We start from the raw sequence: 115,343 nt of genomic DNA, 5'->3' as shown, positions 1-115,343 counted from the left end.
GTTGGGAAACTGGCAGATCCAGATCTCCTGGGAGGCGATGGCGCTGGCCTTCTGTTTTTCGGCGGCCATCGGCATCTTCTTCGGCCTCTATCCCGCCAACCGGGCTTCGGCCCTGGACCCGATCGAGGCGCTGCGATTCGAATAAGCGAAAGCGAGGTGTTGCTGTGAACCCTCGGCGCAAATCGCTTCTGGCAATCACCCTGACGGCCGCTGTCATCGTGACAGCGGTCCTGGTTGGGGTGTTTCTTTTTCCTCTTGGGGATTCCCTCAATGGGTTGCTGGATGGTCGCGAATGGATGGCCGCGCTCCTGGCCGTCTTTATGGTGATTGGCTTCTGGGTGGCGCGAAAAAAGAGGGGTTTTGAAGGTGAGGAGGATGGTCACGACGAGGGAGACCTTGAGGCGCAGGGCTGGGACATCAGGGATAAGAAGGACAATCGGGAGGGGGAACGCCGGGGGGATGACGAGAAGGGGGGAGAGAGAGAAGGCAAGGGAGATGACGAGGAAGACGACGAAGAAGATAGGCCCAAACGCTCGGTCACTCGCCGTGACGAGTGCGGTCTTATGTTCGGCGAAAAGCCATGCCACGGACAATGCCCCGCACCGGCCCGGCTGCTCGATGAACTGGTTCCGACCCTTAACCACTCCCTCGGCGTCATCCGCTGCGCCGTTCAGGTGGTAGAAGAGGAGTTCGGCTACCGCACCGACCTCATTCACCATACGCGGATTATCGCCGTCGAGGCGCAGCGCCAGCAGCAGTACCTCCGGGAGGCGGCCCGGCTGTTGCGGGTCGACGGGAATCCCCCGGACTGGCTGGACGTTTCCGTCCTGGTCGATGGGGTGCTGGAACGGTTCCGCAATCTTTTTCCCGATTATGTAGTGATCCAAGAAGTCCCCGAAGAGAAGGCGCCGATCAAGGTCTGGGCAGACGGGGAACGCCTGACTGAGGCGATATGCCGGCTTTTGGCGGGACTCTGTCGTCCCGATGCAACAGGACAGATCCATGTCCGCGTCAGCCTGGCGCCCGAAAGAGCAGTGCGCGCAGAGGGAAGAGAGGATGCCCTCACCCTCGAATGTCACCTGCGAGGAGCGAAGGATGTGACGGCATCTCCTGATGGACACCTGGCCCGCCTGGCCATCGAGGCGCAAGGTGGCAGGGTTGTCATCACCCCCGGCGCGGCTGGAGAGGCCCAGGTGATATTGCGGATGCCCCCGGTCTTTACAGCGGTGGAGCCGGAACGTTTTTTGCGAGACAAAGGGTTCTTGCTTCGTCCTGCTTCTCCTGGCGAAAACGACGGTGGAGATAAGGAGCAGGAAAATTCTCATCGAGGGAGCGGCATCGAGCCGAAAAAGAATGAGATGGATAGCGCCCGGCGATTGTACGCCGGCGCAACGGACTGATCAAGATAACGCACGCGCCAGCGGGTCTAAACAGACAGGGACAGCGGATCAGCCGAAGAAGCGGCGGGAGGGGAGGGTGTCGATGCAAGGCGTCTTGTTGTTGCTCAGTCCCGAGGAGCACCTGCGCTGGGTCTTGGCGCGGGGGCTGAGCCGGGCCGGTTACAGGGTCATTCCGGCGCAGAACGGGAATGAGGCGGCGCAGCAGTTGGAACGGGAAGCGGTGAACCTGGTGATCGTCGACCTGGACGGACCGGGGTCGGAAGGCCTGCCGGTCTTGCACCGCCTGCTCGGTGTCCGTTCCAACGTGCCCTTCCTCGTCCTCACCGGCCAGGCTTGTGCCGAGACGGCCCTGGAAGCCCAGCGCCTGGGGGCGCGCGACTACCTGCAAAAGCCGTTCGGTTTGGACGAACTTCGCCTTGCCCTGGAAAAAGCGCTCGAAATGGAGTCCTTGCGACAGGAGGTGCGCTTCCTGCGCCTGGAAGCAGCCGGGCGGCGGGAGAACGTGGAGTTGATCGGCGTCAGCCCGGCCATGCGCGCCATCCGGGAACTGATCGCCCAGGTGGCCAACGCCCCGACGCCTGTCACCGTGGCCGGCGAGGCGGGAACGGGAAAGGAGGTCGTCGCCCGGGCGCTCCATCACCAGAGCCGTCGTCGCGAATACCCCTTTGTCGTGTTCCCCTGCGCGGCCATCCCGCCCAACCTGATCGAAAGCGAACTTTTTGGCTGGGAATCGCCTGCTCCGGCAAAGGCGGGGAATGAAGCGAAGGCCCGGCCGGGACGGTTGGAAATGGCTCACCGGGGGACCCTTTTGATCCGGGATATTGAATTGTTGCCCCTCGATCTGCAGGCGAGACTGTGCCGTGTGCTGGAGGACGGCGCCTTCACTCGGACCGGCGGGACAAAACCGCTGGCCGTCGATGTGCGCGTGATCGTTGCCTCCAGCGGGAATCTGGCCGACGCCGTGCGCGATGGACGGATGCGGGAGGATCTCTACTACCGGCTCAATGTGATCCCGATCCATCTGCCGCCCTTGTCGGTGCGCAAAGAGGACATTGCCGACCTGGCCCGGCATTTTTTGTGCCGTTATGAACCGCGTGGCCGGATCCGGGGATTTACAGCCGACGCCGTCCATATCCTGACCTCCCATTCCTGGCCGGGCAACGTGCGGGAACTGGCCAATCGGATTGAACGGGCGGTCATTGTCACCCGTGGGGAGTGGATCACCGCTGCCGAATTGGTTGCCGTCGATCCACCGGATGCTTCTGAGAGGCTCAGCGGTCAAAAGGGAACCACGTCGGCCACTTCTCCGGCAAACGGCTCGGCTGCCTCCACAGGGAAGGGCGATCAGAACCGGCGTGCCGGCGAACGGGCAAAACAGGTCAGCGCCGTGCCACCGGAGAAAGGGGACATAGCCATCCCACCAGTGAGGCGGGACGGCAGCGCCCCGCTGTCTAAGCGAGACAGCAACAACGCACAGGGAAGGCCAGATAGCGCCAATTCACCAGCGCGTGACAAGCCGGGCGAGACAGTGGTGCTCAACCAGGGGAAGGAACTGTTGCTGTACACCTCCCCCCGCCGCCGCAGGCGCGCCGAAACGGGAGAGGGGGATAAGGACCAACCATCATCCGGCGTGGAGCGGGAGGGCTTTCCTGGAGGGGCTGGAACACAGGCCGGTTCCGGAAGGGGGGCGCCCCATGAACAACTGAAAGGGAGTGCAGAACGGATATTACCGGCGCAACCAAATCAACAGGCACAGGCACAGTCGACAAAGTGGGAAGGGGAGGTCCTCCGTCGAATGGGTAACCTTTCCGTTCAAGACGACGGTGTCACCCTGACGATCGCCGGACCCTTCTCCTTGGATAACTTGGAAAAAAAAATCATCGAGTCTGCCCTTCAGGAGACGGGCGGCGACTTGGTGGAAACGGCGCGGATGCTGAGGCTGAACCGGCCTGCCCTGTCTGCCCGGATGCAAAAACATCATATCTCCCCCACGCCCTTTCGCTCCGGTGAGCGGTAGACGCGAGAAGTCCTTTTATCGGGAAGAGCCATAGACCTCTGCGTAATCGGTCGCCTCAGTCAACGCCGCCTCTTCGACGTGGATACGAACAGAAAGCAGGTAGAGATTGACGACGGAAACCATAGCAGCTGTCATCCAGGCGCCGAATAGGAGTGGGATGCAGAGCAGTTCGGTGATGACGGCAAGGTAGTTGGGGTGGCGGAAAAAGCGGTAGGGACCTCGCTTGACGGCTTTCGCGCCGGGGAGGACGAAGATGCGCGTGTTCCAGAAGGGACCCAGGCTGGTCATGCACCAGTAACGGAGCCACTGGGCGACAACGAAAGCCGCCGCCGGCGCCATCCACCACTGGGGCGGCTTTCGACCCAGCATGAGCACTTCCGTCATGAGGGCGGCAAAGAAACAGATATGCAAGGCCACCAGGTATTTGTAGTGCGCCTGCCCCGCTTCAACGGCGCCCTGAGCCGTCATCCATCTGGCGTTTCGCCGGGCGATCGTCAGTTCGGCCACCCGCTGAGCGAGCACAAGCGATAAAAAGGCGAAGAAGATGAGCAACGTAATGCCTCCTTCAGGCTCTTCTCTGGTCAGAGAAGAGCAGGTCCGGCAAGAGAGCAGCAATCACCAACGCAGTAGCGCCAGTTCGGAACAAAAGCCCGGCCCCAGTGCGGTCATTAATGCGTATTCGCCTCCGGATCCGCCGCTGTCTCCACAACCGCATCCGCCGCGATTTCCACAACTGCCGCCGTGGCAACTTCCGGTGGACTTTTCTTCCATCGCCTTTTCCAGGACGAAGAGGATCGTCGCCGATGACATGTTGCCATACTCGCGCAACACCTGGCGGCTCAGTCGCGTCTGTTCCGGCGAGAGGCCCAGGCATTCCTCATAGGCGCTGATCACCTTGGCCCCGCCGGGATGGGCGATCAGGCGGTCGATGGCGGATCGATCCAGCCTCTGTTCCTGGAGAAACTCGTCCACCGCTGGCGGTATATGGCGCAACACAAAGGAAGGGATGTCCCGCGAGAAGATCACCTTCAAGCCCTCGTCTTGCACGTCCCAGCCCATGATATCGAGGGTGTCAGGCCAGCGGGTTGTCCGGGAAGCGATAATCTGGGGGGAGAGGGAAGGACTTGGGGAAGCGCCTTCGCTCGCGGAGGTCGGCCCGTCCTCCACAATCAGCGCCGCAGCGGCCCCGTCGCCGAAGAGGGAGGTGGCGATCAGGTTGCCTTTCGAGCGATCACCCCAGAGGAAGGTGAGGCCGCACAACTCCAGGGCGAGGAGCAGCACGGGCCGCCCCGGACGGGCGGATGCCATTTCCGCAGCCCGGGCCACGCCGGCGCAGCCGCCCGCGCAGCCTAAGCCCCACAAGGGGAGGCGGCGCAGCGACGGTTTCATGGCAAGCCCGTTGGCGATGCGCACATCGATCGCCGGGGTGGCGATCCCCGTAGAGGAGACAAAAAGGAAGCAATCCACATCCTCTGGCGCGAGGCCGGCTTTGTCGAGGCATCGCGTGACGGCGCGAGCGCCCAGGTCGACGGCGTTTTCGATGTAGAGGCGGTTTTTCTCGGCGAAGCTGTGGTTTCGCTGAAACCAGTCCATGGGAACGCAGAAGTGGCGCTTGTCGATTTGCGCATTCTGAAAGATCGGCAGCAGTCGTTCCAGGTCGCGGAAGGAGGCGGAGAACATCTGCTGCACGGCATGGCGAATATCTTCTTGGTAGAAGACGTGGTCCGGCACGGCGGATGCGACGGAGACGATTCTCGGCACGGCGGCTCCCTCCTCGATCCCTCCATCTAAAGCGATGCTAGTGTTGCCGCCCCGTCGCGGGAAAAGTCGCTGTCAAGGCAAAAAAATAAACGACCGGAGGTGTAGACCTCTGGTCGTTTTAGAAAAAAGAGTATGGCTGTAATCGAGATTCTGTCCCCGGCTTGCGCCGTTGGATAGTCATTTGTCTAAGGAAGTTGCTCCTGACGGCCTGGCTTCCTTCCCGCCGCAGCGGGTGCCCCTACCCGCGGCTAACGCCGCCTATTTGGGTTGCACGCTGGTGGAGTTTACCCTTGCACTTCCCCGTCGCCGGGGAACATCGTTTCTGTGGCACTTTATGGCGACTTGCCTCTCCGAAGAGACGCTTTTGCCGTCGTCAGGTCGCCCTGCCCTGGCTTGCGCCAGGCACCATACTCCGCGACCGCCGAAGCGGCCGTGGGCGTGTCTCGAATTTCCTCGATCCCTGCAAAGCAGAAACCGCGACTATCCACCATACTCTTTTTCGCTCTTCTGTTGTGGCGTCTCTCAAAGGACGCTTGACTAGTATAGGCGATTCCGCCGCTAAAGGCAAGAGGGAATAAACGGAAATGATAAACCTTCAGGCGCTCCGCAACACGAAGGTGACGATCTCGGAAGGACAGCCCAAACGGAAGGGCATCCAGTGACCGAGGCCGCTGTGGACGAAGAGCTTGTGCTCGTCATCGCCGTACCAGCCGCGCATGTACTCCATGGCGAAGGGGAAGAGGGAGCGGTCGCCGATGCCCACCTGTCCGCCATGGGTGTGTCCGGCTAAGGAGAGGGCCACGCCCCTTTTCCGGGCCGCATTGAACCCGTCGGGGTGGTGGGTGAGCAGGACTTTCGGCACGTCTGCCGGCGCCCCGGCCAGGGCCTTGTCGAGCATCCATTCCGTGACGGCTGCCCGGTTGTCGTCGTCGCGGCGCGTAAAGGGGTAGTCGATGCCGAGGAGGCAGAGGGAGTTTTCGATCGTGTGAAAGCCGTTGTCCAGGTGCCGGATCGAACTGCCCTGGAAGGCGCCTCTCACTTTGTCCAGGTCCCGGTAGTGCTCATGGTTGCCGAGGCAGTAATAGCTGCCCAGGGTCGTCGATACCTGTTCCGTCCGCCCGATGGCTTCGTTTAGGAGTGTCACGTCGTCCACGTAGTCGCCGGTGATGGTCAATATGTCCGGCTTTTGCCTATCCACAAGTTCCAGGGCGTCATCGAGGCGGTCGAGAGGGAAGAAGGTGCCCAGATGGACGTCGGAGATCTGGACGAGGCGGAGCCCGTCGAGATGCTTAGAGAGACCGGGGATGGTCACGGGGTAGGTGCGGGTGATGACGCGGTTGTCGCCGATGAGCACGCCGTCAGTGGCGACAGTGAGGGCGAAGAAGGGGACGGCGGTGATAGCGCCTTGCAGCAGTTGCCGACGCGACACCTTCTCCGGCAGATGGACATGGGGTTGGGGCTCTTCGGCAGCATGTTTTTTTTCTGCAGTATGGCTTTTTTCCGCCGCCTTCGCCTTTGCCGCCTGTTGCTCGTCGTCCTCCAGAGAGCGCTGGAGACGGCTGAAGATGAAGACGAGCGGGACGGCCAGGAGGAAGATGATCTGGCCGATGTTCCAGGCGAAAGCGGGATAATAGGCGATGCGCAACCAGGCTTCCTGGGTCTGGAAGCCTGTCGCCACGCTGTACAGGGGCGGCAACGCCGAGAGGATGGCGATGATCACGAAGGCGGCTCGCCAGCGTCCCGGCCGGAAAAAGGGCATCCAGCGTACGAGAGCCATGTAGGAGAGGTAGTTGATAAGAAGGAAAAAGGCGATCGGCATGAGGCGCATGATCGAAAACAGCGGAGATTGGTGCAATGGGGATCCTCCTTCCGCCGGAGTAAGCATTTTATTATTATGCTGCATTGCCGCTTTATTATATTAGCGCCTCTGCCGTTGGAACACAAACCCCCCTCGGGGCTGTGAATGGCTTCCACAGGAAGAGAGGGGGACGGCGCGCCCCTAGAGGTGCTGCTGCGCCAAAATCCGCTGCAACTCGCCGAGGGTGTTCACCGGCCGGAGTTTTTGCAGCCGGGCCAGCATGGCGGAAAACAGATCGGCCGTCATCTGCGCGTCGCCGAGGGCGGTGTGACGGCGGCGGGGCGTAATCTGGCAGTCGGCGACTAGGGCGTCCAGGCTGTGGTCGGCGCGAAAAGGTTCCAGGACGCGCGACAAGGTGATTGTGTCGATAACAGGGTGATAGAGCTTCGTTCGGAGCGGGCGCAGGTACTTGTCGAGAAAGCCCACATCGAAGGCGATCCCGTGGGCCACCAGGACGGCGCCGTCGATAAAGTCCAGAAAGTCGTCGAGAACCGGGTAGATGGTCGGCTGGGAGAGGACCATATCATCGTTGATGCCGGTGATCTCCCGCGCCAGGGCAGGGATGGGGCGATGGGGGTTGACGAGGCGGTCAAAGACTCGCTCCTTCCCTTTTCCCTCCGCGTATCCCGCTCCCTCGTCGCAAGCTCCTTCGACACCAGGCGGCAGGGCTACGCCCCCGAGGGCGATCACATCGTCATCAGGGACGCTCAGTCCTGTCGTCTCAGTATCAAAGACAACGAAAGTGATGTCCCGGAGCAGTCGAAAGGGGCTATGGCGCCCCCGATTGCGACGGCACTTTTCCACTAAGCGGGCGGACAGGGCCGGTTCGGGCATCCGCCCAGGGAATCCGGTCCGTTCGAGGCCGAAAAGATGGCGAAAGGTCTCAATCAAGGATAACACCTCCACCGGATCGAAGAAGCGCTCGATGCGCTCGTCAAAGAAGCCCTTCCATCGGAAGCGAAATCCTCAATGATGGTAAGCCTCGTCAAAGAGGCTTACGTATAAAATTTCCAAGCAAGGCCAATGCATCCGTTACAGGAAGCCTTCGACGCGAAAAGCTGAGCCGGTTAGGCTCTGCAATCGAATGACGCCCTGAATCGCCTCTTTCAACGCGGCCTGCTCTCGCTTGGTCAACCGGTAGGGTTGGATGTAGTTGTCCGGGGAGCGCCCTTCTTGCAGCTTGCGTAGATTTTCCCGAAAGCGCATGCCCGTCAGGGTGTTATAGCTGAAACAAAACTGCTCGGCGTCATTGGCATGGAAGACGCCTCTTTCCGCCAGTCGGCGAATCCGGGTGAGCGTGTTCGTCTCCGGAATCCCCTCGCGCAGGGCGAAGACACGGACACAGTCGATCAGATGCACCAACAGGCTGCGCTTCAGATCGATTTCATCTTTATGGTCGCCGCTTTTTTCCGTGACAAAGGGTTTGAAGAAACCGAGGCTCACATGGTGGCGCAGGTCATCCTTGGCTAGGTGGTGAAGACCGACAGGAAGGCGGCGGTAGGTCTGGTGGACGGCGTCTCGCAGACGGCCGGCCAGCGCCTGGTCGCCGTAGAGGCCGCGAAAATCGAGGAAGATAGTCAACTGGCGCACATGCTCGGGCACCGATTCCTCCACCCAGGCGCCGAGGCGGTGCATCCATTCGCTGAAGGAATGGCACCAGCGGGGGTTGCTGGCCATGACCTGACCGGGACAGCGGGCGAAGCCGCAGGCTTCCAAGCCCTTGGTGACGAGTTCGCCCAGGTCGAGAAAAAAGGCGCGCGCCGACTCCAGATGTTCCTCCGGCACGTCGGCGAAAATGATGGCATGGTCCTGATCGGTGCGCAGCGTCTGTTCGCGCCGCCCTGCCGATCCCATCGTCAGCCAGCAGAAAGGCGCCGGCGGCATCAGCCGGCGTTTGGCCAGCACATCGAGGGCCAGTTCGATGATGCGCACCGTCAGCCGGTCATAGAGAACAGTAATGACCTCGGTGATCTCGGCCGGTTGCGCCTGTTCAGCCACCATGGCCGTGAGCAGCCGGTCGATCACCTTGGCCCTGGCCGCCAGTTCATCGACAGAGCGACAGTGCTCGATCCCGTCGACGATGGACAGGGCGCCGGCGTCGCGGTTGCGAATCAGGTCCGTCAGGGCGACGACGCCAAGCAGACGGCCCTTGTCGACGACACCGACATAACGGACCGCCTCGCGGATCATGGTCAGCAACACCTGATAATAATAGGATTCGGGCGGCAGGGTGATAAACTGGCTGTTCATGGCCGCTTTCAACGATGGGAAAGCGAGGGGCGCATTCGGGGCATCGAGAGACGGAGAGGCTGCCAGCACGTTGTAGACCAGATCCCGTTCGGTGATGATGCCGATAGGGTGCTCCCCTTCGGTGACGACGAGGGAACCGACCCGCTTGTCGGCCATCAACCGGGCCGCTTTCGTCACCGGCTCGCTGGCGGCGATGGTGTGGACCGGCGAGGACATCATGTCGACGGCGCGTTTGCGAAAAGGCCGCCCGTCCATGCCGGGCGCCTCTCCGGAGTGTTCGGCCACAATCTCGTCGATCATGGCCCGGAAACGGGAGGCGAAGAGACGGGAAAAGTAGGCCGAGAAGGCGGCGTGCTTTTCCCAAAGCCGGTGAAGTTCGTCAAAGGGGATGGTCAGACAGGTCATGTCATCGATCACTTTGACAGTGGCCGGATATTTTTTTTCGACGATGCAGGTTTCCCCAAAGAACTCGCCGCCCTGGCGGAAGCCGATCACTGTCGGCAAGCCGGCGTCGTTTTGAATGATGATCTCCGCCATACCGTCGAGAGCCAGGAAGAGGTGGGGGTAGGCAGGCTGTTTTTGCGAAAAAATAATCTCCCCTTTGGAAAAGCGAAGGGAAGCCATTTTCTCGGCCACGCTGCGCAGGGCCTCCTCGGGCAAGCGATCAAAAGGGGCGATGGCGCGGATCTGCGCCAGGGGATCCATCATTGTCCACGCTCCTTCCCGTACGGCCCCTGTATTGGATCGTTTAAGCAACATTTTAAATCGTCAGGGGAGGAAATGACAACTGGTTTTTTGAAAATTCTATCAATTAAAGACGCCGGTGTGATGGGGAGCGGGCCGGCGCTAAGCGGTCTTTGCTTGAGCAAGCGATCTAGAGTCAGCGATTTTATGATGGGTCTCTTCGACAAATGAAAGAATGGGTAAAAAAAGCGATACCCTTCCCGAGGGGGAAAGGGTATCGTTTGTCCTTCCTTTAAAATCCTTTCACTCCGTCTCCAACAGCGGAACGGCCCCTGGTTCCCGGCCTGGTGCGATGGAGCGTTTGCGGGGGGCTTTCACGCCAGGGGCGATTTCCCCGGGGCGTCCGTACTTCTTGTAGAGCGTTTCCAGCGATTCCGGATCGAGATGATAGGTATGCATGCCTTTCGGTTTGTCCGCCATCATATCGCCTCCTGTCCATATTTTTTCCGTGGGCAGGGGCGGGCATTCAGCCGATGAGACAGACGAGGGCGAAGGCGGCCCATTTTTTTCCGGACTATCTTATTTTCCTGCTGTTAGACCGGTTTACGCTCCCGGCGGCGCTGTGGCGACGGACCGGATCACCCAGATGTGTTCCTTTCCGGCGCCTGCCGGTTTGGTCAGTTCGACAAGGAAATCCAACTTGCCATGACGAACTCTCACCTTGGCGACGGGTTTGTCGGCCGCCTCTGCTTGGCTGATCAGGCTGAAACAGTCCTTTTCCGGCTCGAAACCGAGGGCGATGCCGTCGACGCGGGTCACTTCCAGCGGGTCAAGTCGCCACTGCTGGTGGCCCTGCCGCACATCCCTTTCGATGTCGCTTATCTTATCGGGCGGCGGGATCGGTCCTTGGCGGATGGTCAATTCGTCAAAAAAGGCCAGGGGGCGGGAGATGTCCAGGTGACCGGCCAGGGTTTCAACTTTTTGGCCCTCCACGGTGAGTTGAACCCCGGTGTAGCCGAGGGAGGAAAAGCTGTTGACGAGGGAGCCGATCAGCAGGGCTTCCCCAGTGGAGCCCACGTTGCTCTGGCGGATCTCCTGTGAAAGGTTCACTTCCAACTGGGTGTCTTTGCTGGTCACGCCGAGCAGGCGGGCCTTTGCCGGGATGAGGGTGGTCAGTTGGCCGTTCTGGGGGCCGCCTTTCAGGAGTTCAAAGGTCTGGCGAACTTTTTCTCCGGCGCTGCCGCTCAGGGGCCGTTCTTCTTTGATCAGGCGCTGCAACTCCTGATCGGGGAAAAAAAGTCGAACCGTCGTTTCCGCAGCAGCGGTGGCTGCTTTCACTTGACTATCAGGGGCGGGCGAAGCAGCGCTTTCAGCCGGGGGAGACGGGGGCGTCGCCTGGGACACGCTGCAGCCGGACAAGGCGATGGCGGAGACGAGCGCAAGCAGGGTGAACAGGAGAATGGAACGGGGGAGAAGGGAACCGTAGGGGCGCTTCGTGAAGTTGTCCAAACAGTTGGGCCTCCTTCCGAGTCGATAATCCATGAGACTGTTGGATACTTGATGTGTGGCTGGATTATTTACTGATATTTTCGCCAAAAAGAGAAGGGAATCCTGCTGATGAAAAAACTGATGAACCGGTTATGGCAGATCTGCGCGGAAAAAGCGGCAGAAGGGGAAACAGGGTACCGTGCGCCGTTGCTGGCCGCCGTTCCGGTGACCCACCCTCGCGTCGAACGACTAAAGACCGCCCATCCTGAACTCGTCGATCCGGCGGCATGCCTGCCGGGAGCGCGCAGCATCGTCGCTGTTTTCCTCCCCTTCCGTCGCGAACTGGTTGAGGCCAACCGGCGGGCCGATTATCCCACCGAATCATGGGCGCGCGGTTATGTCACGACGAACAGCCTGCTGGCTGAGATCGCTGCGGCGATGACGGCGGCGCTGGCGGAAGCGGGGATCGCTGCCGAGACGGCGAAGCCGACCTATGACTTTGACAAGGAGCGGCTGATCGCCGCGTGGTCCCACAAGCATATGGCCTGGGCCTGCGGGCTCGGCGAGTTTGGCCGGCACCAGATGCTGATCACGCCGGCGGGAACAGCCGGACGATTCATCTCGCTGGTCATCGACAGGACCGTTAACGATGGGCCGGGGATCTGGCGCCCCGAACCGGGTGACTTCGGCCCTTCGGCCCCGGGGCTCTGCCGGGAAACCGCCGGCTGCCGCGCCTGCGAGCGGGCATGTCCCACCGGCGCGCTGTCCGACAAACCGTTTGATCGGCATCGCTGCTACGGCTTCCTGCTGGAAGTGGACCGCGCATACGACCATTTGCCTTTGAGCGATGCCTGCGGCTTTTGCGCCTGTGCCGGTCCCTGCGCCGTCATCGGTGACTGACTTTACATGATTTGCGCCTTTCCAAGGACGAATCGAAGGATGTATAATAATCGTTAGACAGGCAGACAAGGAGATAGGGGGAAGCGATATGTTTTTCGGCCGAAACCAGAGTAGCGGCCCTGTAACGATACCGGCCGGCATGTCCATCAACGTATCCGGCGAAGAGGCCAAAGTGGCGCAAAAGCTGCTTAACCTCAGCACGCGGGATCTGGCATTACTGGCGGAACTGCGCCCGCTGATCGAGCCGCGTCTCGACGAGGTGGCGAACAACTTCTATAAGCAACTCCTTGCAATCCCTGAACTGAAATCGTTCATAGAAACCCATTCGTCTGTCGATAAGTTGCGGGTAACCTTCAAAGGGTACGTGAAGAGCCTCTTCACCGACAAGGTGGATGACCGCTATATCGAACAACGTCAAAAAATCGGCCATGTACATAACCGGATCAAGTTGCCGGCTTACTGGTACACGGCTGCCTACCAGGCGCTTTTCAACGCCATGATCCCCATTTTGGAAGAGATGCGCGACAAGGGACGGGCGCTCGAAGTCAATACGGCGCTGCAGCGCCTGACCAACCTGGACCAGCAGACAGTCATGTCCTCCTATATCACCGATTACATGCAGGAGATCGACAAGAAGGCAGATCTGGAAAACGCCCTCAACGACATTCAACTCCTGCAAACGCGGGTCAACGACTCCAGCCAGACCCTGGCGGCCACCGCAGAAGAGACGGCAGCCTCGGCGGCCGAGATGGCCTCGGCGGCACAGCGCATCGCCCACAACGCCGTTCAGGCCACCCAGTTCGCCAGCCAGGTCAATCAGTTGGCCGAGAGCGGCGAGAAACGGATCCAGCAGACCGGCACGGCCATTGAAAACCTCAACGCCCTGATTCAGGGCATGCAGGACAAGATCAAGGCCCTCGACGAGAGCTCCGAGAAGATCGAGTCGATCGCCGGCGTCATCCAGGGCATCGCCACCCAGACGAACCTGCTCTCCCTGAACGCCGCCATCGAAGCCGCCCGGGCCGGCGAATCAGGCCGCGGCTTCACCGTCGTCGCCAACGAGGTGAAGAAGCTGGCCGGATTCTCGGAGCAGTCGGTCCAGGAGATCGCCGAGATGATCCAGATCTCGCGCCAGCACACGCTCGAAGTCTCCCAGGCCATGGTCGATACGAGCAAGGCTATGGACGCCGCTTCCCAGCAGGCGGCCGAGGTCGTCCGCAGCTTCGGCGAGATCATCAAGTCCATCGGCAACAACCAGGATAAGGTGAAGCAGATCGCCACCGAGATCGAGAGCCTGACAACCACATCCAAGCAGATCGAGGAAGCCTCTGACGAGGTCGCCCGCTCCGCCGAGGCGCTCTCCGTCATGGCCATCAACCGCTAATCAAGCCCTAGTATTCCGGTAAAATCGACAGTCGCAAAACAGAAAGCCACGAACCTCTGCCAAGGAGGGGCGTGGTTTTTTTGGTTTGGGTCGGCAAGGCAGCCCAGTGGCGATGTTCGAGTAAAAAAAGGCTATAGGGCGACGGGAAGCGAAAGAAAGATAAACATGGCAACGGCAAAGAATGTTGAGTAACCAAATCACCGCTGAAGCAGAGGAGGAAGGGTGTTGGGAAAAGGTCTGAGAGGCATCGCCATGCCGCTTTTGCTGATGATGGCGATGGCGGTGGCCGCTGTGACGCCGGGCTGCGGATGGAAGAACAACCCCGGATCGGGGAGCGCCGTGGAACCGTCGCAGGCTGCCGTCACTGCGCCGCCGCGTCCCGTCACCATCGTGTTGGCCGCAACGGGCGATGTGCTGATTCACGATTCCATGATCGCAGCCGGCCGGGAGGCCGATGGGAGCTACCGCTTTGAGCACTTTTTCGCCAACATCAAACCCTACATCCAGGCCGCCGATGTGGCTGTTGCCGACTTTGAGGGCACCATGGCCGGCGCCGAGCGGGGCTATTCAGGCTACCCGCTCTTCAGTTGCCCCGACGCCATGGCGACCGCCCTCGCTGACACCGGTTTTGATGTGATCACCGTCGCTGGGAACCACATTCTGGACAAGGGGGCCGCCGGGGCAATGCAGACGGTGAATCGTCTGGAGGAGAATGGCATCGTCCCTGTAGGGGCTTTTCGCAGCGCCGAAGAGCGGAGCCGCATCGCCATCCGCGACGTCCGAGGGGTGAAACTCGCCTTTCTGGCCTACACCTACGGGACGAACGGCATCCCCATCCCGCAGGACAAGCCCTGGCTGGTTAACCTGCTCGACGAGCAAGCGCTGGAGCGCGAAGTGGCAGAAGCGCGAAGCCTCGGCGCTGATTTTGTTGTCGCCTCGCTGCACATGGGCGACGAGTACCAGCGGCAACCGAGCGCCTTTCAGAAAGAGTGGGTCGACCGCGCCGTCAAGGCCGGTGTCGATGTGGTCCTCGGCAGCCACCCCCATGTGCTCCAGCCCTTTGAGAAACGCAAGGCCGGCGAGAAGGATGTCTTTGTCGTCTACTCGCTGGGGAATTTCATCTCGGCCCAGAAGGGGCGCTACCGCGACGCCGGGGCGATCCTCTATATCCCCCTGGAAAAGGGAACGGACGGTTCCGGCAAGGCCTACACCCGCATCGGCGATATCCGCTACGCGCCGGTCTGGACAGACCGCTACAACCGGCGGGGGCGGCAGGATTACCGGGCGCTGCCTGTGGCCGACGCACTGCGGGATTGGCGGGAAAAGGCCGATCCGCTGTTGACCGCTGATGATGCAGCCATGCTTCAGCAGGCCTGGGCGGATACGACGGGGCATCTGGGGCCGGGGTATGTGGAGTCGGTGGAAGGGCTCCGGTAGACGAATTGCATAAGGTCGCCTTAAAAAAGCCAGACGAATTATCGTCTGGCTTAAAATTCAAAAGGAAGAAGTACTATGCTTGAATTCCTTGGAGATATCTGGCGGTCGCGCTAGATGAGGCAAGCCGGGAAAAGATGAGCAGAAAGACAACCGCTTGCTGCAACAGGAAGGCGACGGTCATCCCGACGATTCCCTGCGCAGGCCAGTGTTGGAGCGCCCACAGCACAAGCGACAACGCGATGAGAAAGACGATGTTCAGGGCAAAACGGGTCAGCAGCAGCGGGGGGAGGTGGCGGGTGAGCCCGGATGCTGTCGACCGAAGCAGCCCGAGAAGGCGCCTCTTTTCACCGGCAGGAGACGTGACCAGTCGCCAGCGCGCCGCATCGCCGACCAGGTTGAGGAGGTCGACGAGCGTCAGCATGACCATTACGAAAAAGCCGACCATGAGGATCGATGCTGCAGGGGACAAGGGAATGGCGTCTAACCGATTGGACAGGCTGTTGTAAAGCCACCAGAGGCAAATCCAGGCCGGCGTCAGCCAGAGGGCGATCTGGAAGCTGGCGAAGCCCCAGCGGACGACGCCTTCAAAAAAAGTCCTCAAGAGGCCCTTCCGGTGACGAGGAAAGACGAGGCGGTGACGGAGGGCCGACCAGACGCCGGCCTGCCAGAAGGGACGGAGGAGGGCAAAGAGGAGGAAGGGTATCCATTGCAGGTTTTGCCAGAGCTTCCCGGCGGCAGTCGACGAGAAGGGAAGCAGCAGGTCATGATAGAGAGAGATCTGCATGGCATCCCAATCGCGGGGACGGCTCCCTGTGATCAGCGAAAGAGCGGTGGAGACGCCAGCAGCGCCATCACCTGCCGGCGCGGATAGAGCGCCGGGTACGGATAAGGCCGCCGGCGGTGGCAGGGCATGGGACAGATAGGAGAAGAGGGGAAGCAACAAGGGGATTAGTAAAAGCGCCTGAAACAGCCATGTCAAAAGGACGACGGGCCAGAGGGATAGGGATAGTCTAACCCCGACCCGGAAGATGGACCATAGGTGCGCCAGGATCATCACCTCCTGATCACATCCTATGGCTTTTTCAAATTGGACAGACCGCAAAGAGACTAATCAGGGATAAATCCGATCCCTTTCGGTTGATGACTTTCTATGACTGTAGAAACCCAGTCTACCTGCGCTGCCGTACAGGAGATCATCACAACGACATCTGCCGTTGCTTGACCATGTTTTTTTTCTTATTTCTAACTGCAAGGTCCAGAATGAATCCGACAACAAGACCTGTCATCAGACCGATCAATCCCCAGATGATGGGACCCCATGCCAAAACGTAGCCATAGATGACGCCTAAAACCATCGAGGCTGACCCCAACACAGTAGCGCCATCAAACAAACTGATCCCGTCTGCTCCGTAAATGGTGTCCATTATCTTGCCTTTATTAGAACTTATTTTCAGCGGCACTGCGAGAATATGATCCCTTTGAATGCCCTTTTCCTCAAGTTCCGACAGCGCCAGTTCCAGTAACAAGGACTGTTCGAATGTGGCGACAATGTACAACGTAGTCACTCCCGGATTATATCGGTTTCTTAAAAGCGCTACTTTGATATTCAGAACGCAAAAACTGAGCCTGTTCATATTCAAACAACTTGTTATATTCCACTGCATGGACATAGGAATCGTAAATGGAAAAACAAAATATCGATGGCATAAATAACAGCCATTGGGGATCAACAATGGCTTTTGTCTGCTCAAAAGCGCCAATCGCGGAATGATGGACGCCTTCCATCAGGTGTGAAAAATAGGTGATGGCGATCCACCAGATCAACACGAAAAAGCCTGTCGGCAATCGGTGGGTGTATAGATGTCCCAGTCCTGGCATGAAAATGGACCACACGACTGCGATCCAGGGGTTTCTTTTGTCAAAATAGTTTATTTCAAAAGAATCTATCTTAAACGGAATAATAGCGGAACGTTCTCTTTGCGCCAAAATGGTAAACTTATTCAAATCGATTGTAGAACGGTAACTATCCCATATGGCATAAACGTAGACCGCCGCATAGAGAAGCAGCCATCGGACATTCACCGTCTCTTTGATTAAATGCAACTGCCCAGTAAAGGAGTAGAGGATCGCCAAATTTAACTTGGCTTGGACGTTGATGACGATCTCCCAGATAATCAGCAGAAATCCTTTGACGTAACTCCCCAGAAAAATCTGACCAAACCCCGGAAATAGCGCCGATAGCCATACGGTCACCCAGGGGTTCCGTAGATGGATGTGGTTTGTGGCGAGGGTAGATACGTGGGCCAAAGGCCGGCGGATGTTTTTTGTAACCGGGATTTTATCCATAGTCATTTTCCTTGCAAAATAGTTTTTTATATCAATGCGTTATTGTAGTCTATCCATGGTTCCTGCGGAAAACGCCCAGGGCAACCGCTTGATATTCTCGAAAAATCGCCTCGGCGGTTTCCTGCTCCTCCTCTGTATCGCATTCCACAGAGACGATAATCTCCCCCGAAGGGCCGGAAATATTGTGACGCAAGTCTTTGCTTATCTTTTGGTCTACCAAATACCCGATACCTGCCCCCAGAAAAAAGCCGATGATCCCGAGGGCTATGGGTCCGATATACACGACAGAGCCGAAAATGACGCCGAACAACATGCCGATCGAGGCAGACATGGCTATTCCATCAAACAAACTGAGTCCGTCTGACTTATACATCGAATCGATGACCCGGGGGGTTGCTCTCACCGTGGCGTCGAGGGGAACGACGCGCACTTTTTTCCCGTGAAAACCTTTTTCCAGCAGCGCATAAAGCCCCAACTCTGTCTTCAGAGTTGTTTTGAACAACCCGTAGATCACCCGCATATGATCACCGCATTTAGTATAAACGAAAAAAACATGGCTATTCTAAGGAGCAAAGTGCGCTGGAGGATGGGCCATGAGTCAGTTCCGCATTAAGCGAATGCAGATGACCGGCATCTCGCTGGGGATCTTTCACAAAAAAACCCCATGGATGGCTGCCTGGTGGTCGGCTGCCTTACCCGGTCTGGGACATTTATGCATGGGTGAATATTTAAAGGGCCTTATCCTTATGAGCTGGGAAACCTATGTCAATATGAAGGCCCACGTGAATATGGCCATACTGTATACCTTTACCGGAAGGTTTCAAGCCGCTCGCGATATCATCGATGAAGGGTGGGCGCTGGTTTATGTTTCCATTTTTTGTTTCGCCATCTTTGATGGTTACCGGATGAGTATTGAGCTAAACACTTTTTCCGACTTGGAGCGAAAACAGAAAAAACGGTACTTTACGTTTACTCATTATTCGATCTGGGGAGTCAATTATTTAAGCCATAAAAATCCCTGGGCTGCTGCAGGGTGGTCCGCCCTGTTCACCGGTTTTGGTCATATCTACAACATGAAGACATTCAAGGGCGTGATCCTCTTACTATGGTTGGTGACCATCATTTTCTTTTCCCATTTCCCTCAAGCAGTCATATATACATTTACCGGTCGATTTCAAGAGATCAGCAATCTGGTGGACTATCATTGGCTGATGTTTTTTCCGTCCATTTACGTGTTTGGCATCTGGGATTCCTACAACGAAGCCGTGGAAATGAACAAGCTTTTCGAAGAGGCCCTCAAGCGACATCTCAGAGAGAGGTTTGGCAGCCCATGAAAAAGCCGAGCAGTATCCTTGATAATGTCAACTCCTTTCTGAAAAACCTGGTGTCTGTCAACCAGCCGATTGTAGAAAAGCAGTTTTCCCTGAGCCCTGCCCGTCCGCCGATACGGCGATTTCTGGATGAAAAGAATAAGGGGAAACCCAAGAAGTCGACGCCGCTCCCATCGGCTCTGCAAACCTTGCAGCAAGTGTTGAAGGGCCGATTTCATGCGAAGCGGAATCCCGATTTTGTTGTCCGAACCCTATCGGCGCCCTGGAGCGAAATCACCATCGCCTTCTACAACAGCATCAGTGATCGGGAACTGATGCAGTCAGCCGTCGTCGGTCCCTTGTTGGAATACAACGGCGACGTAGAAGATATCACCCCCGATAGGCTGACCAGTTCCCTTACCTATTGTCATATCGTCAATACCGTCACCACCGTGGAAGAGGCTGTCGAGAAGCTCGTCAACGGCATGACCTTTATCCATGTGGACAACCGCCCATGGGCGTTGGTCGTCGATTTACGGGATCAACAGAGTCGCGGCATCGAGTCGCCCCGCATTGAAACGGTCATCCCCGGCCCCTATGATGCTTTTGTCGAGGTGGCGCAAAAAAACCTCAGCTTGTTGCGCATGCGTTTGGCCATAGCGGGGTTTGTGGCCGAAGCGCTTCCAGCGGGCCGAAGAAACCGGGGACCCATGTATCTCCTCTATATCGACGGACTCACCGATCCCAAAATCGTCCGGGAAATGCGCCGGCGGTTGAAGGCCATCGACGTCGACATGATCTACAATCTGGGGATGGTGGAACAGTATATCCAGGACCAACCCCGTTCCTTATTCTCGCAGGTGCTGATTACTGAACGGCCCGATCGCACCGTCGCCTATCTATTGGAAGGTTCTGTGGCGGTCCTCCTGGAAGGCAGCCCATTGGCGCTGATTGCGCCCGTCACTTTCTGGGCGCAACTGCATTCCCCCGAGGACATTTACTTCCGGTGGCCCATCGGGACATTTTCCCGCATCGTCCGGTTGATCGGGTTGTTCTTTTCCTTATACCTCCCCGCCTTATATGTGGCCATGGTCACCTTTCACCCCGAAATGCTTCCTACGGAACTAATGCTTTCGATCGCGGCGGCCAGGGAACGGGTGCCTTTTCCCAGCTTCTTGGCGGTGCTTTTTTTGGAGTTGGCCTTCGAGTTTATCCGAGAAGCGGCATTGCGTGTGCCCAAGGTCATCGGCACCACGATCGGTATCGTCGGCGCTGTGATCATCGGTCAAGCCGTTGTGCAAGCCGGCATCGTTTCTCCCGTCATGATCATCGTCATGGCCATCACGGTGTTAGCCGGTTTTTCCATGCCCCAGTACACGCTCACGTTCAGTCTGCGCCTGGTCCGGCTGATTAACCTGCTCTTGGGAACCGTTTTTGGCTTTTATGGCATTTTGCTCGGTCTCGTGGCGCTGATCTGCCACGCCACAGGCCTGCGATCACTGGGCATGCCCTTTTTAGTCCCTGTGGCGCCGGCGAAAAAACGCTTTCTGCTCCCTTTTGTGCGCCGTTCTCCTTTCATCCAGGAGCAACGTCCCGGTTATACCCGGCCAAAGGACATCGTGAAAGCCAAAAAGGTCACTCGCCCTTGGGACCCGACGACGCCGTTGGAGTTGATCGCCTTGCAGGAAGCCGCCGGCGAGTTTCAACGGAGAGGTTGAAATGGATCATAGGAAGAGGCAGGGCTTTGCCGGTTGGTTTGAGACAACGATCTGTGTAAGCAGTTTTATCCATCTCAAAATGTTTCTGATCGTTCCGAGGACGCTTTGTCAGGCCGGAGGGACGGCGGCCTGGATGCTGCCCGTCATCGCCGTATTGGGCGCGACTGTCGTCTTTTTTATGTTGCAGCATCTATCCGCCGCCTTTTCCCGAGCCTCCCTGCTCAGCATCGCCGGATTGTTCTGGGGGCGCGCCGTTCAGTTTATCTTAGGGGTCCTTTTCTCCGGGCTGTTTATCCTCTATTACGGGTATCAACTGCGTATCTTCGCCGAATTCGTTCTATCGACACTCCTGCCGTTAACACCCATCTCGGCCGTGATCGTCTCCATGGTCTTATTAAATATCTACCTGGCCTATGGCGGGTTGGAAAGTCTATCCCGCACGATCATGGTGATTGTGCCCATCGGTTTGACGGTGCTCACCCTTGCTTTGACGATGGGGGGGAGCATGGGAAAGTTATATAATATCACCCCTTGGCTGGGTTATGGCCTATGGGAAACCGTCAGCGCAGGACTTCTTTATACGGGGCTGTACGTGGAGATCGCCTTGTTCGGTTTTATCGCCCCCTTGATTCGCAAACAAAAATACTTTCAACGGGCAGGCATGGCGACGCTGGCTTTTTCGGCGTTCCTGTTTGTTTTCGCGCAGATCGTCTTTGAACTGTGCTTCCCGATTGCGACGGCCCAACAGATCGGCTTTCCGCTTTATCAGGTCGTTCGCCTGATCCGCATCGAAGTGTTTCTGCAACGCCTCGATCCGCTGTTCGTATTCGTATGGGCCAGTGTGTCGGCCATCGGTCTGGCCGTCTGTTTGTACGGAGGCGCCTTAACACTGGCCCAGGGGATTCGAGCGCCCGATTTTCGCCCCTACTTGTTCCCGTTGGCTGTGCTTTCCGTCTGTGTCGCCTTTGTTCCACCACGCGCCATCGACGCAGTGAACACCTATTCGTTGATGATCCTGCTGCTCCAGGCGCCCTTTTTCGGGCTGCCGGCGCTCCTGCTGCTCTGGAGCAAGTTGTTCTATCGCGAGAAGGAGGATCTTGGGTGAAGAGCTGGTTGCGGAAGTTGGGATGGACGGCCACGCTCTGCGTCATGCTCGCCTTGCAGACCGGTTGTTGGGACCGAAACGAGTTGGAGACGTTGGCCTTCGTTTTAACGATGGGCGTCGATCGCAGCGTAGACAACCAACTCGATGTGATCATGCGGATCGGCGTCCCCGGAAACATTGGCGCCGAGGCCGGAAAAGGCCAGGGGGAATCGATTGGGGAGACATCAAAGCCGATCACGATCACGGCCCGGTCGATTTCCGAAGCCATCAGCCTGGCGGAAGCCACGGTGGAGCGGAGAATCGATTTCCGGCACCTCCGGGTCATCATCTTTGGAGAGGAACTGGCGAAAGAAGGCATACTGCCCTATCTGGATGTAGTGGAACGATTCCGGCAGTTTCGCCGCACCGTTTTCGTCTGGGTCGCCAAAGACGGGCCGGCGAGAGATGTCTTTTTGACGGCGGCGCCGGTGCTGGAAAAAAGCGTCTCCCGGTATGTCGACGGCATCGCCCGCGGCGTGATTCGTTTCGGCTATTCCCGGATGCCGACGCTCCATGATTTTTTAAGCGAAGTGGAGAATAAACAGTCCGATGCGGTCCTCCCGATAGTCGGCATCAACCCGACCGTCGCGTCGGAAAAGAAAGACGGTCAGGTGAAAGCGATGCCGACCGAGAAATACCACGGGCTCATGGAAGAGAATGAGGAACCGGGCGGAAAAACCCTTGAACCGCTTCATCGTTCCGGCGGCAACTCGTCCGAGTTTCTCGGCGTCGCCGTCATGCAAGAGGGAAAACTGATCGACAAGTGGTCCGGCTGGGAGGCCCGCGTCTACGGTCTGCTCCGCGACACCTATCGGAGCGGCATCTGGGTCTTTGAATCTCCCGGTCGTCCAGGAACCTTTGCCGTCCAGATTCGAAGAGCAAAAGAGCCGGGGATCGATGTGACATGGGAGGGGGAGAAGCCCCATCTGGATATTCGCTTGTTTCTGGAAGGGGAGCTGATGTCTGTTCCTTCGCTGGACCAGTTTGTGAGCCCCGAGCGCATCTCCTTATTTGAAGACCAAACGGTGAAAATAATAACGAAGGAAATCGACACACTGATCAAGAAGGCGCAGAAAGAAAAGGCAGATCCCTTCTATATCGCCCGGTTTATTCAGATGCGAACACTGACGATGCAGGAGTTTGACCAACTTGATTGGAAAAACCGCTTTTCCAATGCCACCTATGAGATCCATATCGAGTTTGAAATCCGTCGACCGGGTCTGCGGATACAGCCCTTCGCGGAGACGCAAGATAAAGGTAATCGATGAGAGGCAAAGGAATATGGAAAATGCTTGTCCGTCTCGCAGCAGCGCTCACCTTGCTGGCGATTTCCCTCTATACCCTGAATTACGGTTCCACCTTGTGGCGCAGCGGTCATAAGCCTGCCGGGGCCTTTACCTGGGTGTTGGCATTCGCCGTTGTTGCCTTTCCTATACTGTTGGTGTTAACCACTTAGCTTGGAAAGATGGTAATAACAATGACGCCACTGCCCTCAGTTAGCAGTGGCGTCATGTGTTTCTAGTCCTCTTTTTTCCTCTATCCCTGCGGAGATTGAGCCGCATAGTCTACATATTTCCACCAGACGGCATAGAAAAGTATTCCCCAGTTTCTCCTAAAATACATTGCAACGTTCGCTATACCTTTTCTTTGGTTGTATCGGCCTTGCCGGCAATATATGCCGATGGTTTGACTTTGGGAATCCAGTTGCGCCAATCCTTCAGATAATAAGTGTCCGGCCCGCTGTATGCTGAAGGCTTGATACTTTCATAATTACTCTTTTTGCTTACTCCCTTCGGGCGGATCGATGGGCCGTGTCGCCGGTTGCAAAATGGGGCTGAGCAAGTCTCTACTCTTGATTCCTTCAGCGGAAAATTGTCAGACAATAGCACGAACCTAGCCAGATTTGAAATTGTGAGCAATAGGATGAAGTTGTAAATGTGGTTCCAATGCTCGATATGCAAGATGTCCATCGATACTAACAGCGGGTTAAATCCAAAGGCATACAGGGCCGAAGCCACCGAAGTCGTGGTAAAGTAGGTTCTCCAGGAGGTCGTATACTGGTAAATGGTCATGTAAATGATCGGAACTAACGTATAGTCAAAAGGGAAAAGAGACGGAACGATGGGAACGAGCTTATATTTATATCCCCAAATGCCCGAGGTTGTGCCGATTCCTTCGACGAATCCAACGGATACAGCGATAAAGGAGCCGAATAACAGTAGTTCCAGTAACCTTTTCTTTTCGATGATTTTCCACCAAAGCGCGTAGGTTCCAATCAGTATGGCCAATAAAAACCACCAGTTAAAGGTAAACAACTCGGTAGATAAGTACCGGCTTAGCACCAACGCAGAGAGCCCTTCCCTTGTTTGTTGAATCAACTCATAGTTTTCCATTAGGCGACCTCGCTCCAGAAATTTTTTTCAGTTTATCCAGTAATCATCACAAGTATTCAGAAGGAGTCGATTTCGGATGTATGGGCGTCAAAAGGAAGAGAGCGCCTGCTCGTTTTATTCGGAGGGGTAAATCAGTCCAAGTTAAGGACTGTATCAATCATTTAACTATGTTACAATGAGATCAAACAACTTCTCCGGAGGATCGCATCATGGACTACTCGCTTCTATCAAAAGAAGAGCTGAATAAAATCATAGATTCGGCGCCTGTGGGCATTTGCATCACCGATGAACAGGGCTGCTATGAGGAAGTGAATCCGGCGTACTGTTCGATTTACGGTTACCAAAGAGAAGAATTAATCGGAAAAAGCTTTACCGTCGTTTGCCCCGAGGAAACGCGCGAGATGGTCCTTTCCGCCCACAGCATGATCATCTCGAACAAAAGCGAACTGTCAGACGAATGGGAAGTCGTAAAGAAAGACGGGAGCAAAATATCGGTTTACTCGAAAACGACCGCCATATGCGGGTCTGACGGGAAAACGAAGAACGTAACCTTCGTCATCGATATCACGGCTCGGAAAAGATACGAATTGGAACTGCAACTGAGCAACCGTTTGCTGCAAAAGCAAGCGGTGACCGATAGTCTTACCGGCTTGCTCAATCAGGGCGCTATCTTTAACACCCTTGAGGTTGAGGTTATTCAATCCAAAGCAACCCATCAGAGCCTCTGCCTATTGATGCTCCATTTGGATAATCTAGGCGAAATCAACGAGGTACATGGTCTGAGCGTAGGAGACAGCATTGTGATGAGTGTTTCTCAGGTCCTCCGTTCAGCAGTGCGACAAGATGACATCGTCGGCAGATACGCCGGAAAGCAGTTTATCCTGTTATTCCCGGACACCTCCTTGGAGGTTGCTCGAACCATTGCTGAAACCATCGTCGCGAAAATCCAGGCGATTTCTGAATATGATGTTAGCCTGTCTGTCAGCGGCGGGTTGGTCCAGCTTACCGATGAAACCTCCTTAGACGTGATCCGAAAAGCGGAGAACTTATTGCATGAAGCAAAGATAGCAGGAAAAAATCAGATTGCCTGTTAAACGCGACTCCGCCCAAGCGGGCGGGGTCGATTTGTTGGCGCCCTCCATGAACTGCGCTTTTCCCGCTCTGCGCCGAATAGGGTTTCCAAAAAAACATGTGTAAGCCATTGAAAACAGAAACGTAATAACCAATAAGGCATGCATCAAGCGTGCCCTTTACGATGCTTTATCCTTTTTATCCAGTGAGGATCGGGAGCTTTGGGCATAAAAATATGTAAGGACGGATCTAGTGTGACAAAAACTGCTGAAGCCTTTTGCTGGGACCTTTACGCCTGCAGCCGTAAAGGCTGTCATGAAGTGATGGCCGCTGTTGATGAGGAAGAAGTGCTCAATTTAACCTGTCCCGTTGAAGAAAAGAAGTTAAAAGAAATCGGAATGGCACGGTTTTTTGCGGAGTATGGGCGAGGGCCGCTGAAGGTCAAGGACAAGCGCTGCGCCATTAGTTTCATAGGGTAAGTTGGATTCATACCATTCTGCCGCTCCAACAAGGTCCAGGACGAGAAGTGCCTGGACTTTGTTGTTTTTTCGGGCGGGGGCCGAAGAAATAATAATTTTGAGATTGAAAAAAACCAATCCTAGGAGTAGACTACATCCATGTAAAATGAGGATCTGGCAGGGAGGAAGCAAGTTTGCTTCGCAAGCTACTGATTGGGAGTAAACTCCATAACCGGCAACTGACCCATGAGACGATCAGCAAGCCTAAGGCATTGGCGATTTTCGCATCGGACGCGCTCAGTTCTGTCGCCTATGCGACGGAGGAAATCCTGCTTGTATTGGCCGTGATCGGACAAATCGCCTTTCACTACCTGCCGCCCATCGCGCTGTGCATTGTCTTGCTCCTGCTTACGGTGATCCTCTCCTATACACACGTAATCAGAACGTATCCTGAGGGCGGGGGCGCCTATTCCGTCGCCAAGGAGTTCCTCGGTCCCACCTACGGTTGCATCATCGGGGCGTCGTTGGTCATTGACTACGTGTTGACGATCGCTGTCAGCATATCCTCGGGAACGGCGGCCATCACCTCGGCATTCCCCTGGCTATTCCCTTATACTGTGTATATCGCAGTCTTTTTTATTGTCCTTTTGACGATTATCAATCTGAGGGGCATCAGTGAATCAGCGAATTTGCTCGCCTACCCCCCCTATCTCTTTATTCTCTCCATGCTGGCGCTGATCGTCACCGGCTTTTACCGCTATCTCTCGGGAGACCTTGCGCCTGACGTAAGACCCTATGAGGAACATGCAGCCAATCTGGGGAACCTGATTTTTGTGTGGATCTTGTTAAAGGCCTTTGCCGGAGGTTGCACGGCGCTCACCGGCGTGGAAGCGGTGGCCGACGGCGTCCCTTCCTTCAAAGAGCCGAAAGAACGCAACGCGATTAAGGTTTTATTCGCCTTGGGGAGCCTCTCGGTCATCCTTTTCGGGGGCATCAGCATGATCGCCGGTTGGGTCCATGTGCTGCCTCAACATGGGGAGACGCTCGTTTCGCAGATCGCCGAAATCGTTTTTGGCGGCAGGAACCTCATGTACTATGTCTTGCAGGCCGCGACGGCGATCATTTTGATCCTGGCCGCCAACACCGCTTTTGCGGGCGCCCCGATCATGGCGGCGAAACTGGCTTCGGAAGGGTATATCCCGCGCATTTTCGCCCTTCGGGGAGATCGTCTTGTATTTCACAATGGTATCATGCTTCTGTGCGCCGGCGCGATCATCCTGGTCGTGATCTTTCACGGCTCTGTCCATTCCCTCATCCCGCTGTACGCCGTCGGCGTTTTCTTGGCCTTTACCATCGCCCAGGCCGGCATGGTGGTCCGATGGAATACGTTGAAGCCGAAGGGGTATAAGTGGAATGCCCTCGTCAACGGCGTCGGTGCGACAATCACTGGCGTCGTGACCATCGTCATTGCATCGACCAAGTTTATGGCCGGCGCATGGCTGGTGCTCTTGGCGATACCGCTGCTGGTGTGGATATTCCAAAAAGTGAAACAGCATTATACCGATATGGCCCGTGAGTTATCCTCGCAGAACCAAACCCCCTATTATGTGGTGAAGAACCACATCCTGGTTCCCATGTCCTCTCTGTCGAAACCGGCGCTGAACGCATTAGAATTCGCGAAATCCATGTCTAACGAGGATACGGACGTCACCATCGTTCATGTCTCCTCCTACCCGGAAACAGCGGAAAAGTTAAGGAAAAAACTTGCCGAGAAACAGATCTACTTCGAGCTCGCTGTCGTCGAGTCGCCCTACAGGGAATTGATCAATCCCCTCGTCAACTATATCGATGAACTGGAAAAAGGATTGAAATCGGGCGAGGTCATCACCGTGATCATCCCGGAGTTCGTCACCCATACCTGGTGGCACTATCTGTTGCATAACCAGACCGGTTTCTTGCTGCGGACGGTTTTGCTTCTGAAGAAGAACATCATCGTGGCTTCGGTGCCCTATCACTTGAGAGGCAAGTGACGATACAGAGCGAGTATGTCTTGTCTCACCGGCTGATGACGACTGGCGTCCCAATGGGGACGATCTTGGATAAGGCGAGCACGTCCTTGTTGTACATGCGAATGCAGCCGAGGGAAACGGCCCGGCCGATGGAACCGGGAGCGTTTGTGCCGTGAATCCCGTAACCTGGCTTGCTCAATCCCATCCACATGGCGCCGAAGGGTCCGCCCGGATTCGGTTGTTTGTTGATGATTTTATAACTGCCGGTGGGCGTCGGCGTCAGCATCTTTCCGACGGCAATGGGGTATGTCTTTGTCAATCGATTGTTTTGATAGAGATAGAGGCGTCGTTTGCTCACGGAGACGGCAATGCGGTATGGCATGGATTCATCACCCCAAAATCAACAAAGCGTGGAACCTCAACGGGGGGCCACGCTTTTGTCTTTATTGGCGGTCAGACCGCAGATGTCCGCACAGTCGCGCAAGAAAAGCAACTGTCTTGTCCGTTGATTAACGTCCTGACGGCAGGCCACGAAAGTCACCATGTGTTCGCATACCGCTTCACAGTGCTGAATGGTGTTCAGCAGATTCATGTGCGGCTGTGATCGCCGTTCATTTGGCAACGCCCCTTCCATTATTTTCAACCCATTAGTATGCGTCTCTTGTTGAGTGGGAAACTTGTCCAGAGAAAGATTACGATCACGGTTCTGCGGTCTGGAAAAAAAGAGTGTGCCTACCATAGGGCACACTCAGGAAAATTACGTTGGTTCGGTGGTGGAGAAAATGCCCCTGACTGTGTGAATCACCCCAAAATCGGTGATCTCACGATCAGGCAAACACCGCTGGGAGAAAGCACCTGAAGAAGATTGAGCAGGTTCACATCAGTTCCCGCAGGGAGAAAGATTCTGACGAGTGTCCCAGGAAGTTGGGGACAAGGTTGCGACGGCTTTGAAGAATGGCTGTATGACATTGTACTCCCTCCTTTGAGTGATTTTCTGTTTATTATCATCCTACGGTTTCGGTTTTGCTTTCGTGCCGAAAGAAGGTTCGCCTAGGCAAAAACATTGGAATTATATTCAAATCATTCTTTTTCGAACAAATAAGCACCATAAGCACGAAGGAGGAGTGGGGTGTGGAATTCATTACACCGGGGTTTTTCAGCGCATTGCTTGCCATTGTCGCCATCGATTTAGTGCTTGCAGGGGATAACGCGATTGTGATTGGTTTGGCGGCAAGAAACCTGCCGAGGGAACATCAGCGAAAGGCCATCGTCTGGGGGACGGTAGGGGCGATTGTTATACGCGCGACCGCTACGGTTGCCGTCGTATGGCTGTTGAAAATTCCCGGTTTGCTCTTGATAGGAGGCTTGCTGCTGCTTTGGATCGCCTATAAGTTGATCGTCGAAGAAAAAGAGCATGACATCAAGTCGGAAAAAAACTTAATGGGCGCTATCCGGACGATCATCGTCGCTGATGCCGTTATGGGCATCGACAATGTGCTCGCTGTCGCAGGCGCTGCCCATGGCAGTTTCCTTCTCGTGGTTTTAGGACTATTGATCAGCGTTCCCATTGTCGTATGGGGCAGCACCCTCTTTATTCGATTGGTGGAACGGTTCCCGATCATCCTGTATCTTGGCGCGGGTGTCATCGCCTGGACGGCCGGTTCGATGGTAACCAGTGAGCCGTTCTTGAAGGGATTTATCGTCGGCATGCCGGTTCTGGGATGGGTGGTGCCCGCGATTTTTACGGTTGGGGTAATATTGTTGGGCAGAAACCAAAGGCAGGCGTCACTAAAGGCATCCTTCAGGAAGGACTTTGAAGGAGAAAAAGATTAGGCGTTGATTTACGCTCCAGGATGGAAGTCCTGGGCTTTTCGATGGTCCGGTGCGATAACCGGGCTGTTTTTCTTTTGACATTAAAAGGAGAGCCAAGACATTTTTCGAAAATATTATTACCATTTAGTCAAGAGAGGTGTAAGGCGTGAAAAGACAGCTTGTGTCAACGACGCTCACCGTTTGCCTGCTGATGGCGACATGCCAGCCGGTAATGGCGGTGTCTCTGGTGATCGACGGCGAGCAGATTCCTGAAAGCGACGCGGTAATGGTTAATAACCGCACCATGGTACCCCTTCGTTATATCGCTGAGGCCTTTGATATTCATGTCCATTACGCCAATGATCAGGTGGTTATCCAGAGCCCAGCCTTTGAAAAGGAAAAAGCTGATTACTTTGATCTGGCTTTAGAAAAACGCTTTGATCATCTGCCGGAGCTTTCTGAGGGAGAGGACCCTGACTTGAGAAGTTTCTTAATGTTTGCCTTTTTTTCAAAAAAAGACTATAGGGTAAACCCTGTCATGTCGAAAGAGTATGTGGAGAAAGTGGCAAAAGATCATTTTGCATGGGAAGGTATTGACCACTCCTCCACGAAAGAGTGGAAGTACGACGGAGAAAATTATACGGCAACACCCTGGAGTTATACGAGCGCCTGTTTTTATGACTTGCAAAAAATAAATGCATACTGGAAAGACGGCAAAAGGATGTACGATGTCTTATTGACAGAGTACTTATTTTCGGAATATGAATTTGAGTCAATTGACTTTACCCCAAATGATGAGAAGACATACTCCGAACCCATGACGTATGTGATGAACAAGATGGGTGACGAGATAAAAAACGGAATGAGTGTGATTGAGGCAATCAAAACCTTAATTGTCAAGGGCGATGTTGAAAATTTTAAGAGAAGAGAATCATTGAGAATTATATTTTATGTGAATGAAGTATCCGGCAATATGGTGTTCACTCATGTGGAAAGAAAAGTGGAATAAAATAAAAACAATTGCCGGCAACAATGAAGCAACCCCGATTGGTTGTTCGCTGGTATTTGTTGAAGCCGAAATATTGCCAAAGTATGACGTCTGTCTCTAAAAAGCAGGGGGCGGTCTCGCAACCACAGGCGAGGTCGCTTTTTTGCTCTAAAACCCAACCGCCATCAACCCCTGACAAACACTCGCCACAAAAAGCGACCACCGTACCGCCGCCGCGCTGTTCTGCTCCTTCGCCCAATAGTTGTTCAACCTGTTGATATCCAAGGTCAGTTTCTCCCCAGGATCGACAACCACGGCCTCTGGCGCAGCGTTGGACAGGGTAAACTCCTTGTACCGCTCCCCATCATCCCAGAGAAACCGTTGCGCCTGCCCATCTTTTCCGATGATCGCCACTTCTACAGGCGCCCGCAGTTCGCCCCGGCGGTCGATACGGATCGTCCAAGCGGGGACGTCAGGGGTGTTCACCATTCGGACGGGGCCGACGGCGTAGTCAAGGGCGCCGGGGGTGGAGAGCCACTGTTGAAAGAGCTTCGCTGCCGGATCGCCCGCCTTTTCGGCGATGATGCGCAGGAAGTCGTTCGTCCCAGGGTGACGGAAAGACCAGCGGCTGAAGTAGGTTGACAGGATCGCCCGCATCTTTTCCTCGCCGATCAGCCGTTCCAGCGAATAGAGGGCGAGGGCGGCGCGGTTGTAGACGGAGACGGCGTAGGACTGCTCGGAGGCGAATTTCCAGGAGTCCAGCCGGATCGGGTCGGGAACCCAGGGTCCGAGGGCGGCGCGAAAGAGCCCTGGGCAGCCGTCCCGTAAGGGCTGGTCTAAAAGCGGGATGCCGAAGAAGCGGACAGAAATGCGCGTGTCCGGCTTGTAACGTTCAAGAATCTTGCCTTCGGCGTAGGTGGTCAGTCCCTCATCGAGCCAGGCCTCCTCAAACTCGTTGCTCGCAACCAGGCCGTACCAGTACTGGTGGGCCGCTTCGTGGATGAGCACGCGGTCCGGCTCGGCGGAACGTTCGTCGGGGAAGTTCGGCGTGCCGCCGGTGATCAGGGTGGGATACTCCATCCCGCCTGCGCCGGGGGCGTCGTTGGGCGGATCGATCACCGTCAAAGTGGCGTAAGGGTAGGGACCGTAAGCGGCCAAACCCTCCAGGGCGGCGGCGACGGCGTCCAGTTGCCGATCCGCCGTATGGACATGATCCTTTTGGCAATAGAGGCGGACCTCCACCGGCCGCCCGCCCTGCGGTGTGACGGTGCGGGTGAAGAGGCGAAAACGCGGGTCGGCGGACCAGGCGAAGTCGTGAACCCAGGCCTGGCCGAAGCGGACTGTCTGGAGGCCCTCTTGCTCCACCGGGGGCGCTGTCTCCTGGCCGGTAGCCCCCACGGTGTAACCTTTGGGCAGGGTGATCTGCACGTCGTAGTTGGCGAAGTTGGCGTAAAACTCACTGTTGGCGTGGAACTGGTGCAGGTTGAATCCTTCCTGGGTCCGGCCCCGCTGCCCGTAGCGCTCAAAAGCGGCCAGCTTGGGGTACCACTGGCCGGCCATGACGAAGGGTCCCGCCGTGCCGGAGCGGGCATAGACGCGGGGCAGCCGGGTGTGAAACTCGATGGTCAATTCCAGCGTTTGTCCGGGGCGCAGGGGACGGGGGAGGTCGACGGCAGCCAGGGTTTTATCGTCCGGGTTGTTGTCATCCGGTTGGATGTAGCGGAGGGCTTTGGTCACGTCAACGCTTTGCCCGTCGTAGTTGGCGGTGATCCGGGTCACTTCCATCTCGCCGTCGTCGCCTTGACCGGCTGTGTAGCCCCGGTGTCTGCCTGACGATTCCTTCTGGAAGGTGGAGTCAGGCCGGAAGGCGTTCGGGTAGAGGTGAAGCGCCAAATGATCGAGCGGCTGGGCGCCGGGAAAGCGCCAGGTCAAGTCCACCCGGCCGGCGATGGCCGTGGTCTCGGGGAAATAGCGGCACTGGATCCGGTAATCGAGGGGCGTCGACGAGGCCGGGAGCGGCGATTTTTCGGCATAGGCGGCCGGCAGCGATATAGGGGCGAGAAGTTCGAGTTGGAAAAGACCTATTGGGAAAAAACCTATCGGGAAAAGTCCTATCACAGACAGGGTAATGGACAAAAACAAGGTGATCGAGAAAAAAGAAAAATAGGGAACACGAGGGCGCGCAACCATGCCGATCCACTCCTTCGGGCAAGTCCCTTTTCTCCCTATAGCATGCCAGTTCCGGCGGCAGAACATGAGGTTGCGCCGGTTCTAGTCGAAAAGGTTGGCGCATAGGGTGTGGGATAGACGGGCCTTGAGAAGGAGGGAGGACGGTGGGCAATCCCCTCGACGGAACGGCCTTCGAGTTTTTGCGCTGGGCCTGGTGGAGCCTGCACATCCCGGTGATCATGATGCTCTTTTACCTTGGTCATCGCTATTGGCCGAAGCGTCGCTGATTGTTAACGGAGCGATCACAGTTCCTTAACGCAGCGGTGCTATGCTGTCGCTGTATACGGACCGTAAGTGGACCGTAAGCGCCAGACGCCAAAGTTTCAACCTGGAGGGGCTGGATAGGCGGATGGCTGGATATTCTAATGTGGGATTCAGAGCCCCTGGCGGACTCTTTTGGTAAAACCAGCGATGTATCCCGGCCGGCGACGGTCGGGAAATTTTTTGGTCATTTTGCGCCCCAGCAATTTCCTTCATCAGGAACCCGTCGCCTTGTCCCCTAATATCATGATCGCAGATGAGATTTTGTTTTTGGGAGGCAGCGGGTTATGGATTTGAGCAACCTGAAAGAGGTTCTGGGCCAGTTGATGAATCAAGGCAATATGAATCTGCCCATCGGCGCCGATCAAGAAAAGCAGGTCAAGGGATTCATCGACAAGGTGAAGCAGAAGAAGGGTTTGAATGACAACGAGCGCAACCAGGCCGTCCAACTGGTGTCGCAGTTTACGCGCTACCTGTCGCCGGAACAGGGAAACCAGATCAAAGCCCTGCTCGATCAACTGATGAAGACCCAGAAGGTATCAGAGAAAGACAAGGCGGCGTTGGATCAGATTCGGAAGATGCTCTAAGACCTATTGGCTTCTTAATCATATGTTTTGGCAAGGAAAACCCCCGCGTCAGGCGGGGGTTTTGTTTTCAGGGTGCCTTGGACTTGTGATTGTGGTATCATTTCCTCGTCGGGAGGCAGCGTTTTTGACAACAGGACAAGCGAAGCGCCGATTTCCGTAAGCCTAGTTTTTTGATTTCTTACCGGACACGAATGGGACAGATGGACGTCAAAGGACAGTCAGGACATGCAAGGGTAAAGGGGTATGAACATGAGCCGCATCAAAGACCAGGTGTACCGTATCATCCGGGAGCAGGAAGAGACAACGATGGACAACCTCATCGTCCAGATGTTCGGCGGCAGCCTGATTGCAGCCGGGCAGATGGCCGAATTAGATCAGGCCGTCAATGAGTTGGTTGCCGATGGGAAAGTGGAACGAAACATCTTGGGTATCCGCTTTCTATCGTGACCGTCAGCGAAACGCCTCCGCCGGCTCTCTGACCGCCGCCCGCGATGCCGGTCGAAAGGCCGCCAGCGCCCCGAGCAGCAGGGCCAAGCAAGTCCCTCCTGCCATGGGCAGCGCCGGGAAGGGAAGGGGAATGCCCGCTCCGATCACCATGGGCGCAAGGGCAACAGCGAGGCCGTAACCGATTAAGGCGCCGGCAACAGCGCCTGTTCCGGCCAGGAGCACGCCCTCTCCGATGAGGAGCCGCCGGACATGGGATGGACGGAAGCCCAGGGCGAACAATAGGCCCAATTCGCTCCGCCGTTCCTCGATGGCCCCCGTCATGGTCACGAAGAGCAGCAACGAGGAGATCGTCAGGACGGTCACGCCGACCAGGGATGTGAACCGCTGCAGGCTGGCGGCCATTTCCCGGCGTGAGGACGAGGCGCCGGGATTGGCATCCGCTTGGACGGCGACCGACGGTCCCAGGCGTTCCTGAAGGAGACGGGCCGCTTCCGCGCCGTCGCGCTCACTTTGTATCTCTACGAAGGTGAGCGTTTTTTCTTTTCCCAACGATCGCTGTAGCCAATCTAGATCGGTGAAAATGAGTCGGTCTTCGACATCTCCCGATGCCGCAAAGACAGCGCCCACGATCCCGTCAAGTATCACGCCCTTTTCCCCGGTGATCCGCAAGGGGGAGCCGGGACGCAGTTGCAGTGTCTCGGCCGCTGTGGAACCGACGTAAAAAAGCCCCTGTTCCCTAGCGCCGTTCATAGGCCTTTCTTCAGGGATGAGCGTTTCTTCGATGAAGCGCCATCCCTTTTTTACGTCCATTTCGTCGGCCATGTTCGCGCCGACGATCAGCGCCTTTTTGCCGTTGATGCGGCCTGGCGTCACCAGTTTGGGCAACAGCCGGCCGGTCCCGCTCATCCGCTCCAGCGCATCAGGGGGGAGAGTCGGGTCGCTCACGGCAACGCCGGAGGTGACAGGGATGCCGGCGTAGGCAAAGGCGATCGATGCCGACGGCGTTGTCACTTGAATCATGTTTCCGGCCTGGACTGTCTCCCGTTGCGCCGCCTGAGTCGCCCCATCGGACAGTGTGATCAGGGAAAACAGGGTGGCCCAGCAGACGGCGAAACCGAGCAGGATGGGCAGGCTTTTGCCCGGTCGCCGGAACAGGGAAGCGATGATGATTTGCAGAGGGCTCATCGCAATCGCCCGTCTTTCATGTGGATGGTCCGGGAGGCGTGGCCCAGGTGGTCTGGGTTGTGGGTGACCATGATGATAGTCATCCCCTGCCGGTTGAGCTCCCCGAACAATGCCATGATCCGTTCGCCCGTCTGGCTGTCCAGGGCGCCGGTCGGCTCGTCAGCCAGGATCAGCGCAGGCTTGTTGACGAGCGCCCGGGCAATGGCGACCCGTTCCTGCTCGCCGCCGGACAGTTGTCCCGGCAGGTGATTCTCCCTGCCCGAGAGGCCCATCTGTTGGAGCAGTTCCTGGGCGCGGCGCCGTTGTTCCCGTGCGGGGATGCCGGTGGTCGCCAGCGGGAGCATGACGTTTTCCAAGGCCGTCAGGTATGGCATGAGGTGAAACTGCTGAAAGACAAAACCGACATATTCGCGGCGGAAATCGGCCATCCGTTCGCCGGACAGGCTGTACAGGTCGATCCCGTCGATGATCAGTTCGCCGCTGTCCGGCCGGTTGAGGCCGCCGAGCAGGGTGAGCAGGGTGCTCTTTCCTGAGCCGGAGGGGCCGGCAAGGGCCAGAAACTCGCCTTCTTGCACGGTCAGATCGATGTCGTGGAGCACCTCGACCTTGCTTTCACCTTGGCCGTAGCTTTTGCAGAGTTTTTTTGTTGTCACCAGGGCGCTCATGGGGAGCCCTCCTTTAGGGGTTTGCCCTATGCCACGGTATCTCAATGTGCCGTTAGGTTCGGAAGGCTAGCTAATAAAGGTTGGAACAATCGCGATGTAACCTTGATTTCTAAAGTGTGCGCAGCGCCTCAACAGGGTCCTTCGAGGCCCCTCGCCAGGCCGGGAGTGACGAAGCGAGCAGACCAACGGCGAGGGTCAGGGCGGCGGCGATCAACGCCTCAGAAGCGCTGCCCACCACTTGGATGTCCATCTGGACGATCAGGGGAGCGGTCCAGCGGGCAAAGGTCAAGCCGACCCCGTACCCGGCGATCCCGGCAGGCAGGGCCAGGAGCGACGTTTCCGCCAGGACGGTCTGCAAGAGGTGGCCTTTGCGATAGCCCAGGGCGCGCAGGAGGCCGAACTCGCGGGTCCGCTCCCGGACGCCGGCGGCAACGAGCAGGAAGACAAGCAATGCCCCGCCGGTCACGGTGACGGCCACGGCGAGTAGGCTCAAGATAGTGAAGCGGTCGACGATGGCTTCGCGGGCGACGAGGGCCTCTTTGACGGCCTTTACCTCCGTCCCCGGCAGCGCATGACCGATCTGCCGGGTGATCTCTTCAATCGGGCAGGAACTGCAAAGGGCGCTTACTTCGATGAAGGTCAACTCGTTGCCCCTATGCAGGCGTTGCTGGGCCTGTCGCCAGTCCATGAATAAGAGGCGGTCCTCTTCGCCGCCGGTCGGCAACAGGATGCCGGTGATGCGGTAAGCACCACCGGCGCTGCGGTGATCAACAACGGCGTTGCCGTTCTCCCTGGCAACCTTGCCGCGCTCCGCGTGTGCTTCATCGTAACTATTGCCGATGTGGACAATCTGCCCCTTCTGCCAACCCTTTTCGCGGGCCAATGCGTCGCCGACGATGATGTCGGTGGCCTCGACGGGGGTATCGCCGTCGAGGGTCCACCACTTTTTCATCCTCAATTCGTCGTGGAAAGAGACGCCGATGACCGTCAAGGGGTTGCCGTCGACGGGAGCGACGCCCATCACTTTCGGCGCCACGCGGGCGATGCTCTCGGCGTTATGGATGGCGCCGATCCGTCCGAGCGCATCGTCGGTCAGCAGGGGGGCGCCTGCTTCATCAGGCGACAAGGTGACGCCGCCGTAGGTAATGGAGAGGTCGTCCCGAGCCGGGACGATGGAGATGTTGGCGCCGATCTGATCATAGGAGTCGGCCACCTCGACCTGCATGGCCCGGCTGGCGGTGAAAAGGGCCGTCGTGACGGCAGCAACCAGAAAGAGGCTGAGCGATAGAAAAAGCGCCCGGCCCCAACGGCGCTTTAGATTTTTGCGGATTACGTCCCAGAGCGTCACTGGGATAACCTCCTCACTGGGTGTAAAAAAGGCAGGTGTCAACCTGCCAACAAGAAAGGGGATGAGAAACGCAAGTTTCAGTTGGGTCTTAGATTCTCGGCTTCCAGTTGGACAAGTCCTGGGCGTTGAGCAGCAGTTTGTCGCCGCTCACCTCGTAGTTCAAGAGGTCAGGCGGGTAGGACTGGCAGCCGCCGGCAAGGCCTTTCAAGGTTTCCAGGTCCCAGCGGGTGTCGCAGGTATCGCAGGCGACCTGGTTGTTTTTGATGGTGAAGGAGGTGCCGTTACAAGGTTCGCATACGCTGACGGCGGAAACGACGCGGCCGCTGGGCGCCACGTAGGCCATGAGCGGGAGCCTTTGCTTGCCGTCTTTGAATTCCGTTCGGATCAGGCCCTTTTCTTTGATTTCCGCCAGCGGGAGTTCGACCTTTCCGTTTTGGGACGTTACGGCAGGCAGATAGGCCATGGAAACGATTTTTCCGGCATAGTTGACCTTGGCGCCCACATTATAGGTTTGGCTGCCGCCGGTATTCTCCGGCGCGGCGCCCCAAAAGGCGTAGGCGGCGATGGCCGCCGCAACGGTGACGGCAATGGCGCTGGCGTACCACTTGCCGGAGCTTTTTTCAGATTGAAATTGTTGTCGTTTTTCTTGACGGTTGTCCACGATGTCCTCCTGTTTCCGTTGAGGGGAGTTCCTTGTCACTTGTCTATTAATCTGATTGTAAATCCGAGATTTGAAGATTTTATGAAGAAGGATGAAAAGGGCTGCAACACCTTTGCTTCCTATACTTTTTCTTTTGCATAAGCGCAAAAGGTTTGAAAAACTAGGCGAAGAGGCGCTGACGCCGCAACTGAAGTTGAATTTTGAGGATCCCTGTGAGATCAACCACGACGCAAAGATTAAAGTGGTATAAGGCCGTCTGCCGTGAGTGTCCGGAAGAATCTTTCCGGGCAAAAACCCGAACTCAAGGTATCTGTGGATGCCGATCCGTATGGGCAAACCGACCGGTCCTGACGGAAATAGCCTCCAAATCATTCCTGTGTACCAGGCCTGCACACAAGAATAGGAAGCGCGATTTCTACAGTGGTGCCCCTCTCTGATGTCTCGGCTATGGATGCATAACCACCGTGGGCGACGGCGATGGCTTTGACGATGGCCAGGCCGATTCCCGAACCGCCCGTCAGGCGTGTGCGCGATTTGTCTCCCCGGAAAAAGCGTTCAAATACATAAGGGACATCGATGCTCGCGATTCCGGTCCCTTTGTCAGAAACATGTAAAACCACCCATTTTTTTGTCTCCAATTGCGATTTAGTGTCCGCCGGGGCAGTTGTATCCGGCGGGCTGCTTTTTTTTACGTTGACTGTCACCTGTCCGGCAGGCCGGTTGAACTTGATGGCGTTCTCCACCAGGTTGACAATCAACTGTGTGAGCCGCTGTGCATCGCCCTGGACGGTGATGTCCTCGCCGATGGAAAGTTCGAATGTCAGCCCCTTGTTTTCAATTCGCGGTCGCATGCTCTCGCAGACTTTGGCCACCAGATCGGAGAAGTCGAGCGGCGCCAGGTTGTAAGCCAAACCGGCCTCGGCCGATGCCAGCGATTCGAGGTCGCTGACAAGGTTTTTCAGCCGGATCGTCTGTTGGTGGCAGGCGTCCAGCCGTTCCGGCGTCGGCGACCAGACGCCGTCGCGGAAGGCCTCCAGGTAGCCTTGCAGGGTCGAGAGGGGGGTGCGCAGTTCATGGGCGACGTCTGCCGTCAGGTTTTTGCGCAGTTCCTCCTGTTGACGCAGCGATTCGGTGAGGTGGTTCATGGCCAGGGCCAGATCGCCGATCTCGTCGCGCCGGTCGAGGTTGATCGCCGGCGTCAGATCGCCTGCGCGCAAACGGACGGCCACATCGCGCATCAGCGTGATCGGGATCAGGAGGTAGCGGCCCATGAGCATGCTGACGAGAAGGGCAAGCAGGCCGGCGGTGAGCGCCGCCAGCGCAAAGCCGCGGTACAGTTGGCCTAAAAAGGTGCGTTCGGCTGCGGCGAAGGTCAGTTCCGCTTTCGGATAGAGGAGGTAGAGGGCCCCGAGAAAGCGGTTTCCTGCGTAGAGATCGGTCCGGTGAAAATCCCACTGGCTTTCGTCGGGAGAAAGGCCGTGTTTCACCGGCGCCGGGCTCTCCCAGATCAGGTCTCCTGTATCCGATTCGAGGCGCAACCGGTAGCCCTCTTGGAGCGCCTGGCGGCCGAAAAAATCGAGCGACGCCGGAGAGAAGGCGTTCGTCTGTTCATAGTTGCGGATCAGGTTGTTGGCGATCTGCTCGTAGTAGGCGTAGTGGCGCTGGTGAACGTACTGTTCAAAATTCTGTCGCACCGAGAGGTTGGCGAGCAGCACGGCGGCGATGATCGCCCCGGTGGCGACAGCGGCGAAGGCCAAGCCCAGTTTGGTTTGCAGTCTCATGATTCCACCCCGAATTTGTAGCCCGTTCCGAAGACGGTCACGATGTAGCGCGGCTGCTTGGGCTTGTCCTCCAACTTCTGGCGCAGGTTCTTGATGTGGACGTCGATGGTGCGGTCATAGCCGTCAAAATCTTCACCCATGGCTTTGTCGATCAGTTGGGCCCGCGTGTAGGCGATGCCGGGGCGCCTGGCCAGGGTGACGAGGATTCGAAACTCAGCGGTGGTGAGGGAGATGGGTTCACCGGCTTTGAGGACCTCCTGCCGGGCGACGCGGATAACCAGTCGATCACCGTCAAAGCGGAACTCCTCCGCCTGGGGCAAGCGGTCGGCGCGGCTCCGGCGCAGGAGCGCCCGCACACGGGCCATCACCTCTTTGGGGCTGAAGGGCTTGGTCACATAGTCGTCAGCGCCGAGGGAGAGGCCTTCGACGAGGTGGTCCTCGCCCGCTTTGGCCGTCAGCATCAGGATGGGGATGTCGCTTTCCCGGCGGATCTGGCGGCAGACCTCTTCGCCGCTGATGTCGGGGAGCATGCGGTCCAGGACCAGCAGGTGAGGCTGCCAGTCTTTAAAAGTTTGCAGCGCCTCCCGGCCGGTGACGGCCCCCTTGACGGCGAAGCCCTCCTGTTCCAGATAGGCGACGACCAGCTTCAACAGGCCGGCTTCATCTTCCACAGCGAGGATGCGGATGTTTTCGTTGGAGAGCATGAGTAGATCTCCTTTCTCGTATAGCCTGTTTACAATCTATTTTGATAATAAACCCTCCATATGAATCACTGATGAAGTTCTTAGCGTCGCCGCGCGGAGGCGCCTTTTCTTTTGTCGGAAAAAACGGAATTGCATTGACGTTGAAAATCGTTTTCAATTAAAATGAAAACGACTGGCTTCACAGGAAAATGGTGCCGTCTTCGGGGGAAACCAGGGAGGCGCTGTGTTACATAGAGGAGGGTTTGCATGTCCGTCAACAGGGAGTTTGCCCACACTTCGTTCCATCGGATGTTAGAACAGCCGACACCGGCGCATATCGCGTTGCCCGACTTGATCGGCGGTTTTTCACTGGCCATCGACCTGGCGGAAGGCAAGCCCTTGCGGCACGCCCAGTCGATCTCTTTCTTGGCCGACCATGTGGCCCAGGCGCTTCGCATCGGCGGGGGTGAGCGGGACGCCCTCTACTACGCCGCTCTGCTTCATGATATCGGTGTGTCTTCCCAAAACCAACTCTGCCCCCTCTGCCAGGTTTTCGAAGAGGAAGGGAATCTCGATTCCGTCACGAGTCTCATGGATGCTGACCAAGCCTTGCACCGGCGACGGGAGCGGTGGGACGGCAGCGGTCCCTTGGCGTTGAGCGGGCAGGCTATTCCGTTGGTGTCACGCATTCTGGCCGTGGCTGTGGCCGCTGAACGGGTCGGCGGAGAGCGCCGCGATTTCTGGAACTGGCGGACCCGGGTCGAGGATTACTTCCATCGCGACACCGGCGTCTTTGATCCAGCCATTGTGGCCGCTCTGAAGGCGCTGTTGCGGGACCGCGTCTTCTGCCTCGATCTCTTTGCCTTCTCCCAGGGACGGTCCGTCGACCGCTTCCGTCCCGAAGAGACAATCGCCCTGGCTGGGGGGACGATGCACCTGCTCGGCAAGGCCTTTGCGCGCTTCATCGACGTGAAGACGCCCTTCACGGCCGACCACAGCCGCAATGTGGCTGACTGGTCCAGGCGGATCGCCGGCGCTATGGGTTTGCCGGAAGCGCGCAAGCATCAAATCTATCTGGCCGGATTGCTTCACGATCTTGGCAAGATTGCCATCCCCAAGGCGATCCTGGAGAAACCGGGCCCCTTGACGGCTAAGGAATTTGATCTGGTGCGAAACCACCCCTACTATACGGCCTGTATATTAAACCAGATCCCGGCCTTGGAGACGATCTCCCTCTGGGCGTCGTCCCATCACGAGCGGCTCGATGGCTCCGGCTATTTTCTGGGGATCACCGGTGAGATGCTGCCGATGGAAGCGCGCATCATCGCCGTAGCCGATGTCTATGAGGCCTTGGCAGCCGACCGTCCTTACCGCAAAGGGTTGGAGACAGCGGCTATCCAGGGGATGCTGAAGGACATGGCTCATCGGAGACATCTGGACGCTGACGTGGTTGAGGCTTTGGACGGGCTCCTTGGCGGACAACGTTGTTGAGAAGATCGTTAGCACCAATTTTTTCCGCCTCCAGTACACTATAGTGGATATCCTTGGACGCTACAGGATCCGGAGGTGGGGCCATGAGGCGGAGCACAGGCGCCCGGCGCCGCTCCAGCGGCAACGGCAGTCGGCGCCGGGGCAACATGCCCGGCGATATTGTGAGCTTATTGGAAGCGGAGGAACGTTCGCAAGCCCCGGCAGGGACCCGGAAGAAACGTAAAAAAAGAACGAAGAAGACGTCGGTTCTCCTTCCCTGGGAGGAGGAATCCCGTCCGGACAAGGGCGACGGCGGCGGAGAGGGCGGAAGAGAAAAGGGCAGAACCGGAAAGAAGCGCGCCAGAAAAAAGTCAGCCTCTCAGGATGACGGTGTCAAGATCAGCGAAAACGACACCGAAACGAGCGCTGATGGCGAATCTTCGTCAGATGTGGGTTCCCTCCTGTCCAACCTGTTGGCTTTGCCAGCTATGGGTGGCAATGTGGCGGCGGGAGATAACGCCGGCGCTCCAGGTGACGGGGGCGGGTTGGTCGACGGCGGTGACGGGGGCAGTGGTGAATCCCTGGCGCTGCTGCGCACGCTGATGTCGAAGGGGCTTGATCTGGAGCGGATCGAAAAAGAGGTGGCCCGCCTCAAGTCCAATGTCCACCGGATGGAATCGATGGCCAAAGAGGCCGACGGCGCCCTCGATTCCATGGTGCGGACGATGGGCTATTTCGGCATCAAGCCGAAGCGGGGCACCTGGGTCCATAACCGGATGCGCCGCCTGGAAGAGCAGGATGTGGCGGCGGCTGCGGCCGCCTCGGCCCCTGCGCCGGCTGGCACCGGCGCAGGCGGCCTCGACCTGGGCGCCATGATGAACCTGGCCTCCATGTTCCTGGGAAGCGGAGGTGGGGGGGCAGCTGCCGCTGCGCCGGCCTCGAAAGGGATCATGGGCACAGTGATGAACCTGGTGAAGTCGCCGACGGTGCAGAACCTGGTTCTCGACGGCATCGCCAAGTTTTTGAAAAAGTAGCCAAACAAAGTCATCAAAACCTTCCTGAAGACGGAAGGTTTTTTCTTTTGCCCCTGAATGCTGTTCTTCCGCTGTGGGGGTCTCTTATTAATTATATAAAATCCGATTGACAAATGGGGAAATATCGAGATAATGAAGGTATGGTTTTTAGTGTATTCCGATTTGATTACACGGAATTAATAAACCATCACCAAGATGGCAACGAAAGGCGATAGGAGGATCCGAACGATGAAGATTGCCGTCACCGGAAAGGGCGGCGTGGGGAAGACGACTCTTTGCGCGGCACTGGCCCGCCATTTCGCTTCCTTGGGCTTACGTGTGCTGGCTGTGGACGCCGATCCGGACGCCAACCTGGCGTCAGCCCTGCCGCTAGATGGTCGAAAGGGTCAGGAGATAGCACCGCTGGCCGGCCAGAAGGAACTCCTCCGGGCCAGGCTAGGCCTTTCCGATCAAAACGAGGGTTTTTTTCAAATCAACCCTGATGTGAGCGATCTGCTGGAGCGATTCAGCGCCTCCTGGGGGGGCGGTCACCGGTTGCTGTCCCTTGGCTGGACCAAGGGAGGTGGCGAGGGCTGTTACTGCGCCGAGAACGCCATCTTACGGCGGCTGTTGCAGGCAATCCCGCAAGCAGGGCAGGAGGTCGTCCTGATCGACAGTGAAGCCGGGCTGGAGCATCTGAGCCGTGGGACGGTCGAGAGAATCGACTCCGTCGTCGCCGTGCTGGAGCCCGGTCGGCGCAGTATCCAGAGCGCTTTCGACATCCGGCGACTGGCGCAGGAACTGAAGATCCCTCGGATTTACCCGGTCTTGAACGGACAGCGCTACGAACAGGAATGGGCACAGGTGCAGGCCGGCCTCGGCGATTGGGTGCTGGCTGCGGCGCTGCCGGAGGATACGGCGATTCGAAGCGCCGATCTGGAGGGAACGCTGCCGCCGCTGACCGGGGACTATGCCGGCGCTGTGCGCGCCTTCGCCAAAAAACTCCTCGACGATCACCCTGTTCGGACTGCCGATCAGACAGTTCTTTAGACAACAGCGGAAGGGGTTCACCCATGACGATGCAAGAGATAAACGCCCATCGCCGGCGCTTTCCGACGAAAGAACAGGTGATGGCGCAGACCCCCGATCCGGGGGTGCGGGCCATGCTGGCACACCTGGAGGCCCAGGGAGTGGAAACCCTTTTTGACCGTTTTGATGCCCAGAAGCCCCAGTGCGGTTTCGGGCTGGCCGGGACCTGCTGCCGCCACTGCAACATGGGCCCCTGCCGGATCACGGAAAAGTCGCCTCACGGTGTCTGCGGCGCCGGTGCCGATGTGATCGTCGCCCGCAATTTGCTGCGCTGGATGGCCGCCGGCGTGTCGGCTCACGGCGCCCGCGGGCGGGAGGTCATGCTGGCCCTGAAGGCGGCTGCCGAGGGCCGTTTTTCCCGTCCCATCGCCGGTGTGGAAAAGGTGCGCGCCGCCGCCCGGAGCTTCGGGATCGACGAAGTTGAAGCGGAGTTATCGCTGGAGCAGCTGGCCGGCCGTGTCGCCGACCAACTCCTGGAGGATCTGTCCCGCACCGTTCCCGGCCCGCACCAGACCTTGGCCGCCATGGCGCCGCCGGAACGGGTGGCCCGCTGGCGCGAGTTGGGGATCCTGCCCATCAGCGCCTACCATGAGGTTTTTGAGGCGCTTCATCGCACCGGAACGGGGACAGACGGCGACTGGAGAAACCTGATGACCCAACTGCTGCGTTGCGGCCTCGCCTTCGCCTGGAGCAGTGTGGTCGGTTCCGCCATCGCCATGGACAGCCTCTACGGTCCGCCGGCGCGACAGCGGATCGCGGCCAACTTCGGCGCTTTGAAGCCGGAAACGGTCAATATCGCCATCCATGGACACTCGCCGGTTATGGCGTCGGCCATCGTGCAGGCCGCCGAATCGCCGGAACTGGTCGAACGGGCAATGGCGCTCGGGGCCGAAGGGATTCGACTCTACGGCATATGCTGTTCCGGCCTCTCGTCCATGTACCGCTACGGCGCTGTCCATCCCCTGAGCAACGCCGTCGGCGCTGAGTTGATCCTGGGAACGGGCGCTCTCGATCTCTGGGTAGCCGATATGCAGGATGTCCTGCCGGGGATCATGAACGTGGCCGAGTGCTTTCATACGATCGTCGTCACCACCAGTGATTCCTGCCGCCTTCCCGGCGCCGTCCACATCGGTTTTTCTGCCGACCATGCCAACCTCGATCAGGCCGGTGCGATGGCGCAGCGGATCGTAGCCATGGCCGTAGAAAACTTCCCTCGCCGCCGGGCGGCCAACGTCTTTATCCCAGAAACGTCCATCGACGCGGAAATCGGCTTCTCCGTCGAAAACCTCGTCGCCGAATTCGGCGGCGCCGCCGCCCTGGCCGAACACATACGGGCCGGCCGGATCCGGGGGATCGTCAACCTCGTCGGCTGCAACAACCCGAAGGTGGTCTACGAAAAGGCGATCAAGGATGTGGCCGATGTGCTCCTGGCTAATGACATTCTCGTGCTGACCAACGGCTGCGCCTCCTTCCCGCTGTTAAAGCTGGGTTACTGCCTCCCCGAGGCCCTGGAAAAGGCGGGACCGGGGCTGCGGGCGGCCTTGGCCGATAAAAAACTGCCGCCGGTATGGCACATGGGCGAATGCTTGGACAACGCCCGCGCCTCGGGGCTGTTCCGTGCGCTGGCCGACGCCTTGGGGCTGCCGCTGACGCAGATGCCCTTCGCCTTCGCCAGCCCCGAGTGGTCCAACGAAAAAGGCCTTGGGGCAGCCCTCAGTTTCCGGCTGATGGGACTCAACTCCTACCACTGCGTGCCTGCCCCTGTCTTCGGGTCGGACAAGGTCCGCCGCTTTTTGGAGGAAGAGACACAGGAACTGCTCGGTTCGATCATGGTGGTCGTCGCCGACCCCGTCGAGCTGGGAGAACGGATCGTGAAGGATTTGGAAGAGAGGAGAGGTGGCCTTGACTGCCTTGAGAAATGATCATTCGATGCAACGACGCGCCTTTTTGAAACAGAGCGTTATCGCCGCAGCCGCTTTCGCCGGCGGCGGCATCCTGGCCGGCTGCGGCGTCGGCAACACGGCAGGAGGCGCTGGAGCGGGGAGCACGGCCGTAACTGGAAGCGGGACCGGCGGACATAGCGGCGCAAAACTCAACTTTAAGCTCGGCTATCTCCCCCTCACAGACCATATGACCATCATCGGGCATGGGCAGACGCAGTTTCAGCATGCCCATGTGGAGCCGGTGAAGTTCGCCAGTTGGGCCGAACTGTCAGAGGCGCTCAAGGCCGGCGTCGTCCAGGGCGCCTTTGCGCTCACTCCGATCGGGATCAGTTTGCGCCAGAAGGGCGTCCCCATCAAGGCCGTCTTCCTTGGTCACCGCAACGGCTCAGCGCTGACGGCCAAGAACAGCCCCGATATCGCGCAGGTGGAGGATTTCATCGGCAAGACCATCGCTATCCCCAGCCGCTTTTCCACCCACAACATCCTGATCCGCAAGCTCCTCGCCGAAAAGGGCATCCAGGCCGACAGGGACGTAAAGCTCATCGACATGGCGCCGCCGGAGATGGTCAACGCTTTGTCGACGGGACGTGTGGGCGGTTTCATCGTGGCCGAGCCTTTTGGCGCCCAGGCGGAGAAGCAGGGCGTCGGCAAGGTCCTCACGCTGTCCAAAGACATCTGGCCTGATCACATCTGCTGCGCCGTCAACGTGCAAGAGGAGGTTATCGCCCAGCATCCCGAGGCTGTTGAGGAACTGGTGGCCGCCCTGACGAAGGCGGCGGCCTTTATCGAAGGCAATCCCAAAGAAGCGGCAGCCCTTTCCGTCAAGTACCTCGGCCAAAAGGCGGAGATCATCGAACACGTGCTGACCCAGCCGAAAGGACGTGTCACCTTTACTGATCTAACTCCGAATATGGCTGATTTCACGGCCACCCAGGACTACATGATCCAGTTCGGCATCACCCAGGAGAGGATCGATCTCCAGCAGTACATCGATGACCGCTTTGCCCGCAAGGCAAAGGCGTAGAGAGAGCAGTCGATGAACGTGAACGGCCGCTATCTTCTCCCTGCATTCTCACTGCTGCTCGGTCTCCTCTTTTGGCAAATGGCCTCTTGCTTCTACAGGCCCGAGCAGTTTCCCTCGCCGTTGCTTGTCCTAGAGGGACTCCTTGAATTGGTCGAACTCGGCGTTCTTCGCGAGCACATCCAGGTCAGCTTGATGCGTTTCGGCCTCTCGTATGGGCTTGCCGTCCTCATCGGCATCCCCACGGGGTTGCTGTTGGGCTGGTCGACAGGGGCCTTTCAAGCCATCGATCCCATCGTGCAGGTGTTGCGGCCCATATCGCCTATCGCCTGGTTTCCCCTGGCGGTGCTCTGGTTCGGCATCGGCAACCCGCCGGCGATCTTTATCATCTTTCTCTCCGCTGTATTTCCGATTATCCTTTCTACCACGGTGGCCGTGCGGCAGGTGCCCCACACCTACCTGAAGGTGGCCCGGAATTTCGGCGCCGGCAGGGGCATGCTCTTTCGAAAAGTCGTCTTCCCAGCCGCTTTTCCACAGATCATGACGGGCTTGCACATCGCCGTCGGCACAGCCTGGATCCACCTCGTCGCCGGTGAGATGCTGGGGTCCCAATCGGGGCTGGGCTACCTGATCGTCGACGCCCGCAACTTTCTCCGCACCGACTGGATCATCGTCGGCATGCTGATTGTCGGGATGCTCGGACTCCTGATCAACCGGTTGATACGGTTGGTCGAAGGCTCGATCAACCGCCGGTGGGGGATAGAGAGACGAAACGATGGATAGGGAGAGCAGACGAATGGAAAAGAGGGTGGGGGTGGATGTGACGGAATCGCCAAAAATCGAACTTCGCAACGTGGGAAAGCACTTTCGCGATCCCAACGGAGTGACGCGAACGGTGCTGACCGGCGTCAACCTAAAGATCGCCGCCGGGGACTTCTTGTGCCTCCTCGGTCCCAGCGGCTGCGGGAAGACGACCCTGTTGAACCTGCTGGCCGGTTTCGAGCAACCGACCGAGGGGGAACTGTCAATTGACGGTCAGCCGGTCACAGGCCCGCACCCGCGGCATATCACCATTTTTCAGGATTATGGCCTCTTTCCCTGGCGCACGGTCCTCGATAACGTCACCTTCGGGCTAGAAGCGAAAGGAATAGATGGAAAGAACGCGCGAGAGATCGCGGAGCAACATCTCGAACGGGTGGGATTGCGCGATGTGGCTGCCCGCTTTCCGCACCAGTTGTCAGGGGGCATGAAACAGCGCGTCTCGATCGCCCGCGCCCTGGCCGTCGAACCGGATATCCTCTTCATGGACGAGCCTTTTGCCGCCCTTGACGCCTTCACCCGTTTGCGTTTGCAGGAGGAGATCCTTTATCTCTGGCAGGAAAAAAGGCCGACGATCATTTTTGTCACCCATGACATCGATGAGGCAGTCTATCTGGGTCGCCGCATCGCCATCATGTCGCCCGATCCGGGGCGACTCACCACTGTTCTCGATGTGGCGCTTCCTCGCCCTTGTGATCGGGCGTCACCGGACTTTTTCTACTACCGGCGAAAGGTCTTTCAGGCCTTTAAAGTCGTTCATGAAACAGCGCCGGACTATGTGATTTGATTTGCTGGGGCATTTTGTTTCTGAAGCGATCACAACAGAGCACAAGATTACACAAGTGAGGGTCACTCCGGACAATGAAGCCGGAGTGATTTTTTTTTGTCAAGCAGGAAAATGACTGATTATTCGAGAAAATAGAACCTCTAAATTCGTGAATGTGGAAACTTTCCCCAAAATGGTGATAGAAATCACAAAATATGTGGTGGTGATTTCGTACACTGAGAGAAAAGGCGGAAGGGGTGAGCAGCAAGTTCGAAGGAAGGGGATCTGTCCGGAGAAAGGGGGGAACGACGGGGTGGATAGGGCAAAGAAGACAAAGATCATCATCCTCGCCGGAGGGATTTTTCTGCTGGCGGCTGGCACAGCGACGGCGGCCATGCACAAGGTGACGGGCAACTCCGCTTTTTGCGGGACTTGTCACGTCATGGACAACTACATGGCCTCATGGCAACACTCCTCCCACCGGGAGGTGGCCGGTTGCAACGACTGCCATACGGACCAGCGGAACTACGCCGCCAAAACCTGGTCCAAGGTGTTTACCGGTTCGCAGCACGCTTTCATCAACACGGTGCTGACGCCGCCGGATCACTTGAAGCTCTATGAATCGAGCAAAGAGGTAGTGCAACGCAACTGCCTGCGTTGCCATGACGACTTGGTGGCCCCGACCAATCTGGCCAAAGCGGAAAGGAGCGGCCAAAACTGTTTTGACTGCCACCGTTCCACACCCCATGGGAGAGAGCGGCCGACTACATAAAACAGCACTGATGGTTCTTTGATCATGGAACGGAAAGGAGAGGAGCCGATGACCAGAAAGAAGTGGGTCCTCGCCATCTGGGCGGTCCTGCTGGTTGCCTTCGCGGCCGTGGTGGTCGCCGGGTGCGGCGGGAAGCCGGCCTCGACGACGGCGTCCGCCGTCAACACGGGACTGGCGCCCGATGAGATGGATCTGGAGAAGTTCGCCAAGCTGTATCCCCACCACTACGACTCCTTCATGAAAAACGCCGAGATGAGCAGCGTCGGCACCAAGTACGGCGGCAACCTCGAGAAGGACAGCCACCTGGAGAAGTACCCCTACCTGAAGAACCTCTTCGGCGGCTACGCCTTCTCCCTTGAATACAACGAAGACCGTGGCCACGTGTACACGATGACTGACCTGGCCACAGTCAAGCGGGTGACGAGCCTGCCGAACGGCAAAAAGCAGGTCGGTTCCTGCCTGACCTGCAAATCGGCGGAAGTGCCCGGCATGATCGCCAAGATGGGCGAAACCTACTACACGACGCCGGTCGAGGAGCACCTGAAGAACGCCACCCATGGCATGACTTGTTCCAACTGCCATGATCCCCAGACGATGAAGCTGCGCGTCGTCCAGCCCGCATTCATCGATGCGATGAAGCGGCGCGGCGAGGACGTGACCAAGGCCACCCAGCAGCAACTCCGCGACTATGTCTGCGCCCAGTGCCACGTGGAATACTACTTCAACCCGGCCAAGAAGGGCGAAGTGACCTTCCCTTGGGATAAGGGCTTCACCCCCGCCGCCATTGAAACCTACTATGACGAAGTGGCGGCGAAGGAGAACAACTTCAAGGCCGACTGGACTCAGCCGGCGACGGGCGCGCCGCTCTTGAAGGCCCAGCACCCCGAGTTTGAGACCTTCCAGGGCTCCATCCACCAGATCAACGGCGTTAGTTGCGCCGACTGCCACATGCCCTATGTGAAACAGGGCGGCCAGAAGATCACCAGCCACTGGTGGACATCGCCCTTGAAGACGATGGATCAGTCCTGTCTCGTCTGCCACCGCGAGCCGGTGGACAAGCTGCGCGACTACGTTATTCAAAAGCAGGACCTCACCTTTGAGATGCTGAACAAAGCCGGCGCATCGACCGAAGTGGCCGGTAAGTCCATCAACAAAGCGATGCAGGCCGGCGCCAGTGACGCCGACCTGGCGGAAGCCCGCAAGCTGCTCCGTTCGGCCCAGTGGTACTGGGACTTCGTGGCCGCTGAGAACTCGATGGGCTTCCACAACACGCCGCTGACGATGAACACCCTGGCCAAGTCCATCGACCTGGCCCAGAAGTCGACCATGGCCGCCGCTAAGGCCGGCAATTTCCATGACATCCCTGAGGCCACGCCCTACAGCGAATTCATCAATGAACGGCTGAATGCCAGGGGTTGGCCCAAGGACAAGGGTGAGACAAAGAAACCGACAAATATCAATTGGAAGTAAACCGTTAAGGAAAAGGGAATCATCTATGTAAAATGGACCCGTCTTCTGACCTTGTCAGCAGACGGGTCCATTTGGCATGAAAATCATCAACACGGCTACATTGATTTTTGTGACGGAAAAAAGTGTTTTTATGGGATATTCTATCGTTAATTTGAAAAGAAAAAGGATATCGGGAAGGGTTAGAAGAAAAAGGGAATCGAAAAGCATTTACGTGATGAAAGGAGTAAGCGCAAGTGAAGCTGACCGTAGTGGTTGAGAATACCGTACCTGGAGCCAGCGGGGGAGCCTTGCTGGGGGAATATGGGTTATCCATACTGATCCAGACGGCGGGCAAAAGCATCCTCTATGACACGGGTCAGTCGGGGTTGGTGCTTCAAAACTTGAGCCGATTGGGCGTCCATCCCTCGACGCTCGATGCCGTCGTTCTCAGTCACGGCCATTTTGACCATGCCGGTGGACTGCCGGTCGTCGTCGAACATGCCCGTAAGGAGCTTCCCATTTACCTCTCCCCGGAGGCATTCAAGGTTCGTTTCTCCCACAGCCGTGGAGAGAAGCGCTTCATCGGCATCCCCTGGCGACCGGAGCGCCTGCCAGGCGGCATGTCTCGTTTTCGTTTCGTGGAAGAACCCTTGCAGGTGGCCGATAACCTCTGGCTTAGCGGAACTGTTCCGCGGGTGACCCCATATGAGCGCGGCGACGATCAACTGCGCGATGATCAGGGGCGACCGGATAATCACCCTGACGATTTGTCGCTCTACTACCGGAGCGACAAAGGTCTGGTGGTGGTGAGCGGCTGCGCTCACGCGGGGATCATCAATGTGATCCGCCACGGCTTGGCTGTGACCGGTTGTGACCGCCTTCGCGCCATCGTCGGCGGCACCCACCTCGGCCTAGTCGCCGAGGCTCAGCGGGAAGCCGCCCTGGAGGAACTGGATCGACTGAACCCTGATCTGGTGGCAGCCTGCCATTGCACCGGCTTCTCTGTCCTTGCCCGGATGGCGGGGATGTTTGGAAAACGGTGTGTTCCTGCATTTACGGGGACGGTTTTCGACTTTTAGATGCTAGGCCCATTCAATGGGAACGCAGATGGCCTGACCGATCAACAGCGCGTTTGGGTTGATCCCCCGGTTGGCCCGCGCCAGGGACTCAACGCTGATGTTGAAGCGCCTGGCGATGGAAAAAAAGGTGTCTCCCTGCTGGATCAGGTAGCGCCGCGACGCGGGCGGGCAGGTGACCGGCGGTGTGGCCAGGGGGATGCAGATCACCTGACCTGCAAACAGTCGCTCCGGGTCGATGCCAGGATTGGCTTCAATGAGGTCGTCGAGAGAGACGGTAAAGAAGTTGGCTAATGCTGATAGGGTGTCGCCCGGTCGAAGGGTATAGAAATTCCTTTCCGGGCAGGGCGGGTAAATCGGTTGCTGGGGCACACAGATGGTCATTCCGATGGGGAGGGCGTTTGGATCGAGAAAAGGATTGGCCGAGATCAGCGCGGCCAGGGTTGTGTTGAACCGGCGGGCGATGGCGTAGAGGTTGTCGCCGGGCCGGATCGCATAGGGAAATGTTGCTGGCGGGCACTGGGGCATGAAGGAACACCTCCGCGAAGCCGTTGTCGCTTATAAGGTATTCCCTGTGGCAGGAAATGGAACAGGCCGCCTCTTACGAGGCGGCCTTTGGCCGGCGGTAACGGGCGGTTCGAAAGCGCCCTACCTTGATTCCCCTTTTGCCGGTCGTTCCCAGTTCGCCCGTTCCGGCCAGCAGCCCGAGGGCAAAGCCCAGCGCCAACAGTCCCAGCGTGCCCATGACGCCCATGCGCAGGATTCTTCCCATCGACGAAAGCACCTCCGCCATTAGTATGCCAGCGCGTCTTTTTCATATGAAACGTCGTGGGATGGGCAGTTGTCGGTCGCTGCCGCACTGGGGGCAGACGAAGAGATGGGTGCACGCCTCCGGGAAATCATTGCCCGGCTCGGGACGATTGGTCCCCTGTAGGAGCCCATGGCTGCCACCGCCGCCGCTGTCTTTATTCAACGTTTTATGGAATGCCTCATCGAGTTGATCATCGATATCATAGGGGCTGTAGGGCTGGGCGTAATCCTCCAACCGCCCCCGGTCTTCCATCAGGGCGCTGCAGCGGCGGCAGGGGATGGAGACGCGGGCGAGGCCGTTGCAGGCCGGGCAGACCGATTCCAGGCAGCATCACCTGTTTCTGTACAGATTCTCACTCGTAGCGGAGGGCGTCGATAGGATCGAGCCGGGCGGCTTGCAACGCCGGGTAGAGACCGAAGAGGAGGCCGATGCCGGAGGCGCCCAGGATGCCGAGCAACAGCGCCTCACCGGAGAGGATGTTCGTCAGGCCGCCCGTGTCCCAGCCCGCCCAGCGGGTCAGACCGTAGACGGCCAGGACCGAAAAGACAGAACCGGCGGCGCCCAGGAAGAGCGCCTCCAGGAGAAACTGTGTCATGATCTGCCCAGGCGTCGCCCCCAATGCGCGCCGGATGCCGATCTCCCGGGTCCTTTCCCGCACAGAGACGAGCATAATATTGAGGATGCCGATGCCGCCGACGGCGAGGGAGATGGCGGCGATGCAGGCCAGGAAGGCCGTCAGGGTGCCCAGGATCTTGCCGCTCACCTGAAGGGCGTCGTTCTGGGAAAAGACCTGCACATCCTTCTGCCGGTGCGACTTGGCCAGCACTGAGAGGATTCGCTCACGCACCAGGGGGACCCGGGAGGGGTCTTCGGCGCGCACAAAGATGACACCGATGTTTTTCAAGCCAGAGAAGTCCTGGACGGCCGTCACCGGAGCGACGACGATGCGGTCGCGGTCGTGGACGAGGGCCCGCCCTTTTTCCTTTAATGTGCCGATGACCCGGAAGGTGGCGCCGTTCAGACGGACCATGCGGCCCTCCGCCTCGGCGTCCCCGAAGAGGGTTTCCTTCGCTTTTGCGCCGAGCAGGACCACATGGCTGCGGGCGATGACTTCGCTGGCTTGAAACATGCGCCCGCTGGCCAGTTCATAGCCGTGAACGGGGAGAAAGTCAGCGTTGTCGCCGTAACAGGTCACGCCAATGCCGACATTGGCCGTCTCCGCCCGGGCCGGGACGGTCAGGTTAGGGTTGACCTTGTCCACACCGTCGATCTGCCGCAACCGGTCCGCGTCGTTCAAGGTGAGGTTCATGGTGATGAAGCCGGGACCGTGGCCGGCATCCTCTCTCCCCGGCATGACCATCAACAGGCCGGCGCCCAGTTCGGCGATCTGCCCTGATACCTGCCGCCGCACCGTATCTCCCAGAGACATGAGGGTGACGACGGCGAAGACGCCGATGACGACGCCGAGAACGGTCAACCCCGAACGGAGCCGATGGGCGGCGATGCCCTCTGCGGCGAGGCGGATGTATTCACGCAGTTGCACAGAGCTTCCCATCCTTAATCCGGACGACCCGGTCGGCCCACTCCGCTACATCGGTGTCATGGGTGACCATGACGATCGTCTTGCCCTCCCGGCGCAGGGCTGCGAACAGTTCGAGAATTTCCCGCCCGGTCTGTTGGTCTAGGTTGCCTGTCGGCTCATCAGCCAGGATCAAAGCAGGCTCATTGGCCATCGCCCGGGCGATGCCGACACGCTGCCGTTCACCGCCAGAGAGTTCCGTTGGCCGGTGGTGCAGCCGGTGTCCAAGGCCGACCCGTTCCAACAGTTCCTTCGCCCGGCGGCGCCGCTCCTCCGGGGCGACGCCGGCGTAAAAGAGGGGCGTCTCCACGTTCCGCCAGGCCGTCAGGCGCGGGAGCAGGTGGAAGGACTGGAAAACAAAGCCCACCAGGGTGTTGCGCAGGCGGCAGAGTTCTCCTTCGGTGAGGCGGGCCGGTTCCTGTCCGGCCAGCCGGTACTGCCCCTCACTGGGACGGTCCATGCAGCCGATGAGGTTCATCAGCGTCGACTTGCCGCTTCCCGAAGGACCCATGACAGCCAGAAACTCGCCTGAGGCAACCGTCAGGTCGACGCCGGAGAGCACCTGCAAACGACTGGTGCCGAAGGGGAAGGATTTTCCGACGGCATTCATTTCTATCAATTTATTTTGCAAGTTGTTTTGCAAAGGAGACTTTGGGGATTCCGGCATTGGCTTCATGTCTTCGTTCCGTCCTCTCCCTTGGGCTCTTTCTCCGACCCTGGCCCACCCTCTGAACTCGACCCATCTGCTGACCCCGGCCGATCCGACCCTTTCGGACGGACGCTCTGGCCTGAGGTGAGTTTGACGTCGCCGGGGATGATCACCCGGTCGCCGGGTTGGATTCCCGAGAGGATCTGCACATAGTTGTCGTTGCGAATTCCCGTCTCCACCGCAACGGTGATTGCTCGCCCCTTGCGCAGCAGGTAGACCTGGGGATTTCCCTCCTCCTCCCTGAGGGCGTCAACGCTGACGCGGACGGCCTCTTCCTGCTGTTCCAGGATCACCCGCCCTTCGGCGGTCATGCCGGCGTAGAGGGTGATGCCGGGGGGCGCGCTCAAGAGGACGCGGAACCCCTTGTTTCCCTCATGGTCACGGCTGATGACGCGGGATACGGTGAGGACCTTGCCGGAAAACACCTGTCCCGGATAACCGGCCAGTGTCCACCGGACAGGCTGTTCGGGCGCAAGTTTGAGCACATCGGTTTCATCGACCATCGCCTGAATGACCAGATCGGTCGGATCGGCCACTTCGGCCAGCGGCGTTCCTGGCGGAATCCAACTGCCGGTGGGTACCTTTTTTTCCATCAACTGCCCGGCGATCGGGGTGGTGAGCGGCTGCCCGGCGATGCGAGCCACCGTTTCGCCTTCATTGACACGTTCTCCCTCGGATACGGTCCACTCGATGGGGCCAGGGAGGCTGGAGAAGAGGGTGTTCTGCCGTTTGGCCTGCACCTCGCCGCTGATCCAGAGGTCTTTATGCACCGGCCCTTTATCGACGGCAACCGTGGCGACCTCCGGCGGGCTCGGCAACAGGTAGTAAAGGCCCGCCAGTAGGGACAGCGCCGACAGGAGTAGAACGATGACGCGTGGTGACAGGCTGGTGCGGGGCGGCAGGAGCCGCCGCAGTTTGATCACTCCGCAATCCCTCCATAAAAAAAATACCGGACGACCTAAAATCAGATGCGTCTGGTATTTTTGCCTTTTTCGGGGGATTCTATGAGCAGTGCCGAAGCGGCCTTTCTGTTGATTGACACTTCATCGCGCGGGGAGCGCTGTTTTCTAGCGACCTGTCGCGCCGAGGCCGGTTAAGGGGAGGGGCGGGAGGTCTTTCGATTGGATGAGGACCTTGAATATCTCGCCCATGCCCCCCGGCAACAGCACCTTTTTCAAGGCCTGGTGGCGCCGGAAATCCTCCACGGTCATGGAGGGACCGGTCTGCAGGTCTTCCGGCCGGAGCCAGTGGGCGAGAAACCACATCTGGCTTGTCAGCCCTAGGTTCTGCCAGCCCAGTTCGGAGGCGACTGATTGCAGGGACGTAAAGTCCAGGTGGGCCGTCATATCCTTTTCTCCGACGTCTTCCAGCGGATCGGCGTCGGCCTGGTGACGGCGGTAACAGACGAGGGTTCCCTCGTACCGTTCTGGGCTGTAGAGCCTTTCGACGGGGTGACCGTAATCGACGGTGAGCACGAAGCCGCGCGCCAGCAGGCGATCGACGGCCTTCAGCCAATCGGCTGCGGCCAGATTGACCTCGAACAACTGACCCTCTTCAAGGGTGACGCCCTGCCTGGTGATATGACGGGCGACCCAGTCTTCCAGACGGGGGTCCGATAAAGGCCCGTAATGCCAACAAAAAGGACCATCATCGGCCGGCGCTTCCGCCACATAAAGTTCCCAGGGTCGACCGTCTTTGTGGATCAGGCGGTGCACCGGCAGGGCGTCAAGAAACTCGTTGGACAGGACCACGCCGGTGAGGCCGCTTTGGAGGGCCTCCGCCGCCGACCAGCCGTAGGAGCCCGGTATGGCTTCAGCCGGATCTGGGTATACCGTTAGCGGCAGTCCGGCGAGGCTTTCCCGCTGGTGATCGCGCAGGTTGGGGCTGATCTCGACGAGGTGATAGACGAGCCGATCGGCCAGGGGGCCGGCGGTCAAGGCGTCCATCACGGCTCTGGCGAGCAGTCCCCGCCCCGGTCCGAATTCGATGATGTCAAAGCGGTCGGGCCGCTCCAATTGCTCCCACATCTCCGTCAGTTGTCTTCCGATGACGCGGCCGAAAAAAGGGCTGATCTCCGGGGCGGTGATAAAGTCGCCGCCTCGACCCATGGGGGGATCGCCGGCGGTGTAATAGCCGTGCCGGGGATGATACAGGGCCAGTTCCATGTAGTCCCGGAAGGGGATGGGGCCCTCGGCCCGGATGCGATCTCTGATTGCCTGCTGCAGTGGACTGGACATGGGCGGGACCTCCTTGATAGGGCTTTTTCCATCATACCACGAACCGAAGGGGCAATCCAGGAATGGCGGGAGGACAATCGTTGCGGCGGTGCGAATCATGTATTATTCCCACCGGGCGAATGCATTGTTACATAGGGAGGCGCGCGTGATGAGCAATGGGGAACGACTTTTGATCCTGGGCGGCGGGATTGCCGCCGTGTCGGCGGCCGAAGCCGCCCGGCAGGCCGATCCGGAACGGCCTGTCACCATCTGTACGGAGGAAGGCCACTACCCTTACTACCGGTTGCGGCTCTCCTTCCTGCTCGGACAACCCTTCGAAAAGAGTAGTCTCCTGATCCACCCGCCCGGTTGGTACGACGAGCGCAACATCGGCGTGCTGATGGGGCGGCGCGCCCGTTCCATTGATGCGGAGCGGCGCATCGTCACCTTGGAAAGCGGAGAGACCATCCCCTACGGCCGCCTGGTGATCGCCGTGGGCGCCTCTGCTTTTTTGCCGCCATTGCCGGGAACGGAACTCCCCGGTGTCTATACGGTGCGGCAAGTGGACGATGTGGAGGCGATCAACGCCAGCCTGTGCCCCGGCAGCCGGGTGATTGTCGTCGGCGGCGGGATCCTGGGGCTCGAGGCGGCCTGGACGCTGCGCGAGCAGGGGATCGCCGTCACGGTCGTGGAGCATGGGCCACGCCTCCTCAGTCGCCAACTGGATGCGGGGGGATCGCGGATCCTGGAACGGCTGGCTGCCGCCGAGGGCATCACCCTTCTTACCGAGGCGAACAGCGTGGCCATCGAAAAAGGGGAAGGGGTGCTTCGCCTGCGGCTCGCCGACGGGCGAACGGTCGAGGGGGAACTGATTATTTTCTCTACGGGGATCCGGGCCAATCTGGATCTGGCGCGGTCGGCGGGGATCGCCACGGGGCGGGGCATCTGTGTCGATGAGTGGATGCAGGCGTCTGTTCCCGGGATTTTCGCGGCTGGAGATGTGGCCGAGTTTACGGGCAACCTGCCGGGACTCTGGCCAGTCGCCGCCGAGCAGGGAAAAACGGCGGGCCACAATGCGGTCCTCCCGCAACAAGATTGGACGCTCTATCGTCCGGCGGCGCCTTCGAACATGCTCCGTGTCTTCGGGATCAAAATCTTTTCCCTGGGCGCTGTTTCGCCCGGTGAGGGGATTGTCATACTGGGCGATGGGGAAGCAGGGGATAAGGAATACAAAGGGTTTTTCTTCCGTGACGGACGGCTGGCGGGAGCGGTCCTCATGGGCGACCTGAAGTGGGCCAACCGGTTGAAGGCGGCCATGGAGAGCGGACGTGACTTTTCCGGAGCCACGGGGACAATGAAGGCGTTCCTGGCTGCCCTGGCGGATGAATAAGGTCATTTTTGGACAGGCTTGGCAATGATTGCATTGATTTGTTATGATGGATGGGATACGAGAAAGGAGTGAACTGGTTATGAAAAAGTACGGCTGTCTGGTTTGCGGGTATGTGTATGATCCCGCCAAAGGAGATCCGGACAATGGCGTTGCTCCCGGAACCCCCTTTGAAGAGCTTGCCGACGATTGGGTCTGCCCCCTCTGCGGCGTCGGCAAGGACGAATTCGAGCCCCTATAATCGAGATCAAAAAGAAAAAACCTGAGGGTAAGACCCTTAGGAACGACTTTTCTCCACCGCTCTTTCGAAATCCCGAAGGGCGGTTTTTCTTTTCCGCCGAATAGGCCGAGAACCGCCGGCCCATACTACCCAAGGAAAAGAAGAAAAAAATGCTGGATCATGGTTGACAATGGGAAAAAGTACGGCTATACTAAAAAAAAATAAAACAGTAACAGTTACTATTAACAGGAGGTTAGCAGAATGGAATTTGTCAATGAAGTGAAACTGGGTGTCACCAAAGGAACCGTCGTGGAAGATGCTGTGAACGCCAATTTCCGTGGTGAAACGCAAGAGACGGGCCTCTACCTGGCCATGGCTCGCCAAGCCCAGCGGCAAGGCTATCCCGAAGTGGCGGAAGTGCTGAAGCGCATTGCCTGGGAGGAAGCGGAGCATGCCGCCCACTTCGCTGAACTGAACGGGATGATTTCCGAATCGACGAAGGAGAACCTGGAGAAGATGCTGGCCGGCGAGATCGGCGCCAATAAGGGCAAAAAGATGGCCGCCACTGAGGCCAAGCAGAACGATATCGACGCTGCCCACGATTTCTTTGATGAGTCCTCCAAGGACGAGGCCCGGCACGCCCAGATGCTCAAAGGGATGCTGGACCGGTACTTCAAGTAACCTGATCCGGCCAAAGGTTGCCGAAAATCGGATAGGCAAAGGCAGAGCCCGCGAGGGCTCTGTTTTTTTCACGATCCCGGCAGGTTTTTTCTCGGGACTAGCCAAATGATTAGATGTCAAGGATGATAGTGCAGTCATTTAATAGGAATAGGCTGAACGGCGAGGAACGGCCATCCGCTGGCTCGGCCGTTCCATGGAATAGACCAATCGCGGGATACACCAATCCGTAGGATAAGCCGATTCGTCAGGCGCACTGGGCAGGAAGGAGAACCGGATGAAAAAGATGGACTTGCACACCCACTCCACCGCGTCAGACGGTTCATTGACGCCGCGAGAGTTGGTCGCGCTGGCCAAGCGCGAAGGGGTGGGCCTGATGGCCTTGACCGATCACGACACCGTCGATGGTGTCGCCGAGGCCCGGGAAGCGGGAGAGGAATTGGGCGTTCAGGTCCTGGCCGGCGTGGAATTGAGTGTCGACCATGAACACCGGGAGATGCACCTCCTCGGTTACCATATCGATCCAGGCCATCCCGCCCTTCAGGAGGGCTTACGGCGGCTGATCCATTACCGGGAGGAACGCAATCCGAAAATCATCGAACGGTTGCGGTCGCTGAGAATTCCGATTACTATGGAGGAAGTGACGCAGGAGGCGGGGAGCACCGTCATCGGTCGACCCCACTTCGGCCGGGTGCTGGTGAAAAAGGGCGTCGTCGCCTCTGTCGATGAAGCCTTTGCCCAGTATCTCGGCAGCGGCAAGCCGGCTTATGTGCCAAAGGAGCGGCTCCTTCCTGAGGAGGGGATCGCCCTGCTGCGCCGGGCCGGGGGCATTCCTGTGCTGGCCCACCCGATTTTCTTGGCCGAACAATCCTATTCCGAATTATTGCCGTTGTTGCAGCGCCTGAAGGCTGCTGGTCTGATGGGCATTGAAGCCTATTATCCGGAGCATTCCATCCATGATATCCGTAAGTTTGTCCGTCTGGCGGAAGAAACGGGCCTCTATGTCACCGGGGGAAGCGATTTCCACGGCAGCGGCAAGCCATCGGCCCGCCTGGGCCGTATCCTGCCTGACGGGGGTCCCCTGCCGGAGGAGGTTCGAAAACGCATTGAGGAGTGGATCGGCCCATGTATGAACTGATCGTGCAGACCCACTTTGACGCCGCCCATTATCTCCGGGACTACCCCGGTGATTGCGCCCGGGTGCACGGTCACACCTGGCAGGTGGAAGTGACCCTGGTGGGCCGTCAACTGGACGATCTGGGGATGCTTATTGATTTTAAGGAAGTCAAAAAGGCGGTTAAGGCGATCTGCGACCAACTGGATCACCGGATGATCAATGAGCACGACTATTTTCAGCAGCGCAACCCGACGGCGGAAAACCTGTCCTTTTACTTTTATCATGAACTGGCCGGCTGGCTGAAAGAGCATCACCCCCATGTCCGGGTCGGTACGGTCCGCATCTGGGAATCGCCGCGCGCGTCGATCTGCTACCGGGCCGATGACGACATTTCGGCCTGATCGGAGGCAGAAAAATCAACCAAGGAGTCTAGCATGCTGACATACGAAGACGTTTGGGATGACCTGTTGGCCGCACTGGAGGATTCGGGGCTGGAAGCCTTTGAGGTGCAGAATTTCATTGAGACGAGCACCTGTCTCCGGGAATTTCGTTGCTATTGCCAGGTCACGGGGGCGAGCGCCGGTTCGGAGATCCGGGCGGAGATCGCCTTTGTCTGGGATGCCGTCATGACGGCCCGTTCCGTCTACGGCCATGAGGCGGCGCCGCCAAGCGGCTTTCGGACGCTGCCCGGCTTCCTCTCTCGCGACGGCGCCATGGCCGACGTCCTTGAACTGGAGATCAAATACTATTTCCCGGCCAAAGACTTTGAATCGGCAGGGTTTTTGACCCGGACCGTTCAGAGCATCATCATGGGGATCGTCGACCATCAGAACTTTCCCGAGGTGAACTTCGAGATCTCCGTGGCTCCCGACCAGGTGGTCAATGTGCACCGCGCCTACGCTTTTTACCGTTGGCCCGTGCCTTTGAATACAGATCGTTTGGAACTGGCGCCCCTCTGCCGCGAGATCGCCAGGGTGCTGCAAGCGCTGCACCACTCAGGCCATTTCGAGGAGTCCGTCTAGATGGCGAGGGTCGTTCTGGAACCGCGACATTTTCCTGATGGCTTCGGTTATGATGTGACCGCCTGCCACCCTGGCGCGACAGTGGGCGATTACCTGGAGGCGGTTGAGGCTTTCTTTTCCAATTCTGCTTGGACCGGTCTCCGCCAAGGCCGTGATTTTACCGGATGGGACACCTGTGAGGGCTGTCCGAACTGCTGCCGCGAGCGGATCCCCCTGACGATCGGCGATGCGATTCGCCTAGCCTTGTCGCTGCCCGGTGCGGCCGAGCGCGCCCGGGCAGCGGGGGCGCTGGCGGCGGAAGACCTATTGCAGGCCATCGATGCCTTCGGAGAGATTCATACCCAGGGAAGAATGATGGACATCACCCTTCGCCGCACCGAGTCGGGTTGGTGCGGCCTTTTTGACCATGACAAACAGCGCTGTCTCCGCCATGCCTTTCGTCCTCTTGTCTGCCGGACCTATTTCTGCTGTCCCGTCTCTCACCGGGCGGAGAAACTCCGCCAGCGGATCCTGAACGCCGGCGAGGATGAACTGGTTCGTCAGATCCTCCTGTCTTCACGGGGGCCGGATTTTGCTTCGATGGGATTGCGCCTATCGGACTACCCGCTTGGCCCCTGGAGCGGGACAGGGGGTCTTTCCCTTCACTATGAGTCAGCGGTGCTGCTGGCGCCGTTCCTTACAGGCCTCAACCTTGCCAGAACGCCGATCTGATGGTATGCTAAAAAAAAGTGGAAATGAAAAAGATAAATGAATTTTGTTTTTTGAGAAAAGGGGATGGCGCGGGTGTTAGAGTACAGGACGCGCAAGCTCGGCTCGTGCAATATCGTCGATCTGAAAGGCGAGATCGATGGTCTCGGCCTCGAACGGTTTAAGACTGCCTTGACGGAAGCCGTAACGGAACGATGTGAAGCCATCGTGTTGAATTTTTCCGATGTGGTTTTTATCAGCAGTTCCGGTTTAGGGGCTTTGGTGGCCTACTATAAACAACTGCAATCGGACAACCTGCAACTGACTGTTTTCGGGCTAAGGGATGTCATCCGGCAGGTCTTCGAAATTGTTCGACTCAACAAGGTGATCGCCATCGTCGACTCCGAAGAGGATGCCCTCGCGTTGGTGAGTGTGGCAAAGGAGTGAGGGGCCATGGATTTTTTGAGTTTGACCCCTTTGCAGATGGATGCCCTGCGGGAAGTAGGGAACGTGGGCGCCGGCAACTCGGCGACGGCCCTCTCCCAGATGGTCCAAAAAGCGATCGACATGAAAGTCCCCTCACTGGGGGTTGTGCCCTTTGATCACGTGGCCGACCACATGGGCGGACCGGAAACCCTGGTGGCAGGCGTCTACCTGCGGGTGGAAGGCAAGGCGCCGGCGAATCTGCTCTTTGTGTTGCCCATCGATTCGGCGAAGGCGCTTGTGGATATGTTGATGGGTTTTCCTGCCGGTACCACCCAGGCGATCGGCGAGATGGAGACATCGGCCCTCAAAGAGGTGGGGAACATCCTGGCTGGCACCTACCTCAGCGCGCTGTCCATGTTTACGCGGCTGACCTTCGAGCAGTCTGTGCCCGCCTTGGCCATCGACATGGCTGCGGCTATCATCAGCGTGGTGCTCACGTCCATCGCCGAGGTTGGCGACCACGCGCTGTTGCTGGCCACCGAGTTTGTCGGGGAAGGGCAGCAGATCGCCGGTTCTTTATTCTTGATCCCGGAAGAGGGTTCCCTTGAATTGATTCTCGGTTCCCTAGGCTTAGCCTAACCGACGAAGCGATGAACAGCCACCCCCGCCTGAACGGTGGGGTTTTTTTACCTCCGGTGGTTTTTGCTTTCACTGAAATCGTTATGGTGAAGGTCAGCCTGCGCCTTTTGTCGGAAAGGAGGACGGATGGGATGCTACGCTACGATTCCCGGATCGTCGGAGACGTGGAGGTATTGACCTTGTCCGGCGGTTTCGACGCATTGGGGGCAGCCGCTTTTCGGGGCCATGTTGTCCAGTGCATCGAACAGGGGAAACGGAAGTTTGTCCTTGCCTTCAGCGGCGTCGACTTCATCGATTCGACCGGTCTCGGCTTTCTTGTTTCGATTTTGAAGACGACGCTCAAGCATGGGGGGCGCTTGCGGATTGCCTGCCTGATTCCTGTTATCTATGAGATTTTTGTGATGACCAAGTTGGATCAGGTCTTTGAGATTGATGACACAGAGGAGCAGTCGATCCAGGCGATCCAGACGACGACAATGTAACCAAGAACCTCCTTGTGATCGAGGGGGCGGACCTTGTGATGAACGGGAGAAACTTGGGAATGCTTGTACCGAGGCGCGATAAAAGGCGATAAAAATGGGGTTTTTGCTGCGGGGCCATGTCATTGCATGAAGTTGGAACCTGATGTATAATACCCCTCAGGGGGTACGGACAGCTCCCATAAGGAGGTGTTGCCAAATGAAGATCACTGAAACCATGGGTATTGGCGAGTGTGTGGCCAAGTTTCCCAATACGGTCCCCGTTTTCATGAGCTTCGGCATGAGCTGCCTGGGCTGCTCGGCGGCTCGCTTTGAAAACATCGGGCAAGGCGCCCGGGCCCACGGCATCGATGTGGATAAACTGATCGAAGAACTGAACAAGGTCGTCGACAAGGGTGACGACGCCTGCGGGTGCGGTTGCGGCTGCGAATAATTGCTGGCAAAGAAGGACCCTCTGCGGAGGGTTTTTCTTTTTGCCCTTGAAGTCAGACTTTTGCCGCTATTATGACGATTGTGATAAGTGTTTTTTGTTCCATCTGCTTGCGGGCTTTCGGCGGTCTTGAGTATAATTAATGTGTAATATATGCGGGTGTATGCCCGTTGAAGTATGGGGAAGGAGGATTTGATCGTCGATGAAATACAATGTACCCGTGCAAGTACCGGTCGGCGTCTCGAACCGGCACATCCACCTTTCCCAGGCTGATGTGGAGGCCCTCTTCGGGGCCGGGTATTCGCTGACGGAGATGAAGCCTCTGAAACAGCCGGGCCAGTATGCCTGCAAAGAGGTGCTTATCGTCGCCGGAGCGAAAGGGGTCATCCCGAATGTGCGTGTCTTGGGACCGACGCGCAAGCAGACCCAGGTGGAGGTTTCCCGGAGCGACGCTTTTGTGCTCGGGCTCCAACCGCCTGTACGCGATTCGGGCGACCTGGCCGGTTCTCCTGGTTGCGTTCTGATCGGGCCGAAGGGATCGGTGATCCTCAAGGAAGGCGTGATCCTAGCCTCGCGGCACCTGCACATCCACTCGACGGAAGCAGAGGCGCTCAACCTGAAGGACAAGGACCGTATCACCGTCGCTTTCGGCGGCGAGCGGAGCGTCGTTTTCCAAAATGTGCTTGTCCGCGCCGGCGATGCGATGGCTCTCGAATTTCACCTGGATACCGATGAGGCCAACGCCTGCCTGCTCAAAAGCGGCGAAATGGCCTATATCATTGAAAAATGCGAGCCCGAAGCGGCGGAAGTTCCCGTCGCGACGGTGTTCGCGGCTTCTTAAGCGGTTTTATTTTATTACTTTATGGAACAAAAGTGGTTTTCGTGCGGAACGAAAACCGCTTTTCTTTTCTAAACTGATTCTCGTTATGGTTATTTCTTTTTATTAGACTGCTCTTGTTTGTTCAGAAATAACTGTTTCTGGGCGCGTAGACCACGGTGGGGAGGAACGGAAAAGTGCGCCAGATGGGTATTGAATTCGTCACAATCGGCGATAAATTGGCCCGGCCGATTTTTACGTCCGATGGACAGGTGCTGCTCGGCAAAGGGGTTGTGTTGACGGCTGGCTACATCTCGAAACTGAAAAATCTCGGCATCTCGGCGATTTATATCGAAGATGACCGTTTCCAGGATGTGAAGGTGGAAGACGCCGTCAGTGAAGAGACCCGACGGGAGGCGCTGCAGAACCTGAAGGATGCGACCGATTACGTCCGCTCCGGCCGCAAGCTCGACGGCGCAAAGATCAAGAACTCGGTCAATTCGGTCATCGAGGATTGTTTCAACAGCCATGGCGTCCTCGTCAACCTGATGGATATGCGGACGAAGGACAACTGGCTGCTCCCCCATAGCGTTTGTGTCTGTGTGATGGCGACGATGCTCGGCATCGCCCGCAGTCTCGATCGACACCGTCTCCAGGACCTGGCCGTCGGGGCGCTGCTTCACGATGTAGGCCTGACGACGGTGCCCAAAGAGATCCTGGACAAGGGTGAAGACCGTCTTGGCAAAGAGGAGCGGGAGATCTATGAAAAACACGCCGAAGAGGGTTTCAATATCATCCGCCGGACGGGGGAACTGAGCATCGTCGCCGCCCATGTGGCCTACCAGCACCATGAACGCATCGATGGCACAGGCTTTCCCCGGGGGATCAAGGATCCCGACATCCATCTATACGGGAAGATCGTGGCGATTGTCGATCTTTACGACAAACTGATCAACGGCGCCATGGGCGCCAGGCCGCTGGCCCCCCACCAGGCTTGCGAGGTGCTGATGGGGTTGTCGGGCCGATACCTCGATTTAAGCCTCGTCCAGCTCTTCTTGAAAAATGTGGCGACGTATCCTACGGGCATCTCGGTGCGCCTTTCCACCGGCGAGATCGGCGTCGTCGTCGACCAGAACAAGTCCATCCCCATGCGCCCTGTCGTGCGGGTGCTCCTGGAACGACACCGCTTCGTTGAGCCGAAAGAGTATGACATGATCAAGGAGACGACGATTTTTATCCAGGACGTGCTGCGCTGATTGAGACGCCGCCATCCCGGGCAATCTAACAGGGGATGGAAGGACGGAGAAGAGTTGAAGAAGGATATCCGCACTTGGCTGAAGGATGTCTTGGGCATCACCCTCGGGGGGCTGATCTTCGCCTTTGGCCTGAACTACTTCATCATCGCCAACCATTTGGCCGAGGGCGGTCTGACCGGTGTGGCCTTGACGATGCACTACCTCTTCGGCTGGCCGGTCGGTTCGACCTACCTGATCATGAACATCCCTCTCTTTGTCATCGGCTGGCGGGTGCTCGGCACCGAGTTTGCCCTCAAGACGGTCCTCGGTACTGCCGTCGCATCCATCGGCGTCGACCTGACTCGCGCCTTCCAATCCCCTATGCCCGGAGACCTGCTGCTGGCTTCTCTGTACGGGGGGACGGCCATCGGCCTCGGGCTGGGGGTCATTTTTTTGTTCGGCGGCTCGACAGGCGGCGGCGATATCATCGCCCGTATGGTCAACCACCGCTGGGGCTGGCCCATGGGCCGGGTCCTCTTCATGGTTGACGTGGTGGTGATCACCTCGGTGGGCTTCATCTTCGGGCGCTCCGTAGCCATGTACACCCTGGTGGCCGTCTTCGTGGCCAGCCGGATCATCGACTTCGTTCAGGAGGGCGCCTATACCGCCCGGGCGGCCATGATCATCTCGGAAAAATCGACGGAAATCGCCCAGCGGGTCCTCGAAGAGTTGGAGCGGGGCGCCACCGTATTCAATGCCCGCGGTGTCTACACGGACGCCGAGAAAAATGTCCTCTACTGCGTCGTCAGCCGCTCCGAACTGGTGCGGCTGAAGTCGCTCGTCTACGAACTGGATCCGAGGGCCTTTATGATCGTCAACGAGGTCCATGAAGTTCTCGGCGAGGGGTTTCGCAACTGGCATTCGTCATAGGCTAACATTTGTGGTAAACAGGGGTGTATTGGCTCCGCTCGCTAAGGGCTGCGCGGCTGTTCGCTTGGTTGCTGCGCTCTCGACGCCGCTCCGCCCAAACCGCTCACTCGGCCAATACACCCAGGTTTACGTTCAACTGGACAGTTTTGTTTCCAGGCGAGATTGTGCAGTGTTGCGAAATCCCTTTTGTTTAGAAAAAGAATAAGGGCGCCGGCACTGCTTGAAACTCCGGCGGGACAGGAGCGGCTGGGGCCGCTTTTTCTTGTTCCCGGGTGATCTCCTCTTGCAGGTCGAGGAGGTATTCGAGGGCGTGCTTCTCCAGGTTTCCTTCGACCTTTTGGCTGTAGAGGATCCGCTCGATGGGGCCGATCGTTTGGGCGAACATCTCAATTTTCTCGGAGAGCAGGCCCAGCATGCGTTCCTCGATGGTGCCCCGGGTGCTCAGGTTGTAGACATGGACGTCGCGACTCTGTCCGAGGCGGTGGACGCGGCCGATGCGCTGTTCGACCCGCATGGGGTTCCAGGGCAGGTCGTAGTTGATCACCTGGCTGCAAAACTGCAGGTTGATCCCCTCGCCGCCCGACTCTGTTGAGATCAGCACGGGCACGTCGCTTTTTTGAAACTGGTGCTGGGTCATCGCCCGGGTCCAGCGGCCCAGGCCGCCGTGGTAGACGAGAACGGGGATGCCCGCCGCTTGCAGATGCAGGGCCAGATAGTCCATGGTCTGAAAGTACTCGGTGAAGATGACGACCTTTTCGCGGTTTTGCTTGAGGAATTCGGTGACAACGTGGCCCTTGGCATTTTGGCGGACCCTGCGGGCCAGGGGCACCAGTTCCTGCAATCCCATTTGCTCAATGGTGCCGAGGGCGGCAAAGGAGCTGGAACAGACCTCGCGGAGCAGGATGAGCAGGCCGAGGGTGCTTTTGCGGCTCTCCTTGCGGCGTTGGAATTCGCCGCGCAGGTACTGGATGACGGCGTTGTAGAGTTCCCGCTCCGGCTCGGTCAGGTCGATGGGGAGCAGGTGGACATGCCGTTTCGGCAGTTTGACGGCGCACTCTTCACGGTGGTGGCGGATGAGAACGCCCGAGAGGATGTCTTGCAGTTCCCGGGGGTCTTTCGGTTCTCGTTTGCCCCGGAGGAAGGCGGATTGGAAGTCGGCAAAGTTGCCGAAATAACCGGGCCGGAGCAAGTCGACCAGGTGATAGAGTTCCTTCAGGTCGTTCTGCACCGGCGTTGCCGTCAGCAGAAGCAGGTTCTTGGTGTTGAGGGTGCGGACAAACTGATAGTTGCTGGAACGCGGGTTTTTCAACCGGTGGGCCTCGTCGATGATGACGGCGTCATAAGGGATCTCGCGGATGATGTCGGCATGGGGCGACCGTTTCGCCAGATCGATGGAGGTAACCACAAAGGGATGCCAGTGCCAGCCGTACTCCCGCTTGTTGACCCAGCAGGGGAAGCCGAATTTGTTGCGCATCTCGCTGGCCCATTGACCGGTCAGGTTTTTGGGGGTGAGGATGAGCGTTTTATTCAACTGGCCGCGTAACTGCAGTTCTTTTAAGAAGATGCCTGCTTCGATCGTTTTGCCCAGGCCCACCTCGTCGGCCAGGATCGCCCGGCCACCCATAGGGTAGAGGGCTCTCCAGGCGGCGTCGATCTGGTGGGGAAGGGGTTCAAATTCCAACTGGCTGAGACAGGTGATCCGGCCCAATGCTGTCGTCATTCCTCCCCGGGCGACGAGCCACAGAATGCCATTTTCATGGTCGATTACTGGTCCTTTGATTGATTGTTACCGATGATCGACTATTATTGACCTCAATCTTATGTTATTGTGTGGGAACGACCTGTTCTTATCCTGGAAATTTTTCAGAAATATGTACATACTAAAGATGGTGGCGAATGGGGTCGAAAATGGAGGAGGGATGCCTCTTTGGGCTATACATTTGAGTTCACCTGGGTCCTACGGCTTCCGGTGGAGGAACTTCCGTCGGAACCGTCCCAAAGCCCTGGCGAGCAACTGCTCTGGAAACGCACCCACGGCAACATTATCCTCGGCTTTACCCGCGAAGGCGGACGCATGTACCCTGTCGGCATGCCCGTGTTGATCGTCACGAACCGCGAGGAAACGATCGGCATCGGCCGCATCCAGCGCTGCGAGCTCCACGCATTGCCGAACGGCAAACAGACGACGGTTGTCGAATTCTCGATCACGCGCATGTTTGATGAGGAAGAGAGGCGCGTCGTCTCCGGGGTGTTCAAGGAAATGTATGGCTATCTCCCCGAGGGATTGTAGGTGCTGATTTGATTCGAAGGAGGGCGTTGGCCCTGTTTGTGCTCTTGCCCGCTTATAATGAAGCTGCTGCGTTGCCCAGGCTGTTGGAAAAGTTCATTCCCCTGCAGGCGCGCTATCCCAAACTGCAGGTTGTCGTGGTTGACGACGGTTCCGCCGATCAGACTGCCGAGGTGGCAGAAGGGTTTGCGGACCGGTTGTCAGTGACAGTTGTCCGGCATGGGCGGAACCGGGGACTGGGCTGCGCGATGAACACAGGCCTCCGCTATGTTTGCAGCCACGGCGCCGCCGGTGATGTGGTCGTCACCATGGATGCTGACGACACCCATGACCCCGGCCACATCCCCGAGATGTTGGAGAAGATCGATAGGGGCGCCGATGTGGTGATCGCGTCCAGGTACCAACAGGGAGGTGAGCAGGTGGGGCTGTCGCCGCTGCGCCGCATCCTTTCCTGGGGAGCGTCGACGCTGCTCGGCTGGATCTTCGGCATCGATGGTGTCCGGGACTACTCGTCCGGTTACCGGGCCTACCGCATCGGCGCGTTGCAGCGCGCCTTTGACCGGTTCGGAGAAAATTTTATCGAGGCCAGTGGCTTTCAATGCATGGCCGAGATATTATTAAAGATGAGGATGTTGAACCTGCGCTTTGGCGAGGTGCCCCTGGTGCTTCGTTATGACCGCAAAGCCGGGCAGAGCAAGATGCCGGTGCTGGAAACGGTGCTGCAGTACTTCTTCCTAGCCCGGAAAGTGTCGAGATTGGAGATTCTGCATGAAGAACGGCTTGGGTAACGGGATTTATCTGATCCTGCTGGCAGTCGCCCTGGGAGCGGTCGGCCAGGTGCTGCTCAAGATGGGCGCCAATCGGCTCGATATTCGGACGGGACCGATTCTCGAAGTGGCGCCGCAGGTGATTATGCAGATGCTGAAAAATCCCCTCCTTTTGGGGGGGCTTTTGGTTTTCGGTATCAGTTCACTGCTCTGGATTATTTCGGTGTCGAAGGTGCAACTCAGCCTGGCCTATCCGATGGTCAGCCTGGGTTACGTGATCGTCCTCTTTGCCTCCTGGGCTTTCCTGGGTGAACCGGTGAACCTGATTCGAATCGGTGGGGTGCTGGTGATTTGTTTCGGCGTCGTTATGGTCGCACAGAGTTGAAGCGGAATCGCGGCAGCGCCTGGCGGGGATTCGCGCCCTGGGCGCTGGTCGCTGTCTGCCTGATAGGCCTGTTGCTCCGGCTAAAGGGGATCGATTCGCCCTTTGTCGATTTTCATGGCTGGCGTCAGGGTGATACGGCTGCCGTGGCCCGCTACTTTTATGAGCGGGAGTTCAATCTCCTGCGCCCCCAGTTGCCTTATTATGGCGCGCCGCCCAACTATGCCGAACTGGAGTTTTCGCTGGTCCCCGCGCTCACGGCGGGGTTGTATTACATATTCGGGGAAGCGCCCTGGGTGGCTCGAACGGTGATCATCCTCTTTTCCCTCTGGTCGCTGGTGTCTGTCTACCGGATCGGCGCCCATTTCTGGGGTCTCTGGCCGGGGCTGGTCGCTGCCCTGACCATGGCCGTCCAGCCATTCTATGTGTACTTCTCCCGTTCCTTTCAGCCTGATGTGCCCATGCTCGCCTTGTCGCTGGCCGCCCTCGCTGATTTTCTCGTCTGGTCCAGGGAGGGTTCACTCTCTCATGCCCGCCGGGGATGCATCTGGCTGACTCTAGCCGTGCTCGTCAAGCCGCCGGCGGCGATCGTCTATCTGCCCCTCTCCCTCTGGTGGTGGTCCGCCTATCGTTCACGACGGTCGTACAGCCTTGCGGTGGGACTGGCCTACCTGATCACGCCCTTTGCGGCATTGCTGATCTATCTCCTGTCCATCCACGGGATCGCCGAGCATCCCTTTGTGTCTGGAATCGCCGCCTCTTTTACGGAACGGCTCTGGCAGGAGGGGATTCCGGCGGACTGGTACGGCGATGTGGGGCGCGGGATTTTCTTCTTCGTCTGTACGCCTGTTTTCGTGCTGCCTGCCTTGTTGGGCCTGTTGCGCGGCCTCTTTTTCAAGGAACGACTCTGGATCGTTGCCTGGATGGCTGGGTTGGCCGGGTTCTTCCTGCTGGCCGGCAGTCATGTGCTGAATAATCTCCAGTATTATTTCCTTCCGGCCGTTCCCTTGGCAGCGATTCTTGTCGGTCTTTCGACGGAGCGGCTGACGGTCGGTCAAAGGGGTTTGCTCCGCAGCGCCACCGCCGCCAGCCTGGCGCTGCTCGTCCTGGTTGGGGGGTCTTTTCTGGTTTCCGCCTCCTTCCAGCGCCTCTTGCCGGAACGTTGGCTGCGCTACCAGCCTTGGACCTATGAGCGCTGGTACCAGTTGGACGATAAGGTGCTGAAGGTGGGTCGGGCGCTGGAACAGATCACTCCGGCAGAGGCGTTGCTCGTTATCGCCGAGGAATCTCCGCGCAGCCTTTATTACAGCCGTCGCTTCGGCTGGTTTATCCCTCCGGAGGAGTGCAGTGCTGAGTACCTGGCAGGGGTTCGTGCCGAAGGGGCGGGCTATCTGATCTGGCCCTATGAAAAACCGCCGGCCCATCTCGGGGGGCTGGCGGGCGAGTGGCATCCCGAGGGGTTTTGGCTCTTCGACCTGGGGAAAATGTTTTAAGCGTGTTCTTGCGTGAAAGGGGAGGGTACTCATGGCGGACGAGCGGATTTTACAGGAATTAAAGTCCTTGAAGGATGGACAGGCCCAACTGACACAAATGGTGGCCGATCTGGTTCGGATCGTGGGGAATACCAATGCTGCCGTCGAAGAGCTGCGGCAGGATGTTGACCTCATGAAACAGGAAATGGGCGTTATGCGTCAGGATATCGATGCACTGCGGCAGGATATGAATGTGATGCGCCAGGATATGAATGTGATGCGGCGAGATATAGACAGTTTGAAAGTCATCGCCGTCCAGACGCAGGCTTCCATCGACGACATTCGTGAGACACAGGAAGACCAGGGAAATCTATTGGATCTGCTTGCGTTGAGGGTAAGCCATCAAGAAGCGAAGATCCTTGGCATGTCCAAAAAGAGATGAAATATAGGCCTTTTGCCGCTATTTGGCCTTTTTGGGCTTCGATACAATCTCATACCCGCCCATCCCCACCAGAAAGAGACCGAAGATTTTCCGCAGGAGTGGGCCGGGCAGGTGGGAGGCCAGCAGCGCGCCGCCGATGGCGCCGCTGATCGCGCCTAAGGCGAGCAGGAAAGCCAGTTTTGGCCGCACATTGCCGTTCTTGAAGTGGGTTGCCAGCGCAACGGCGGACATGGGAAGAAAGGTGGTCAGCGCCAGCGCCTGGGCCTGGTGCTGCGGCACATCGAGCACCAGGATCAAGGCAGGGACGAGCAATGTGCCGCCGCCGACGGCAAGACCGCTGAGGATGCCGCTGAAGAAGCCGATGACCGACAGGGTGATCATTTCCATAGCAGCCGCACCCCAGCCGCGATCATGACGATGCCAAGCAACTGGCGCAGGCGCTCGGGGGAAAGGCGGTTCATCAGCCGCGCGCCCAGATAGGCGCCGGCCACCCCTGTCAGCACGATGGGCCAGAAGAGCGACCAGGAAAGATGCCCCTTCCACCAGTAGACGAAGGCGCTGGCCACGGAGGTTGGCAGGATGACGGCGAGCGAGGTCCCATGAGCCTGGTGCTGGGCGACGCCGAGCAGGAAGACCATGGTAGGGATGACGATCGTCCCGCCGCCGATGCCGATGAGACCGTTGATGAGACCGGTCGACAATCCGGACAGGATCAGTATGATGTTCGTGCGACTGTTGCTCAGGTGAAAAATGGCAGACGACCTCCGCCTTCAGTTTGCCCCGCTGCTATGGCGATTATGGGCCAGGGTCTTTTTTCACGGCAAAACACCTTTAGCGCCTGCCACTTCGGCGACAGCGGCATACAGTAGAAAGGGAACTTCCTATGTAGCGCATCCCTCCGGGGAAGCGTTTTTTTGTGGCTTTGCACTGTTCTTTCCTTTTTGGACTTTGATTATAATCAAGAATGAAAATCGATTGCGACCGCCATTGGTGAAAAAGCGGAGGCAGAGGAAGGACGGATAGCCCATGACAGACCTTTTACCCGGTCTGATCTGGCCCATATTGGGGATCAGTCTGATCGCCGGCTTGGCTACGACTGGTGGGGCCTTATGCGTATTGATGCTTGGTTCATTAGGCGCGCGGACCCTGAGTGTGCTCCTCGGCTTCGCCGCCGGGGTCATGCTCAGCGTCGTTGCTCTGGATCTGCTCCCATCAGCCTGGAATTGGGGAGGCCCCTGGTCGGTTGTCACCGGCTTTTGCCTGGGCGCCCTGCTCATCGCTCTTTGTGACGTGCTGTTGACCCAGTTTGCCCTTTCATCAAAGCGGGGGAGACAGGCGGGACCCCTGCGCAAGATGGGCTACCTCATCGCCCTGGGCATCTCCTTGCATGACTTTCCTGAGGGCATCGCCATCGCCGCCGGAACGGCGGCAGAGAGCCACCTAGGCTGGGTCGTGGCGCTGTCCATCGGTTTGCATAACATCCCCGAAGGGGTCGCCACGGCGGCGCCGCTGCGCATGAGCGGCATGGCGCCCTGGAAAATCATCGGACTCACCATGGTCATGGCCTTTTTCACCCCTTTGGGCACCCTGCTCGGATTCGGCCTCCTGGCGCTGTCGACGAAGTCGATCGCCCAGTTGCTCGCCTTAGCCGGGGGCGCCATGGTGTATCTGGTCTGGGACGAACTGTGGCCGGAAGCGAGCAAGCGCTCGCCTCACTGGGCTTTCACCGGCGCGATTGTGGGGGCGTTGGGCATGGCTGCCCTCTCGGGAATGCATCACTAAAAAAGCCAATCGAGGGTTGCGGCGATTTGAAAAAAATGGAATAGTTAGCCAATCCTGTCCATATCTATTGATCAGAAAATAAATGAATAAGGAGGATCAACAGATGGACAGGGAGCGCAGTTGGTCGGCCGGCATTATCCTGGTGGTGACGGCCCTGGTTATCGCATTCGGTCTGGGCGGATGCTCGGCCGTCGATCGCTTCATCTCCATGAAGGACGATTTTAAGGCCAAGGAGACGGGCGCCGCGAAAAACGAACAGTTGGTCAAAAACGAACAGACTGTAACACAGGGACAGGCCCTGCCGGTCGACGGGACAGCCACGGTGGAGCCCCCGCCCGGACCGGAACAGGCGATCATGCTCTATTTCGCTGACGCCAAAGGACAGAATCTGGTCGTAGAAAAACGGTCGATTTCCAAAACGGGGAGTATCGCCAAAGCGGCGGTGAACGAACTGATCAAGGGCCCCGTCATTCATTCAGGCGCGCTGCCCACAATCCCCACGGGCACGCGGCTGATCGATATCAATATCAACAAGGAAGGGCTCTGCACGGTCAACCTGAGCAAGGAACTGCAAAAGAACCATCAGGGAGGGTCGGCCAGCGAAGCATTGACGGTGTACTCCATCGTCAACACGCTCACACAGTTCCAGGCAGTTCAAAAGGTGCAGCTCCTCGTAGAGGGGAAAAAGATTGAGACGCTGGCCGGCCATATGGACGTATCTCAGGCGATGGCAAGGAAAAATTCGATGATCGCCAACGAGGGGGAAACGGCGCATAAGGCTTCCGGCGAAATGCAAAAGGGCGCCGGCGCTGCGAACGGGGCCAATGCGACGGAGAAGAAAAACAATTAAAAGACAATTTAGATGAGGGAAAAACGTTCGGCCTCTCGCAGCGCCGGGCGTTTTTCCTATCTTCAAGATGGGAAACTGCAACCAAAGGAGAGCCGGCTGCGTCTTTTAAATAAAATTCGACTGGACAAAGTTCTCAGACAATGGCACAAAGGCTGGGCAGGGGGGCGAAAACGTTTTACAATACGGGAAGAGGACAGTCCAGTGAGATGTGGAGGAACCAATGAAACAAGCAAGACACAAGCTGGTGGTCTGTTGCCTGCTGACCGCTGCCGTGAGCGCCCTCATATACTCTCCAACGACGGTGTTGGCGGCGCCCGCCCCCAACCTTTCCGGTTCTGCCGCTTCACTGCAGTCCGGTCAGGGTGTAAACAGCAGCGCTTTTACAGTCACGGTCGAGGGACAGGTTGTCAACGTCCGTACCGGACCAGGGACAAATTACTCCATTATAACGACCGTGAACAAGGGACAACGGCTTACCGCCATGGAGAGTCAAAGCGGTTGGACCCGGGTCAGTCTACCTGACGGTCGAGCGGGATGGATTGCCGATTGGCTGATTGCGCTCGTCACTCCTACGACCTCTGCCCCTTCCGACCCTGTTGCGCCTGCACTTTCTCAGACCGTTCCATCAGCTGCCGGTCCGGCCGTTCCCCTTTCGGGGTCCGTAAATGCTGTCTCCGGAGCGGAAAAACCTGTTTCGGCGTCTGTGAATCCGGTTTTAGGCACAACCATGATCAATCAGCAACAGAAACCTGTGATCCAGAAGGACCTGCGGGCCTGGAATGCGACAGCCCTATCGCCTGTTAATATCCGCAACGGTCCTGGGATGGCATATGATGTGATAAGAACGGTTCCAGCCGGTGAAAGTTTTGATCTCCTTCAGGTTCGGGATGGGTGGTATCAACTGGCGCAAAAGGGCCAGGTTGCCGGATGGTCTGCATCGTGGCTGTTTTCGACCCAGGCCCCTGCTGCCGGAACGACTGGCGTCGCCGGATCGAATGGTGTTACGCCCAGCCGCGGCACGCCGGGAACGGCGTCCACCCGGCCGGTGGCTGCCCTCCTCTCGGGAAAAACGATTGTCATCGATCCCGGCCATGGAAACGTCAATGTAAAATGGAACGTCATCGATGATGGCGCCAAAGGGTCCAATGGCACGCGCGAAAAAGACATCACCCTGGACGTGGGACGCCGGCTCGCCGACATCCTCAAGGCGAGAGGAGTCAATGTGATCCTGACGAGGACGGCCGATCAGGTCATCCGCTCCGATAATGACCTGAAATTTCGCGCCGACAAGGCCAACAATGCCAAGGCCGACCTGTATGTGAGCATCCATTGCGATTCCCATACTGTTCCGGAAACGGGCGGCACGACCACCTATTATTTTTATAAAGACGATGAATCGCGGCAGGGGGAAGGGATGCGTATGCGAATGGCCGGCATGGTCCAGCAATCGCTGGTCGCTGCCTTGGGACGCCGCGATATCGGGATCAAGGGCGCCAACTTTGCCGTGCTGAGGGAAACGACCATGCCGGCCGTCTTGGTGGAAATGATGTTCATCTCCAATCCGGAGGAAGAAAAGCTGCTTAATCAGGAAGCGGTGCGGACCAAGGCTGCGACGGCGATTGCCGACGGCTTGCAGCGCTTCTTTGAACAGCCCTGATCGAGGGAGAACTTTTCTTTTCAGAGGGAATATTCTATGTTATGGTTTAAAGGTCTGCTGGTTTCGGCGGATTCAAGGTTCTGTCGCCATGTTCGGCTGGGAGTGAGAAAGTTTGAAGCGTTGCCAACCTATTGGCATATTTGACTCGGGCGTCGGCGGCTTGACCGTGGCGCGTGAAGTGTTTCGCCAAATGCCGGGGGAAGAGATCCTCTATTTTGCGGACACGGCCCATGTCCCCTACGGTCCACGCCCTGCTTCGGAGTTGATCCGATTCGCCCTGGAGATCACCGACTTTCTGGTTGCCGAAGGGGCGAAATTGATCCTTGTCGCCTGCAATACGAGTTCTTCCTTGGCCCTTGATATCATCCGGGAGCGCCACAAGGTGCCTGTTGTCGGTGTCGTCAACCCCGGCGCGGAAGAAGCTGTCCGGCTCAGCCGGAACGGGCGGATCGGGGTGTTGGCGACGGAAGCGACCATCCGCAAAGGGGCGCACAGCCAGCGGGTGGGGGAATTAAACAGCGCCATGCAGGTCTACGGCCAGGCCTGTCCGAGATTCGTTCCTCTCGTTGAGTCGGGGCGTTATGGCGGCGATGAGGCGCGGGCGGCCTCCAGGCAATACCTGTCGCCGTTAATCGAGGCCGGTGTCGATACCATCGTGCTGGGCTGCACCCATTACCCCTTTTTGGAGCCGGTCATCCGGGAAATGATCGGGGAGAAGATCACCTTGATTGATCCGGCTTGCCAGACCGTGGCGCAGGGAAAAGCGTTGATGGAAAAGGGGATCATCCCCTTCCGGGATCCCCGGGGGCCCAAGCCGCGCCACCGCTTTTATGTCAGCGGTGACCCTGAGTCTTTCGCCAGGGTGGGCGGCGCTCTTCTCGGCGTTCCGCTGTTCAACGACACCTGGCAGGTGTGCCTCGACGGCATCCTGGAGAGGGAATGGAGCCAGAAAGTGGTCTTTGCTTGAAGTGACTTTTGCCTGAAGCGGTCTAAGTCTTACGTGTCTTTCTTTTGATCCCGGCCTGTGCGCCGGGTCTCTCTTTGTAAACGAGCTTTTTTCATTACAACAAGGCGGAATGAATGGGTGGGTGGGCCGATGGCGGAAAAAGTGGGATTGACCACGACGATCCCCGTAGAAATCGTCTATGCAGCGGGAAAAATTCCGGTGGACTTGAATAACCTCTTTATCACCTGCGACGCGCCGGGCCGGTTGGTCGACCGGGCGGAACAGGCCGGCTACCCGCGCAACATCTGCGGCTGGATCAAAGGCCTTTATACGACGCTGCTTGAACAGGAGAGCCTGCGGCAGGTCATCGCCGTCACCCAAGGCGATTGCTCCAATACGCATGCCTTGATGGAGACATGGCAGGTGGCCGGCGTGAGGGTGATCCCTTTCGCCTTTCCCTACGACCGCGACAAGGATCTCTTACGTTTGCAGGTGGAGAAGTTGATGCAGGCGTTGGGCGCTGATTGGGAAGCCGTGGGCCGGTGGAAAAAACGGCTCGATCAGGTGCGGAAAAAGGCCCATGAGATCGACCGGCTCACCTGGGAAGCGGGTGTTGTCGACGGGCAGACGAATCATCTCGCCCTTGTCGGCTGTTCCGATTTCAACGGCGATCCGGACGCCTATGAGGCCTATCTGGATCGGCTCATCGCTGAGGCCGGGCGGAAGGCGTACCAGGATTCGACACAGGCGTTGACCGGTGATTCACAGGCGGTGCGACTGGCTTACGTGGGGGTCCCCCCGATTGTCTCCGATTTGTATACTTATATAGAAAGCATGGGCGCGCAGGTGGTCTTTAACGAAGTCCAGCGGCAGTTTGCCATGCCCTTTGATGAGGATGATATCATCGAGCAGTACCGTCGTTACACCTATCCCTATACGATTTTCGACCGGATTGACGATATCAACCGGGAGGTGGCGCGGCGGCGCATCGACGGGATCATCCATTACACGCAGAGTTTCTGTTACCGGCAGATTGAGGATATCATCCTTCGGCAGCGCACGGCGGTGCCGGTGTTAACCCTGGAGGGGGACCGGCCGGGGCCGCTCGATGCGCGGAGCCGGATGAGGATTGACGCCTTTCTAGACATGCTCGCGGGGTAGCGCCCGCTGGGATCGCCATTGGAACGGCCTTTTCGCAACTTAGGCGTAGGGCGCAGCCGGACCGTTCGCTAAGAGCTGCGCGGCTACTCGCTTGCCTGCGCCGCTGGGCGCCAAACGTCTTGGGTAGTTCTGCATGTCGTGGCGCCCTTTACGCGGCGCTGGCTGCGCTCGCTGACGCCGCTCCGCTCAAACCGCTCACAGTCCGACTGCGCCCTGTCGCTGTGCTGCATACGCCTGCGGGGTTTACGGTTGCACCGGTTAGACCACCGATTGGCGGTATACTTAAACGATCGTGGGGTGAAGATTTCGTGAAGATTGGACTTGACCTCGGCAGCCGCTATGTAAAGGCCGTTTTTATGGAAGACGGACGGCTTGCCGATTACCGCTATTACGACACACTTGCCTTTTATCGTGAATACGGCCGGAAGGTCGACGGCGAACTGGTCGTCGACTACGAGCGGCTCGGTTGGCCCTTGGGCGCGCCGATCACGTCGACGGGGTATGGGCGGAATCTGGTCAAGCTTGCCGGGGGGCAGGTGATTCCCGAGTTGCGGGCGCATACGCGGGGGGCGGTGTTTCAGACGGGGATGTCTGATTTTACGCTCCTCGACCTGGGCGGTCAGGACAGCAAGGTGATCAAGGTGGCGGGGGGGCGCATGGTCGACTTTCGCACCAATGACAAGTGCGCCGCCTCTTCGGGGCGTTACCTGGAGAATATGGCGGCGGTGTTGGCGATGGATGTGGCGGCGCTTGGCGAATGCCGGGACAAGCCGGTGGAACTGTCCTCCACCTGCGCCGTCTTCGGTGAATCGGAACTGATCGGCCAGATCATTGAAGGCCACCCCGTTGAACATCTGGCTGCCGGGGTGAACCGCACCATCGTCAAGCGTGTTGAACCGATGTTGCGGGAACTGTACAGCCCGGTCATCGTCTTTACCGGCGGCGTCGCCCGTAGCCAGGCGATCCGCGTCATGCTGGAGGAAGCCCTCGATGTACAGGTCATTCTTCCCGAACATCCGCAATTGAACGGGGCCATCGGCTGCACTGTGTGAAATTTTTCACGAAAAATGTCTCAATGAGGCAGGTTTTTTGCTCCGGCTGTTGAATCTTATGGGTTGGGCTCAATTTTCGAAGTTACCGAACAGGATTCAACCACCGGTCAGTCGAAGATTGCCTCGGGTCAGCGTTGAAACTGTCCCATCCGGGACAGTTTCATTTATACAACAGCAAATCATTAAAAGATCAATTAAAGGAGGATGCCTGGATTGCGTACTATCACATTCGAACAGATCGCTTCGGCTGTGGAAGGACTGTGCATCAAAGCCAACACCCAGATCGGCGCCGATGTGAAAGAAGCGCTGGAGAAGGCCCACGCTGCGGAAGCATCACCCCTGGGCAAGACGATCATCGGTCACATCATGGAGAACAATGCCATTGCCGAAAATGAACTGGTGCCCATCTGCCAGGACACGGGCATGGCTGTCGTCTTTGTCACCATCGGTCAAGAAGTCTTCGTGGAAGGCGGCCTCACCGACGCCATCAATGAAGGCGTGCGCCGCGGCTACGAAAAAGGCTACCTGCGCAAGTCCGTCGTCAAGGATCCCCTGATCCGCGTCAACACGGGCGACAACACGCCGGCCGTCATCCATTATGACATCGTTCCCGGGGACAAGCTGCACATCATGGTCGCTCCGAAGGGCTTTGGCAGCGAGAACATGAGCCAACTCAAGATGTTCAAGCCGGCGGATGGCGTGGAGGCCATCAAGAAGTTTGTCATCGAGGCTGTCGAAAAAGCCGGCCCCAACCCCTGCCCGCCCATCGTCGTCGGCGTCGGCATCGGCGGCACCATGGAAAAGGCCTCTTTCCTTGCCAAAAAAGCGCTGCTTCGCCATATCGGCCACCACAGCGAGAAAGAGCACATCGCCGCTCTGGAAAAAGAGCTGCTGGAGAAAATCAACAACCTAGGCATCGGACCCCAAGGTCTTGGCGGCAACACGACGGCGCTGACGGTGAACGTGGAAACCTACCCGACCCACATCGCCGGTCTGCCCTGCGCCGTCAACATCAACTGCCATGTGGCCCGTCACACCGAAATTGAGCTGTAATCCGGCATAGAAGGGAAGGAGAGTTGGAATCATGAAAGCTGTACGGTTGACAACGCCGTTGACCCAGGAGGCCCTGCGCCAACTGAAGGCCGGCGATACGGTTCTGATCAGCGGCACCATCTACACCGGCCGCGACGCCGCCCACAAACGCCTGGTGGAAACCCTTGACCGTGGGGAAGATCTGCCGTTTAATGTAAAGGACGCCGTTATTTACTTCGTTGGCCCCTGTCCGGCCAAACCGGGCCAGGTGATCGGCTCTGCCGGCCCCACCTCGTCCTACCGGATGGACACCTACTCGCCCCGGCTGATCGAGCAGGGCCTGACCGGCATGATCGGCAAAGGTTTGCGGGGACCGGCTGTTGTCGACGCGATGAAGAAGCACGGTTGCGTCTACTTTGTCGCCATCGGCGGCGCCGGCGCGCTGATGGCCCGCTCTATCAAGGAAGCGAAGGTCATCGCCTATGACGACCTCGGCACCGAAGCCGTCCGCGAACTGGTCGTCGAGGACTTCCCGGTCATCGTCTGCATCGACGCCGAAGGCAACAACCTCTACGAACAAGGGCGGGCTCAGTACCAGCGGAACTAACCACCTCCCGGCGCGGCCGGCGGTGGAGAACGCCGCCGGTCGCCCGGAGAGGAGTTTTTTTATGGCACGTTTTGATGGCCGCCAGGCCGATCAACTGCGTCCGGTTCAAATCCAGCGGCGGTACCTGATCCATCCCGAGGGGTCTGTGTTGATCACCGTCGGCAACACGAAGGTGATCTGCACGGCTACGGTGGAGGAGAAGGTGCCACCCTTTCAAAAGGGATCCGGCAAGGGCTGGGTGACGGCCGAATACGGCATGCTTCCTCGGGCGACGGGAACCCGCACCCAGCGGGAGGTCACCCGCGGCAAAGCCTCTGGCCGCACCATGGAGATCCAGCGGCTGATCGGGCGGGCGCTCCGCTCTGTCGTCGACATGCAACGGCTCGGTGAGCGAACCATCTGGATCGACTGCGATGTGATCCAAGCCGACGGCGGTACCCGGACCGCCTCGATCACCGGCGCCTTCGTCGCCCTCAAGGACGCCTGCGACAAGCTGCTGAAGAATAAGCAGATTCAAAAAGACCCCATCATCGAGTCGCTGGGCGCCGTCAGTGTTGGCAAGGTAGGGGGCGAACTCCTGCTGGACTTGGCCTACGAGGAAGACTCGAAGGCCGAGGTGGACATGAACGTGGTCATGACTGGCAGCGGACGCTTCGTCGAGGTGCAGGGAACGGCCGAGGGAACGCCCTTTGGCCGCGATGAGTTGGACGCCATGATCCAATTAGCGGAAAAAGGCATTCGTGAATTGATGGATGCGCAGAAGCTGGCGTTTGCCGAGTCTGCCCAGGTGTAGTCGATTCGGATAATCATCGCGCATAGGCAACCGTTGAACGGTGAAACGGTCGCACTGCGCAACAAGTCCCAACGCCAAAAAGAGCCGGCGCCTTGCCCGGCTCTTTTTGGACATCTGTTCATGACGCCTTGACAATCGGCAGATAGAAGAAGTACGATTATTTTGAAAAAATAAATACCTTTTAGCTGTCGGGCCTGCGAGGGGGAAGCGGTATGTATAACATCATCTTGGCGACCCAAAACATGGGGAAGGTCCGTGAGTTTGAGGCCATGGCGCGGGCGCAAACACCGGCGCTACCGGTCCAGTGGCTGTCGTTGCGCGACTTCCCCCAGATCACCGATCTCGAGGAAACGGGCGACACCTTCCGCGATAATGCCTTGATGAAAGCCGAACAGGTTGCCCGCGCCTGCGGCGTTCCTGCCATGGCTGACGACTCGGGTCTGGTGGTGGACGCGCTGAACGGCGCGCCCGGCGTCTACTCGGCCCGCTTTGCCGGAGAGCCCAAGGACGACAGGCGCAACAACGAAAAACTGCTGGAGCTCCTTCAGGACGTTCCCCCCGAACAGCGGAAGGCCCGCTTTGTCTGCGTCCTGGCATTGGCCATGCCTGACGGGCAGAAGTTTTTTGCCGAAGGCGTCTGCGACGGGGTCATCGCTACGGAGGGACGAGGCGACGGCGGATTCGGTTATGATCCTCTCTTCTACCTGCCAGCCTACGAAAAGACCTTTGCCGAACTGCCTGCGGAGATCAAGAACAAGATCAGTCACCGGGCGTCGGCGATGGAAAAGATGTTCTTCCTGTTGCGCGTGTTGCTCTTTCCCGAGCCGGAACCGATCACCCGGCCGAATTTATAAGTCAATTGCCAACGACGATATTCGAGAGTTGTACGAATAGGAAATCAGACATGCAGACGGTTCTCGTTGGAACTGTCTGTTTTTATTTATTTTTTATTTGTATGAAAAAAACAGGGAGATTCATTACAGACATGACGGAAGTAAATTTTCTATAGAAGTTGTAAATAAATGCATATGGCTTGCGTAAGATACAATAACACAACAGAAAGGAGGAGCAACGATGTCCCATGCAAAGCCATATCAACCGCACAGAGGCGTTTCAGCGCCTGTAGCAAAACCGCATCACGCCGACTATGAGAAGAAATGCGATGGGGGCAAAAAGCCGGTTCCTTGCGCGAAACAGAAAGATATCATCGCAAAACACGTAAGAGACCTGACTCGATTAGTGAATAACTTTGCAAAGACACGTTGGTGCTAAAATCAGCGACGATGCCTGGGGCGTTTACCGGGGCGGTTTAATGAATCGCCCCGACGTAGATATACACATGAAAACCAACATTACATCATAAATATTGGAAAGCTGCGTAGGACTTGTCATCTTGTCATCGGAATCGTCGTATGTTATAATGTCATTCGATGTCCGCAGAACAGGGTCGAGGTAGGATGCATTTCGTAACGGGGCGTAGCGCAGTTTGGTAGCGCACCTGCTTTGGGAGCAGGGGGCCGCAGGTTCAAATCCTGTCGCCCCGACCATCTTCTTCATCCCCTTTCAGCAGCGACATCGCTTGGCGACACGATGTTTTAGACACGCTGTCTTACATGAAGCGCCTGTAGCTCAGTTGGATAGAGCACCTGCCTTCTAAGCAGGGCGTCGGGGGTTCGAATCCCTCCAGGCGCGCCATTTTTATTTTTCTTGACAACAGTCGGCTCAGGAATTAGAGTTAAAAGATGCAGGAGCTGAAAATGCGGGAGTGGCGGAATTGGTAGACGCACTGGATTTAGGTTCCAGCGGGCAACCGTGGGGGTTCGAGTCCCTTCTCCCGCACCACCGTCGTTTGCAAATCGGCAGCATGACCGCTTACCTCGGTGATCCGTCGCCGAGGTTTTATTTTTGATCACGCAAAGGGGGAGAATGAAACCCTAATATCTGGGAAAAATATGAAAGCTGACGTTCTATTCCGTTCGAGACAGCAGGAAATGCGAGATTGCCGTAGAATAATATCCTTATGCTTTTTAAATTTTCGGATAGACTAGTAGAGGTCAAATCCGGCAGCTGACAGTCAAATTTACGATACAATCAATGAGAGGGGTACATACGTGAAGGCTTCAGTAGAACGGCTCGAAAACAACCAGGTTTCGTTGCAAATCGAGATCGACGAGGCAACATTCGAACAGGGGCTGGAAAAGGCCTATAAGAAAGTCGTCCGCCAGGTCGCCGTCCCCGGCTTCCGCAAAGGCAAGACCCCCCGCAAGATCCTGGAAGCCCGTTACGGCAAAGAAGTCCTCTTTGAAGATGCCGTCGAGATCCTCGTGCCGGAAGCATACATGCAGGCCATCGCGGAAAACAATGTGGAGCCTGTGGAACAGCCGAAAATCGACGTCGTTCAGATCGAGGCGGGCAAGCCGATGATCTTCAAGGCCGTCGTTACGGTCAAACCGGAGGTCACCCTCGGCGAATACAAAGGCATCGAGGTGGAAGTCCAGCCTGCAGAAGTGCGGGAAGAGGACGTTCAACGTCAACTGGAGACCATGCAAAAGCGCCATGCCCGCTTGACCACCCTGTCGGAAGGGGAAGCCCAGATGGGTGATACGGCGGTCATCGACTTTGAAGGCTTCAAGGACGGCGTGCCTTTCCCGGGTGGCAAGGGCGCCGACCACAGCCTGGAGTTGGGCAGCAACAGCTTCATCCCCGGTTTCGAAGAAGGACTTGTCGGTGTTCCGGTGGGTGAAACGGTTGACCTCAACCTGACCTTCCCCGAGCAGTACCATGCCGAAGAACTGGCCGGTCAGCCTGTCGTGTTCAAGGTCACCGTCAAAGAGCTCAAGCGCAAGGAGTACGCCCCCATCGATGACGAGTTTGCCAAGGATGTCAGCGATTTCGAGACCCTTGACGAATTGAAAGAAGATATCCGCAAAAACCTGTTGAGCGCGACCGAAAAAGCCCGCGAACAGGCCAAACAGAAGGCAGTCGTTGAAAAGGTCGTCGGGGCTTCCCAGGTGGATATCCCCGAGGTCATGATCGACAACCGCGCCGATCAGATGATGGAAGACTACGGACATCGTCTGAGCTACCAGGGCATCTCCATGGAACAGTTCCTCGCCATGACCAAGCAAACGCAGAAGGACCTGAAGGCGCAGTTTATTCCGGAAGCGGAAAAAGTGGTCAAACAGGAACTTGTTTTGGAAGCATTGGCGAAGGTCGAAGGAATGTCCGTATCCGATGAAGAACTGAACAAAGAGATCGAGGAGATGGCCGCCAACTACCGGAAACCGGCTGCCCAGATCCGGAAGATCCTTGAATCCCGCGGCCAGATCGAAACCCTCGCACAAGGCATACTCCAGGAAAAGGCCGCCAAGTTCCTAGTCGACAGCGCCAAAGAAATCGCTGGTTAATCCGGGAAATCGCGAACTGCACAGCTTTCCCGGACATAGATTGAACTGTATACCTGAGGAGGTTTCTTGGATGAGTTATCTGGTTCCAATGGTCGTCGAGCAAACCAATCGCGGTGAACGGGCGTATGACATCTATTCCCGGCTGTTGAAGGATCGGATCATTATCCTGGGCAGTGCCATTGACGATAATGTTGCCAATCTCATCATCGCCCAGTTGCTCTTTTTAGAGGCCGAGGATCCGGACAAAGACATCCACCTCTACATCAATAGTCCGGGAGGCGCGATCACATCAGGGTTTGCCATTTACGACACGATGCAACTGATTCGCTGCGACGTATCCACGATCTGCGTCGGGATGGCCGCCTCCATGGGCGCCTTCCTGTTGACCGCCGGCGCAAAAGGAAAACGCTACGCTTCACCGAACGCTGAGATCATGATCCACCAGCCCCTTGGCGGCGTCAAAGGCCAGGCCACGGAAATCGAGATCCATGCCCGCCACATCCTTAAGACCAGAGACCGCCTCAACAAGATCCTGGCGGACCGCACCGGCCAGCCTTTGGAACGGATCGAACGGGATACCGATCGCGATTACTTTATGTCGGCAGAGGAAGCAAAAGCCTACGGCATCATTGACGGGGTGATGGAGTTTAAGCCGCCGGCCAAGGCATGAAGCAGAGAGGTGAGGATATGTACAAAGGTTTCGGTGACGATAAAAGTCAACTGAAGTGTTCCTTCTGCGGCAAGCTGCAAGATCAGGTCAAAAAGCTGGTCGCCGGCCCCGGAGTCTACATCTGCGACGAATGCATCGAACTGTGCAATGAGATCATTGAAGAAGAACTGCAGGACGAAAACACCTTCGATTTGGGCGATGTGCCTAAGCCGAAGGAGATCCGCGAGATCCTGGACCAGTACGTCATCGGTCAGGAACAGGCCAAAAAGGCCCTTTCCGTCGCTGTCTACAACCACTACAAGCGGATCAACCTGGGTTCCAAGATCGACGACATAGAACTGCAGAAATCGAACATCGTCATGCTGGGACCCACCGGCAGCGGCAAGACGTTGCTGGCCCAGACACTGGCGCGCATCTTGAACGTGCCCTTCGCCATCGCTGACGCCACCTCCTTGACGGAGGCCGGTTATGTGGGCGAGGATGTGGAAAACATCCTGCTCAAGCTGATCCAGGCCGCCGACTATGACGTGGAGAAGGCGGAAAAAGGCATCGTCTACATCGACGAGATCGACAAGATCGCCCGCAAGTCCGAGAATCCTTCGATCACACGGGACGTATCCGGTGAAGGCGTACAGCAGGCGTTGCTGAAGATCCTGGAAGGCACGGTGGCCTCCGTTCCGCCGCAAGGCGGACGGAAACACCCCCATCAGGAATTCATCCAACTGGATACGACGAACATCCTCTTTATCTGTGGCGGCGCCTTCGATGGCATCGAAAAACTGATCATGAACCGCATCGGCAAGAAGACGATGGGCTTCAACGCCGAAATCAAGGGCAAGCAAGAGAAGAAGATCGGCGAAACCCTCCGGGAGATCCTGCCCGTCGATCTGCTCAAGTTCGGCTTGATCCCAGAGTTTGTCGGTCGCCTGCCCGTCATCGTCACCTTGGACGCCCTCGACGAGGACGCCCTGGTGCGCATCCTGACGGAGCCGAAGAACGCCCTCGTCAAGCAGTATCAGAAGTTCTTTGAACTGGATCAGGTCCAGTTGGAATTCACCGATGACGCCTTGAAAGCCATCGCCCAGGAGGCGATCAAGCGCAACACAGGCGCGCGCGGCCTGCGGGCCATCCTGGAAGAGGTCATGCTCGACGTGATGTTTGACATCCCGTCCCGCAATGACGTCACCAAGTGCGCCGTGACCAAGGAAGTCATCCTGAAGCAGAAGGAACCGGTGCTGGTCACGAGTGACAGAAAAAAAAAGAAGGAAGAGTCGGCTTAGGGGCGCAGGGTGAGCCGGCTGACAAGACGCCGATACGGCGATCACCTGAATCGTCGCTCCCGGGCAAGCGCCCGACGACCCGAACCAAACCCGGTACGCGCCGATGACACAGACCTCGGAGGATCTCAATCCTCCGGGGTTTTTGTTTTTCCAGGCCTCCGTCTCATAAAAAGCTTTCGCCGTCGGATACTATGGGGGATTGGCAAAAACAGAAATGGAGTGACGGCGGTGAACATTTGGTCGGGATTGGGCGGATTGCTGGGCCTCCTCCAGATCTTTTTCATCGTTATCATCGGCATGTACTTCTGGCACCTGCTCAAGAATCAGCAGAGCTCCAAAACGGCGGTGGAGCGCGAATCGCGCAAGGAGTTGGAGAAGCTCCAGACCATGCGCCGGATCGCCCTTACGGAGCCCCTGGCGGAAAAGACGCGGCCTTCGACATTCGAAGAGATCATCGGCCAGGACGACGGCATCCGGGCGCTCAAAGCGGCGCTCTGTGGTCCCAACCCACAGCACGTGCTCATCTACGGCCCCCCAGGGGTCGGCAAGACAGCAGCGGCGCGACTGGTCTTGGAGGAGGCCAAGAAAAATCCCTTGTCCCCCTTCTCCGTCCAGGCCAAGTTTATCGAGATCGACGGCGCCACGGCCCGTTTCGATGAGCGAGGCATCGCCGACCCGCTGATCGGCTCGGTCCACGACCCCATCTACCAGGGCGCCGGCGCCCTGGGCATGGCCGGCATCCCCCAACCGAAACCGGGGGCGGTCACGAAGGCCCATGGCGGGGTGCTCTTCATCGACGAGGTGGGGGAACTCCACCCCATCCAGATCAACAAGCTCCTCAAGGTCCTCGAAGACCGTAAGGTGCTCTTAGAGAGCGCCTACTACTCCAGCGAGGACCAGAACATCCCCAGCCACATCCACGATATCTTTCAAAACGGCCTTCCCGCAGACTTCCGGCTCATCGGCGCGACGACCCGGCTCCCCCAGGAGATCCCCTCAGCCATCCGCAGCCGCTGTCTTGAGGTCTTTTTCCGCCCCTTGACCCAGGAGGAGATCGGCGCAGTGGCCTGCCGGGCGGCTAAGAAGATGGATATGGCCATCCCTGAAAAGGCCGTCGAGGTGATCCGTCGCTACGCCACCAACGGGCGCGAGGCCGTCAACATCGTCCAGATCTCGGCCGGACTAGCGCTCGCGCACCGCGCTGGCGTCCTGTCTGTGGAAGATGTGGAATGGGTCGTTCATTCCGGCCAGTACGCGCCCCGGCCGGAGAAGAAGATCCCCCCAGAGCCCCAAGTCGGCGTCGTCAACGGTTTGGCGGTGATGGGTCCATCGATGGGCGCCTTGATGGAGATCGAGGTGACCGCCTTGCCGGTTTCCCCTGGCGCGGGAACGCTGACGTTGACGGGCATCGTCGACGAAGAGGAGATGGGCGGGCTGGGCGGACGGACGATGAAGCGCCGCAGCCTCGTCAAAACCTCGGTGGACAACGTGCTGACGGTCTTGCGCGCCCAGACGGGAATCGAACCGAGAGACTGGGACATCCATGTCAACTTTCCCGGCGGAACCCCTATCGACGGCCCATCGGCAGGCATCGCCATCGCCACAGCCATCTACTCGGCCGTCAAGGGTGTCGCCATCGACAACCGGCTGGCGATGACAGGGGAACTGTCTGTCCGCGGCCAGGTGAAGCCGGTGGGCGGCGTCGTCACGAAGGTGGAAGCGGCGCGGCTGGCCGGCGCCACCCGTGTGCTGATCCCGGCGGAAAACTGGCTGGAGCGTTTTTCCTCAATTCCAGGAATTTCCGTAATCCCCCTGCATACGATGGAACAAGTCTTCTCCGAGGCGATCTTGACGGAATCAGTGGTTGCGGAAACGGTTGTGGCGCCTTCGGCAGACCTGTTGCCAGCAGCGGCTATCGGTGTGGTGGCGCCCCCCTAAGAATGATTTTTCAATAAACTGGATGTGATTACTTTGGTGTTTCGACCTCCCCGGGGTTTCATGGAGGGAAAACGCTGGGCTTTGTTCCCCGATTATAGTAAAATGAGGATAATCTTCTGGTCCCTTTCAGAAGAGTAGGAGGTGTTAGCCCCGATGGCCGAAGAAAAGAAGATACGGCAGACGATACAGGAATTGCCCCTTTTGCCTTTAAGGGGGATAATCGTCTTTCCTTACATGGTAGTGCACCTAGATGTCGGCCGGGAGCGTTCTGTCAATTCCATCGAGGAAGCGATGGCTCAGGACCGGATCATTTTTTTGGCTACCCAGAAGGAAGCCCAGACTGATCAACCCAGCGCCGAGGACATCTACCAGATCGGCGCCATCGCCGAGATCAAACAGTTGCTCAAGCTCCCCGGCGGGACGATACGCGTGCTAGTCGAAGGCCTGGCTCGCGGGGAGATTCTCGAATACATCGACATGGAACCCCTGATCCGGGTCCGCGTGCGCGAGCACATCGAGCCGGACGTCAAGTCGAACGCCGTAGAAGCCCTGATGCGATCTCTTGTCAACCAGTTTGAGCAGTACGTTAAAATCTCCAAAAAAATCCCGCCGGAGACTTTCGTTTCCGTGGTGGCTGTCGAGGACCCGGGCCGGTTGACCGACATCATCTCGTCCCACCTGACCTTGAAGACGCAAGACAAACAGCGCATCCTGGAAGCCCTCGACGTGGCCGAACGCCTGGAGATCCTGACGGAGATCCTGGCCAAAGAGATGGAGATCCTGGAACTGGAGCGCAAGATCAACGTCCGGGTCCGCAAGCAGATGGAGAAGACCCAGAAGGAATACTACCTCCGCGAGCAGATCAAGGCCATTCAAAAAGAACTCGGTGAGAAGGAAGACCGCCAGGCCGAAGGGGAGGAACTGCGCGACAAGATCACCAAGGCCAAGCTGCCCAAAGAGGTGGAGGAAAAAGCCCTCCGGGAGGTAGAGCGTCTCGAAAAGATGCCGCCCATGGTGGCCGAAGCGACGGTGGTCCGCAACTACCTGGAGTGGCTGCTCGCCCTGCCTTGGGCCAAACAGACGAAAGACCGCCTCGACATCGACAAGGCCGAGGTGATCCTCAACGAGGACCATTTCGGCCTGGACAAGGTGAAAGAGCGGATCGTTGAGTACCTGGCCATCCGCAAGTTGGCCCAGAAGATGAAGGGCCCCATCATCTGCTTCGTCGGCCCGCCGGGTGTCGGCAAAACCTCGCTGGCCCGTTCCATCGCCCGTGCGCTCGAACGCAAATTTGTCCGTCTTTCCCTGGGCGGTGTGCGCGATGAGGCGGAGATCCGCGGCCACCGGCGCACCTATGTGGGCGCCATGCCGGGGCGGCTGATCCAGGGCTTGCGCACGGCAGGGTCGAAAAACCCCGTCTTCCTGCTTGATGAGATCGACAAGATGAGCATGGACTTCCGCGGCGACCCGGCGTCGGCGCTCCTAGAGGTCCTCGACCCGGAACAGAACAGCACCTTCTCGGACCACTTCATCGAGGTCCCCTTCGACCTGTCCAAGGTCTTGTTCATCACCACGGCCAACGGCATGCACAACATCCCCCGGCCGCTCCTTGACCGGATGGAGGTCATCTACATTCCCGGTTATACGGAGGAGGAAAAGACGCGCATCGCCCTCGATCACCTCATCCCCAAGCAGTTGAAAGAGCATGGCCTGAAAAAAGAACAGGTTCAGATCTCCGAAAACACGGTGCGTCGTCTGATCCGCGAGTATACCCGCGAGGCGGGCGTGCGCAACCTGGAGCGGGAGATTGGCGGCCTCTGCCGCAAGAGCGCAAGGGCGATCGTCAAAGATCCCGAGCGCCGCGTCTCCATCTCCGCCAGTAACCTCCCTACTTACCTGGGCATTCCACGGTACCGTTATGGCCTGGCCGAAACGGAATCCCAGGTGGGCGTCGCCACCGGACTGGCCTGGACGGAAACAGGCGGCGACACCCTGGCCATCGAGGTGGCCCTCATGCCGGGTAAAGGCAGCCTGGCCTTGACAGGCAAACTGGGTGACGTGATGAAGGAATCGGCCCACGCGGGCATGACCTATGTCCGCTCCCGCGCCAGTGAGTTGGGCATTGTCGACAACTTCCACCAGAATACAGACATCCACATCCATGTGCCGGAGGGCGCTATTCCGAAGGACGGCCCTTCTGCCGGGATCACCATCGCCACGGCCCTCACATCAGCCCTCAGCCGGCGACCGGTCCGCCGCGAGGTGGCCATGACCGGCGAGATCACCCTCCGCGGCCGCGTGCTCCCCGTCGGCGGCATCAAGGAGAAGATGCTGGCGGCCAACCGGGCCGGCTGCACCACCGTCATCCTGCCGGCGGAGAACAAAAAGGACCTGGAAGAGGTACCGGCTAACGTCAAGAAAAAACTGCGCTTTATCCTGGTGGAGCACATGGATCAGGTCATTCAGGAGGCCTTGCTCGAACCGGCGCCGGTGCAAGAGCCTGAGCCGCCGGAGACGATCCCCGCCGCTATGGAAACACCCGTGCCGGTCTATCAGGGGATGATCGAAGAGACGCCGCCGGGATTGCAGACCTGAGAAGGATGATCGGTTGGTCTTCTGATCGATGACATGCCCATGACGAGAGGTACCCACCTTTGGGTACCTTTCTTCCCATTGTCTCGCCAATAGACAAAGCTTGAACAATAGAAGCATGAAACACAGCGAAAAATAGAAAAATACGGCTTTGAACTGAGGTTAAGAGATGAGCGATAAGGTTTCCTTTGAAGGCAACGTTGTATTGCCTGAACTGACAAACTCTCTTACGCCCGAACCGGCGGTTTCCATCCCGCAAGAACCATCCAATCCGGTGCCCCAGGCTCCGGCAATCGCGCCGCCTGGCGCCAGCGGGGGCAAAGTGGCTGACGCCGGTCCGACGGAATCGTGGCTGAAAATCAAAGAGGCCGAGTTTGTGATCAGCGCCGTCAAAGGGGAGCAGTACCCCGAGGACAATTTCCCCGAGGTGGCCCTTGTCGGCCGTTCCAATGTGGGCAAATCCTCCTTGATCAATAAGCTCTGCAACCGCCGCCACCTGGCCCGGACCTCGTCGACGCCTGGCAAGACGCAGACGCTCAACTTTTACCGGATCAATCAGGCCGCCTATATCGTCGACCTGCCCGGCTACGGCTATGCCAGCGTCTCCAAAACGCAGCGGGCCAGTTGGGGGTCAATGATGGAGCACTACCTGAAAAAGCGGCCCCAGCTCCGCGGCGTCATCCAACTGATCGATATCCGCCACCCGCCGTCAAAGGACGATATCGCCATGCGCGAATGGCTGAACCACTTCAAGATCGGCGCCGCCGTCATCGCCACCAAGGCGGACAAGATCAACCGGGGCCAGTACCCCAAACATGTGAAGCAGATCCGCCAGGATCTGGGTATTCCCAAGGAGATCCCCATCATCGTCTTTTCGGCCGAAACGGGCCATGGTAAAGAGGATGTCCTCGACCTGCTCGATTACTTTTGGAACGGGATGGAGACGCAGCCTGAGGTGTAAAACGAGATGGAGCGAACACTTCAACCGGCGAAGTGTGTCGCCGAGTTGCTCCCAAGCCAGGACAATTCCATCAAGCTGTTATAACCGCTTCTGTAATAGAGGCGGTTTTTTTTGTATAAGCTGTAGTTCCGTCGCATAGAGATGAGGGATGAGAAATATTTGCCTGGAGGGGAGGGGATTCTGGAACAGGAGATGGCTTGGCGAATAAACATAAATACCAAAAAGGAGGTATCTCTTTGAAGCAGATGCATGCGACTTGGCTGGGCCGCCTGCTGGCCGGTCTGTTGATCATCAGCCTCATCCTCGCTGGCTGCGCGTCCCAACAGGCAACTCAACACAAAGCCGGCGGGCCGGCGACGATCCGTCTGAGCGAAGTGGTTCACTCCGTCTTTTATACGCCCTTGTATGTAGCTCTCAACAAAGGCTTTTTCCAGGAGGAGAACCTGAACATCGAGATGAGCACCGCCTGGGGCGGCGACAAGGCGATGACAGCGCTGGTGGCTGATCAGGCTGACATCGGGCTGATCGGGCCGGAAACGATCATCTACACGCTCCAACAGGGTCTGGACAAAAAAATCCTCTGCTTTGCCCAACTGACACAGCGGGACGGTTCCTTCCTGGTGGGCCGGCCGGGACAAGGCTTCTCCTGGGAAGGCTTGCAAGGCAAGACGATCATCGGCGCCCGCAAAGGCGGCGTGCCGGAGATGGTGCTGGAGTACGTGCTGAAGCAAAAAGGCCTCAAGCCCCTTGAGGATGTGAAGATCATTCAGAACATCCAGTTCACCGCCACAGCTGGCGCCTTCCAGGCGGGAACGGGCGACTATGTGGCCCTCTTTGAACCTACCGTGTCGGAACTGGAACAGGCCGGCGCCGGTCAGGTCGTCGCTTCTCTGGGCGTCGAGTCGGGCAAAATCCCCTACACCGTCTTTATGACCTCTGAGGACTACATCAATAAAAACCGCGAGGCGGTGCTGGCTTTCACGCGCGCCATCTACCGGGCTCAGCAGTGGACGGTTTCCCAGAGCGTCGACGAGATCACCGACACCATTTTGCCCTCTTTCCAGGGCAGCGAACGCGCAGTCGTTCGAAAAGCGGTAGAGCGGTATCACCAGCAGGAGAGTTGGGCTGCTGATCCGCGCATGCAACCGGGGGGGCTCGACTATCTCCAGTCGATCATTGAATCGGCAGGAGAGTTGAAACAGCGCATTCCCGAGGAGACCATGATCCGTAAAGATATCGCGGAAGAGGTCATGCGGGCTGCAGGGCGATGACGCAGGATGGGGGAAAGCGAACAGGCGTTGTTCCGGCCGTGGAACTGCGGGATGTTTCGGTCACTTACCAGACTCCGAAGGGGGAAATTCCGGCTTTGGCGGGAATCAATCTGGGCATCGCTGCTGGAGAGTTTGTGGCCATCGTCGGCCCGAGCGGTTGCGGCAAGAGCACCATCCTCTCGCTGATCGCCGGACTTTTAAAGCCTACTGCCGGAGACATCCTGGTCAGCGGTGAACGGGCAGGCTTGCACAGCACTCGGGTTGGCTACATGCTGCAGCAGGATTATCTCCTACCCTGGCGGACAGTCCGGGAAAATGCGCTGCTCGGGTTGGAGCTAATGAAGGAAGTTAGAACGGAGCGGGAAAAAAAGGTAGAGGCTCTCCTCGAAAACTATGGTTTGGGGCATTTTTTACACCATCATCCCCAGGAACTCTCGGGAGGGATGCGGCAGCGGGTTGCCCTGGTGCGCACCCTGGCCGTCGAACCAGAGATCTTTTTGCTCGATGAGCCCTTTTCTGCCCTCGATTACCAGACGAGGACGACGATCCAGGAAGAGGTTTGGCGGGCACTGCGGGCGTCAAGGCGGACGACGATCCTGGTCACTCATGATGTAGTCGAGGCGGTAGCCATGAGCGACCGGGTGATCGTGCTGTCCGCCCGGCCGGCCGAGATAAAACGGGAACTGGTCATAGATTTTGGCGTCGAACGACCTGGGCCCTGGCTGGCCCGTAAGGCGGCGCGCTTCAATGAGTACGTCGACGCCGTTTGGGCGGAATTGAAAGCGTACGTTGCCGTAAATGCGAACGGGAACTCGACGGAACCTGGACGTGAAACATGTTGACGGGGATAGAGAGAAGGGGGATGAGCCGTGTCGACGATTCCCCGCCAGGAGTACCTGCGGCGTTTGCGCAGAGAAAGATGGCTCATCATGCTCATCCAGGCGGGATTGCTCACAGCGGCGCTTGTCGCCTGGGAGGTCCTGGCCGACCTGCGTATCATCGATCCCTTCCTCGTCAGCAAGCCCAGCCAGGTGGCTGCGCTGTTGGCGAAAGTGGCGAAGGAGGGTGAACTCTGGCATCATGTTGGGGTCACTGTCGGCGAGACGGTGGCCGGTTTTCTTCTGGGCACGCTTCTGGGCCTGGGAGTCGCCATCCTGCTCTGGTGGTTTCCCGCGCTGGCTCGTTTGGCCGATCCCTTTTTGGTTGTGTTGAACAGCACCCCAAAAATTGCCCTAGGGCCGATCTTCATCGTCTGGATGGGCGACGGCGTCGGCGCTATCTTGACGATGGCCCTAACGATATCAGTGATCACTACGATTACCGTGATCTATGCCGGATTCACCGAGGTGTCTGAAGGGTATGTGAAGCTCATCCGTGTCTTCGGTGGAACCCGTTGGGATATCCTGTGCAAGGTGATCCTGCCGGCGTCGGTGCCGACCATCGTGGCCGCCCTGAAGGTGAACATCGGTCTCACCCTGGTCGGCGTCATCGTCGGTGAATTTCTTGTTTCCAAGGCCGGACTGGGTTACCTGATCATCTATGGCGGCCAGGTCTTTCAACTGACCCTTGTCATCGCCAGCATCGTCATCCTGGCGCTGATGGCGGCTGTCATGTACCAGGCGGTGGTTTGGCTGGAGCAGCGCTGGGTTGCCGGCGGAGCGCCGGGGAATACTCGCACCCGCCTTGGCTCAGGCGGTTAGGACGGTTATTTGGCGTCCCTATTACCGCAAATGGTGCTTGTGTAAGTACTCAAACAAGAAGAGATAATAGATCTGTGGAACAAGCGACGGAGCGGAATAATGGGTAAGGATGGGGCAATTTGCAGCGAAAAAAGCGGCAGCCGTTAAGGAGCGAAAGAGTCCTTACAGACATCGAAAAAAATATCCAAAAGCTCCGTGCTGATTTCGAACGAAGCGACGACCTGCGGATCCGTCGCCTCCATGTGGACATGGATGGACAATCCACACCTGTTGCCCTGGTCTTTCTCGTGACGGTCACAGATATGCATCGACTAGATCGGATCATCATGTCCCTGCAAAAAGATCGCGCTTCAGCTGACATCATGCCAACGGCCCTTTCGGATCGCCTGAAACGCTTTGAAGAGGAACTATTGACAGGCGGATCAGTACTCGCTATCACCCATTGGAATAAGGCGACGAAGGAGTTGCTTTTTGGCGCAGCGCTGTTGTTCGTCGACGGAGCCGCAGTCATATACGCCCTGCGTATCCCCAAAAAGACAGGGCGCTCCCCGGAAGAGCCCGAATCGGAACAAGTGGTGCGCGGCCCACACTACGGATTTGTGGAAGACCTATACGAGAACATCGCCCTGGTCCGCAGGCGCATGAACAGCCGTTCGCTCAAGGTGGAGGTTACGGAAGTGGGGCGAATTTCACTGACGAAAATCGCCCTCCTCTACATCGAAGGGGTCATTGACCAGCGGGTGCTGGCCGAAGTGAAAGAACGACTGGCCTATATCGATATTAACGAAGTGGCTTCCAGCAACACGATCGAAGAATGGATCGAGGATCATCCCATCTCGATATTGCCGCAGATAGCCCATACCGAACGGCCCGATGTAGCCGCCTCGGCGCTGGCTGACGGGCGATTTGTCATTCTCGTCGATGGCTCTCCGTCGATCCTGATTGCGCCAAGCACCTTTATCGAGTTTTTTCATTCCCCAGAAGACCAGTATGAACGATACTACTTTAGCAGCTTTACCCGGATCCTTCGCTACCTCGGCGCCTTTATTTCACTTGCCTTTCCCTCCATCTATGTGGCCTTGACAACCTTTCACCCGGAAATGCTCCCCAGTCTCCTGTTGTTTTCCATTGCCTCTTCCAGGGCCGGGATCCCCTTTCCAGCATTAATGGAGGCGCTCATTATGGAGAGCATCTTCGAATTGTTGCGGGAGGCGGGGCTTCGCTTGCCACGGTCAGTGGGACAGGCCGTCAGCATTGTCGGCGCGTTAGTCATCGGTGAGGGGGCTGTTCGAGCCGGGCTCGTCTCACAGGCGATGGTCATTGTTGTTGCCATCACCGGCATCACCTCCTTTGCCATCCCTGCTTTCAATCAAGCCCAGGCCTTCCGTATGCTTCGCTTTCCACTGCTTTTGCTGGGCGGCACCTTGGGCGTCCTCGGGTTGCTCTGCGGCTTGTCGCTTCTGCTCTTGCACCTCTGTGGCATCCGATCCTTTGGGGTCCCCTATTTAAGCCCCCTATCCCCACTAGAACCGCTCGCGTTGCGATCAAAGTTGTTGCGCTTTCCCCTTTGGACGATAACAAAGCGGGACGACTATTTGGCGCCTTCCTACAATACAAGACGAATCGGCAAAAGCGCCGGGCGAAGGAGGATGGCCTTGATGGCTCCAGATGGGCTATACAGCCTTCCCGTTGACAAAAGGCGGCCATTTACGCCCTTGAATCAAATGGTGCGCCTTCCGAAAGGAGGGGTGGAGGGGAGGCACGATGGGGATCAGTAAGCCACGCAGGGGGCTGGGCATGCTCCATGTCTTGCTGCTTGCAGTTCTCTTGTCGCCCCTAGTCGCAGGCTGCGGCGAGAAACAGGAATTGGACCGAGTGGCCTTCATCATCGCCGTTGGCATTGATAAGGTGGAGGAAGGGCGTTGCCAGTTGACGGCGCAATTCTTCAAGGCCCCGGCCCGGATTGGTGTGGAAAGCGAGAAGATGAATCCTTTCTGGCTCATTACCGTCGAAGGGGAGAGCATGATGGACGCCTCGCTGAAGCTGCGACGACGTGTGGACGGTCCGATCAGCTGGCATCAAGCAAGGACCTATATTATCGGTGAGGAGGCGGCCAAAGAAGACATGAAGGATATCGTTGACTTTTTGGTCCGCAATATAGAAGTGCGCAAGGGGGCCAATATGGCGATTGCGGAAGGCAGTGCCCGCGATTACATGGTCTTGGCGCCGGAATTTGAGATGAACATTGCCCAGGAGACATGGCGCATGATCGAAAACTACCGCGAATGGGGTGGAACGACGCGTTTGCGAATGGGCGAATTGATCCTGGCCTCCTATGAACCGCAGACGGGCGTTCTTTTTCCGTACTTGCGCAAGGACAAGCCCACCCCTGTAGAGTCCATGAAAGGAAAAAAGGAAGAAAAGCTGGAGTCCTATGCCGTCCCAGCCGTGAGCGGCGGCGCCATGGTTCGTGATTTTCGCATGCGCGGTCAGTTGAATGAAGAGGAGACGCGAGGCTACCTGTTGGTTCGAGCCAAGGAGAAGGCCGTAGCGCCTGTTTTGTTGGATTGCATGGATGAAGAAGCAGTTGGACAGGCCACCGTCGTCCTTTCATCGATCCGCCGGAGGATAGAGATGCACGATAACGGTGGGATCCCTGCTTTTCGAATCGAGATTACCGCCAGCGGCAAATTGATGGAGTATCATTGCGAAACGCCGCTGGTCAAAGACAGAGTGAAACAGTTGGAGGCGATGACGTCGGAAAAAGCACGCCACTATGTGCTCGCGGCCTGGAACCAAGCGCAACAGTCCGAAACAGACCTATTCGGGTTTAGCCGAGAGTTGAAGGCGTTCTACCCTGAGATCTGGAGGAAAGAAAAAGAGCAATGGTCCCAACGGTTGCGAGAGATCACGCTGGACGTCAATGTGAATGTCCGTCTTTCCAACGTAGGGACCATCGACAAGGGCGTCATCTCGGAGAATCAAAAAGCGAAACAGGGGGATGAACGGTGATCATCCTCCTGCTTGGCATTGCCGGCCTGATGCTTCTTGTTCAGGGAAAGTCCCTCGAAGAGGCCTCTAGGACGACGAAAGGGATCTATGTTTTCATGCTGGTGACGGGGTTCTACTACACCCTGATCGGCAGCCAGATGGGAGAGCCGCTGCTTCACCCGACGCGCTGGATCGGTCAATTGTACATGCCCATTGGCGAAAGGCTTTACGATTGGCTTGGCTTCGTCTTCTTCCGGTAGCCAAGGATAAGCGCCCCGAGGGGAAACCCAACGGCCCAGGGAAGCAGGTAAAGGGCGTAGGCTTTATTGACAAAGTCAAAAACGTCGAGGAGATGTTCATAGACAAATAAGGAGAGGCCCACGGTCAACAGCGCCGCCGGTGGGATCAAGAGTGAGCGATCCTTTGTGCTGAGCCAATCGGTCAGATGTTCAATAAAACTATAGAAACAGATCATGCTTTTGATCAGCGATGAGAAAAAAAAGATGGGAATGAACGCCACATCCAGGCGATCAAGAAAAACGCCTAGCTCTTCGTGGCGCACGACACTGAAGAGCGGAAAAAGGAGCGTATCGGCTTCTGCTTGCCCAAAGACGGCGATGACGATCATGTCGCGGAGCGCAAAGAGCAGCGTCGAGAGGATAACAGCGTAGAGGAGCGGTCGCAAGAGGCTCCTGTTTTTGGGGGCATGGGCGAGAAAAGGGAAGAGGAGGATCATCTCGGCGAAGGGAAAAGAGAAGCCGGCCAATCCCTGGCGGAGGAAGTCCCCTGTCGGCGCTTCCAAGAGGGGGAACAGGCGGTGCACATCGAAGAGGGGGATTGCCAACCCGTAAATGGCCAACAAGCCGGCGATGATCAGCGGCAAGAGGAGCAGGGCAAAGCGAGCGATGACCTCCGGACCTAAGGCAGCGCCATAGGCGACAACGATAGTCAGCGGCAAGGAGAGAGAGATGGTTGTAGCAGTAGGGTAAATCTGGTACATGAGAAGGGTGGTCAGGTTGTTCAACACCAGCGCGGCCAAATGCAAAGGAAACCAGAGCCAAAAGACAGCGAGAATGGAGCCGATTCGTCGGCCAAAGGCCTTTCTGGAGAGGCCGATCAGGTTTTCACCGGGATAGAGGTCTTTGACGGCAGAGAGCAAGAGGGCGTAGCCGCAGGCAGGGAGTCCGATCAGCAGCGAGCCGACCCAGGCGTCTTGCTTGGTGATGCGTGACGAGGGCGTCAAAATGATCCACGATCCCAGCAAAAAGATGGTGGCGAGCGCAAAAACCTGTGTGGAAGAAATCAATTCTTTTCGCATACTTCTAGTATGCACCGCGAAAAGAAAAAGGCCTCCAGTCAGACGTGGAGGCCTTTGGAAAAAGGTTCTTATGTTTTGGACGGATTTTCCAGATAATCGTAGCGGTGATCGAAGACCCGCTTCGTCTTCTTTTCGCTGCGCGGCAGCCCCCCATGGGGGAGGACTTCCACATCAGCGACGATGCCGATGACCGACTTGATGTTTTTGCGGCAGGCGCGGGCCACCTCTTCCGGCTGGTGCCCGTTGGACAACTCGACGCGGATGCGGATATGGTCCTTGTTGTCCACCCGCTCCAGGACGATCTGGTATTCGCTGGATACGCCGGGGGTGTGCTTGAGGACATGGTCGATCTGGCCGGGGTAGATGTTGACCCCTTTGATCTTGATCATGTCGTCGGTCCGTCCCAGCACGCGCCGGATCATCGGGAAAGGGCTGCCGCAGGAACAGGCGTGGGTCTCGATGGTGGTGATGTCCCGGGTGCGGTAGCGGATCAGGGGCATGCCTTCCTTGGCGATGGTGGTGATCACTAGTTCGCCTTCCTGGCCCGGCGGGAGGACATGGCCTGTCTCCGGGTCGATCACCTCGAAGATGAGGTAGTCAGACCAGAAGTGAAGGCCCTCGTGGCAAGCGCAGTCGATGGCGATGCCCGGTCCATAGATCTCCGTCAGGCCGTAGATGTCAAAGGTCTCGATCCCGAAAATCTCCTCGATGCGCCGGCGCATCTTGTCGCCCCACCGTTCGGAGCCGAAGACGCCGAGACGCAGTTGGATCTGTTCCAGGATCCCCCGGCGTTCCGCTTCTTCCGCCAACAGCAAACCGTAGGAGGAGGTGCCGATGAGCACCGATGTCTTCAGGTCGGTCATCATCTCCAACTGCTTGTCCGTGTTGCCAGGGCCGGTCGGAATTGTCATGGCCCCCAGCTTTTCCACGCCGGCTTGAAAGCCGATGCCGGCCGTCCATAAGCCGTAGCCTGGCGTCACTTGCACACGGTCGCGGAGGCCAACGCCGACCGTTTCCAAGCAGCGAGCCATCATGACGGCCCAGTCGTCCACATCCTTTCGGGTGTAGGGCACGATGACTGGTTTGCCTGTCGTGCCGGAGGAAGAGTGGATGCGGACAACCTCTTCCTCATCGACGGCCATCAGGCCCAGCGGGTAGGCTTGCCGCAGGTCTTGCTTGGTGGTAAAGGGCAGACGGGCGAGGTCGTCCATGGAGCGGATATCCTCGGGGACGATCCCGGCCGCTTGAAAACGCTCCCGGTAAAAGGAACTCCCCTGATAAGCGCGACGAACTGTTTGCACCAGTTGGGGAAACTGGCTTTGCGCGATAGCTTCAAAATCGATGGGACGGCGCATATCCGCCTGTTCACAGGCGACGGCAGATGGGGTCATGTTTCTCTTCTCCTCTCAAGCTCTACTGATTGGCTCAGGTGGGTCTCCATTGCTCAGGTGCTCGGTTGCGTAATTGTTCAATTGCCCAATTACGCTCAGGTGCCTCTCAGGCATCTCGGCTCGGCTCCATGACCTTTCCATGAATGTTCATGTGTTCATGCGGTTCAATGATCCCGTGCGTCAGAAATGAACCTAACACCTTATTTTTTAGGATACCAAAGGCGCTGTTCCGGCACAAGACCCCAGGCTGCGACCGGCCAGGAAGGCCCGGCGGTTGATCTCGCGCAAACGGGCCGGCAGGATATCTTCTGCCGCCTGCCAGAGCAGTTCGGCGGTGACGGGAAGGCCGGGCAGTGTCGACAGGGCGCCGAGCATGACCATGTTGGTCGTCTTGGCGTTGCCTGTCTCCAAAGCGGCGGCGGTGGCGTCTATCAAGTGGACGCGCTGTCCCTGTTGTTGTAAAAACTCGATAATGGCCCCTTCGTCGTAGCGGGTCAAACCCAGAGAGGCCGCCGGCGGGATGATCGGGCGGCGGTTGATGACAGCCTGACCCTTTGGCGCGAGCTTCGGCCAACCCTTGAGGCTCTCGGCCAGTTCCAGGCTAAGGAGGACATCGGCGGCGCCGTCAGGGATCAGGGCGCCCCAGAGGCGCTCTCCGACACGGACATGGCTGATGACAGAGCCTTCCCGCTGGGCCATGCCGATCGTTTCCGATGTGCGGACCTTGTATCCGGCGGCCAGCGCCGCTTCGGCAAAGACGCGCGAGGCCAGGACGCCGCCCTGGCCGCCGACACCGGCGATGATCAGGTTAAAGGTTTTCATGACTCCACCTCCGGCGAAATGGCCTTCCAGGGACAGACCTGGGCGCAAGCGCCGCAGCCGAAACACTTTTCCCGGGCGATAGCGACAGCCGGTTTGCCCATTTGTCCCTTGTCGCCAGCTTCTCCGCCCGTATCTTTCACCTCATAAAGGGCGGGGCAGCCGAACTTGCGCAGGCAGAGGCCGCAGCGTCGGCAGGCCTCTGCGTCGATCCGATAGGGGGTGGAACGGCGCACGAGGTTGACGCAGTCGCGCCGGGCGATGATGACAGAAACGCCGGGATAGTCCAGAGCCTCCCGGGCGGCGGCGATGGTGGCCGGGATGTCATAGGGGTCAACGGTTCTCACCCATTCGACGCCGCAGCCGCGAGCGACAGCGGCGATGTCGATGGTCGGCGCTGTCTCGCCCGTTCCCTTGCGGCCCAGGCCGGGGTGAGGCTGGTGGCCGGTCATGGCGGTCGTCCGGTTGTCCAGCACGACGAGGGTCATCCGGGCCTGCTGGTAGACGGCGTTGATCAACGGCGGGATGCCCGAGTGAAAGAAGGTCGAATCGCCCAAAAAGGCGATGTGGGGACGATCCGGCTCGATGTGGGAAAAGCCGGCTGCCATGGCCACTGAAGCGCCCATGCAGACGATGGTGTCGGCGGCCCCCAGGGGCGGCATAGCGCCCAAGGTGTAGCAGCCGATGTCGCCGGTGAAGAGGGCGTCACGGCTCCGGGCTGCCTGGATGAAGGCGTAAAAGCTGTTGCGGTGGGGGCAGCCCGCGCAGAGGATGGGGGTGCGCAGCGGCGGAGACGGGAGGGCCGGTGTAACCGCCGAGTTGGCTGTCTCCGACGTAGCCGCCGATTTGTTCGAAGCTGCCGGTATCGTCGTAATCGCTGGTTCAGTCGAAGCTGCCGCATCGGCAGACCTCCCCTGAGCCGCCTGGGCAATCGAAGCAGCCGAGGCAGAGTGCGCAGGCGATCGGTTGCAATGGATCGAATCGGTGACAAAGCGTCTTAGCAGGGGCAACAGCAGATCGGTGCTGAATTCCCCCTCCCGGGGGAGGTGACCCGAGTGTTTGCCGATGATCGACAGGGCAAAGCCGGTCCGGTAGGCCTCTACGGTCAACTGCTCCTCGATTACCGGCTCCTGTTCCTCGACGATCAGCACCGATGTTTTGCCGCGCAGGAAATCGAGGATGGGCGCGGCGGGCAGGGGAACAGGGGCGCCGACCTTATAGACGGGGATGGAGACGCCAAGGGTGTCGAGCCCTTCTTGCACGTAGTTATAGGCCACACCGCCGGCGACGATGGCGAGGTCTTTGGCCTTGTTGGCGCAACCAGCCAAGGCGGTAGGGGAAACCGATTCACCTTCGTCCCAGGTGGGCGTTATCCCGTTCAAGCGTCTCTGCAAAAACCAGCGGCGCACCTCATCCTGGATCGCGTTCAGCCGGCGGTGGCGCTTGGCCGACAGGGCCGGGAGGATCACCCAGCCGGGGTCGCGCTCAAAGCGGACCGGGGGGAGAGGGAGAGCCGGCTTGGGCGGCGGGGAAAAGGGCATATCCTGGCAGACATGGGCTGTCCGGGTGGTGGGTCGGACGATGACCGGGACCTGTAGGTCCTCGGACAATTGAAAGGCCGCTTTCACCATCTCCCGGGCTTCTGCCGGCGTGGCCGGGTCGAGGACAGGGAGCTTGGCGAAGCGGGCGAAAAGGCGCGTATCCTGCTCCGTCTGGGAACTGTGCGGTCCCGGGTCGTCAGCGACGATCAGGACGAGGCCGCCTTTCACGCCCAGATAGGTCAGGGTCATCAGGGGATCGGAGGCAACGTTGAGGCCGACCTGTTTCATGCAGGCCATGGCCCGGTCGCCCGTCCAGGAAGCGGCGATGGCCGTCTCAAGGGCCACCTTTTCATTGACGGACCACTCGGCGTAAATGCCATAATCAGCAGCATGCTGCAGGATGTTTTCTGTTACTTCCGTCGACGGCGTGCCGGGATAAGCGGCCACCACTCGGACGCCGGCCTCGATGGCGCCCCAGGCGATGGCTTCGTTTCCCATCAACAACCGGCGCGGCGGTTCGGCAAGTCTGTTCATCGGCCTGTTCCTTTCTTTTCTGCGTTTCGTTTTTTATTCGACCTGCCGCGTCAAAACCCTTGTTTACCGTCAGGGATGGAAAAACCTTTGATCTTTGGCGATCTTTTCGCCCTTTTTCGGTGATCGAGGCGAATCCCTGTGATACAATAAAACCATCGCGACCGACCGACCGGTCGGCCCTATTCGGCATTTCGCAGGAGGTTTTACCCGGTGCGTATCACGGAACTGGCCCTCAAACGACCGGCCATGATGACGATGGTCGTTCTCTTTTTTGTTGTCATCGGCCTCTACAGTTACCGGAGCATTGGGGTCGAGTTGTACCCCGCCCTGAATACGCCTTTTGTCACCGTATCGGCGGCCTATCCCGGCGCCGGCGCCGAGGAGATCGAGACCCAGGTGGTCAAGCCTATGGAAGAAGGGCTTTCGTCCCTGGCTGGTTTGAAGAAACTCACCTCTGTCTCTGTCGAAGGGCGGGCCACCATCCTTATCGAGTTTGAACTGACCGCTGACGCCAACCAAGCCGCCATCGACGTGCAGAAAAAAGTGGACTCGATCAAGGGACGCCTCCCTGAGGATGTAAAAGACCCGGTCGTCATCAAACGGGACATGAACGCCCTGCCGGTGGCCGCCGTCGCCTTCAGTTCATCAAGACCCCTCTATGAGGCCAACGAGATGGCCAAGGACCTGATCAAGGAGCGCTTGCAGAAGATCCCCGGCGTGGCCGAGGTGACCATCTCCGGCGGCCAGGAACGGGAGATCCAGATCAACATCGACCGGACCAAGTTGGAGCGGTACGGGCTCTCCATCAATCAGGTCACCCGCCGCCTCGATTCGGAAAACCTGAACGAACCGTCCGGCCGATTGGACCGCCCGGAAGCGGAGTACATGGTCCGCGTGCTCGGCCAGTTTCACTCCGCCGAGGAGATCCGCAACCTGGAGATTCCCATGGCGAACGGCAAGACCATCGCCCTGCGGCAGATCGCCGAAGTATCCGACACCTACAAGGAGATTCGCGAGTACACTCGCCTAAACGGCCAGCCGGCTCTTGCCCTGATGGTCTTCAAACAGTCTGACGCCAGCCTCGTCGATGTGGGCGACCGCGTCAAAAAAGAGATCGAAACCCTGAAAACAGAGCTTCCCGGCGACACCCAGTTGATTATCGCCCGCGATTTTTCCCAGTACATACGGCTCTCCGTCAACGGCACCCGTTCCAACATCCTGGAAGGCATTCTGACGACCAGCGTGGCATTGCTCTTCTTCTTGCGTGACTGGCGTTCCATGGTCTCCGTCCTCATCGCCATCCCCGTGTCGCTCATCTCGACGCTGGCGGGGATGTACTTCGCCGGCTTCACCTTTAACGTCATGTCCCTCATGGGGATGGCCATGTGCATCGGCATCCTCGTCGACGACTCCATCGTCGTCTTGGAAAACATCCACCGCCACCTGGCCATGGGCAAAAGCCCGAGGCAGGCGGCCCTCGACGGCCGTTCCGAGATCGGCATGGCGGCTATCGCCATCACCCTCTCCGACGTGGTCGTCTTTGCGCCCATCGCCTTCATGAGCGGCATGGTCGGCCAGTTCTTCCGCCAGTTCGGCCTGACGGTCGTCTTCGCCACATTGATGTCCCTCTTCGTCTCCTTCACTTTGACGCCGCTGCTGGCATCGCGTCTAATGAAGCCCCATGGCGGCGGGGAAAGGCTCCATCCGCTGGCCGGCGTCTCCTGGTACCAAGGGATGCGCAGGTTGTCGGCCCGCTTCTTCACACCGGTGGACCGTTACGCGGCCCGCTTCCGCGACCGCTACTTGCGCATCCTCGAATGGTCCTTCGGCCACCGCAAAAAAGTCATCGCCGTTGGCGTCCTCTTTTTCTTCGCCTCGGCGGCGCTCATCCCCCTCAAATTGATCGGCTTTGAATTTGCGCCGCGGACCGACCAGGGCGACGTCACGGTGAACGTGGAACTGCCCATCGGCACGCCGATCCAGAAGACGGACCAGTCGCTAAAAACCATCGAATCGTACCTGCAGACGATCCCCGAGATCCGCTACTTCCAGACCTCCCTCGGCTCGACAGGCGGCATCGGCATGGGATCGGCCGGTTCAAACATCGGCCGCATCGGCGTCTCCCTCGTCGACAAGAAAAATCGGAAACGGTCCGTCTGGGACGTGTCCGAACAAATCCGCCAGTGGGCCGTCAATTTTCCGGATGGGCGGATCACCGTGACCGAGAGCGACTCCATGGCCTCCGGCTCCGGCTATCCCGTGCAGATCGAGGTCTCCGGATCGGATCCGAAAACACTGATCACCGCCGTCGACGACATCAAAGCGATCGTCGCCGCTACGACAGGTTCTCGCGACACCGACTCGAACTGGCGGGTCGGCCAGCCGGAGATCCAGGTCTCCATCGATCGATTGAAAGCGGCCTACATGGGCGTTTCGGTCAAGGACATCTCCGAAACGCTGCGTACATCCCTGAACGGCAATGTCTCCACCAAGTACCGCGTCGGCGATAAGGAACACGACGTCACCGTCCGGATCAACCGGCTGAACAAGTCTGACTTGGACGCCTTGCGCACCCTGACCTTGACCAACAACGCCGGCAACCCCGTCCAACTGCAGCAGGTGGCCCAGATCGGCATCGGCGCCGGGCCGACGGAGATCCGCCGGGCCGACCGGCAGCGGACGATCACCATCTCCGCCGGATTGCAGGGCCGTGTCCTCGACGACTTCCTTAAGGAGGTCGACAACAAGATCAAGGCCAAGGGCTTGCCTCATGGCGTATCCTACAAATTTACCGGCTCAGCTCAAAGCATGAAGGATTCTTTCGGTGAACTGGTCGCCGCTCTGGCTTTGTCCATCGTCCTTGTCTACATGGTGCTGGTCATGCTCTACGAATCCTACATGACGCCCTTCATCCGCATGCTGTCGCTGCCCTTGGGCATCGCCGGGGCCTTGATCGCCCTGGCGCTGACGAAAAACTCGCTGAACATCTTCTCGCTCATCGGCATCATCATGATGGACGGTCTTGTCGCCAAAAACGGCACCCTGCTCATCGACTACACCCACACCCTGCGCGAACAGGGGCGTTCCCTGAAAGAGGCGCTGATCGAGGCTGGTCAGACGCGGCTCCGTCCGATCATCATGACGACGGTGACCATGGTCTTCGGCATGCTGCCCTCGGCGCTCGCCCTCACCGAGGGGAGCGAATCACGTTCCAGCATGGCCGTGGTGCTCATCGGCGGTCTGGTTTCATCGACCCTGTTCACCCTCGTCATCATCCCTGTTGTGTACACCCTGATGGAGGATTGGAAAGCGGGGCTCAAACGGCGGTGGGGGAAGGTGAAGGGGCGGTTGTACGGCCAGGTTTCCGCCTAAAGTATATTGTTGCAGTGATGTAAAGCGGGGTGTATTGGCTCCGCTCGCTAAGGGCTCCGCGGCTGTTCGCTGGGTTGCTGCGCGGGCGCGCCAAAACTCTCTGGGGTTTTTCTGCATGTCGATGGCGCGCTGATCCGCTTCGCAACCGGCGCTCACGACGCCGCTCCGCCCAAACCGCTCGCTCCGCCAATACACCCGGGCTTTTCCTTACACATACACCGTATGCGTCATATGTTTTTTAGCCGTTGATCGGTCATCCCGGTCAACGGCTTTTTATACCCTTTGATACGGATATCTTGGTAGTACTGGTATGCATTTGCGATTGTCCAACCGCTTAAAAACCTGGCAAGGCCGAATCAAACAAGGCTGAACAAACAGACACGATCAAGACCTCGGCAGCGATGCCGGGGTTTTCTTATTAGACAGGCGCAAAATCCACCTTTCCACATAATATGTCAAAGCCACGGCGGGGAACCGCCAGACAGGTCGTAACATATACTGCACCAAGCCTAATGAAAATGAAAATCAATTTCAGAAAGCAGGGTGACAGCCATGTGTGGTATCGTCGGATGGGTCGACTGGGAGGCCGACCTCTCCCAACAAGGAGCCATTTTGGACGCGATGGTGGAGACGCTGAACCATCGCGGCCCTGACGCCTCGGGGACATGGATCTCGCCGCAGGCGCTCATCGGCCACCGGCGGCTGAGTGTCGTCGACCTCATCGGCGGCATCCAGCCCATGATCCGGGAGGTGGGCGGGCGGCGTTACGTGCTGACCTATAACGGAGAACTGTACAACACGCCGGAACTGCGGCAGGAGTTGGAGGCGCGCGGCCACCGCTTCCGCACCCGCTCGGACACGGAGGTGCTGCTCCTCGCCTTTATCGAGTGGGGTGAGGATTGTGTTCAGAAGTTCAACGGCATTTTCGCCTTCGGCGTCTGGGACGAGGCCGAGCGACGCCTGTTCCTGGCGAGGGACCGCATGGGCGTCAAGCCCCTCTTTTACGCCCGCCGGGGCAGCGCCATCCTGTTCGCCTCGGAACTCAAAGCTCTGCTGGCTCACCCCGACATCCGGCCGGAGTTGGACGCCGAGGGGTTGGCCGAGGTCTTCGCCATTGCTCCGGCCCGCACGCCCGGCCATGGCGTCTTCAAGGGCATCCAGGAAGTGCGGCCCGGGTATGCGCTCACCATTGATGCCCGGTCATTGCGGCTAAAGCCTTACTGGACGCTGCAAAGCCGGCCCCATGAAGACGACCTGCAACAGACGACGGAGCGGGTCCGGGAACTGCTGCTCGACGCGATTGAGCGGCAACTGGTCTCCGACGTGCCCGTCTGCACCCTCTTGTCGGGCGGTCTCGATTCGAGCACCCTAACGGCTGTGGCCGCCCACGTGTACGCGCGAGACGGACTGGGCCCCTTGGACACCTACTCCATCGACTACCGGGACAACGACATCTACTTCCGGCCGAGCGCCTTCCAGCCCAACGCCGACGCCCCCTGGATTAAGCGCGTTTCCGCCCACCTCGGCACCGTTCATCACGACGTGCTCATCGATACGCCCGAACTGGTCGACGCCCTCAAGCCGGCCCTGTGGGCGCGGGACCTGCCTGGCATGGTCGATGTGGAATCGTCACTCTATCTCTTCTGCCGGGAGATCAAAAAAGGCGCCACTGTGGCCCTGTCCGGCGAATGCGCCGATGAGGTCTTCGGCGGCTACCCCTGGTTCCACCGGCCTGAACTGCTGAACGCCGGCACCTTTCCCTGGTCCCGCCGCATCGCCGAACGGGCGGACCTGCTCGCGCCGGAGATGCGCCAATATATCCAGCCCGAGGCCTACATGGCGCGGCGCTACGAGGAGACGCTGGCCGAGGTGCCGCGCCTGCTGGGAGAAGACGCGGAAGAGGCGCGCCGGCGCGAGATGTTTTACCTCAACATCAACTGGTTTATGACCACCCTGCTGGACCGCAAAGACCGCATGAGCATGGCCCATGGCTTGGAGGTGCGCGTTCCCTTCTGCGATCATCGCATCGTCGAGTATGTCTGGAACATCCCCTGGGCGATGAAAACCTGCGAAGGGCGGGAGAAGGGTATCCTGCGCCGCGCCTTGCGGGGCATCCTGCCGGAAGATGTGCTCTGGCGCAAAAAGAGCCCCTACCCGAAAACTCACCACCCCGCCTACACGGCCGCCGTCCGCCAGTGGTTGACAGAGATCCTCGATGACCCCGCCTCGCCCCTTTTGCCGCTCATCGACGTCGAAAAGGTGCGCGCCTTGGCGACGGCTGACGCGGTGACGACCGACCTGCCCTGGTTCGGCCAACTGATGGGGCTGCCCCAACTCTATGCCTACCTGGCCCAGGTCGACCTCTGGCTGCGCAATATGCAGGTCAGCATCCGGTAAGCCGAGGATAATAGACGGAAATAACCCTGCAAGCAGGTCTCTTTATTCCTCCGCGTAGAGTCAAAATAGCGTGGGCGGAGGCGGGGAAAGGGACATGCAGCGTACGAAAAAGGAAATAAGTGGGATATTCGACCCCGGGACGCCTATCCCGGGGTCTTTTGACTTTTTTCTGATTGCATTATGTATTGAATATTTCAAGGAGGCATATACTATTTCCAAAATACGAACAAACTCAAGGCGACGGAAGCCGGTAAACAGATTCGGAAAAGCCGCCTTGTGTTGATGGAGGGTGAGTTGTGATGACAGGTTTCCCCAATGACGTAGCGACACGGGAAAAGGCATTGCAGACGCTGGACGAGGAGTACCGTCGCTACCGCCAGGCGCTGGAAGCCGCCTTCACGATGGCGGAGACGATGATGCAAAAGGCGCTCGAACCGGTCCGAACGGAACTGCAGACCATACGCGAACGACTTGAATCGATGCCGACCACGCCCGACATCCCCCAAATCCCCGGCCAGGGAATCCTGACGGACCTGTCGGAGAGCGCCCCTAACCTGGCCGCGCCGGGTTCAGCCGAAAACAGCGCCGGCAGCGGTGAGGGCGGCGCCGCCCGGCGACCCCGCAGCCGCAAAAAGGAAAAGACCGAGGAAAAGGCCAAAGCCCCGCGCATCCGTTGGGGGACGACCGATGAGGAAATCCGCCACACCGTCTTTGAGCAGTTGCGTTCCCTGGAGGAAAAAGGGAAGGACATCACCATCACCACGATCAAGTCAGAGGTGCCCAGCATGATGCGGTATGTCTATGGGGATAAGGCCTTGTTCAAGGGGATCGGAGAACTGTTGGAAGAGTACCGCAGTGAGGGCGTGAAGAAAGAGCCATCCTCCATCGCTTCCCAGGTGATCGAACTGCCCAGCCGGAGGGAGGGGAGCGACTTTGACGGCCCCGAACCGGACCCCGCGCCGATCAGCGCGCCCATGGTGACCGTTGAAAGCGAGGCCGCGCTCTTCAAGCCCGATCTGCCTGTGGCGCCGGTGGGGAGCCTCCTCGACCTGTCCAAAGTATAATCATTCTCTGCAAGGAGCACCGGGAACAAGCAATAGAATGCCGCCAATGGCGACGGTTGGAACTTTCCGTCACATTGGCGGCATTTTTTGCAATCAGCAGGGGGACAGGCCGAGAAAGTCCAACAATCAGGAGAAGCGATGACGGTTGTGAAATCTGTTTCTAATGCGTTTATCCATCAATTTCTACCGTTTACGGCCGTTTTTGACATAAAAAGGCCAAATTGTTCTTGTGGATCGGACATTGTTTTTTATTGACGGACAGATTGTCGAACCCTATAATTAGTGCTAAGATCGTCAATCGCTTAAAGATTGGCAACTGAAGGAGGAGAAAAATGGGTAAAAGCAAATGGCTGAAAGGCCTGGGCGTCGTGCTCAGCCTGGCCTTGCTGGCCGGCTGCTCGGGGCAGTCAAAAGAGGCCAAGGCGCCAGGACAAGCGGGCGATGAGATTCTGATTGGGGCGAACTTCGAGCTTTCGGGGGACGTTGCTACATACGGGACGTCGTCTCTGAACTCCGCCATGCTCTACTTCGATGAAGTGAACGCTAAGGGCGGCATCAACGGCAAGAAGATCAAGATCGTCAAGTATGACAACAAGTCGGACAAGGCCGAGTCGCTGAGTGTCGTCACCCGCCTGGTCACCCAGGACAAGGTCTCCGCCGTCATCGGCCCCGTCACCTCCGGCAACACCCTGAGCGTAGTCACCTTCGCCGACGACAAGAAGGTGCCCGTCATCACCCCGACGGCCACCAACCCTGATGTCACCGTCGATCCGAAGACCGGCAAGGTCCACGACTACGTCTTCCGGACCTGCTTCCTCGACTCCTTCCAGGGCAAGGCGGCCGCTGAATTCGCCCTCAAAAAAGGCGCCAAGAACGCTGTCGTCCTCGTCAGCCAGGCCGATGAGTACTCCAAAGGCCTCGGCAAGTTCTTCAAAGAAACCTTCACCGCCGGCGGCGGAACCATTGCCGGCGAAGAGGCCTTTGACAAGAACGACAACGACTATCTGGCCATCCTGACCAAGGTAAAGGGCAAAAACCCCGACGTGATCTACCTGCCGGCCTACTATGAAGCTGTTGGCAAGATCGTCAAACAGGCCCGCGGCCTTGGCATCACGGCTACCTTTGTCGGCAGCGACGGCTGGGATTCGCCGAAACTGACCGAAGTGGCCGGTAAGGACAACCTGAACAACTGCTTCTTCACCAACCACTACACCCCCGAAGATCCCGATCCGGCCGTCCAGGCTTTTGTGAAGGCCTACAAGGAAAAATACGGCCAGGTTCCCGACGCCCTCGGCGCCCTTGCCTATGACGGCGCCCGCCTGCTCGTCGACGCCATCGAGCGGGCCGGCAGCGCCGAACCGCAGAAGATCAAAGAAGCCCTGGCGGCGACGAAAGACTTCCCGGCCGTCACCGGCAAGTTCACCCTCAACGAAAACCATGACCCCGTGAAAGACATCGTCATCGTCGAACTGAAAGACGGCCTCCAAACGGTCCATTCCAAGCTTAAAGCCCAGTAATCACTGTTCGTTCATCACCCTGCCGGGGAGAAGAGACCCGGGAGCAACAAGGTTCTTCCGGGTCTTTTTCTTCATTGACAGGGAAATGTACGCAGAAGTACAATTGCAATAGGTGTAATGGTTGCAGCTATGGTTACCGGTGAAATCATCAACAAGATTCACCAGTGAAAGCAGTCCAGCGGCAGAGGATTCCCCGAAAGCTCCCTACGACGGGGTCGGACAATGACGTTCGCCGTCAACATGACGACGGAAGTTTGCGCCCGACCTTGTTTTTATGTCCAGCGGTTGTTCTCTCTATCACTGCAAGGGGATTCTAAGCCGATGCGGACCCGGCCGGACAGGGGAGGTGGCGCGAGATAGGTTCCGGCGAGTGGTTCCTGAGGACATAATTTATCCGGACATATGTTTGTGTAGGAAAATGAAAGGGGAGGTCACGTTCGTGCAGTGGAAAAAAAGTTTTGTGGCGGCTGTGTCCCTCGTTGTTACGGCCAGCCTGCTGACCGCCTGTTCTGGCGGAGGGAGCAAAGATACAGCAGCCAATGCGCCTGTCGCCAATGAGTTTGTGATCGGCGGCAACTTCGAACTGTCCGGTGGACAAGCCACCTTTGGCAAAGCCGCTGTAAACGGCGCGAAAATGGTCTTTGACAAGGTGAACGCCGAAGGCGGCATCAACGGCAAGAAGATCAAATTCGTCGTCCTGGACAACAAGTCCGAGGCCACTGAATCGACGAACGTGGCAACCAAGTTGATCAACTCCGAAAAGGCTGTCGCCATCCTGGGCTGCACCACCTCCGGCGATACCCTCGGCATGGTCCAACTGGCCATGGACAAGAAGATCCCCGTCCTCTCCACGTCGGCCACCAACCCGAAGGTGACCGTCGATGAAAACACGAAGAAGACGAACGACTTCATCTTCCGCGCCTGTTTCATCGACCCCTTCCAGGGAACGGTCATGGCCAACTTCACCTTGAATAACCTGAAACTGAATACGGCAGCCGTGCTCACCGACAACCAAGCCCCCTATTCGAAGGGCCTGGCCCAGTTCTTCAAAGAGTCCTTCGCCAAAGGCGGCGGCGAGATCGTCGCCGATGAAGGCTACGTAACGGGCGACCAGGACTTCAAGGCGACGCTGACGAAGATCCGCGGCAAGAACCCCGATGTGCTCTACGTCCCCGGCTACTATGAAGAAGTCGGCAAGATCGTCAAGCAGGCCCGCGAACTGGGTATGACCATGCCGATCATGGGCGGCGACGGTTGGGATTCGCCGAAACTGACGGAGATTGCCGGCGCGGCGGCCCTGAACAACACCTTCTTCTCCAACCACTACTCCTCTGAAGACACGGATCCCCTGGTTGTTGACTTCGTCAAGCGTTATAAGGAACTGTACGGCGATGTGCCCGACTCCATGGCCGTGCTCGGCTATGACGGCGCCCTGATTATGGTCGACGCCCTGAAGCGCGCCGGCGAACCCAACGCCGTCAAGATCAAAGAGGCCCTGGCCGCCACCAAGGACGTCCAGACGGTCACCGGCAAGATCAGCTATGACGAACAGCACAACCCGATCAAAGCAGCCGCCATCATCGAGATGAAAGACGGCAAGCAGACCTTCAAGGACAAAGTGGCTCCGAAGTAATCGCAATTAAAAAGCGCCTGAGCAATCGTTATCAAAGGCTCCCAAGTGACCGCTAATTTAAAAAGGAAAGGGGGAGTTCTCCCCCTTTCCATTCTGACAAAGGAGGGGCTGACAGACGTGGAAGTATTTATTCAACAACTTATCAACGGCCTCTCCCTGGGTAGCATTTATGCTCTCATCGCGCTGGGGTACACGATGGTGTATGGCATCATCCGATTGATCAACTTCGCCCACGGTGATGTGTACATGGTCGGAGCGTATGTAGGGTTTTATGCGACGACCCAGGGATGGGGATTCCTTCCGTCGCTTGTTATTTCGATGGTTGTCTGCGCGATCCTGGGGGTCGTCATCGAACGGCTCGCTTATAAACCCTTGCGTGGGGCGCCGAAGATCGCCGTCCTGATCACCGCCATCGGGGTGTCCTTCTTCCTCGAAAACGGCGGTGTTCTGGCCGTCGGCGCGAAAATTCGCACTTTCCCCAACGTCTTCCAAGAGGTGCAGTACCACTTCTTCAACGGCAGCGTCGTCATCACCAACCGGCAGATCGTCATCATGGTCGTCACAGTGTTGCTGATGCTGTTGCTCCAGTACATCGTCCACTACACCAAGACCGGCAAAGCGATGCGGGCCGTCTCCCACGAC

The 115,343-nt window shown here is 58.0% G+C and carries 109 protein-coding genes, 3 tRNA genes and 1 other RNA gene (2 of these 113 running past the window's edge); 78 read left to right on the top strand and 35 right to left on the bottom strand.

Annotation, left to right across the window (positions count from 1 at the left end; all coding sequences use genetic code 11):
- The 3 genes from GTO91_RS01080 to GTO91_RS01070 all read left to right on the top strand — a co-directional run.
- A protein-coding gene (locus tag GTO91_RS01080; protein WP_161253505.1) for an ABC transporter permease crosses the window boundary here: on the top strand, window positions 1-145 show its final stretch. 1,061 nt of this gene lie to the left of the window's left edge; the window shows 145 of its 1,206 coding nt (coding positions 1,062-1,206); its start codon lies off the left edge, out of view; it ends in the stop codon at window positions 143-145.
- Window positions 146-164: 19 nt separating this feature from the next.
- Window positions 165-1,400, top strand: coding sequence for a histidine kinase (locus GTO91_RS01075; protein WP_161253502.1), 1,236 nt, complete (start codon window positions 165-167; stop codon window positions 1,398-1,400).
- Window positions 1,401-1,482: 82 nt separating this feature from the next.
- A complete protein-coding gene (locus GTO91_RS01070; RefSeq protein WP_161253499.1) occupies window positions 1,483-3,417 on the top strand; it encodes a sigma 54-interacting transcriptional regulator in 1,935 nt (644 codons plus the stop codon).
- Between the two features lie 15 nt (window positions 3,418-3,432).
- Here GTO91_RS01070 and GTO91_RS01065 read toward each other — a convergent pair whose 3' ends face one another.
- The 8 genes from GTO91_RS01065 to GTO91_RS01035 all read right to left on the bottom strand — a co-directional run bounded on the left by GTO91_RS01065 (window position 3,433) and on the right by GTO91_RS01035 (window position 11,479).
- On the bottom strand, window positions 3,433-3,969 hold the full coding sequence (locus GTO91_RS01065; RefSeq protein WP_161253496.1) for an isoprenylcysteine carboxyl methyltransferase family protein: 537 nt from the start codon (window positions 3,967-3,969) through the stop codon (window positions 3,433-3,435).
- A 63-nt stretch (window positions 3,970-4,032) separates the two neighbouring features.
- Window positions 4,033-5,178, bottom strand: coding sequence for a type III polyketide synthase (locus tag GTO91_RS18550; protein ID WP_161253493.1), 1,146 nt, complete (start codon window positions 5,176-5,178; stop codon window positions 4,033-4,035).
- A 134-nt stretch (window positions 5,179-5,312) separates the two neighbouring features.
- Window positions 5,313-5,670: RNase P RNA component class B (gene rnpB, locus GTO91_RS01055), an RNA gene on the bottom strand.
- A gap of 103 nt (window positions 5,671-5,773) precedes the next feature.
- Complete coding sequence (locus GTO91_RS01050) at window positions 5,774-7,033, bottom strand: metallophosphoesterase (protein ID WP_161253491.1); 1,260 nt, start codon at window positions 7,031-7,033, stop codon at window positions 5,774-5,776.
- Window positions 7,034-7,177: 144 nt separating this feature from the next.
- Complete coding sequence (locus GTO91_RS01045; protein ID WP_161253488.1) at window positions 7,178-7,927, bottom strand: 3'-5' exonuclease; 750 nt, start codon at window positions 7,925-7,927, stop codon at window positions 7,178-7,180.
- Between the two features lie 141 nt (window positions 7,928-8,068).
- Window positions 8,069-9,994, bottom strand: a complete 1,926-nt coding sequence (locus GTO91_RS01040; protein ID WP_161253484.1) for a DUF294 nucleotidyltransferase-like domain-containing protein — start codon at window positions 9,992-9,994, stop codon at window positions 8,069-8,071.
- A 279-nt stretch (window positions 9,995-10,273) separates the two neighbouring features.
- Window positions 10,274-10,450, bottom strand: coding sequence for a hypothetical protein (locus GTO91_RS17715; RefSeq protein WP_170294034.1), 177 nt, complete (start codon window positions 10,448-10,450; stop codon window positions 10,274-10,276).
- A 123-nt stretch (window positions 10,451-10,573) separates the two neighbouring features.
- A complete protein-coding gene (locus tag GTO91_RS01035; RefSeq protein ID WP_161253481.1) occupies window positions 10,574-11,479 on the bottom strand; it encodes a GerMN domain-containing protein in 906 nt (301 codons plus the stop codon).
- A 108-nt stretch (window positions 11,480-11,587) separates the two neighbouring features.
- Here GTO91_RS01035 and GTO91_RS01030 point away from each other — a divergent pair, with 108 nt between their 5' ends.
- The 3 genes from GTO91_RS01030 (at window position 11,588) to GTO91_RS01020 (ending at window position 15,179) form a co-directional block, all read left to right on the top strand.
- Window positions 11,588-12,358, top strand: a complete 771-nt coding sequence (locus GTO91_RS01030) for an epoxyqueuosine reductase (protein ID WP_161253478.1) — start codon at window positions 11,588-11,590, stop codon at window positions 12,356-12,358.
- 88 nt (window positions 12,359-12,446) lie between these two features.
- Window positions 12,447-13,742: a globin-coupled sensor protein gene (locus tag GTO91_RS01025; RefSeq protein WP_161253475.1), complete on the top strand. Its 1,296-nt coding sequence runs from the start codon at window positions 12,447-12,449 to the stop codon at window positions 13,740-13,742.
- A gap of 225 nt (window positions 13,743-13,967) precedes the next feature.
- The gene (locus tag GTO91_RS01020) at window positions 13,968-15,179 is read left to right on the top strand and encodes a CapA family protein (RefSeq protein ID WP_161253472.1); all 1,212 of its coding nucleotides are present in this window, start codon (window positions 13,968-13,970) and stop codon (window positions 15,177-15,179) included.
- Between the two features lie 73 nt (window positions 15,180-15,252).
- Here the strand turns inward: GTO91_RS01020 and GTO91_RS01015 are convergent, their stop codons facing one another.
- The 4 genes from GTO91_RS01015 to GTO91_RS01000 form a co-directional block, all read right to left on the bottom strand.
- A complete protein-coding gene (locus GTO91_RS01015; RefSeq protein ID WP_161253469.1) occupies window positions 15,253-16,233 on the bottom strand; it encodes a hypothetical protein in 981 nt (326 codons plus the stop codon).
- 142 nt (window positions 16,234-16,375) lie between these two features.
- Window positions 16,376-16,735, bottom strand: coding sequence for a hypothetical protein (locus GTO91_RS01010; RefSeq protein WP_161253466.1), 360 nt, complete (start codon window positions 16,733-16,735; stop codon window positions 16,376-16,378).
- Window positions 16,736-16,751: 16 nt separating this feature from the next.
- Window positions 16,752-17,525 carry a hypothetical protein gene (locus tag GTO91_RS01005; RefSeq protein WP_207708950.1) on the bottom strand — a complete coding sequence of 258 codons (774 nt, stop codon included), beginning with the start codon at window positions 17,523-17,525 and terminating at the stop codon, window positions 16,752-16,754.
- Between the two features lie 49 nt (window positions 17,526-17,574).
- Window positions 17,575-18,045 (bottom strand): hypothetical protein, encoded by a 471-nt coding sequence (locus GTO91_RS01000; RefSeq protein WP_161253460.1) that lies wholly within the window; start codon window positions 18,043-18,045, stop codon window positions 17,575-17,577.
- Between the two features lie 73 nt (window positions 18,046-18,118).
- Between GTO91_RS01000 and GTO91_RS00995 the strand changes: the two genes are divergently transcribed.
- From GTO91_RS00995 to GTO91_RS00980, 4 genes are read left to right on the top strand one after another with little or no spacing between them, the layout of a single operon-like run.
- On the top strand, window positions 18,119-18,859 hold the full coding sequence (locus GTO91_RS00995; RefSeq protein WP_161253457.1) for a hypothetical protein: 741 nt from the start codon (window positions 18,119-18,121) through the stop codon (window positions 18,857-18,859).
- Window positions 18,856-20,553 carry a spore germination protein gene (locus GTO91_RS00990; RefSeq protein WP_161253454.1) on the top strand — a complete coding sequence of 566 codons (1,698 nt, stop codon included), beginning with the start codon at window positions 18,856-18,858 and terminating at the stop codon, window positions 20,551-20,553. Before GTO91_RS00995 ends, GTO91_RS00990 begins: the two co-directional genes overlap by 4 nt.
- A 1-nt stretch (window position 20,554) precedes the next feature.
- Complete coding sequence (locus GTO91_RS00985; protein WP_161253451.1) at window positions 20,555-21,658, top strand: GerAB/ArcD/ProY family transporter; 1,104 nt, start codon at window positions 20,555-20,557, stop codon at window positions 21,656-21,658.
- On the top strand, window positions 21,655-22,965 hold the full coding sequence (locus tag GTO91_RS00980; protein WP_161253448.1) for a Ger(x)C family spore germination protein: 1,311 nt from the start codon (window positions 21,655-21,657) through the stop codon (window positions 22,963-22,965). The genes GTO91_RS00985 and GTO91_RS00980 overlap by 4 nt, the downstream gene beginning before the upstream one ends.
- Window positions 22,966-23,331: 366 nt before the next feature.
- Here the strand turns inward: GTO91_RS00980 and GTO91_RS00975 are convergent, their stop codons facing one another.
- A complete protein-coding gene (locus GTO91_RS00975; protein WP_161253445.1) occupies window positions 23,332-24,090 on the bottom strand; it encodes a CBO0543 family protein in 759 nt (252 codons plus the stop codon).
- Between the two features lie 209 nt (window positions 24,091-24,299).
- On the opposite strand from GTO91_RS00975, the gene GTO91_RS00970 reads away from it, so the two are divergent.
- From GTO91_RS00970 to GTO91_RS00960, 3 genes are all read left to right on the top strand, one after another.
- Window positions 24,300-25,184 carry a sensor domain-containing diguanylate cyclase gene (locus GTO91_RS00970; protein WP_161253441.1) on the top strand — a complete coding sequence of 295 codons (885 nt, stop codon included), beginning with the start codon at window positions 24,300-24,302 and terminating at the stop codon, window positions 25,182-25,184.
- Window positions 25,185-25,415: 231 nt separating this feature from the next.
- Window positions 25,416-25,640, top strand: a complete 225-nt coding sequence (locus tag GTO91_RS00965) for a hypothetical protein (RefSeq protein ID WP_161253438.1) — start codon at window positions 25,416-25,418, stop codon at window positions 25,638-25,640.
- A gap of 173 nt (window positions 25,641-25,813) precedes the next feature.
- A complete protein-coding gene (locus tag GTO91_RS00960; protein ID WP_161253434.1) occupies window positions 25,814-27,649 on the top strand; it encodes an APC family permease in 1,836 nt (611 codons plus the stop codon).
- Window positions 27,650-27,674: 25 nt separating this feature from the next.
- Here GTO91_RS00960 and GTO91_RS00955 read toward each other — a convergent pair whose 3' ends face one another.
- Window positions 27,675-28,010 carry a L,D-transpeptidase gene (locus tag GTO91_RS00955; protein ID WP_161253430.1) on the bottom strand — a complete coding sequence of 112 codons (336 nt, stop codon included), beginning with the start codon at window positions 28,008-28,010 and terminating at the stop codon, window positions 27,675-27,677.
- 749 nt (window positions 28,011-28,759) lie between these two features.
- Here GTO91_RS00955 and GTO91_RS00950 point away from each other — a divergent pair.
- Both GTO91_RS00950 and GTO91_RS00945 read left to right on the top strand, forming a co-directional pair.
- A complete protein-coding gene (locus GTO91_RS00950) occupies window positions 28,760-29,461 on the top strand; it encodes a TerC family protein (protein WP_161253427.1) in 702 nt (233 codons plus the stop codon).
- A 145-nt stretch (window positions 29,462-29,606) separates the two neighbouring features.
- On the top strand, window positions 29,607-30,449 hold the full coding sequence (locus GTO91_RS00945; protein WP_161253424.1) for a stalk domain-containing protein: 843 nt from the start codon (window positions 29,607-29,609) through the stop codon (window positions 30,447-30,449).
- A 147-nt stretch (window positions 30,450-30,596) separates the two neighbouring features.
- Here the strand turns inward: GTO91_RS00945 and GTO91_RS00940 are convergent, their stop codons facing one another.
- Window positions 30,597-32,618 carry a M1 family metallopeptidase gene (locus GTO91_RS00940; RefSeq protein ID WP_161253421.1) on the bottom strand — a complete coding sequence of 674 codons (2,022 nt, stop codon included), beginning with the start codon at window positions 32,616-32,618 and terminating at the stop codon, window positions 30,597-30,599.
- A gap of 143 nt (window positions 32,619-32,761) precedes the next feature.
- Here GTO91_RS00940 and GTO91_RS18310 point away from each other — a divergent pair, with 143 nt between their 5' ends.
- From GTO91_RS18310 to GTO91_RS00930, 3 genes are all read left to right on the top strand, one after another.
- Window positions 32,762-32,884, top strand: coding sequence for a hypothetical protein (locus tag GTO91_RS18310; protein ID WP_268894796.1), 123 nt, complete (start codon window positions 32,762-32,764; stop codon window positions 32,882-32,884).
- 321 nt (window positions 32,885-33,205) lie between these two features.
- Window positions 33,206-33,505, top strand: coding sequence for a hypothetical protein (locus tag GTO91_RS00935; protein WP_161253418.1), 300 nt, complete (start codon window positions 33,206-33,208; stop codon window positions 33,503-33,505).
- Between the two features lie 249 nt (window positions 33,506-33,754).
- On the top strand, window positions 33,755-33,952 hold the full coding sequence (locus GTO91_RS00930; RefSeq protein WP_161253415.1) for a hypothetical protein: 198 nt from the start codon (window positions 33,755-33,757) through the stop codon (window positions 33,950-33,952).
- 3 nt (window positions 33,953-33,955) lie between these two features.
- On the opposite strand, the gene GTO91_RS00925 is transcribed toward GTO91_RS00930, so the two are convergent.
- The 6 genes from GTO91_RS00925 to GTO91_RS00900 all read right to left on the bottom strand — a co-directional run bounded on the left by GTO91_RS00925 (window position 33,956) and on the right by GTO91_RS00900 (window position 40,296).
- Window positions 33,956-35,137 (bottom strand): ABC transporter permease, encoded by a 1,182-nt coding sequence (locus GTO91_RS00925; RefSeq protein WP_161253412.1) that lies wholly within the window; start codon window positions 35,135-35,137, stop codon window positions 33,956-33,958.
- Complete coding sequence (locus GTO91_RS00920) at window positions 35,134-35,802, bottom strand: ABC transporter ATP-binding protein (RefSeq protein ID WP_161253409.1); 669 nt, start codon at window positions 35,800-35,802, stop codon at window positions 35,134-35,136. The genes GTO91_RS00925 and GTO91_RS00920 overlap by 4 nt, the downstream gene beginning before the upstream one ends.
- Before the next feature lie 109 nt (window positions 35,803-35,911).
- Window positions 35,912-37,150, bottom strand: a complete 1,239-nt coding sequence (locus tag GTO91_RS18545) for an ABC transporter permease (RefSeq protein ID WP_161253406.1) — start codon at window positions 37,148-37,150, stop codon at window positions 35,912-35,914.
- A gap of 88 nt (window positions 37,151-37,238) precedes the next feature.
- Window positions 37,239-37,811: a DUF2318 domain-containing protein gene (locus tag GTO91_RS17890; RefSeq protein WP_161253403.1), complete on the bottom strand. Its 573-nt coding sequence runs from the start codon at window positions 37,809-37,811 to the stop codon at window positions 37,239-37,241.
- A gap of 368 nt (window positions 37,812-38,179) precedes the next feature.
- Window positions 38,180-39,592, bottom strand: coding sequence for a sensor histidine kinase (locus tag GTO91_RS00905; RefSeq protein WP_161253400.1), 1,413 nt, complete (start codon window positions 39,590-39,592; stop codon window positions 38,180-38,182).
- The gene (locus tag GTO91_RS00900) at window positions 39,589-40,296 is read right to left on the bottom strand and encodes a response regulator transcription factor (protein ID WP_161253398.1); all 708 of its coding nucleotides are present in this window, start codon (window positions 40,294-40,296) and stop codon (window positions 39,589-39,591) included. Before GTO91_RS00900 ends, GTO91_RS00905 begins: the two co-directional genes overlap by 4 nt.
- 246 nt (window positions 40,297-40,542) lie before the next feature.
- On the opposite strand from GTO91_RS00900, the gene GTO91_RS00895 reads away from it, so the two are divergent.
- The 10 genes from GTO91_RS00895 (at window position 40,543) to GTO91_RS00850 (ending at window position 51,696) form a co-directional block, all read left to right on the top strand.
- Window positions 40,543-41,766, top strand: a complete 1,224-nt coding sequence (locus tag GTO91_RS00895; protein ID WP_161253394.1) for an HD-GYP domain-containing protein — start codon at window positions 40,543-40,545, stop codon at window positions 41,764-41,766.
- A gap of 83 nt (window positions 41,767-41,849) precedes the next feature.
- Complete coding sequence (locus GTO91_RS00890; protein ID WP_161253391.1) at window positions 41,850-42,779, top strand: hypothetical protein; 930 nt, start codon at window positions 41,850-41,852, stop codon at window positions 42,777-42,779.
- 228 nt (window positions 42,780-43,007) lie between these two features.
- On the top strand, window positions 43,008-43,808 hold the full coding sequence (locus GTO91_RS00885) for an ATP-binding protein (RefSeq protein WP_161253388.1): 801 nt from the start codon (window positions 43,008-43,010) through the stop codon (window positions 43,806-43,808).
- A gap of 23 nt (window positions 43,809-43,831) precedes the next feature.
- The gene (cooS, locus tag GTO91_RS00880; protein WP_161253384.1) at window positions 43,832-45,769 is read left to right on the top strand and encodes an anaerobic carbon-monoxide dehydrogenase catalytic subunit; all 1,938 of its coding nucleotides are present in this window, start codon (window positions 43,832-43,834) and stop codon (window positions 45,767-45,769) included.
- Window positions 45,750-46,814 carry an ABC transporter substrate-binding protein gene (locus GTO91_RS00875; RefSeq protein WP_207708949.1) on the top strand — a complete coding sequence of 355 codons (1,065 nt, stop codon included), beginning with the start codon at window positions 45,750-45,752 and terminating at the stop codon, window positions 46,812-46,814. Before cooS ends, GTO91_RS00875 begins: the two co-directional genes overlap by 20 nt.
- A gap of 12 nt (window positions 46,815-46,826) precedes the next feature.
- Window positions 46,827-47,594, top strand: coding sequence for an ABC transporter permease (locus GTO91_RS00870; RefSeq protein ID WP_161253381.1), 768 nt, complete (start codon window positions 46,827-46,829; stop codon window positions 47,592-47,594).
- Window positions 47,595-47,607: 13 nt separating this feature from the next.
- Window positions 47,608-48,417, top strand: coding sequence for an ABC transporter ATP-binding protein (locus tag GTO91_RS00865; RefSeq protein ID WP_161253378.1), 810 nt, complete (start codon window positions 47,608-47,610; stop codon window positions 48,415-48,417).
- 292 nt (window positions 48,418-48,709) lie between these two features.
- Window positions 48,710-49,168 carry a NapC/NirT family cytochrome c gene (locus tag GTO91_RS00860; RefSeq protein ID WP_161253375.1) on the top strand — a complete coding sequence of 153 codons (459 nt, stop codon included), beginning with the start codon at window positions 48,710-48,712 and terminating at the stop codon, window positions 49,166-49,168.
- Between the two features lie 48 nt (window positions 49,169-49,216).
- Window positions 49,217-50,638, top strand: a complete 1,422-nt coding sequence (locus GTO91_RS00855; RefSeq protein ID WP_161253372.1) for an ammonia-forming cytochrome c nitrite reductase subunit c552 — start codon at window positions 49,217-49,219, stop codon at window positions 50,636-50,638.
- A 233-nt stretch (window positions 50,639-50,871) separates the two neighbouring features.
- Entirely contained in the window at window positions 50,872-51,696 is an 825-nt protein-coding gene (locus GTO91_RS00850; protein WP_161253370.1) for an MBL fold metallo-hydrolase, read from the top strand.
- 3 nt (window positions 51,697-51,699) lie between these two features.
- Here the strand turns inward: GTO91_RS00850 and GTO91_RS00845 are convergent, their stop codons facing one another.
- The 7 genes from GTO91_RS00845 to GTO91_RS00815 form a co-directional block, all read right to left on the bottom strand.
- A complete protein-coding gene (locus GTO91_RS00845; protein ID WP_161253367.1) occupies window positions 51,700-52,221 on the bottom strand; it encodes a LysM peptidoglycan-binding domain-containing protein in 522 nt (173 codons plus the stop codon).
- A gap of 73 nt (window positions 52,222-52,294) precedes the next feature.
- Window positions 52,295-52,465 (bottom strand): hypothetical protein, encoded by a 171-nt coding sequence (locus GTO91_RS00840; protein ID WP_161253364.1) that lies wholly within the window; start codon window positions 52,463-52,465, stop codon window positions 52,295-52,297.
- A gap of 42 nt (window positions 52,466-52,507) precedes the next feature.
- Window positions 52,508-52,756, bottom strand: a complete 249-nt coding sequence (locus tag GTO91_RS00835) for a hypothetical protein (protein WP_207708948.1) — start codon at window positions 52,754-52,756, stop codon at window positions 52,508-52,510.
- Window positions 52,757-52,856: 100 nt separating this feature from the next.
- Window positions 52,857-54,047, bottom strand: a complete 1,191-nt coding sequence (locus GTO91_RS00830) for an ABC transporter permease (RefSeq protein ID WP_161253362.1) — start codon at window positions 54,045-54,047, stop codon at window positions 52,857-52,859.
- Window positions 54,034-54,759 carry an ABC transporter ATP-binding protein gene (locus GTO91_RS00825; protein WP_328793700.1) on the bottom strand — a complete coding sequence of 242 codons (726 nt, stop codon included), beginning with the start codon at window positions 54,757-54,759 and terminating at the stop codon, window positions 54,034-54,036. The genes GTO91_RS00830 and GTO91_RS00825 overlap by 14 nt, the downstream gene beginning before the upstream one ends.
- The gene (locus GTO91_RS00820; RefSeq protein ID WP_161253360.1) at window positions 54,756-55,715 is read right to left on the bottom strand and encodes an efflux RND transporter periplasmic adaptor subunit; all 960 of its coding nucleotides are present in this window, start codon (window positions 55,713-55,715) and stop codon (window positions 54,756-54,758) included. The genes GTO91_RS00825 and GTO91_RS00820 overlap by 4 nt, the downstream gene beginning before the upstream one ends.
- A 144-nt stretch (window positions 55,716-55,859) precedes the next feature.
- The gene (locus GTO91_RS00815; RefSeq protein WP_161253358.1) at window positions 55,860-57,029 is read right to left on the bottom strand and encodes a class I SAM-dependent methyltransferase; all 1,170 of its coding nucleotides are present in this window, start codon (window positions 57,027-57,029) and stop codon (window positions 55,860-55,862) included.
- A 148-nt stretch (window positions 57,030-57,177) separates the two neighbouring features.
- Between GTO91_RS00815 and GTO91_RS00810 the strand changes: the two genes are divergently transcribed.
- The 14 genes from GTO91_RS00810 to GTO91_RS00745 all read left to right on the top strand — a co-directional run bounded on the left by GTO91_RS00810 (window position 57,178) and on the right by GTO91_RS00745 (window position 67,075).
- Entirely contained in the window at window positions 57,178-58,398 is a 1,221-nt protein-coding gene (locus tag GTO91_RS00810) for an NAD(P)/FAD-dependent oxidoreductase (protein ID WP_161253357.1), read from the top strand.
- A 79-nt stretch (window positions 58,399-58,477) separates the two neighbouring features.
- On the top strand, window positions 58,478-58,636 hold the full coding sequence (gene rd / locus GTO91_RS00805) for a rubredoxin (protein WP_161253356.1): 159 nt from the start codon (window positions 58,478-58,480) through the stop codon (window positions 58,634-58,636).
- 240 nt (window positions 58,637-58,876) lie between these two features.
- Complete coding sequence (locus GTO91_RS00800; protein WP_012281502.1) at window positions 58,877-59,296, top strand: ferritin-like domain-containing protein; 420 nt, start codon at window positions 58,877-58,879, stop codon at window positions 59,294-59,296.
- Between the two features lie 274 nt (window positions 59,297-59,570).
- The gene (locus tag GTO91_RS00795; protein WP_161253355.1) at window positions 59,571-60,431 is read left to right on the top strand and encodes a PHP domain-containing protein; all 861 of its coding nucleotides are present in this window, start codon (window positions 59,571-59,573) and stop codon (window positions 60,429-60,431) included.
- The gene (gene queD / locus GTO91_RS00790) at window positions 60,419-60,811 is read left to right on the top strand and encodes a 6-carboxytetrahydropterin synthase QueD (RefSeq protein ID WP_161253354.1); all 393 of its coding nucleotides are present in this window, start codon (window positions 60,419-60,421) and stop codon (window positions 60,809-60,811) included. Before GTO91_RS00795 ends, queD begins: the two co-directional genes overlap by 13 nt.
- Window positions 60,812-60,844: 33 nt before the next feature.
- Window positions 60,845-61,432 (top strand): hypothetical protein, encoded by a 588-nt coding sequence (locus tag GTO91_RS00785; protein WP_161253353.1) that lies wholly within the window; start codon window positions 60,845-60,847, stop codon window positions 61,430-61,432.
- Entirely contained in the window at window positions 61,433-62,143 is a 711-nt protein-coding gene (locus GTO91_RS00780; RefSeq protein WP_161253352.1) for a YkgJ family cysteine cluster protein, read from the top strand.
- Between the two features lie 72 nt (window positions 62,144-62,215).
- Window positions 62,216-62,566 (top strand): STAS domain-containing protein, encoded by a 351-nt coding sequence (locus tag GTO91_RS00775; protein WP_161253351.1) that lies wholly within the window; start codon window positions 62,216-62,218, stop codon window positions 62,564-62,566.
- Between the two features lie 6 nt (window positions 62,567-62,572).
- Entirely contained in the window at window positions 62,573-63,184 is a 612-nt protein-coding gene (locus tag GTO91_RS00770; RefSeq protein ID WP_161253350.1) for a chemotaxis protein CheC, read from the top strand.
- A gap of 131 nt (window positions 63,185-63,315) precedes the next feature.
- Window positions 63,316-63,666 (top strand): STAS domain-containing protein, encoded by a 351-nt coding sequence (locus GTO91_RS00765; RefSeq protein ID WP_161253348.1) that lies wholly within the window; start codon window positions 63,316-63,318, stop codon window positions 63,664-63,666.
- Between the two features lie 196 nt (window positions 63,667-63,862).
- On the top strand, window positions 63,863-64,096 hold the full coding sequence (locus GTO91_RS00760) for a DUF1858 domain-containing protein (protein ID WP_161253345.1): 234 nt from the start codon (window positions 63,863-63,865) through the stop codon (window positions 64,094-64,096).
- Between the two features lie 199 nt (window positions 64,097-64,295).
- Complete coding sequence (pduL, locus tag GTO91_RS00755; protein ID WP_161253343.1) at window positions 64,296-64,934, top strand: phosphate propanoyltransferase; 639 nt, start codon at window positions 64,296-64,298, stop codon at window positions 64,932-64,934.
- A 182-nt stretch (window positions 64,935-65,116) separates the two neighbouring features.
- Window positions 65,117-66,166 (top strand): HD-GYP domain-containing protein, encoded by a 1,050-nt coding sequence (locus GTO91_RS00750; protein ID WP_170294051.1) that lies wholly within the window; start codon window positions 65,117-65,119, stop codon window positions 66,164-66,166.
- Between the two features lie 54 nt (window positions 66,167-66,220).
- Window positions 66,221-67,075, top strand: coding sequence for a YitT family protein (locus GTO91_RS00745; protein WP_161253337.1), 855 nt, complete (start codon window positions 66,221-66,223; stop codon window positions 67,073-67,075).
- 190 nt (window positions 67,076-67,265) lie between these two features.
- Here the strand turns inward: GTO91_RS00745 and GTO91_RS00740 are convergent, their stop codons facing one another.
- Window positions 67,266-68,795 carry a DEAD/DEAH box helicase gene (locus GTO91_RS00740; RefSeq protein WP_161253334.1) on the bottom strand — a complete coding sequence of 510 codons (1,530 nt, stop codon included), beginning with the start codon at window positions 68,793-68,795 and terminating at the stop codon, window positions 67,266-67,268.
- Between the two features lie 207 nt (window positions 68,796-69,002).
- Here GTO91_RS00740 and GTO91_RS00735 point away from each other — a divergent pair, with 207 nt between their 5' ends.
- Genes GTO91_RS00735 through GTO91_RS00715 form a run of 5 tightly spaced genes read left to right on the top strand, consistent with a single transcriptional unit; the run spans window position 69,003 to window position 72,425 of the window.
- Entirely contained in the window at window positions 69,003-69,365 is a 363-nt protein-coding gene (locus GTO91_RS00735) for a hypothetical protein (RefSeq protein ID WP_161253331.1), read from the top strand.
- Between the two features lie 26 nt (window positions 69,366-69,391).
- Entirely contained in the window at window positions 69,392-70,150 is a 759-nt protein-coding gene (locus GTO91_RS00730) for a glycosyltransferase family 2 protein (protein WP_207708947.1), read from the top strand.
- The gene (locus tag GTO91_RS00725) at window positions 70,131-70,514 is read left to right on the top strand and encodes an EamA family transporter (protein WP_161253328.1); all 384 of its coding nucleotides are present in this window, start codon (window positions 70,131-70,133) and stop codon (window positions 70,512-70,514) included. Before GTO91_RS00730 ends, GTO91_RS00725 begins: the two co-directional genes overlap by 20 nt.
- On the top strand, window positions 70,481-72,004 hold the full coding sequence (locus GTO91_RS00720) for an ArnT family glycosyltransferase (RefSeq protein ID WP_161253325.1): 1,524 nt from the start codon (window positions 70,481-70,483) through the stop codon (window positions 72,002-72,004). Before GTO91_RS00725 ends, GTO91_RS00720 begins: the two co-directional genes overlap by 34 nt.
- A gap of 31 nt (window positions 72,005-72,035) precedes the next feature.
- Window positions 72,036-72,425, top strand: a complete 390-nt coding sequence (locus GTO91_RS00715; RefSeq protein ID WP_161253321.1) for a hypothetical protein — start codon at window positions 72,036-72,038, stop codon at window positions 72,423-72,425.
- A gap of 18 nt (window positions 72,426-72,443) precedes the next feature.
- Here GTO91_RS00715 and GTO91_RS00710 read toward each other — a convergent pair whose 3' ends face one another.
- The gene (locus GTO91_RS00710; protein WP_161253319.1) at window positions 72,444-72,812 is read right to left on the bottom strand and encodes a sulfite exporter TauE/SafE family protein; all 369 of its coding nucleotides are present in this window, start codon (window positions 72,810-72,812) and stop codon (window positions 72,444-72,446) included.
- Complete coding sequence (locus tag GTO91_RS00705; protein WP_170294050.1) at window positions 72,803-73,168, bottom strand: sulfite exporter TauE/SafE family protein; 366 nt, start codon at window positions 73,166-73,168, stop codon at window positions 72,803-72,805. Before GTO91_RS00705 ends, GTO91_RS00710 begins: the two co-directional genes overlap by 10 nt.
- 283 nt (window positions 73,169-73,451) lie before the next feature.
- On the opposite strand from GTO91_RS00705, the gene GTO91_RS00700 reads away from it, so the two are divergent.
- The 25 genes from GTO91_RS00700 (at window position 73,452) to GTO91_RS00580 (ending at window position 99,375) form a co-directional block, all read left to right on the top strand.
- The gene (locus GTO91_RS00700) at window positions 73,452-74,207 is read left to right on the top strand and encodes a ZIP family metal transporter (protein WP_161253316.1); all 756 of its coding nucleotides are present in this window, start codon (window positions 73,452-73,454) and stop codon (window positions 74,205-74,207) included.
- A gap of 103 nt (window positions 74,208-74,310) precedes the next feature.
- Window positions 74,311-75,057 (top strand): GerMN domain-containing protein, encoded by a 747-nt coding sequence (locus GTO91_RS00695; RefSeq protein WP_161253313.1) that lies wholly within the window; start codon window positions 74,311-74,313, stop codon window positions 75,055-75,057.
- Window positions 75,058-75,277: 220 nt separating this feature from the next.
- Entirely contained in the window at window positions 75,278-76,714 is a 1,437-nt protein-coding gene (locus GTO91_RS00690) for an N-acetylmuramoyl-L-alanine amidase (protein ID WP_161253310.1), read from the top strand.
- A gap of 112 nt (window positions 76,715-76,826) precedes the next feature.
- Window positions 76,827-77,681, top strand: a complete 855-nt coding sequence (murI, locus tag GTO91_RS00685) for a glutamate racemase (protein WP_161253307.1) — start codon at window positions 76,827-76,829, stop codon at window positions 77,679-77,681.
- A gap of 129 nt (window positions 77,682-77,810) precedes the next feature.
- Entirely contained in the window at window positions 77,811-78,821 is a 1,011-nt protein-coding gene (locus GTO91_RS00680; protein WP_161254063.1) for a 2-hydroxyacyl-CoA dehydratase family protein, read from the top strand.
- A 308-nt stretch (window positions 78,822-79,129) separates the two neighbouring features.
- On the top strand, window positions 79,130-79,873 hold the full coding sequence (locus GTO91_RS00675; RefSeq protein WP_161253304.1) for an acyl-CoA dehydratase activase: 744 nt from the start codon (window positions 79,130-79,132) through the stop codon (window positions 79,871-79,873).
- 213 nt (window positions 79,874-80,086) lie between these two features.
- On the top strand, window positions 80,087-80,926 hold the full coding sequence (locus GTO91_RS00670) for a fumarate hydratase (protein WP_407929507.1): 840 nt from the start codon (window positions 80,087-80,089) through the stop codon (window positions 80,924-80,926).
- 31 nt (window positions 80,927-80,957) lie between these two features.
- Window positions 80,958-81,512 (top strand): Fe-S-containing hydro-lyase, encoded by a 555-nt coding sequence (locus tag GTO91_RS00665; RefSeq protein ID WP_161253297.1) that lies wholly within the window; start codon window positions 80,958-80,960, stop codon window positions 81,510-81,512.
- Between the two features lie 61 nt (window positions 81,513-81,573).
- Window positions 81,574-82,305 carry a ribonuclease PH gene (gene rph, locus GTO91_RS00660; RefSeq protein WP_161253295.1) on the top strand — a complete coding sequence of 244 codons (732 nt, stop codon included), beginning with the start codon at window positions 81,574-81,576 and terminating at the stop codon, window positions 82,303-82,305.
- 212 nt (window positions 82,306-82,517) lie between these two features.
- Window positions 82,518-83,159, top strand: coding sequence for an XTP/dITP diphosphatase (locus GTO91_RS00655; RefSeq protein ID WP_161253292.1), 642 nt, complete (start codon window positions 82,518-82,520; stop codon window positions 83,157-83,159).
- 616 nt (window positions 83,160-83,775) lie between these two features.
- A tRNA-Pro gene (locus GTO91_RS00650) sits at window positions 83,776-83,852 on the top strand.
- 71 nt (window positions 83,853-83,923) lie between these two features.
- Window positions 83,924-84,000, top strand: a tRNA-Arg gene (locus GTO91_RS00645).
- A gap of 64 nt (window positions 84,001-84,064) precedes the next feature.
- Window positions 84,065-84,147: transfer RNA gene (locus GTO91_RS00640), tRNA-Leu, on the top strand.
- A gap of 269 nt (window positions 84,148-84,416) precedes the next feature.
- Window positions 84,417-85,712 (top strand): trigger factor, encoded by a 1,296-nt coding sequence (gene tig / locus GTO91_RS00635; RefSeq protein ID WP_161253289.1) that lies wholly within the window; start codon window positions 84,417-84,419, stop codon window positions 85,710-85,712.
- Between the two features lie 70 nt (window positions 85,713-85,782).
- Window positions 85,783-86,382 (top strand): ATP-dependent Clp endopeptidase proteolytic subunit ClpP, encoded by a 600-nt coding sequence (clpP, locus tag GTO91_RS00630; RefSeq protein ID WP_161253287.1) that lies wholly within the window; start codon window positions 85,783-85,785, stop codon window positions 86,380-86,382.
- A gap of 17 nt (window positions 86,383-86,399) precedes the next feature.
- On the top strand, window positions 86,400-87,662 hold the full coding sequence (clpX, locus tag GTO91_RS00625; RefSeq protein ID WP_161253284.1) for an ATP-dependent Clp protease ATP-binding subunit ClpX: 1,263 nt from the start codon (window positions 86,400-86,402) through the stop codon (window positions 87,660-87,662).
- Window positions 87,663-87,890: 228 nt separating this feature from the next.
- On the top strand, window positions 87,891-89,600 hold the full coding sequence (lonB, locus tag GTO91_RS00620) for an ATP-dependent protease LonB (protein ID WP_328793699.1): 1,710 nt from the start codon (window positions 87,891-87,893) through the stop codon (window positions 89,598-89,600).
- 153 nt (window positions 89,601-89,753) lie between these two features.
- Window positions 89,754-92,195, top strand: coding sequence for an endopeptidase La (lon, locus tag GTO91_RS00615; RefSeq protein ID WP_161253282.1), 2,442 nt, complete (start codon window positions 89,754-89,756; stop codon window positions 92,193-92,195).
- A 349-nt stretch (window positions 92,196-92,544) separates the two neighbouring features.
- Window positions 92,545-93,153 (top strand): ribosome biogenesis GTP-binding protein YihA/YsxC, encoded by a 609-nt coding sequence (gene yihA / locus GTO91_RS00610; RefSeq protein ID WP_161254060.1) that lies wholly within the window; start codon window positions 92,545-92,547, stop codon window positions 93,151-93,153.
- A gap of 245 nt (window positions 93,154-93,398) precedes the next feature.
- The gene (locus tag GTO91_RS00605; protein WP_161254058.1) at window positions 93,399-94,424 is read left to right on the top strand and encodes an ABC transporter substrate-binding protein; all 1,026 of its coding nucleotides are present in this window, start codon (window positions 93,399-93,401) and stop codon (window positions 94,422-94,424) included.
- Window positions 94,421-95,266 carry an ABC transporter ATP-binding protein gene (locus GTO91_RS00600; RefSeq protein WP_161253279.1) on the top strand — a complete coding sequence of 282 codons (846 nt, stop codon included), beginning with the start codon at window positions 94,421-94,423 and terminating at the stop codon, window positions 95,264-95,266. The genes GTO91_RS00605 and GTO91_RS00600 overlap by 4 nt, the downstream gene beginning before the upstream one ends.
- 27 nt (window positions 95,267-95,293) lie before the next feature.
- Entirely contained in the window at window positions 95,294-96,124 is an 831-nt protein-coding gene (locus GTO91_RS00595; protein ID WP_456318568.1) for an ABC transporter permease, read from the top strand.
- Window positions 96,125-96,243: 119 nt separating this feature from the next.
- The gene (locus GTO91_RS00590; protein WP_161253276.1) at window positions 96,244-97,902 is read left to right on the top strand and encodes a spore germination protein; all 1,659 of its coding nucleotides are present in this window, start codon (window positions 96,244-96,246) and stop codon (window positions 97,900-97,902) included.
- Complete coding sequence (locus GTO91_RS00585; RefSeq protein ID WP_161253273.1) at window positions 97,889-99,136, top strand: Ger(x)C family spore germination protein; 1,248 nt, start codon at window positions 97,889-97,891, stop codon at window positions 99,134-99,136. The genes GTO91_RS00590 and GTO91_RS00585 overlap by 14 nt, the downstream gene beginning before the upstream one ends.
- Complete coding sequence (locus tag GTO91_RS00580) at window positions 99,133-99,375, top strand: hypothetical protein (RefSeq protein WP_161253270.1); 243 nt, start codon at window positions 99,133-99,135, stop codon at window positions 99,373-99,375. Before GTO91_RS00585 ends, GTO91_RS00580 begins: the two co-directional genes overlap by 4 nt.
- Here GTO91_RS00580 and GTO91_RS00575 read toward each other — a convergent pair.
- The 4 genes from GTO91_RS00575 to GTO91_RS00560 all read right to left on the bottom strand — a co-directional run bounded on the left by GTO91_RS00575 (window position 99,342) and on the right by GTO91_RS00560 (window position 104,718).
- Window positions 99,342-100,433 (bottom strand): GerAB/ArcD/ProY family transporter, encoded by a 1,092-nt coding sequence (locus tag GTO91_RS00575; protein ID WP_161253267.1) that lies wholly within the window; start codon window positions 100,431-100,433, stop codon window positions 99,342-99,344. The two genes, GTO91_RS00580 and GTO91_RS00575, sit on opposite strands and share 34 nt — an antisense overlap.
- A 68-nt stretch (window positions 100,434-100,501) precedes the next feature.
- Window positions 100,502-101,824, bottom strand: a complete 1,323-nt coding sequence (locus GTO91_RS00570) for a phenylacetate--CoA ligase family protein (protein WP_161253264.1) — start codon at window positions 101,822-101,824, stop codon at window positions 100,502-100,504.
- Window positions 101,825-102,031: 207 nt separating this feature from the next.
- Window positions 102,032-102,646: an indolepyruvate oxidoreductase subunit beta gene (locus GTO91_RS00565; protein ID WP_161253261.1), complete on the bottom strand. Its 615-nt coding sequence runs from the start codon at window positions 102,644-102,646 to the stop codon at window positions 102,032-102,034.
- Window positions 102,643-104,718, bottom strand: a complete 2,076-nt coding sequence (locus GTO91_RS00560; RefSeq protein WP_161253259.1) for a thiamine pyrophosphate-dependent enzyme — start codon at window positions 104,716-104,718, stop codon at window positions 102,643-102,645. The genes GTO91_RS00565 and GTO91_RS00560 overlap by 4 nt, the downstream gene beginning before the upstream one ends.
- Before the next feature lie 210 nt (window positions 104,719-104,928).
- Between GTO91_RS00560 and GTO91_RS00555 the strand changes: the two genes are divergently transcribed.
- The 6 genes from GTO91_RS00555 to GTO91_RS00530 all read left to right on the top strand — a co-directional run.
- Window positions 104,929-108,090, top strand: a complete 3,162-nt coding sequence (locus GTO91_RS00555; RefSeq protein ID WP_161253256.1) for an efflux RND transporter permease subunit — start codon at window positions 104,929-104,931, stop codon at window positions 108,088-108,090.
- 552 nt (window positions 108,091-108,642) lie between these two features.
- Window positions 108,643-110,487: an asparagine synthase (glutamine-hydrolyzing) gene (gene asnB / locus GTO91_RS00550; RefSeq protein WP_161253252.1), complete on the top strand. Its 1,845-nt coding sequence runs from the start codon at window positions 108,643-108,645 to the stop codon at window positions 110,485-110,487.
- A gap of 296 nt (window positions 110,488-110,783) precedes the next feature.
- Entirely contained in the window at window positions 110,784-111,551 is a 768-nt protein-coding gene (locus tag GTO91_RS00545) for a hypothetical protein (protein ID WP_161253249.1), read from the top strand.
- A 332-nt stretch (window positions 111,552-111,883) separates the two neighbouring features.
- A complete protein-coding gene (locus tag GTO91_RS00540) occupies window positions 111,884-113,068 on the top strand; it encodes an ABC transporter substrate-binding protein (protein ID WP_161253246.1) in 1,185 nt (394 codons plus the stop codon).
- Between the two features lie 439 nt (window positions 113,069-113,507).
- Window positions 113,508-114,701, top strand: coding sequence for an ABC transporter substrate-binding protein (locus tag GTO91_RS00535; RefSeq protein ID WP_328793698.1), 1,194 nt, complete (start codon window positions 113,508-113,510; stop codon window positions 114,699-114,701).
- A gap of 117 nt (window positions 114,702-114,818) precedes the next feature.
- On the top strand, window positions 114,819-115,343 hold the 5' portion of the coding sequence (locus tag GTO91_RS00530; RefSeq protein WP_161253240.1) for a branched-chain amino acid ABC transporter permease. It continues 357 nt past the right edge of the window; the window shows 525 of its 882 coding nt (coding positions 1-525); the start codon lies at window positions 114,819-114,821; its stop codon lies beyond the right edge, outside the window.

Source organism: Heliomicrobium undosum (assembly GCF_009877425.1).
GTDB classification, from domain to species: domain Bacteria; phylum Bacillota; class Desulfitobacteriia; order Heliobacteriales; family Heliobacteriaceae; genus Heliomicrobium; species Heliomicrobium undosum.
Note: the sequence above shows the minus strand (reverse complement) of the source record. Positions and strands in the feature narration are given on the sequence as shown.

Bases quoted from the DNA above. Each gene is read 5' to 3' on its own strand.
- GTO91_RS00710 (WP_161253319.1), bottom strand. From the start codon at position 72,812: ATGGAAATGATCACCCTGTCGGTCATCGGCTTCTTCAGCGGCATCCTC.
- GTO91_RS00770 (WP_161253350.1), top strand. From the start codon at position 62,573: ATGGATTTTTTGAGTTTGACCCCTTTGCAGATGGATGCCCTGCGGGAA.
- GTO91_RS00870 (WP_161253381.1), top strand. From the start codon at position 46,827: ATGAACGTGAACGGCCGCTATCTTCTCCCTGCATTCTCACTGCTGCTC.
- GTO91_RS00865 (WP_161253378.1), top strand. From the start codon at position 47,608: ATGGAAAAGAGGGTGGGGGTGGATGTGACGGAATCGCCAAAAATCGAA.
- GTO91_RS00750 (WP_170294051.1), top strand. From the start codon at position 65,117: ATGGGTATTGAATTCGTCACAATCGGCGATAAATTGGCCCGGCCGATT.
- GTO91_RS00940 (WP_161253421.1), bottom strand. From the start codon at position 32,618: ATGGTTGCGCGCCCTCGTGTTCCCTATTTTTCTTTTTTCTCGATCACC.
- GTO91_RS01030 (WP_161253478.1), top strand. From the start codon at position 11,588: ATGAAAAAACTGATGAACCGGTTATGGCAGATCTGCGCGGAAAAAGCG.
- lon (WP_161253282.1), top strand. From the start codon at position 89,754: ATGGCCGAAGAAAAGAAGATACGGCAGACGATACAGGAATTGCCCCTT.
- GTO91_RS00585 (WP_161253273.1), top strand. From the start codon at position 97,889: ATGGGGATCAGTAAGCCACGCAGGGGGCTGGGCATGCTCCATGTCTTG.
- GTO91_RS00955 (WP_161253430.1), bottom strand. From the start codon at position 28,010: ATGCCATACCGCATTGCCGTCTCCGTGAGCAAACGACGCCTCTATCTC.
- GTO91_RS00655 (WP_161253292.1), top strand. From the start codon at position 82,518: ATGTATAACATCATCTTGGCGACCCAAAACATGGGGAAGGTCCGTGAG.
- GTO91_RS00600 (WP_161253279.1), top strand. From the start codon at position 94,421: ATGACGCAGGATGGGGGAAAGCGAACAGGCGTTGTTCCGGCCGTGGAA.
- pduL (WP_161253343.1), top strand. From the start codon at position 64,296: ATGAAATACAATGTACCCGTGCAAGTACCGGTCGGCGTCTCGAACCGG.
- GTO91_RS01005 (WP_207708950.1), bottom strand. From the start codon at position 17,525: ATGGATAAAATCCCGGTTACAAAAAACATCCGCCGGCCTTTGGCCCAC.
- GTO91_RS17715 (WP_170294034.1), bottom strand. From the start codon at position 10,450: ATGGCGGACAAACCGAAAGGCATGCATACCTATCATCTCGATCCGGAA.
- GTO91_RS00575 (WP_161253267.1), bottom strand. From the start codon at position 100,433: ATGCGAAAAGAATTGATTTCTTCCACACAGGTTTTTGCGCTCGCCACC.
- GTO91_RS00975 (WP_161253445.1), bottom strand. From the start codon at position 24,090: ATGGAAAACTATGAGTTGATTCAACAAACAAGGGAAGGGCTCTCTGCG.
- GTO91_RS00985 (WP_161253451.1), top strand. From the start codon at position 20,555: ATGGATCATAGGAAGAGGCAGGGCTTTGCCGGTTGGTTTGAGACAACG.
- GTO91_RS00725 (WP_161253328.1), top strand. From the start codon at position 70,131: ATGAAGAACGGCTTGGGTAACGGGATTTATCTGATCCTGCTGGCAGTC.
- GTO91_RS00565 (WP_161253261.1), bottom strand. From the start codon at position 102,646: ATGAAAACCTTTAACCTGATCATCGCCGGTGTCGGCGGCCAGGGCGGC.
- GTO91_RS00970 (WP_161253441.1), top strand. From the start codon at position 24,300: ATGGACTACTCGCTTCTATCAAAAGAAGAGCTGAATAAAATCATAGAT.
- GTO91_RS00740 (WP_161253334.1), bottom strand. From the start codon at position 68,795: ATGACGACAGCATTGGGCCGGATCACCTGTCTCAGCCAGTTGGAATTT.
- GTO91_RS01025 (WP_161253475.1), top strand. From the start codon at position 12,447: ATGTTTTTCGGCCGAAACCAGAGTAGCGGCCCTGTAACGATACCGGCC.
- GTO91_RS00700 (WP_161253316.1), top strand. From the start codon at position 73,452: ATGACAGACCTTTTACCCGGTCTGATCTGGCCCATATTGGGGATCAGT.
- GTO91_RS00840 (WP_161253364.1), bottom strand. From the start codon at position 52,465: ATGGGAAGAATCCTGCGCATGGGCGTCATGGGCACGCTGGGACTGTTG.
- GTO91_RS00690 (WP_161253310.1), top strand. From the start codon at position 75,278: ATGAAACAAGCAAGACACAAGCTGGTGGTCTGTTGCCTGCTGACCGCT.
- GTO91_RS00570 (WP_161253264.1), bottom strand. From the start codon at position 101,824: ATGACCCCATCTGCCGTCGCCTGTGAACAGGCGGATATGCGCCGTCCC.
- GTO91_RS00905 (WP_161253400.1), bottom strand. From the start codon at position 39,592: ATGAGACTGCAAACCAAACTGGGCTTGGCCTTCGCCGCTGTCGCCACC.
- GTO91_RS00835 (WP_207708948.1), bottom strand. From the start codon at position 52,756: ATGGAAGACCGGGGGCGGTTGGAGGATTACGCCCAGCCCTACAGCCCC.
- GTO91_RS00540 (WP_161253246.1), top strand. From the start codon at position 111,884: ATGGGTAAAAGCAAATGGCTGAAAGGCCTGGGCGTCGTGCTCAGCCTG.
- GTO91_RS00765 (WP_161253348.1), top strand. From the start codon at position 63,316: ATGCTACGCTACGATTCCCGGATCGTCGGAGACGTGGAGGTATTGACC.
- GTO91_RS00990 (WP_161253454.1), top strand. From the start codon at position 18,856: ATGAAAAAGCCGAGCAGTATCCTTGATAATGTCAACTCCTTTCTGAAA.
- clpX (WP_161253284.1), top strand. From the start codon at position 86,400: ATGTACAAAGGTTTCGGTGACGATAAAAGTCAACTGAAGTGTTCCTTC.
- GTO91_RS00895 (WP_161253394.1), top strand. From the start codon at position 40,543: ATGTCCGTCAACAGGGAGTTTGCCCACACTTCGTTCCATCGGATGTTA.
- GTO91_RS00885 (WP_161253388.1), top strand. From the start codon at position 43,008: ATGAAGATTGCCGTCACCGGAAAGGGCGGCGTGGGGAAGACGACTCTT.
- GTO91_RS00925 (WP_161253412.1), bottom strand. From the start codon at position 35,137: ATGAGCCCTCTGCAAATCATCATCGCTTCCCTGTTCCGGCGACCGGGC.
- GTO91_RS00995 (WP_161253457.1), top strand. From the start codon at position 18,119: ATGAGTCAGTTCCGCATTAAGCGAATGCAGATGACCGGCATCTCGCTG.
- GTO91_RS00795 (WP_161253355.1), top strand. From the start codon at position 59,571: ATGAAAAAGATGGACTTGCACACCCACTCCACCGCGTCAGACGGTTCA.
- GTO91_RS00890 (WP_161253391.1), top strand. From the start codon at position 41,850: ATGAGGCGGAGCACAGGCGCCCGGCGCCGCTCCAGCGGCAACGGCAGT.
- GTO91_RS01015 (WP_161253469.1), bottom strand. From the start codon at position 16,233: ATGATCCTGGCGCACCTATGGTCCATCTTCCGGGTCGGGGTTAGACTA.
- GTO91_RS00810 (WP_161253357.1), top strand. From the start codon at position 57,178: ATGAGCAATGGGGAACGACTTTTGATCCTGGGCGGCGGGATTGCCGCC.
- GTO91_RS00785 (WP_161253353.1), top strand. From the start codon at position 60,845: ATGCTGACATACGAAGACGTTTGGGATGACCTGTTGGCCGCACTGGAG.
- GTO91_RS00825 (WP_328793700.1), bottom strand. From the start codon at position 54,759: ATGAAGCCAATGCCGGAATCCCCAAAGTCTCCTTTGCAAAACAACTTG.
- GTO91_RS00935 (WP_161253418.1), top strand. From the start codon at position 33,206: ATGGATTTGAGCAACCTGAAAGAGGTTCTGGGCCAGTTGATGAATCAA.
- GTO91_RS00900 (WP_161253398.1), bottom strand. From the start codon at position 40,296: ATGCTCTCCAACGAAAACATCCGCATCCTCGCTGTGGAAGATGAAGCC.
- GTO91_RS00815 (WP_161253358.1), bottom strand. From the start codon at position 57,029: ATGTCCAGTCCACTGCAGCAGGCAATCAGAGATCGCATCCGGGCCGAG.
- GTO91_RS00665 (WP_161253297.1), top strand. From the start codon at position 80,958: ATGAAAGCTGTACGGTTGACAACGCCGTTGACCCAGGAGGCCCTGCGC.
- GTO91_RS01070 (WP_161253499.1), top strand. From the start codon at position 1,483: ATGCAAGGCGTCTTGTTGTTGCTCAGTCCCGAGGAGCACCTGCGCTGG.
- rd (WP_161253356.1), top strand. From the start codon at position 58,478: ATGAAAAAGTACGGCTGTCTGGTTTGCGGGTATGTGTATGATCCCGCC.
- GTO91_RS00920 (WP_161253409.1), bottom strand. From the start codon at position 35,802: ATGAGCGCCCTGGTGACAACAAAAAAACTCTGCAAAAGCTACGGCCAA.
- GTO91_RS00800 (WP_012281502.1), top strand. From the start codon at position 58,877: ATGGAATTTGTCAATGAAGTGAAACTGGGTGTCACCAAAGGAACCGTC.
- GTO91_RS00715 (WP_161253321.1), top strand. From the start codon at position 72,036: ATGGCGGACGAGCGGATTTTACAGGAATTAAAGTCCTTGAAGGATGGA.
- queD (WP_161253354.1), top strand. From the start codon at position 60,419: ATGTATGAACTGATCGTGCAGACCCACTTTGACGCCGCCCATTATCTC.
- cooS (WP_161253384.1), top strand. From the start codon at position 43,832: ATGACGATGCAAGAGATAAACGCCCATCGCCGGCGCTTTCCGACGAAA.
- GTO91_RS00680 (WP_161254063.1), top strand. From the start codon at position 77,811: ATGGCGGAAAAAGTGGGATTGACCACGACGATCCCCGTAGAAATCGTC.
- GTO91_RS01000 (WP_161253460.1), bottom strand. From the start codon at position 18,045: ATGCGGGTGATCTACGGGTTGTTCAAAACAACTCTGAAGACAGAGTTG.
- asnB (WP_161253252.1), top strand. From the start codon at position 108,643: ATGTGTGGTATCGTCGGATGGGTCGACTGGGAGGCCGACCTCTCCCAA.
- clpP (WP_161253287.1), top strand. From the start codon at position 85,783: ATGAGTTATCTGGTTCCAATGGTCGTCGAGCAAACCAATCGCGGTGAA.
- GTO91_RS00845 (WP_161253367.1), bottom strand. From the start codon at position 52,221: ATGCCCCAGTGCCCGCCAGCAACATTTCCCTATGCGATCCGGCCCGGC.
- GTO91_RS00605 (WP_161254058.1), top strand. From the start codon at position 93,399: ATGCATGCGACTTGGCTGGGCCGCCTGCTGGCCGGTCTGTTGATCATC.
- GTO91_RS00780 (WP_161253352.1), top strand. From the start codon at position 61,433: ATGGCGAGGGTCGTTCTGGAACCGCGACATTTTCCTGATGGCTTCGGT.
- GTO91_RS00560 (WP_161253259.1), bottom strand. From the start codon at position 104,718: ATGAACAGACTTGCCGAACCGCCGCGCCGGTTGTTGATGGGAAACGAA.
- GTO91_RS00695 (WP_161253313.1), top strand. From the start codon at position 74,311: ATGGACAGGGAGCGCAGTTGGTCGGCCGGCATTATCCTGGTGGTGACG.
- GTO91_RS00760 (WP_161253345.1), top strand. From the start codon at position 63,863: ATGAAGATCACTGAAACCATGGGTATTGGCGAGTGTGTGGCCAAGTTT.
- rph (WP_161253295.1), top strand. From the start codon at position 81,574: ATGGCACGTTTTGATGGCCGCCAGGCCGATCAACTGCGTCCGGTTCAA.
- GTO91_RS01040 (WP_161253484.1), bottom strand. From the start codon at position 9,994: ATGATGGATCCCCTGGCGCAGATCCGCGCCATCGCCCCTTTTGATCGC.
- GTO91_RS00855 (WP_161253372.1), top strand. From the start codon at position 49,217: ATGACCAGAAAGAAGTGGGTCCTCGCCATCTGGGCGGTCCTGCTGGTT.
- GTO91_RS00930 (WP_161253415.1), top strand. From the start codon at position 33,755: ATGAGCCGCATCAAAGACCAGGTGTACCGTATCATCCGGGAGCAGGAA.